Genomic DNA, 115,343 nt, shown 5'->3' with positions numbered 1-115,343 from the left:
AAAACAGAGGAAAACATCAATAATCGTGGATATATTAGCAGACCTACCGATCAACGCTTAAAATTTGCAGTGTTGTTTCAAGATTATATGCGAAAGATTCCGAATTTAAAATTGTATTTAAATTTAACGTATAATACAGGATTGCCTGGCGGATCACCAAGTTATGCTGATCCGTATTTATTTCAAAGCAAATTGCCCGATTACAAACGTGCAGACGTAGGTTTCTCGTATGTATTGGTGGATAAAGACAAGCAATTTGACAGCGGATGGTTGTCTGCATTTAAAGAACTCAACGTAGGTTTTGAGATTTTTAACGTGTTTGATGTGCAAAACTCAATTACCAATACTTGGGTTCGAGATGTGTATACAAAACGTCAATTTGGAATCCCAAATTTCTTGACAGGTCGTGTGTTTAACGTAAAGATGGGCATGCGATTCTAGGTGTTAGGTGTTAGGGATTTGGGATTAAGGATTAGGGATTAGTTCTCACTCACAACTCATAATTCATAACTCATAACTCATAACTCATAACTCATAACTAAAAAAAGACAACTGTAATTTGAAATTGAAAAGAACATTATTTTGAAAAAATTACTCCTTATTATCATTATATTCTTCGGAATTCAACAAAGCAACGCGCAAAAGAAGATTTATGTGAGTGACAAGTTTGAAAAACTCTCAAAAGATCATAAAATTATTGCAATTCTTCCTTTTCAAACAACTTTAAAACTGAAAACAGAAGTAAAATCTTACAGTAAAGAACAGATTGACAAGCTCGAACAAAAAGAAGGTATTGCCGTACAACAAGCGTTGGAAAGTTATTTTTTGAATAGAAAACGTAAAAAGAAACTCAAAATTGAATTTCAGGATATCAATACAACCAATCGTATTTTAACGAAAGAGAATATTACTTCTGAAAATATTGATATTTACGCTCCGCAAGAATTGTGTAAAATTTTAAAAGTAGATGCAATTATTAATGGTTCGCTGACGTCTCGCCTATTACTTTCAAAGGAAGTTGATACATCTTTTGACCTGATTACCTTTTTAAAAGGAAAGTCCGATTACGGAAAAATCATTATTAAATTAAGTGATAAAAATACAGGAAAGTTATTGTGGCGTTATGAAAAAACCATCAATCGTAAATCTGGAAAAAATACCTCAGCAATTATTGATAAGATGATGCGAAAAGCGAGTAGAAAGTTTCCGTATGAGGAGAAGCTTTGATCGTTAATTCACTTCTTCTATCACTTCTACTTTTACATTATTTTGATAGTTGCTTTTTTCAATAACGATTCCGTTTTTGTCTTTTTTGATGACTTCTCCGTTAAGTTTGCCATTCGTCCAAACACCTGAAAGATTTTCACCATTTTTAAAGAAAACGGTTCCTTTGCCATGTCGCACATCATCTTTCCAAAAGCCTTCATATTTTTGTCCGTCTTCCCAAAGATATGTTCCAAAACCATTTCTTTTATCGTTTTCCCATGCGCCAGTATATCCTAAGTCTGGCAAAAATTCCATCAGATATGTGTTGGGATTTTTCAATTCTAAAATTGTTTTGAATTTATTCGGATAGCGATCTATTACAGGAACCAAATATTTGCTGGTCGCAGAAAAACCTAATTGATCTACTACTACATAGTTGACATGTTTACTTTTTAAGTATTCAATTTGCGCTTCACGATCTAGCGTTTTTTGAAAACCTGTTACGTATTTTTCGGATACGAGATAGAATAATCCTTCCTTTCGAACGCTAGTCACGGTATTTTCAGAAGCTTTTTTGTTAATTAATTTCGCTATTTCAAAGTAGTTTTTATAGTTGTTGGCATAAACACCTGCCGCTTTTTCCTTTAATTTTGGAATTGACTGTTTTCCATAGGCAAAAGTCCAAATACTTAAGATCAGCACCATTGTCACAGGAACAAAATAGCGTATTCGTCGTGAAGCTACTTTTTTGCGTAGTAGCATCAAAAGTTGCAGTATCCCAAAAATCAATAGAAAGAGTAGCAAAGGAATGATAGGTACTAAAAAGCGTGTTCCGTACCAAACACTTGGCCATAACAATAGTAAACCAAAAAAAGCGAGGATGTACGATGCTATCAAGATTCTGAATTTTGGCAGTTTGTAGATTCCGAAAGCAATTCCACCTAAGAGCAAAAACCCGAGAAACCATATTATTATTGGCACTGCCACATCATCGTATATAATGTCACCAACTTGTACCAAACCCGAAGGTATTTCTTTGGTAATGTATCTTTCGAGATTTAAAATAATTCTGTCTATTATTTCTGAAAAGCTCACCGTTCCAAGTTCAGGCTGATACGGATTTTTTAAAGATAGTTGCGAAACGTACGTATTTCCTACGGCATTCCAATTGCGAAGCATCCACGGAAAATATAAGAGGGCAAAACCACCTATGAAACTGTATAGGTATTTCCAATGTTTTTTTAGCAGTAAGAAAAAAGCAATACTTATTAGTAACGCCAACGCGACAGAACGAATGTAGAATGAAAAAGTGACGCAAATGACCAATAACACAAAACGTCCGTTTTTAAATACTGGTTTTGAAAAATCTATTTTTAAAGTGAGAAGAATTCCAACTAACGAGAAAAATAGAAACGGAATTTCGCTCATCATGATTGTGGAATATTCCAAAATATGATAGTTGAGTAACGTAATAAAACTTACCGCAAATGCAATATTATTGTTCTCTGTGAGACATTTTACAAGGAAAAATAGCAATAGAATTGATCCGAAAAGTAATATTCCATTGAAATTTTTTATTGAAATAATGTCGTTTGAAAATACTTTTGAAACACCAGCAATCAAAAGTGGATATCCTGGCGGATAGTGGTAATGTGCTTCTTTTTCTTTGTGATGAATGTTTGTATAACCTTCTCCATTTGCAATGGCAGTTCCTAAAATATAGTAACTTGCATTGTCACCAACAAGGCTTATTTTTTCATCAAAAATACTACTGTAAATTTTGAGAAAAGCAAGTAACAGTATACTAATGTAACTAATGCTAATAAAGATACGATTTGAAAGAATGGTTTTTAACATTATCGTTTTAGCGTTTCAGATGATTATATCTTAAAATCGTTCTCAATATAAAGATAATGCCAATACTTTCATAAAAAAAGCGAGTCCGACATTGAACTCGCTTTGCGTTTAGGTTCGCTTCGCTCAATTAAAAGATTTAAAAATTCAATGATTCAAGGTTATTTCGATTTTAAGTTGTGATACATAAAGAAGCATGTTCTTTTATGAATAAACTTATTGCTTTTAAATCTTCAATTATAAAGTTCGACTTTGGAAACTTTGCTATTAGACTTGTTTCTGCGTCGCAAAACCTCTTAGAACGCTTTGCTTTTAGAACTTTTCTTAACTTACTAAAACTTTTTGAATCGTCATTGCGAACACAGTGAAGCAATCTGTTTCTTTTTAATCTGTTTCGTACTTTGAAACTAATTGATACATTTCCAAATTTTCAAATTGCCAAATTAATTAGACGCGCTTTAGGTTTATAAAGATTCAATCTTTTAATTATTGTAGTGATTTAAATCTATTTACGAATTAGCATATTCGTGTAACGTTTGCACTAAATAATCAATTTCTTCTTTGGTATTGAATTTTGAAAAAGAGAAACGCAACGATGGTTTTTCTAAGTCTTCATCACTCAAAATTGCTCTTAGTACGTGTGAACCTTTGCTGCTTCCCGACTGGCAAGCACTTCCTTTGGAGCAAGCAATTCCTTTTAAGTCCATATGAAAAAGCAACATTAATGCTTTTTGTTGATCGAACGGTAAACACACATTGACCAATGTGTAGGTACTTTTTGTCGTTTCATGACAGTTTCCGTTGAATTTTACTTCTGGCATCACTTTTTTGAGTTCGTCCATAAAGTAAGTTTTTAAACCTTCCACATAGGCTTTTTCTTCAGCTAAATTATCATATGCCAAACGGAAAGCTTCTTCCAGACCAACTACATTGTGTACAGCTTCTGTTCCTGCTCTGAATCCGCGTTCTTGCGAACCTCCAAAAATTAGTGGTTTGAGTCCAGAATCTTTTCTGATAAAAGCAAAACCAATTCCTTTAGGTCCGTGAAACTTATGTGCGGCAGCAGCCATAAAATCAACAGCATTTTTTTGTACGTCCCATTCAAAATGTCCGATAGATTGTACGGTGTCTGAATGAAATAATGCACCATATTCTTTACAAATATTTGCAACTTTGTCTACATCTAAAATGTTTCCTATTTCGTTGTTTACGTGCATTAAACTGACCAATTTCTTAGAACTGTCTGCTTTCAATAAGGCTTCCAAATCATCATAATCTGGTGTTCCGCACGGTTGTAATTTCACATAAGCAACTTTAATATCACATTCAACACGTAGCTGTTCTACCGTATGCAACACTGCGTGATGTTCAATTGGCGATGTAATGATTGTGGTAACTCCTAAGTCTCTTACCGAACAACGCAATGCCATATTATCTGCTTCCGTTCCACCCGAAGTAAAAATAATTTCTTGAGGGGAAGCATTTAGGTATTTTGCAATTGTTTTGCGTGCGGTTTCTATGAGTGTTTTAGACGATCGTCCGAAGCTATGCGTCGAAGATGGATTGCCATAATTCTCCTCTAGTGCTTTTTTGATGCGATCTACAACTTCAGGTCGAATTTGTGTGGTCGCTGCACTATCAAAATATACGTTCTTCATTCTTTAGTTTGTGTAAATAGGATTGGATGAAAAAATGATGAACAAAAATAGTCTAAATAAAATTATTAACAATAAGTTTGGATATAAATAGAGTTTTCTTAATACTTTTGTCCTATACATGTATACTTAAATTTATAATAAATCATTGATGAAAAAATTACTGTTGCTTTTCGTATGCTCATTTGCTTTTTTTAGTTGTGATGACGGAGATTTAACGCTGGAAGAAATTGATTTAACTTCAGATGCTACCGCGAGTGCTTGCAATTTGCAGTCTGGAGTTACATTGTTATTTAAGATTAATGGTTCGGAAACTTTAATTTTGGAAGTACCCGCAGATTTGATTATTAATGAGGCAACAACAGAAGAAGAACCACGAACGGAAGAATTAAATAGTAGCGCTTTTTGCTACTACCGAAGCTTCGATACTGCCATAACTAATGCTTATTTTTGTGATGAATTGCCTTCTGACGTTCCAATTACTTTAGAGTATACTGCCGTAGCTGGAACCGTAGAAGTGATTACTACGGAGATAATTGTTGGAACAACCGTTGAAAGTTATTCACATTCAATTGTATTGAGAGATGTTGTTTTTACTGGAACGAACGGACAAGATGTACGTTATAACGAGTTTATTTATGAAAATAGTCTTGTAACACCTGTTGAATAGGTTTTATTATTTTGGATTTTGGTAGATATATACTTCCGTAGCACCTAATCCGTATTTTTGATAATTGGCGTCATAGTATTTTACATTGTCATAACGACGAAATAGATATTCGAGTTCTTGCTTTAACACACCTGCACCAACTCCGTGAATAAATACGACTTTGGGAATACGCTTTCTGATGGCAAATTCCAATTGTCCTTTTGCTGTATTTGTTTGTAGTGTAAGCATGTCGTAATTGCTCATACCTTTGGAAGATTTTGTTAGTTGGTGAATGTGTAAATCGACTTCCAAAATTGTTTCTACACGTTCTTTTTTGGTTTTTTCTAACGTACGTTTGCGCTTTTTTGCAGCTTCTTTTTCTTGAATAGCGCTAAATATTTTTTGGTTGGATAAATCGCGTGCTATTTCATCAGAAGTAATTTTTACCAACTCGGAAGCTTCAAATGTCAACGGAAAACCTTCGTCAGTTTCTACCGTAATGGTTGTATTTTGTATGGCGCTTACTTCACCTTTAATAATATCATCAATTGCTTCTACCCGATCGCCTATATTAAAATTCATAATTCTTTTATTTCTTTTATTCTTCTTCTTCCGCTTCGTATTTTTCTCTGTTAAAATATTCCTGATTGTCGTACTCTCGTCGTTTATTAGACGTTTGCATGGAAGTTACTTTGTACAATCCAAACATCATGGCACATACGGCAATTACCGTAATTACAATTTGTTTTTCTCCTTGTATTTCTTCTCGAAAGAGCAACAATCCGCCTCCAAAGAAAACTAGAAAAAAATAAAATGCTGTTGTATATTTAGATTTCACGCTGATGTTATTTTAGATTGTAAAAGTACTATTTTCTTCCCTACAAAATCTATTTATGTCAAAACTGAATTTTATTTTTAAAATTTCTTTCCTTTTTTCGTAACAAATTTTAAACATTGATTACTTATCTCTGAGTTGAAGATGCAAAAAGTATTTTTTTATCTTTAGTGAATTAAAATTCAAAATTAGTATGGTGACAAAGTCGCTACTTTTTTCTTTGCTGAGTCTTGAAGATTATATGCTTCCGTGTTTTGCCAAAAAATACATTGGTATTGATTGTATGGGTTGTGGAATTCAACGATCGTTAGCATTTATTTTACGTGGTGAGTTTGTAGCTGCTTTTAAAATGTATCCGGCGATTTATACATTAATTTTGCTTTTTGTAGTAGCTGGTATCAATATTTTTTATAAATTCAGTTTTACATCAAAGCTTATTCAGTATTTAGCCGTGATTAATGTTACAATTATTATTATTAGTTTTATCAATAAATATTTAAATTAAATAACCAAACTATCAGATTATGGAAAATAGAAAATTACCCAATGACGTACTCATTATTATTTTAGGAATTTTGTCAATTGTAGGTTGCTGTTTTTGGGGTGTTGTAGGACTTGTACTTGGATTAGTTACATTGTATTTAGCCTCAAACGCTACTAAAATATATCAACAGAATCCAGATGGATATGATAACTATTCCAATATTAAAATAGGACGAGTACTTGCCATTATTGGTATTGTATTGAGTGTTCTATACTTACTTCTTATGATTTGGATGATTGCTACTTTTGGTTGGGAAGCAATGCAAGACCAAGAAGAAATGCGTAGACTTATGGAAGAAAAATTCGGTCAGTAATTATACCGATACATTTATATACAAAGAGCGAACATTATTAAAATGTTCGCTCTTTTTTATTTTTAAATTTTGAGATTTTTAAAATCCTGATGCGATTCCACCAATGATGGCAAAACCAAATATCAATACAAAGATTCCAATAACGACTAACATCATGACTCCAATAAACTTAAAAAATGATTTTAAGTTAGAGAATGCTACTGTTAATTCTTCTGTGTTCTTTTCGATTAATGCAGTTTTCATTTTTCTCGAAAATTTATAGAGATACAATACTGGAAAAAAGTACAGTGCCGCCATTATAATATAAATAAATGCTACAAACGCTATAGGCAAACCTTGTGCTTGAAAAGCATTGTTAGTACTAACGGCAGAAGACATCACGATGATGATTACTGCTAATAGTACAAATAGTCCAACAAGAATAAATCCTACGATTGAGAGCATAAATGCCCATTTTGCAGCTTCCCGTAAGTACTTTTTTGATATATCATTTAATCGCAATTCGAAATCATCGAATACAGAATTGGTTTCTTGTTGTCCAAATGGCATTATTCAAATTCTTTAAGAGTTTTTGTAATAATTGCAACACATTCTAGTAATTGCTCTTTTGTCATGACTAATGGTGGTGCAAAACGAATGATGTTTCCATGTGTTGGTTTTGCTAATAATCCATTTTTCTTTAGTGCTACACAAATATTCCAAGCTGTATCACTTTCTTCATCATCATTGATTACGATTGCATTCAACAATCCTTTTCCTCTAACGAGATTTACAATGTTGCTTGTTTGTATGTATTTGTTTAATTCACTTCTGAACAGTTCTCCTAATTGATAAGCATTTTCAGCCAATTCTTCATCTGTTACTACTTCTAAAGCTGCCATAGCGACTGCTGCTGCTACAGGATTTCCTCCAAAAGTAGAACCGTGATTTCCAGGACGAATTACGCTCATAATATCATCGTTTGCTAATACTGCTGAAACTGGATATGCTCCGCCAGACAATGCTTTTCCTAAGATTAAAACATCTGGTTTTACATCGGGTGTTCCGCTACAGTTTTTCTTTTCGCAAGAACAGTTTCCGCAAGTTGCTAATAATCTTCCTGTACGTGCAATACCTGTTTGTACCTCATCAGCGATAAATAATACGTTGTATTGCTCACATAATGCTTTGGCTTTTGCTAAATATCCTTCGGTTGGCACATATACTCCAGCTTCTCCTTGAATTGGTTCTACTAAAAATCCTGCCACATTCGGATTGTTTTTTAAAGCTTCTTCTAGTGCTGTAATGTTATCGTATTCAATTTTGATAAATCCGTCTGTATAAGGACCAAAATTTTTACGCGCTACAGGATCGTTTGAAAACGAAATAATTGTCGTTGTACGACCGTGAAAGTTGTTTTCACAGACAATAATTTCTGCTTCATTTTCCGCAATTCCTTTTTTCTCATACGCCCATTTTCTACAGATTTTTAAAGCCGTTTCTACCGCTTCTGCTCCTGTATTCATTGGCAATAATTTGTCAAAGTTAAAATACTCTGAGGCAAATTTTTCATAACGTCCTAGCATGTCATTGTAAAACGCACGTGAAGTTAATGTGAGTGTTTGTGCTTGTGACACCATCGCATTTACAATTTTTGGATGACAATGTCCTTGGTTTACTGCTGAGTATGCAGAAAGAAAGTCGTAATATTTTACGCCTTCTACGTCCCAAACATGTACACCTTCACCTCTACTCAAAACCACAGGAAGTGGATGATAGTTGTGTGCTCCGTACTTGTCTTCTAATTCAATTGCTTTTTGAGATGTTAATTGTTCTAAAACAGCCATTTTAATAAAGTTTTAATGATGTATAAAATAACCATTCCTACTGTACCTTTATCCTTTCGAAGAACTCGAAAATTCAGCGTGGGAGAGAAATCATCCCTAGAGAGTTGCAAAATACTAAATATTTTCGATTCAAATTAACATCTTATTCAGATATTTTAGCCGATAATGATGATACTTGGAGCTCCAAACGTTTCATTTCACGTAAAATGGCGCGTTTGTCCATTTGCATCCATCCAAATAGTTTTATCATAGACATCATCATCGTACAGATAACAATTCCCAATCCCCATTTTATCAATTCATTGGTTGCTGTGACGTTGAAAAATTGAATAAAACAATAAATTAGTACGCCAAAAACTGCCAAATTTACAATGTTCATAATGACTGCCAGCCAGCCAAGTTTTCCTTTAAAGATACTTTTGACAGATCCGAAAAGACCTTGTTCGTCTAATTCTTCATAAAATTTTGATTCTTCTTCCGTTAGCGTTTCTTTTATTAACGTATCGATGTCTTCCATTGTGCTCATAATTTCTATTTTTTTAATTGTTTTTTTAATTGTTCTCGCGCATGATATAAGCGTGATTTTGCTGTTCCAACTGATATGTTCAAGATTTGAGCAATGTCTTTTAAAGAATGTTCATATACGTAAAATAAGTGTACTATTTGCCGTTGCGGCACAGACAATTTTGTAATAGCTTCTTTTAATTGTTGCTTTACCTGCGATGTGTCAGTTGACGGAATTTCTTGGATGGATTTGGTAACTTTGTAATCGTCTCGTTTTTGCTGTTGCTTTGAGATGGCACGTGTCCAATCGATTGATTTTCTATGTACGATTCGCAATGCCCAATTTTTGAAACGTTCAGGTTGTTGCAAGGTGTGAATTTTAGCAATAATGAGCTTCCAACTATCTTGTGCAATGTCTTTAGAAACATCTGCATCTTTGACAATCCAATACGCATGATTGCAAAATATTTTATGAAATCGTTTGACTAAAATCGCCAATGCTTTTTGGTTGCCTGCTACATATTGAGTGACCAATTCTCCATCTGTTATGTGTTCTTTTTTATGCATTAAAAAACATTCCGTTTACTATACAGACGCAAAAAAGTGGAGAAGGTTCATTTTTTTTTGTTTTTTGTGAATCTTAACTACTAAACTTATCAACTCATAAACTCATAAACTCTCAAGCTTTTCAATTTCTATAACGTTCTTGTTTCCATCGCACAAAATAAATTCCGCTAACAAATAAGAAACCGATATACAATATGGGTCTGTGGCGCAGTCCGTATATAAAAAACGGTGCCAAAAATGTAAAGATGGCAAATAAGAGAAATACAATTGCTAAATATGGTTTTCGTACGTTCATTATTGAGGAATATGTATTAAATATACTATAGATATTTGAAAACAGGTCAATTTTCAATACTAAAAAAGTCATACTGCTGTACACAATATGACTTTTAAGATTTTAAAATATCGTTCGGTTAAGAAGGTATTTTCTGCGTTTTGTATAGTTTGTAAAATAAGGTTGGTAAGAAACCAAAGTTTAATAATACAAAACCTATTAACATTAGTATTGCGGCAAATGGCCAATGGAAAAATTCAAACATAATTCCTGTACTAAGTGTAAAAAAAGCTAGAAAGCCGAATAAATAAACTGCATTTTTCATTTTTTGTTGATTTTAATGTTCGTATAAAGATTGATAATTATTTTATGATAGATCGTTGGTATTTTGCATAGAAGAATAAAGGAAAGTAAATGAGGATTAAAACGGAGAATCCTACGAGAAGCATCATGTTTGCGTATGGCCAGTGAAACATTTTAAAAATCAGTCCTACTGAAAATACTACCGTCATTGCCAAACTTGAAACGAACAAACCTTTTTTGGTTTTCAGCATCGTCTTGGCATGCAGCAATTGTTTGGTTTCTGTTTGTAATTGTTTGATGTTGTAATAACCGCCAAGTTTTTGAATGGCTTCTTCGTAAGCCTGCTCAAAGTTTGTGTGTTGAGAAGCTTCAATTGTAGTACAAATATGATCGAGAATATCTTCTTTGATACTTTCTGATTGCAAACCATGAAATTCCAAACTATTCGAAATAAATTCTATGTGTGCATCTGTTAGTTTCATGTTGCTAGATTTTGTGGATTGAAGATTAACGTCAAGGTTTCAATAAAATCATTGATTTCTGCCGTTTTTTCAGCAATGACTTTTTTACCTGATGCAGTCACTTTGTAATATTTACGCACACGTTTCCCGATATACACTTTTTCCGTTTCCAACACGCCTTGGTGTTCTAATTTATGCAATATTGGGTATAAAGCGCCTTCGCTAATATCAATTTTTTCTTTGGTTAGTTCTCGTACCTTTTGAGATATCTCGTAACCATACATTTTATCTCCGTTGCTTAATAACTTTAAAATGATTGGTAATAAGATTCCTTTTGTTAATTCTTTACTATACATAGGACAAATATACATTTTATTTAAATGCATTCAAATAAAATATTTAAATTTTACAACAAACAGCATATTAACTCCTGTAAATCAGAATATTAAATGCTAAAAACTACCTAAAATATTTTTTCAATTTAAAAAAAGCGTGTGCGTTTTGCTCCAGAAAGTATATTGCAAAAAAAATGTCTATGAAATTCTGAGAACTTCATAGACAATATTTTTACGTGTGAAAAAGTATTTTTTTTAACTTCCTTTTAGTGCGCTTATGTGAAAAGACACCAAACCTTCAATAGGTCTTCGGATGAAGTTTCCAACGGTAAATCCGAATTCTTTCGCAACTTCTTTAATTTCATTTTCAGAGAAAAAAGCAATTGATCCTGCAAAATGAACAGGAACCGTTTTGAGTTCTTCTTCAAACTGCATAATCATGTTTTGAGCAAAGAGACGAAAACCACTTTTTATGAGTTCTACGATGTAATCAGAATCTTTATTTAAGAACATAAATTCTGCAAAATTTGCCAAATATGCGTTCGGATTGGGTTGTTTGTAAAGATTGTATTTGATATAATCACTTTCTAAATTATACTTTTCTTCAAACGCTACACGGATAGCATGTGGCATTTTGTTGAAGTAATAATCACGAATAAGTTGTTTTCCGTAGTAATTTCCGCTAGCATCATCCATGAGTGTATATCCAAGAGAATTGACGCGTTGGTGTAACTTTTGACCATCGTAGTAACTACAATTAGAACCTGTTCCTTGAATACAAACTACTGCCGCTTCTGTTTTATGATTTATGGTAGCATACACAGCTGCCAAGGTATCTTCGTTTACCTCAACATGAGCATTTGAGAAAAAGTTTTCCAAAACGCCTTTTAGCAATAAGCGTGGATTTTCCGTTCCGCAACCAGCACCATAAAAGAATACATGCGTAACTGTATGACGATGTGCCGAAAGCTCTTTGCTTTTTTTGATGGTTTTTTTCAGCTTCTTTTCTGCAAGAATCGCAGGATTGAGTCCTTTTGTACGAAGCTTGTCTAATAATTGATTACCATCTTTGTCCACTGCAATCCAATCACATTTTGTGGAGCCACTGTCTACTACTAATATCATAGGATGAATATAAAAATAAATTCCCTTTATTTTGGGAATGTTTTGCAAGAAGTGTATAACTATTAAGCACAATTGCATATAAAATGTCAATTGTGCTTAATAGTTTTGTGTCTTATAAGTTATCTACGTGTAACGCTAGGTCTACTAATTTGTTTGAGTATCCAAATTCGTTGTCGTACCAAGAAACGATTTTATAGAATTTTGGACTTAATTCGATTCCTGCTTCCGCATCAAAGATACTTGTACGATCGTCGCTTACGAAATCTTGCGAAACAACTGCTTCTTCCGTATATCCTAAAACACCTTTCATGTCTCCTTCTGATGCAGCTTTGAAGACTTTTTTGATTTCTTCGTATGAGGTTTCTTTTTCCAATCTTACTGTTAAATCAACAACCGATACATCTACTGTTGGGACACGAAATGCCATTCCTGTCAATTTTCCGTTTAGTTTAGGAATTACTTTTCCAACGGCTTTTGCGGCTCCTGTTGATGTTGGAATGATGTTTACCATTGCCGAACGTCCAAGTCTGTAGTTCTTTTTTGATGGAGAATCTACCGTATATTGTGTTGATGTTGCTGCGTGAATTGTAGTCATTAAGGCTTCATCAATTCCAAAATTATCGTCTAATACTTTCGCAATTGGAGCCAAACAGTTTGTCGTACAAGAAGCGTTTGATACAATTTTATCTGATGCTTTCACTTCGTTGTGGTTTACGCCCATAACAAACATTGGTGCATCTTTTGAAGGTGCAGAGATGACAACTTTCTTTGCTCCAGCTTGGATATGATAATCGGCTGTTTCTAAGGTTGTAAAAATTCCTGTACATTCGGCAACGACATCAACTCCAGCTTCATCCCATTTTAAGTTTTTTGGATCTCTTTCTGCGGTAACGCGAATTGTTTTTCCATCAACCACAAGATTTCCATCTTTTACTTCAATCTTCCCATCAAATCTTCCATGTACAGAATCGTATTCTAATAAATATGCTAAATGATTTACATCTAATAAGTCATTGATGGCAACTACATCTACATTGTCGCGCTTTAATGTTGCTCTAAAAACGATTCTACCAATTCTTCCAAATCCGTTTATTCCTAATTTTGTCATTGTTCTTCTTTTTACTTCTGTTTTTATTTATACTGATAGTATATCAGAGATTCTTAATAATTCTTTATTTATAGTATGTTTTCCTTTGACAGCTTTTTCAATGTTGGTTACGATGAGTTTGTTATCAGAAACACCAACCATTACATTGCTTTGTCCGTCTAAAATAAGTTCTACTGCCTTTACGCCCAATCTGCTCGCCAATACTCTGTCAAAACAGCTTGGTTTTCCTCCACGTTGCATGTGTCCTAATACAGATACGCGCGCTTCATAGTCTGGTAAGTTTTCTGTAACATATTCTGCCAATTCGAATACGTTTTTACCAATTTTATCTCCTTCAGAAACGACAACAATACTTGATGATTTTCCGCTTCGGCGACTGCGTTGTAATGATTCTAACAAACGATCTAATCCTAAGTCTTCTTCAGGTATGAGAATTTCTTCTGCTCCTGCTCCAACTCCTGCGTTAAGCGCTATAAATCCGGCATCGCGTCCCATGACTTCTACAAAGAACAGTCGGTTGTGTGAACTTGCAGTATCTCGAATTTTATCAATTGCTTCTACGACCGTATTTAATGCAGTATCATATCCAATTGTAAATTTTGTTCCAGAGATATCATTGTCTATCGTTCCAGGAACACCAATTACAGGAATGTCATATTCTTTACTAAAAATCATTCCTCCTGTAAACGTTCCGTCTCCACCAATAAGTACCATAGCATCAACACCTTCTTCTACCAAGTTGTCATATGCTTTTTTACGTCCTTCTTTGGTTTTGAATTCCATAGAACGAGCCGATTTTAAAATCGTTCCTCCTTTGCTTACGATATTTTTTACACTACGTGCTGTAAGTTCTACACTATCGGCTTCAATCATTCCTTGATAACCTCTGTAATAGCCAACACATTTTACGTTGTAATACGAGCAAGCTCTTGCTACAGCTCTAATCGCAGCATTCATTCCTGGAGCATCGCCTCCAGAGGTCATTACGCCTATTTTTTTGATGTTATGTTGCATGCAATTTTTGATTTGAATAGTAAAGCTAGGAAACTTATTTTGATTTCAAACTACCGTTTACACTAATTTTACATTGTTTCGAAATTTCAAACGTTTTCGTTAATAAGTTCTCAGAATTTTAACGAATTAAACCTCATTTTTTCTTGTATTCTTAGCGTTTTTATGAATTGAAAATGTGAAGATTGTGATTACTTTTGAAGCTACTTTTTTGAAAAAATCATAGAAGTACAATAGTCACTTTTGAAATGTTTTTTGGGGAATTTTCTCGAGGAGATTTTAATGAAAGAATTTCCTCTTATGGAATATAAAAAGTTGCGATTTAATTTTTCGTTTTCTCACGATCAGCGTCTTTTTCTTTTTTAGCTTTTTCTGCTTTCTTTTTTTCTTCGTCTTGCGTTTCTTTTTTGAGATCTTTTTTGGTAACAATTTCTACTACGCCATTTCCAGCTTTGGCTTCTTCTTCCGCTTTTTTCTTTTGTTCTTCCGCGCGTTTCTTTTTTCCTTTGAAGACTTTGTCGACCAATTCTTTGAGCGTATCAAAATCCACTTGATAAGATAATCCGATGCCTTGTGTGAATCCTTCTATTTCTCCAACATACTGTATTTGATTTTGTCTGTTGAATATTTTTGCCGTAAGCGACCGATCTTCATTTAGCGAAATTTCTATTTCTGCATCGCCCACAATAGCCGTTTGCGTTACACCCCCAACAGGAACTCCAATTTGTCCGTTAAAGGTAATTTTGTCACTTATTTGACTAGAAACTGTCAATCCTAATTGATCGGCAGTTTCTAAATTCAACGAACGATCTGCTTGACTGTAGTTGACACCAACATTAAATTTGTTGTCTCCATCGCCCGAAAGTGCGTCATTTACAATTCCTGTTGCCGTTTCTATCAAGTTTCCTGTCAGTGCATTTTGATTGATGTTAACTTCATTTACAAAACGACCTTGCGATAGTAAGGATAATGCTTGTAATCTTCTTTTGTCATCATCATTTAATAAAAAATCTGTCAATTCTGATTCTGCAACTCCTTGCGTTGTTGGAAAAGAGATATTGAATACAGGTTCAGGTTTCATTAATTCTCCCGTAAGTCTAATGCCAACTTCTACAGGAATTTTTTTGTTATAAGTTGGTGTATCTAATAGTACATCTGGATTTGCTTGTAAATTGTATACTGCTTCAACGTTAAGTTGCGCTTTAAACGGATCGCCTTCCCAAGTAATAGTTCCTTGTGGTTTTAGCGTGAATTTTTTGTTGATGATTCCGCCATATTTGAAATTATATTCTCCTTTGTCCGTAATAAAGTCACCAAACATGTTGAATTTTCCGTTGGTGTTGATTTCCATTAATAAACTTCCAAAACCGCTTCCTTTTATGGTGCTTCCTGCTTTTTTGTCAACTACAATTTCTATTTCTGCATCTGGCGTAACATCTAGTTCAAATTCGAGTTCGAGTCCGCTAAATTCGTCCAAAGCATTTTCTTCCTGACTTTTAGGATCGTAGAATTCTTCTTTGGTGACAAATTGTATGAAAGAAGCATCGCCTACAGAAGCCACATCACTGATAGGAATTTTTAATGAAGTACCTTTTTCCGTTGCACCTTCTACTTTGATTGTTAGTTGATCGGTTGGACCTGTTAACCAAGCTTCTCCATTAATATAACCTGTTCCGTAGTATAAGGTTTCTTCATCTTCATCTTCTTCGGTGTTTAGCACTAATAAACGATCTGTTTTTAAATGCAAGCCTAATTCCCAATCGTCAAAAGCTTTGTGCGATATCGTTCCATCAAGTATTCCTTTGGTATTATCTTGTGTGTCAAGAATGATGACATCCATAAATTCAAAAGTTTGATCGTACAGTTTGACGATTGAACTACTTGCCATATCAATATCGACATTTAAGTACGGAATGTACAATCCGCCCGCAAGAATATTAAGTTCTCCATTGATCGCAGGATTGTTTAGGTTTCCTTGTATTTTGGCATTTCCAGATATGAGTCCGCGAATATCGGTAATGACATCTTCGCCAAGCGCACTAAATGGTGATATGTCAAATTTATCAATTGTAGCATCTACATCAATTGTATTTTGTTGTCCTGTAACATTGATGTTTCCGACAGCAACTAATGATTCTATACTTTCATTGACTAGTTTGGCGTTTACATCAAATTTTTCTAATTGCTCGTCGCCTGTAATGTCGATATTTAAATTTCCTAATTGTTTGTCATTTACTTCCAATTTAGAAATATCTAAACTTGATTTTGGTATATAACCTCCGTTTACTTGCTTAATATCTAGTTTTCCATTTACCGTTCCGCCAAGGCGAATACTATCAATAGAAGGTGTAATTTTCTCTAAACCAACATTGATAAATTGCAGTTTCACGCTTTTATCATTTTCACCAAAAATGGTTCCTTCAAAATCAATTTCTTCATCTTCATGATTCATCACAATTTTTTCAATAATGATAGAATCGAGCTTTTTATCAAAGATGAATCTGTTTTTTCGGTTGTTTTCTTGATTGATAAACCATTTATTTCCTCTAAAAGAAACATCTGATTTTTTTAATCCGACTACAGATTTGTTGTTATCATCAATTGTATGATAGAAACTTAAGTTGTAATTATCATCAAATCCTTTTCCGCCTTTAAATTCCGTTTTAAAATATAATGTGTCGTTCAGGGTTGTATTAATCAAGTTAAATTCCTTCGCATCATACCATTTTGTCGTAATGCCAGCAATTTCTAAATAGGTATTAAATACAGGGTTTTTGTTGTCTATTTGTAATTCTACATTATCAATCGTATTTCCATACGCGATAATTTGTGGCGTTTTGAATGTGAGTTTGAATTTATTTTCATCACCAATAATGCTTCCGCGAAGCGACGTGTTGCTTGACAATTCTACTTCGGGTAAAATGACATCTATGATTTTGTTGTAAATCTTAAAGTTAAACGTCAAATATTGATTTGGCAAGACATCAATTGGTTTGTAATTCGCATAGATACTTCCTACGGAGTTTTGCACTAAATCAATGACCTCATCAAAGTGAAAACGTCCTGTAACGGTTCCTCCAATAATATCTGGAGAATCTACCGTAAGCGTTCTGATGTCTTTATTGAATTCAGAGTTTATACTAAAATTTTTAAACGCATATGTATTATTTTGATTGGTGTAGGCAATTTTTTTGAAGAAGATATCTCCCGCCATGTCATCAATTGTATTACCGACAACATCCAATACAAAGTCTCCTTTTAGGATAGATACTTTATCGCGTTTTATAAAATTTAGCTTGTTTAAATCGAGTTTGTTGATGGAAGCTTTGAATCGAAATTCATTTTCATCACCCGCAAAATTTGCCAAACCTTGAAAGTTAAAGTTTGCATTTGGATCGTTGGAAACTAGATTTCCATCAAATAGTTGATCTTTTAAAACTCCAGAAACATTCAGCTTTTTGTACATGTAATTATTAAAATACAACGCGCTCACTGTTCCAACAACTTCTGTATTGAGCGCTTCTTTGGCAAAGCCTTTTCCGTCTACAAATAAATCTGAAGTTATGGTACCTAAAGTCGGTTCGTCAATATAATAACCAACGTCAAATTCTTCTAGTTTTATGTTTCCTTCGTATAAAGCATTTTCGTTATCACTTACGTCAATAATGTTAATATCTACAATGGCATTTCCAAGTTCAGTATTGATACGAACATCAGCATCAATGGTACTTTCTGTGATTTCAGCAACACCTTTCCCACTAAATTGCCCCAAACGAAGTAAGGTTGATGGTAAATTTTTCCCAAGAATATTTGGCAAAAGCGCGCTTAATTGATAGTAGTTTGATGAAAAACGATCAAAATCACCTTTCATATAAAACATTCTGTTTGAATTGAATAAATTCTTGTACTGAATGTCTCCTTTAATAGCTGTGCTTGGCGATTTGAAATCGAAGTTTTTTGTTGTAAAATCATTTAAAACACCTGTAATTTCAGTGCTAAATCGTCCTTTTTTATTTCCAAATTCGTCGTAAAAGTAATTGAGTTCGCTAAAATCTAGTTCAGAATCTGTAAAGGTTGCTGTCACATTTACCTTGTCTAAAAAATTGGCAAAATCCTTTCGATCATAATCAAAAACAACCGTTCCTTTTAAGGTAGAATTTTTAGTTTTGACCAATAACTCGTCAAAGCGCATTTGTGTTAGTGTATATTGAAACTTTGCGTCCATTTCTTCCACACGCAAACCATTACTGTCCAAAAAAGTCAATCTTTGCACGTCTCCGTATACATTTGGACCTTGCACTTTAAAATCATAAACCGTTCCTGAAAGCTCCTGAAAATTAAGCATTTCAGGTGTAGAGTTGTTTTGATCTGTATATTTGAATTTACTATTACTCAACTTCATTTTGGAAGTCGTCAATAAAAAATTGGAAGGTGTTCCATCAGAAGGTTCAGAATCTAGTTTGGCGATAAAAACATCTAATGTTGTATCAATAGAATCTTTTTCCGTGTTGATATTTAACGTTAAACCATCAATCGTTACGGCGCCAAATTCAAGATTATTATTGATGGCATTATTAAAACTTAAAATAGAAGTATTTAACGTATTGACATGAATTAACGTGTCTTTTAAATAATCTTCAATATATATACTTTTCAAAGAAATATCACCGTTCCACTTAATCCCAACACGTTCAATATTTATATTGGTTTTATAAGTTTCATTCAACCAATTAGTCGCTTTTTTACCTGCAAAAGTTTGTACGGCAGGAATTGAAAATAAAATCAAAATAGTAAGGAATAGCAAGAATATTGCTAACAAGGTACGCTTGATTATTTTCCAGACTCTTTTAATGATATTTTTTATTAAAGATTTAACTATCGTTTTGACATTGCAAATTCACGAAAAAAATAATACAAAACACGATGTTTAGCATATCTTTGTGACTTTATATCAATTTTTATGCCTTTAAAAACATATGAGCACAAAAGATGTATATATTTTAGCTATTGAATCGTCTTGTGACGACACTTCTGCTGCTGTTTTACAAAACGGAAAAGTATTGTCGAATGTTGTTGCCAATCAAAAAATACACGAAGCATATGGCGGCGTTGTTCCCGAATTGGCTTCGCGCGCGCATCAACAAAATATTGTTCCCGTTGTTCATCAAGCATTAGCTATTGCAAATATCGACAAAAAACAGCTAACAGCCATAGCTTTTACACGCGGACCAGGATTGATGGGTTCATTACTTGTTGGGACTTCTTTTGCAAAATCGTTAGCATTAGGCTTAAACATTCCGTTGATTGAAGTCAATCACATGCAAGCACACATTTTGGCACATTTTATTGAAGATGAAGCACAAAGTATTCCGAAGTTTCCTTTTTTAGCAATGACAATTTCGGGCGGACATACACAAATTGTGGTGGTAAAAGATCATTTTGACATGGAAGTGATTGGCGAAACCATTGATGATGCTGTGGGAGAAGCGTATGATAAAAGTGGAAAAATCTTAGGATTAAGTTATCCTGCCGGACCACAAATTGATAAATTGGCAAATCAAGGAAATCCGAAGGCGTTTCCTTTTCCGAAACCAAAAGTACAAGGATTAAATTTTAGTTTTTCAGGATTGAAAACGGCGATTTTGTATTTTATTCAGAAGCAAACAAAAGAGAATCCAGATTTCATTCAGGAAAATTTAAAAGATATTTGCGCGTCTATTCAATATACAATTGTAAATATTATTTTAGATAAATTAAAAAAAGCTTCCAAACAAACAGGAATTAAAACAATTGCTATTGGTGGTGGTGTTTCCGCAAATTCTGCGATACGAAAAGCATTGAAAGATGGTGAGTTCAAGTTTGGTTGGACAGCGCACATTCCAAAATTTGAATATACAACTGATAATGCTGCCATGATCGGAATTGTTGGGTATTTAAAGTATTTGAAAAAAGATTTTACTGATGAAGCTGTCACGGCGAATTCTCGAATTAAGATTTGAATGTTGAATGTTGAATGTTGAATGTTGAATGTTGAATGTTGAATGTTGAATACAAAATTATTTTTTCTAGAAATACCAAATATCATTTTGAGTGATTTTCGATAGAAAATAGTATTCCGACTGCGCTAGACAGAGCTATTGAGAACAGCTTCAAAATACATGAACAAGAATTGTTTACCATCTTGAATTTATAAAAAATGCAACTTTTTTACACACCTGAAATTACATCTGAAACTAAAAACTATACTTTTTCAAAGGAAGAAAGCAGGCATATTGTGCGTGTGTTACGAAAGAAAGAAGATGACATTTTACATATTACCAACGGAAAAGGCTACATTTTTTCAGCTATAATTACGGTTGCCGATCAGAAGAATTGCATGGTAAAAATACAATCGTTTGAGTTTCAACCTCAAAAAAGCTACAAATTGCATTTGGCAGTTGCGCCGACAAAGATGAACGACAGATATGAATGGTTTCTAGAAAAAGCAACCGAAATCGGGATTGATACGATTACGCCAATTATTTGCGATCATTCGGAACGAAAAGTGATTAAAGCAGAACGTTTTGAGAAAATTATTCAATCGGCTACCAAACAATCGTTAAGCGCATATTTTCCGAAATTAAAACCTGCGATTTCGTTTTCGAATTTTATCAGTACACATACGGATGAACAATTGTTTATTGCACATTGCGAAGAAAATGAAAAGCAATCACTGAAAGAAGCACTGAAAATTCAAAAAGATGTAACTATTTTAATTGGACCTGAAGGAGACTTTTCTACAAAAGAGATTCAACTTGCATTAGATCATAATTATATTCCTGTGACTTTGGGAGAAACACGTTTGCGAACTGAAACTGCAGCAATTGTGGCGTGTCATTCGGTAGTATTTTTGAATGAGAAATGATTGGTTTTGGGAATTAGGTATTAGTCAAGTTCTAAGAGTAATTGGAAATTCAAACTAAAATACGAACATACTTTGAACGACAGCGATACTTAAATTTTAATGTAGCAATTTGAAAATTTGGAAATGTGTTAACTAGTTTCAAAGTACGAAACAGATTAAAAAGAAGCAGATTGCTTCACTGCGTTCGCAATGACGATTCAAAAAGTTTTAGTAAGTTAAGAAAAGTTCTAAAACAAAGCGTTCTAAGAGGTTTTTGCGACGCAGAAACAAGTCTAAAAGCGTAGCAAGTCTAAACCCAAAGTTTCTAAAATCGAAACAACCTTGAATCATTGAATTTTTAAATCATTGAATTGAGCGAAGCAAAAAAATAGGCATTAGCTTTTGGGAATTAGGTATTGGTCAAGTTCTAAGAGAAATTGGAAATTCAAACTAAAATATGAACATACTTTGAGCGACAGCGATACTTAAATTTTAATGTGTCAATTTGAAAATTTGAAAATGTAGCAATTAGTTTCGAATAACACTCAAATTTGTCTTAGAAACGTATTTAACATTTAGTATTAAATTTTTAATTGAGCGAAGCGAACAAAAATTTGGTTTTTCTACCAACAGATTGCCACGTCGCTATGCTTCTCGCAAAGACGTATTCAAATACGTTTAAAATCTAGTAACGAAGCGATCTAATATCTAAAGCGATAGCGGTCTAATAGGCGAAGCCGATCTAGTATCTAAGAAGCGATTATAAAAAATCTAATTTCTGCGCCGTTAAGATATCTTTCTGAGTATTTTCTAAAATCATATATACACTCAATTTGTCATTTTTCGTAACAATTTTGGGAATATCTATGGTGTAATTTCCTGATGCTTCAACGTTTGTTAGGTATTTTTCCGCAACCACAATATGGCTGTTTTTTAAGGTTCTTCTGGCGTTTTCTCCGCGTTTTACTTTTGTTGTACGTTCTTGGATTGCCAAAACAACACGCGCTTTTGTGTTGGAAATACTTCCGTTGATCGTATAGTTAAATTTAATCTTTTTTGCCGTGTTTTCTATCGCGCAAAGCGAAATACCAACAGTAGACAATTCCTTTTTATACGCTTTTATTTTTGCATACATTTTTGCACGATTGGAACCGACAAAATGCTCTTTTCCATTGACAATTACTGCTGGCGTATAAATTTGATTGTCTCTAAATTTTCGCGCATACGCTCGTTGTTTGTCAGTAAATTGTTTTTGACTAAACGGATCTTTCCAACCAATATAATCCCAATAATCAACATGATATGAAAGCGTAAATACGTTTTTGGTTTTAAATTCATCTCCAACTTTTTCTAACAACGCATCTGCGCTAGGACAACTTGAACAACCTTGTGACGTAAAAAGTTCTAAAACTACCACCGAATCGTGTTTTTTAACTGTCCAATTTGAAAAAGAAGTAAAAAAGATTAGTGTAAAAAGTGAAAGTGTTATTAAATATTTTCGTTTCATCATCTTAAAGTTTAACTTGCATTGTATAAGACGATTTTACATGAAGAAGCTTACGATCCTTTTATTTTTATTTAGCCTTTGCCAAGTGTTTTCTCAAGAAATTGGAATTTTAAAATATTCTGGCGGTGGCGATTGGTATTCAAATCCGACTGCAATTCCAAATTTGATAAAGTTTTGCAATCAGAATATTAATACCACTATAAAAGCAAAACCCAAAACGGTAGAAGTTGGCAGTACCGATTTGTTTCAGTTTCCATTTGTACATATGACAGGACATGGAAATGTATTTTTTTCGGAAGAAGATGCTGAAAATCTCCGTAAATATTTAACTTCTGGTGGTTTTTTACATATTGATGATAATTACGGAATGAATCAATACATCCGCAAAGAACTGAAAAAAGTGTTTCCGAATCAGGAATTGAGAGAAATTCCAGCAACACATCCTATTTTTAAGCAACCGTATGCATTTCCGAAAGGTTTGCCAAAAATTCATGAACATGACGGATTACGTCCGCAAGCACTTGGTTTGTTCTATGAAAATAGATTGGTCTTATTGTTTACTTTTGAAAGTGATTTAGGCGATGGTTGGGAAAATAAAGAAATTCACAATGATTCTGATGAAGTTCGCTTGAAAGCCTTGCAAATGGGCGCCAATATTGTGCATTATGCTTTTAAACATTAGCCATGAGTTACAATCTTTTTTTAGATGATATTCGCGTGCCAGAAATGGTATATCGCAATCCTGAAGAATTTGATTTTGTGATTGTGCGCACGTATGAAGAATTTGTAGCATATATTGAAGTCAACGGACTTCCGAAGTATATTAGTTTTGATAACGATTTAGGATTGAATCCTGATGGAGAAGTTGCCGAAGATGGCTATGCCGCTGCAAAATGGTTGGTATACAATTCTAGTTTAGATTTGAGAGAACTCGATTTTTATGTTCATTCTGCAAATCCTGTCGCAGCAAAACAAATTGAAGGTTTGCTGACAAATTATATCAATCATTTACAATCGAATTCTTAGCAATACATGTCACAACTCACACATTACACCACCAATTTTGAGAAGCGAATATTTCCGATTACATTGGTTTCCGATCAAGTATCAAATGCGCCAAATATTGGTTCATTATTTCGTATTTGTGATGCTTTTGGTGTAGAAAAAATTATTTTTTGTGGCGATAATATTCCCGTTTTTGGTAGAAGAATGACAAAAACTTCACGCGCTACCGAAAAAGTAGTGCCTTTTGAAATTACTACAGATATTCATGCTGTCGTTTCAAAGCTTAAAGATCATGGTTACACAATTATTTCTTTGGAAATTACGGAAAACAGTCAATCAATTCACACGATTGATTTTTCCAAATATGAGAAAATTGCCTTGGTAATTGGTGATGAAAATTTTGGCGTAAATCCTGAAACTATCTACGAATCGGATGTGGTGATGCATATTGATATGTTTGGACAAAACAGCAGTATGAATGTTGTACAAGCCACAAATATTGTGCTATATGAAATTACGCGACAACATTTAGTTGCGAAATAATATTATTGTCTTAATTTTAGCTACAAACTCATTTAGATGACTTCAAATACTATTGCAAACGGAATTTTAAAAGCACTCGCAGTGATTCTAGGAGTATTTTTACTGCTGTATTTCTTGTATAAAATTCAAGTTGTCATTGTGTACATTGCCATTGCCGCAGTGATTTCGTTGATTGGAAGACCGATTGTTGGTGTTTTAAAACGACGTTTAAAATTCAGAAACACGATTGCTGTTATTTTTACCATGACCATTATGATTGGTTTATTTGTAGGACTCATTATGATGTTTATACCACTTGTAGCGGAACAAGGGCATAATTTATCGCTACTGAATATAGAGGAATTACAAGGAAATATCGAAAACTTATATGAGCAAATTTCTGGGTATTTGTCTACCAAAAACATCGATTTAGATCAATCAATTAAAGAATCTAAAATTTTTGCAAACATTGATTATGCGCTTATTCCTAACTTTTTCAATGCGCTTATCAGTGGTTTGGGAAATTTTAGTATTGGTTTACTTTCTGTCCTTTTTATATCATTCTTTCTATTAAAAGACAGCAAATTATTAGAAGATGGCATGCTTGTTTTAGTTCCTAACAATAAAGAACAACGTTGGAGCAGATCGTTTGAAAAAATCAAAGATTTGTTATCTCGCTACTTCGTAGGTTTGGTATTTCAGATTATAATTTTATTTGTTATTTACACGATTGCGCTGCTTATTTTTGGAATTTCGAATGCGATTGTAATTGCCTTTTTGTGTGCTCTTTTAAATTTAATTCCGTACATCGGACCTTTATTTAGTGGAATTTTGATGATGGTTTTATGTATGACAAGTAATTTAGAAGCTGATTTTAGCGAAGTAATTTTGCCAAATACGATTGGCGTGATGATTTTCTTCCTCATTGCACAATTGATCGATAATTTTTTAAGTCAACCATTAATATTTTCAAATTCTGTAAAATCGCATCCGCTAGAAATTTTCTTGGTGATTATTATCTGGGGAATTTTATTTGGAATCATCGGAATGGTTGTCGCTGTGCCTTCATATACTGCCATTAAAGTTATTTTGAAAGAGTTTCTATCGGATAATAAAATTGTCAAATCGCTTACAAAAAACCTTTAATTTTTGAATTTACAGCTTTTAACACCCGAAATTCAGCAATTTATCAACGATCATCTTAAAGATAATCCTACGAAACTTTTGTTAAAACACAAAGAAGTTTTTGGTGTTCCTTTTACTGAAATTATTGAGCAAATTCAAGCGAAAACTAGATGTGAAAAGAAGTTACCAACTTGGTTCAACGCAGAAAACATCTATTATCCAAACAAATTAAATATTGAACAAACCTCATCTGAAAAAACAGCCAACTACAAAGCTAAATTACTTTCAGGAAATTCTTTGATAGATTTAACAGGCGGATTTGGCGTAGATTGTTATGCGTTTTCAAAACAGTTTCAACAGGTAACACATTGTGAAATTTCTCCAAAACTCTCCGAAATTGTCACACACAATTACAATTCATTACAGGTAGAAAATATACAAACCGTCAATCAAGACGGGATTGCATATTTGCAAAACTCATCAAAAACGTATGATTGTATATATATTGATCCTTCGCGAAGAAACGACGTAAAAGGAAAAGTTTTTTTATTGGAAGATTGTTTGCCTGATGTCGTTTCGCATCAAGAATTATTGTTTGCACATGCAGATACAATTTTAATAAAAACTTCACCATTATTAGATATTACCAATGGTTTGCGCGCTTTGCAACATGTGAAAGAAGTGCATGTGGTTGCGGTTCAAAATGAAGTCAAAGAATTGTTGTGGTTATTGGATAAAAATACAAATACCGAAAATGTTTCTATCAAAACGGTCAACCTGACGAACAAAGAAGATGAGTTTTTTAACTTTCAACTATCGGCAGAGAAAGAATTTACTGTTGTGTACAATCATCCAAAAAAATATTTATACGAACCTAATGCTGCTATTATGAAAGCTGGTGGATTTTCAAGTATTGCGAAGACATTTCAATTGGAAAAATTAGCGCAACATTCTCATTTATATACTTCTAACCAATTGATTTCATTTCCTGGAAGACGTTTTGAAGTTCAAAAAATACTCCCATACACTAAAAAAATCATCAAAAAAGAACTAAATTTACCAAAGGCAAATATTACTACACGTAATTTTCCGGAGTCAGTTTCAAATATTCGTAAAAAATTGACAATTGCCGATGGCGGAGAAGACTTTTTGTTCTTAACCACCGTATTTACTGGAAAAAAAGCAGTTATTCATTGCGTAAAAGCATGAAAAAAACTTCAAAAAAATCGCTTTTACGGTTTTACCGTAGCATTTATAACATGACACCTTATCGCATACTTAAGACTTCTGCATACATTTGAATCATGCAATACAGTTTTAGGGATTTAGGGGAATCCACTATACTTTGGGGAACTTTGAAAAAAGTTCCCCTTACTTCTTTTATAGGGTAATGCTATTTTAAGATTTTACTTCAATTCACCTCTTTTGATCGTAAAAAAATGTACTTCATCGATTCAATATCTTTTTAGCGTTTCAAAAAACAATTCACATATACAAATACATACATTTGAACAACCTGTTTAGGTAACTAGTAAATAACGATACTTAAAGCCGTTTCTGAGTAAAATAGATGCGGCTTTTTTGTTTAATTATTTTTAAAAAAGTAAAACACAGAGAACTCGATTTTTAAAAAAACATTTTTTTATTATTGAAATTTCTTACAATTTATAGCGTTAATCGATAAAATGTGGATTTGATAGAATGACTAGTAAAAGCTGCCTGTTTAACCTTTGTAATCAATAGTTTTACAACGTATATGAATTTAAACTTTCAGAATAACAAAGCAATTTTAAAATTTTGTCACGTTTTAATTAAGCCGAAAACAATACAGAATTAAAAACTAAACAGTAAATAGAAATTCGAATTCGAATTTTTATTATTGTTGTATGCAAATACAACTCTTACTAAAGGGAGGTTTATGGTAGGGCCTCCCTTTTTTTTAGTGAAACTCAAATTTGAAAAGCTAAAAGAGCGAATACAAATTTGTTAGTTGAAGGAATCCTTCTCTCCATTTACGTTTATTGCTTCAATATTTTTATGATTCGCCTTTGCAAGAATTTTAAAAAATTCGTGGCAATCTGTTTCATAAAAGACAAAACTTCCTTTAAAGCTTAAAACTCATAAAATTAAAGTAGTAGCACGTTTTCAAACCTCAACTTTCTGCCAAATTCTAAAATTTAACAACAATAATTTCTTCATGTCAAAAACATATTCTAATATTGCAATATGGGAATAACAAAAACAATCGGATTTTCAGAGGAAATAACCGCTATGGCAGACACCTTAAAAGTACTTGGGCATCCTGCACGCTTGTCAATCATGCATTATTTAGCAAACACTCCATCGTGTATATGTAATGATATTGTGATGGAATTGCCACTCGCCCAACCTACTATTTCTAGGCATTTATCGGAGTTAAAACGTGTTGGGTTGATTCAAGGGGAAATTTCGGGTAAAAATATTTGCTATTGCATCAATTCGCAGAAATGGCAAGAAGTGTTACAGTATTTAGAGACAATTACGATTTCCCTATCAAATGCAAAGAAGTGTTAATTTTTATATCAAAGAACAATGAAATTATCAGAAGTAAAAAAACAGTTAGAAAATTTAGAACAATTAGATTTTTATTTACCAAATTCACAAAAAGTTGAGAGTCATTTTCATGTGACAGAAGTTGGACAGATTTCAAAGAATTTTATCGATTGTGGCGGCGTGGTTCGTACGGAAAATGTCGTAAATTTTCAATTATGGTCTGCCGATGATGTAGATCACCGTTTGGAACCAAAGAAATTGATGAACATTATTGAACTTTCTGAGAAAGTCTTGGGAATTCAAGATTGGGAAGTTGAAGTAGAATATCAGGCGGAAACGATTGGAAAATATGGATTGGATTTTCAAGACAATCATTTCGTGTTAACCACAAAACAAACCGATTGTCTTGCAAAAGATAATTGCGGAATTCCTGCGCAAAAACCAAAGATGAAATTGTCTGAATTACAAGCACAAACAGATGCTTGTTGTTCGCCTGAGTCTGGTTGTTGCTAAAAAAAGTACGATCAACAATAATTATGCATTAGAAACTTCATTACGAGTTCCTAATGCATAATTTACTATTAAATTAGATTCTTACAGCCGATTTGTGAACTCATCTTGGCTTTTTCTATTTTCTAAAAAATGGCTAAAACTCGCCCATATTTCAGCTATTTTCTTATCCATAGCGATCCTATGCCTTTTAAAATAGTATTATCTGAACAAATTTGAACTCATTTTCGGTTAAAAATAAAAAGTCAAGACAAGTTCAATAAAAAAACAATAACTTTGACGGATATTTTTAAGCTATTTAGAAACAAAGTATTCGTAAATGGAGAAAGAACTAACCATCGTTGTTCCTGTATATAATGAGGAAGACAATTTAGAAAGAGTTGAAAAAGAATTGGCTGCTTATGCCAAAACTGCTAAAATTCCTGTAAAAGTTTTGTTTGTAAATGATGGCTCTAAAGATAAAAGTCAGGAAATGATTGAAAAAATCTGTACAGATAGCGAGATTTTCAATTTTGTTTGTTTTGCTGAAAATCGAGGATTGAGTGCCGCCATCAAAGCTGGTTTTGACAATACTGAAACTAATTTGGTAGGTTATATTGATTCTGATTTGCAAACGGCGCCTGCTGACTTCGATTTACTCCTAGAATATATTGGCGAATACGATTTGGTAACGGGCGTTCGTGCCAACCGAAAAGATTCATTTGTCAAAAATATGTCTTCAAAAATTGCCAATGGAATCCGCAGAACGTTTACCAAAGATGGTATGGACGATACAGGTTGTCCGTTGAAAATTATTAAGACTGATTACGCAAAACGCATTCCGATGTTTAAAGGATTGCACCGCTTTCTTCCTGCGATGATTTTATTACAAGAAGGAAAGATAAAACAAGTTCCTATTCAGCATTTTCCAAGAATTGCGGGCGAAGCAAAATACGGTTTGTGGAATCGTTTATTAGGTCCGTTAATGGATTGTTTTGCTTATGTTTGGATGAAGAAAAAGTACATCAACTATTCTATTGCTAAGAAAGGATGATGACGTGGCTCGTTTACGGAATTGGTGCGCTTGCACAATTATTATTTTCAGGAAGAACCTTACTACAATGGATTATTTCAGAGAAAAATAAAAAAGTATTAACACCTGCGCTGTTCTGGAAATTAAGTCTTATTGCTTCCTTCCTACTCTTTGTATACGGTTATCTTCGGAACGATTTTGCCATCATGCTCGGACAGGTTTTGACGTATTTTATTTACGTAAGAAACATGCAATTGCAAGGCGAATGGTCGCGAATGCACAAGTTGGTTCGCGTTTTTATCATTATTTTTCCGTTAATTATCATTGCCATTGGTTATAATAATAACAAACAAGATATTTACAATCTGTTGAATAATGAAGCTATTGCCGATTGGTTGTTTGTGTTGGGAATTGCAGGACAATTAATTTTTACCTTACGATTTATTTATCAGTGGATTTATTCTGAAAAGAAAAAGGAATCAAGTTTGCCTTTTGGCTTTTGGATGCTGAGTTTGCTCGGTTCCAGTTTGATATTTACGTATGCAATTTTTAGAAAAGATCCGATTTTAATTGCTGGTCATATATTTGGAATTGTTACGTATGTTAGAAATATAATGCTTTTAAGAAATCAGTCATGAATTTTATACAGGAGAAAAATTACATTTGGATATTAGTTATTGTATGTGCGTTCATATTCTTTACCAATCTCGATGTATTGTATCCAAATATCATGGAAGCCAGAAACTTCATTACAGCACGTGAAATGGTTTCAGATGGCAATTGGTTACTTACCACGATGAACGGCGAACCACGTTACGAAAAACCACCTTTACCAACTTGGCTAGCAGCGATTTCTGGAATGATTTTCGGTTTTAAAAGTTTGGCAGGTTTGCGAATTCCTTCTGCGATTATCACGCTAATTTTAGTATTATTCTCATACCGTTTTGGTGTTTACTTTTTGAAAAATAAAAAACAAGCGTTTGTCAATGCATTAATTTTAGCCACTTCGTTTTACATCATTTTTGCGGGAAGAAACGGAACTTGGGATATTTTTGCGCACAGTTTTATGATAATTGGTATCTATTACATTTTTCAGTTCTTTTCTGAGGAAAATCATATTTGGCGAAATTCTCTTTTGGCAGGAACATTTATCGGATTATCCTTTATGAGCAAAGGTCCTGTGTCACATTTTGCACTGTTTTTACCGTTTATCATTTCATATAGTATCGTATATAAATACATGAATTTTAAGCAAAAATGGTTGCCCTTGTTAGGTTTAGTTGCAGTTACAGCATTGTTATCAGCTTGGTGGCCACTATATGTAAATGCTTTTGATGGCGATACTGCAAAAGCTATTGCAGAGAAAGAAACCACAGCTTGGGCAGATCGTAATGTGCGTCCGTTTTACTATTATTGGAGCTTTTTTGTGCAATCGGGAATTTGGACCGTTGTGGCGCTTGTAAGTTTGCTATATCCGTATTTGAAATCGCGTGTGGCAAATTTGAAAGCGTATAAATTTAGTTTGTTTTGGACACTTTCCGCGGTTGTATTATTGTCCTTGATTCCTGAAAAGAAATCGCGTTATTTATTGCCTGTATTGATTCCGTTGGCATATACGACAAGTTTCTTTATGATGTATGTTTTTAAGTCGTTTCAAACAAAAATGAAGAACTTAGAAAAGTTTCCTGTATATCTAAATTTTGGCTTGGTTGGATTGATCGGATTGGTGTTTCCAATTATTGGTTATATTTTCTTAAAAGATCGACTATCAGGATTTTATACACGATTTATCATTACATCATTGATTTTGGTTCCGATCGGTTTTTTCATTCTAAAATATTTATATCAACAGAAAATTCAGCGAGTTTTCTATTTACTAATTTTCTTTTTGATGACCACAATTAGTTTCGGTTTTCCATTGGCAAATGCATTTTTGGACAATCCGAAATACAAATCGCTCGCAACCATTTCGCAAGAAGCAGAAACCGACAATATTCCTGTGTATTTATTCAATATTCAATCGCCAGAATTGGTGTGGGATTATGGTGGAATGATTCCGTTATTGCACAGTCACGCCTTAGAAATTCCAAAAGAAGCTAAGTTTAAAGCGTTGGTGATGATTGGTGCCAAAAAAACATTGCAGAAAGCGTTTCCAAGTTATAAAATTACGTATATCCGAACGTATGATTTGAATCCGATTGATGATTCTAAAAAAGGCTATAAAGATCGTTTGCGTACGGAAATGTATTTGTTGGAGAGAGATTAGCATCTCGACTCCGCTCGATGTAATGGTTTTGGTATTATGGTATTTTGGTATTAAAAAAATTGTCTTTTTATCAGTTTTCAACTTCAATTTCACAAATCACGAAACCAAGTCAATTGTTCAGCAACACCTTCTTCTAGAGTTACCATAGGATTGTAGTTTAGGAGTTCTCTTGCTTTTCCTATGTCTGCTTTAGTTCGTTGTTGATCGCCAGAACGCGGCGGTAATTTTTCAAATGTAATTTTCGTATTTAGTAGTTTTTCAACAGCATCAACTCCTTGTTGCGTCGTATATTCGGCTTCTGTTCCGATGTTGAAAATTTCTCCGTTGCAAACTGCTTCTTTTCCAATAACACTTGTAATTCCTTTTACAATGTCGCTTACATGTGTAAAGCTTCGCAAGTGTGACAAACTTCCTTCAAATAGTGGAAAAGTCTTATCGTTTAATCCACAATCTAACAGTTTTGTGAATAGCTTGTCTGGACGTTCTCGTGAACCGTATACAGAGTACAATCGTAATGAACAGGCGTTGAGTTGATTCAGCCTTGAGCTGCATAAAACTAATTGTTCGGCAGCAAGTTTCGTCACTCCATAATGAGAAGCTGGTTTTGGTACGACCGTTTCTGGAAATGTTGCGTTTAATCCATAAATTGAAGACGTTCCAATATTCACAAAGAGTTGTAATGAAGAAAGTTTCAGTGCGTACGAAAGTAAGTTTTGCGTGGCAATTACGTTGTTTGTTAAGTAATCTTCAAACGTAGAAGTCGCGGCGATTCCTGGTTGTGCGGCAAAATGAAAAATATATTCAATTCCTTTAGGAAGTTTCTCAATAGCGGTTATTTCACGCAAATCTGCTTGTAAAATTTCAATGCCTTTTGCACGCAAAGTTGCTGCATTTTTTTTCTTAAGTTGCACAGGATAGTAATCTGAAAAATTATCTATTCCAACAACTTCATGACCTTGTTTTTGTAAATATTCTGCAACATGCGATCCGATAAAACCAGCAATTCCCGTGATGAGTATCTTCATTGATGTACTTCGTAATGTGTTTGACGCATAAAAGTATACATAATTTATGAAACCCTTTTTGTTATTTTAAATTTCTATGCGTTTTCTGGTATTATAAAAGGCTTTCCTGTTACAGAAAGCCTTTCTTTATATGCATAATTAACGCAAAAATTTGATACAGTTTTTCAGTTGGTCTGAGTGTGTATCTATTATACATATTTCTTCAATGGTTGAATTGGTAAGTTTTCAATTTTACGTTTTTAAAGGTTAGGTTTATGTGAGCAATTTGAGTTTGTAAATAAGTGTTCGTTTATACATATGGGCACTTTTGTGGAATTCATTACCCAATAAAAAAGTTAGTTGTATATAAAAACACCTTAAACCACTATTAATAAACAATTTATGTTATTTTAAAATTTTCTTCCGATAGCCAAAAAATAGGATGATAAGAATGAAAAGTATCGCCCCAATAATAAAGATTGTATTATTATTTTTTGATGGAAGCATGATAACATCGGTACTTCCTGTAAGTGTAAAAGCTGCCCAATAATACGGAGTATTTTGTGTGTTTTGATGTTTTTGTAAATATGCTTTTTTGGCAAGTTGCAATGCTTTGGATTTAGAGTTTCCGTTGTTTAATTCCGTATAAAACGTTTGTAAGATTTCGTTTCCTGCTTGCTCGTTTACATTCCATTGTGAAGCCAAGACACTTTGCGTTCCGTTGTAGAAAAAACCTCTGGAAAGATTGATGATTCCTTCGCCAGAAAGATTCACGCCATCGTTGGTTTTGCAAGCATCTAGAATGACCAAATCTGCCTGGTTTTCAAGTCCAAAAAGTTCAGTAAGCGTTATTTTTTCTTTGTAAAAAGCCAACCAAGGCATTTTGGAAATACTGTCTAAACCTGCATGTGTATTGACATGAATGATGTTGAAATTATTTCTGTGTTTGATAAAATTTTCTTTGGAAGCTTCTTTTCTCGTCAGCAATACCGAGTTTTCATACTCTGATAAGAATTCCAATACTTCTGTTGTTTCTGCTAATGCTGGTAATTCCTTGTCTTCAAATTCGTTGGGCGCGATGACTAATAATGCTTCTGTTGGTGCATTTTGTTTTTTCTGAATTTGCTCAAAAAGTGAAAACGATTGTACATACGAAGTTTCTACTGTATTCACCAAATAAGCATCTGAGAGTTTCCCTTCTTTTTTCATCGGAATGAGTTCAAAAGGAAGGTATTGTAAATTCTGATCGGCAACAATCGTCAGTTTTTTGTTTTGCAAACGTCGTGAAGCATTTTTAAATGGAAATAACTGTTGAAATACTTCAAAACCAATAGTTTGATACGTTTTTAATGCTTCAGAATTCATGAAGCGTTTGGTCATAAACATTTTCAATTTCTTCAATTGCTGTTGAAAGTTTGCTGTATTTTCTATTTTAAAAAACTCAGGATTTTCTCCGTCATAATAGATACCATAACCATCTGTTTCGTGTAAAATGTATTCTACAAACGCAGCTTTTTGCTGTGTACAAGTTTCCATCACATTTTGCAAAGAAACAATAGCAACTTTTTCTTTGGTTTTTGTATATTTTGGATATGCGCGTTGCATGGAGTCCATAAATGTTTGAAACTCCGCTTTTTTATCTGCAAAACTTTTCCGCAATGTTTGATTGTCAATTTCTTGCTGAAATTGCGTTTGTAAATTAAGTACTTCGTAATTTAGTTTGTATTCGCGCTCCAATAAATTGCGAGGAATGTTGGATGCTAGTTTGGATTGAAAGGTTTTTATATTTTCTTGAAGCAGCAACGCTTTGTTATTTTCCATAAAGTAAAACGCGCTTTCAACATCATGTAAGCGATAACAAATTTCTACTGCGAGCATGTAAATGTTGACTCCTTTTTTAATCCAAAATAATTTAGACGCTTCTGCATCGACATTATATCTGATTAAGGACACCAATTGGTCAATTAATATAACGGTTTCTTTGGCTTTGTAGAGATAGGTTTGATCTTTTTCTTCTTTATAAGTTTGCACGTAATGATCGGCTAAATCAATCAAATAAACCAATATTTCTTGTTCATAACCTGATGTTTTGATTTCTGAAAGTGTTGGTAAACGAAAGTTATTTTTCAGTTGTGTATCAAGCTCCGAACAAATAATAACTGCTTTTTCTAAGTATGGAAGCTTTTCTTTTGAAAACTCTGTATTTAAATAATATCCTTTACTATTGTATGCGTTCGCTTTTTGATCTGCATCATCTGAAGCTTCAATAATTCTTTGATAAATTTGATTGGCAAGTTGATGCTTTTGCTGTCTAGAGTATACTATGGCAATGTTTAAAGCAACATCCCATTCTTCATATATATACCCATTTTCTTTGTATATTTTTTGCGCTTTTTTATAAAATTTTAATGCATTTTCCAATTCTTGAAAACTATCGTATACAATGGCTAAATTGGTATAAATTCCTGCGAGCATTTTTGGTTTTGACTGAAAAAAATCTAAATGATCTTCAATGTTTTTTTGACGTGCTTTTACAATGGCTAAATCTGAAATGTCATCTTTAACTTCAAACGAAGTTTCATAAATTTTTGAATATATGGCGATGATACCACTTGACAATAGACTTTTAAACTCTTTGTTTTCAGAGAGTTTTTTATTGGAAATTCCTGTATTCAAATACTGTAAAGCTCTATAATAATCGCCTCGCTCTCTTTCAATATTTGCCAATTTCCGATACGAATTGCAAGTATATTTATCAGCGCCGTTAGCTTTCACTATTTGCAACAAAAGAGCATACGCTTCTGATGTTTGCTCCAATTTTTGATATACAGAAGCTTTTAAGTATAAACTTTTGTTGAGCGTATTTTGATGCTTTAGTTGTTTTTGAATTTGAATAGCTTTGGTAAGATTTAGCAACGCTTTTTCATAACTTTCAGCTTTGTTGTAACTTCTAGCTAGTTCATAAAAAAGCGTCGCTTGTGTTTTAGGCGTCTTCGGAATGTCTGTATTATCAATCAGTATATTGAATTTCTGTATGCGTACTGATGGTTTTGCAAATTGATTAATACTATCAATAGTAGCTGACAAATCCGTATGCTGCCCATGAGCAATGCTTTGAAAACAAATAAACAACGCCAATATGTATCTTAGAGAGAAAGTCATTCCTGCTCTAAAATAAACATTAATTATTAATCGAATGGAATAATCAACTTATTGAAATAGGTGTCTCTAGATATATCGTCTCCCAAATCTGTAAATGATTCAAGTACGACACTTCCTCGTATACTCAACTCATCTTTTAACTCTTCAGGAGATAGTATACCATCTTCATAGAAAATAGCTGCTGCTTCTATAGTTACCTGCGGCGCAGCAAATGAAGTTCCTTGCACAAAAACATCATAAAAAGAAATTCCTTCGCCTTGCGCAAAAAAATCAACACTTAGAACTCCGTAGTTTGAAAAATTTGAAATTTTTGATGTATCTTCATTAGCGGAAGCAACCGCAATCACATTTTCTTGTTCATACGACGAAGGAAAATGTCTTAACATGTCATTATTACTAGAAAGATTTCCTGCAGAAGTTACATAAATAGTAGTTGGATTTGCATCGACAATGTTTGAAAAAATAGATTCTAAAGATTCTCCAAAACCGTCATCATACCATCCCATACTTATACTTACAATATCAGCTCTTTCCGAAGCATATAAAGTGCCACATAAAAAATTAAAATAGCTCGCTTGACCTAAAGAATTGGAAACTTTTACTGGCAATATTTGATGCGGAATTGCATTAGTAGTTAGTTCGTTAGTAATCATATTGGCAATAATGCTTCCGTGTTTCCCTTCGTTATCATCAAAAGTATTGGCATCTTCGTCAACAAAATCCCAGCCCGATTTTTCATCGCCTACCGCAACACCATCAGCATTGAATAAAATTTTATTTGCCATTGTATCTGTATTAAATACAGTCAAACCTGTAGCAATTCCTGAATCGACTATAGCGATGGTAATTCCAGAATTCTCCTCTTTTATATATGAAGTATATCCTGTATCCAAATCCGTTCCTGTAAATGGACTTTCTATATCCAAACCAAATACAAATTCATAATCGACTGCAAGTACGCCTGTATCACTTTCGTCATCTACTTGATCTTTGATAGAGCGTCTTTTAGGTTCTATATTGATAACTCCTCCAAAAGACCAAAGTTCGATATCTTTATTAGTGCAATGACAAACTTCATAGTTTGTGACTCCATTAGCCATTCTTATATTATTTTTTTCGGGATCAGTGGTACCGTTTTTATATTGCACTATTAATTGTGTGTCTGAATACGTGGGGAAAAAATTTGATTTACTTGTTATATTTTCTGGACTTGTATTCACAATTTTATCATTTTCAGTTTTAATGTTGCTTTCAGTTATCAAATCATCTGTTGAACATGAACACGTTAGTAATACTAATACAAATGCAATAAGTTTTTGTATATTTCTCATAATATTTAATTTTTGCGTTTACATATAGGGGAATAAACACGGAAAACATTACCCAATATTTTAATCTTATTTTTATTTATGAAAGATAGTGAAAGATATGTTAATGCACTTATCTCTGGAAATGAGAAAGTTACATTGGAAATTTACAATAAATTGTTTCCCAAAATAAATTCGTTTGTACTTAAAAATAGAGGCGACTCACAAGATGCATCTGATGTTTTTCATGATGGACTCATGTATATCATCGTCACACAAAAAGAAAAAAGAACTGAAATAAAGTCTTTTGAAGCCTATCTTTTTACCGTTTGCAAAAATATCTGGAAAAGAACGTTAAAAAATAAGGTAATGAAAACCGATACTTTGACACTAGAAGATAAAGAAGAAGCATTAAGTACTTTTGTAATAGAACAGCAACTACAAGATTTTTATATTGAAAAATTTGACTTGCTCTCGCATAATTGTAAAGAAATTTTAGGCAGTTATTTTAACGGATTGAGCTATGAAGAATTATTGACCGAGTACGCATATGCCTCAATAAATACGGTAAGACAACGTGTTTTTAAGTGTAGAGCAAAATTGATTAAACTAATAAAGGAAGATAAAAAATATCAAAAAATAAAGAAATGGCGTCAGAGTTAACAGAAAAGCTTTTAGGAGATATTGAGCGTTATGTAAAAGGCGAAATGACTGGCATTGAACTGAAAATGTTTGAAGATAAACTAAAAGGTGATGCAACACTTCGTAGCGAATTACAACTTCAAATTGAACTTTCGGAAGCCCTAGGGAATCAAAGTGATTATTCGCTGTTTAAACAAAAGTTGAGTCGCGAGGAAATTAACAAGCTAAAAACCAAGCTGCGAAGTAAAGAATATCAAGGATTATCGGCAAATATTCGAAATGCAGAAAAAGTCTATTTTAGTGAAAAAGAGAATGTTAAACCTATACAAAAATACTATCGTTATTTCGCTATTGCTGGAATGATTGTTTTATTTTTAAGTATTTATTTTATACAGATGACCTCATCGTACAGTGACTATTACGAGGAATATGTAGATTGGACTGAGTTGCCTTCTTTTATAGAAAAAGGACAACAAAAAGATGCTTTTTTCAAAGGAGAAATTGCTTTTAAACAAGAGGAATATAAAGAAGCCGCAGCATTTTTTGAACAAGTAAAACCCTCATACGAACTTTATGTGTATAGCTTGCAATACCTTGGTGCTTCTTATGACAAACTAGGTAAAAATGATAAAGCAATCGCTACTTTTCAAAAGTTAGCAGATTTTGACGATTCCTTTGAAAGTAGTAAAGGAACTTGGTATGAAGCGATGATACATCTAAAAATGGAAGCTAAAGACAAAGCGATTTATTTGTTAAACACGCATATTGAAGATCCTGACAATTATAATTACAGCGAAGCAAAAGTGTTGTTGCGGAAGTTAAAATAACGTTCCAATGTATTGAATCCAACCTTCACCATTTTCACTAATGGTTTGAATCACTTCTTTGGCGACTTCTGTATTGCAGGTTTCCAAAAACTTACGAATCATGCTTCCTGATTTTTTCTTTTCCTTTTCGGAAGCTGTTTCAGATTTTAGTGTTTCTAGGTTTGAAAGTAGTTTCTTTTCTTGTTTGGTATTCTTTGAAAGCGTTTTGATTAAATCTACAATCTTGTCATCAATCTCAGAAATATTGATTTCACTTTTGTGAAATGAGCTCCCTATAAACTGTGTTTTATCAGTCGTATTACTTTGTTCTTTTACAATTGAATTATTATTTCCAATTGGAATAAAAAACTGATCACTTTTACTAGCCAAGAGTTTAGTAATATCAGTAATTTGCTCATTTTGACTTTTCAGTAAATTATTTTCAACTTGTAAAATATCTAGTGAATGTTTAAAATGTTGAATTTGATTTTTCAGTTTTAAAATTAAAACATCTGCTTCTTTGTCTGTCACGTCATCAACCGCATTTACTTGTAGATTATTTTTATCTGTTTTTAAGAAGCCTAAATATTCGTTTAGCCAAGTTTGTAACTCTTCTTTGGTCGTTGTCTCTGGAAAATCAAACGCAATGTCTAAACCGCCTTCAACTTCGGAAGCGTGCATAATAATTTCTACTTTTTTACTGTCTTTTACGTAATTGGAAAAAAATACTAAATATTGGCGAATACTAGAAATAAGATGTTTGTCTAGTTTTAGGAATGTGTATTGTTTGAGTTTGGATTCTGCTATATTTTTAGCGATTATTAATTGGGCATTCTTGTCCATCAACAAGTTTCTCGTTTTAACTGCTATTTGAGTATTTCTAAAAAGTGAAATGCACAACAGACTTATAATTATTAATAAAGCAGAACTTAAGAGTGAAGTTAATTTATCCCTTTTGTATCTTTCTTGTAATTCTATAAATGATAAATCTTCTATGTTATATTTATAAATAACTGATTGAAAAATTATCAACGCTGCTAGTATAAATGAAAATAAAGCTATTAGCCATATTGTAGCATTTTTATTTAACTTAAGAGTAATGGACATAGAAAATTAAATTTAGTAAGAAAAAACATAAAGATATCTAAATTTCTTTCAATAAAAACAATAATAAGATTCAAGGTTAAAAATATTGTTTTAAAGACAGACCAAATTCAGTTTCGCATAATCCTAAGAACTCACTGTAATAAGATTTTGAATCTAGTTCAGAATGAAGCTTTCCTGTTTCATAAAAACTTAATCGCTAATTTGTCATTCCGCATTTATTGAGGAATCCACTAAATTCCTCAATAGATTCCTGCCTTCACAGGAAATTGAAGATTCGACAAAGTCAATGATAATACTATAAAAAACATTCGTGGATTCGTGATAAATAAAAAGGAATGAAAAACATCTTTCAATCTTTTAAGCATTCAATTCTTCAATCTTAATAGATTCCTGCCTTCGCAGGAATGAAAAAATGGTTAGAGTTTTATTTGAAGTGTCGCATAAAAGTTCCGATTCACAGATGGAATGATTCCTGGTCCAGGATAACCTGTTGCGCGTCGTGTGAAATATTCATTGTCTAGCAGATTATTGATTCCTGTTTCGAGCTTGAAATTTTTATACGTATACGAGAATGAAATATCTAAAATATCATACGCAGGAATTTCCCCAATCACACCGCTTAAGTTACTTTCTACCGCATTGGAAGCATCTGTAAATTGCTGCGAAATGTACGAATATTGAATGTTGGATAAGAAGTTTTTATATCCGAAACGAATTCCTGTTTTTAAGTTTACATTTGGTACAAATTCCACATTATTACCTTCAACGCCACTTTCTTCGGTTTTGGTATATTCTGAATCTGTAATTGCAGCATTGATGAAATAGTTGAAACTGTAATCGTTATTTTTGATGAAGATTTCGTTCAGATTAAAATCTAACAAACCTTCAAAACCGTACATTATGGCGTCTCCAATATTGCCACGTTCACTTTTTACGCTTCCATCTGCGAAAGCACGTTGTACAAAACCAATTCGATCGTTGTAGAATAATCCAAAAGCTCCCAAATCGTACGAAATCATGTTTTTATAATTTCCGCGCACTCCAAAATCGATAGTCATTCCTTTTTCGTCGTCAATTTCTGGACTGATCGCGAATGCAGGATTGATAATACTAATATCTGTAAACGTTACCGAACGATAGTTTTGTGAAACATTTCCATAGATTTCCAACGCGTCCGATGGTTTGTAACTTGCCCCCAAACCAAAGAGTACAAAAGAACGTTCGCGCGTTTCGCTATTGTCAACCGTTTCGTTTAGAATAACGTTTCCAGCTCCATCGGTATTGATTCGCTTGAAAAATCCATCACTTTCTGTTTTGATATGTTCAAATCGGAAACCTGGCGTGATCGATAATTTATCATTCAGGTAGAAAATATTTTCCCCAAAGATTGCCACATTTAAATTTGGATAGTCGTATGCTGATTGATTTTGATAGTTTGGATAATCGTCCAATTGAAATTCAAAATTCGGATCGCTTCCCGCAGAACCTGGACCTTGCGCACTTGTATTGTCTGCTTTGTAAAATTTTGAACCAATTAGGAAAGTAGATTTTTTACCAAAAACTTCGTAATTACTCAACAAACGTGCTTCAAATCCGAAGTTATTAAAATCGCCTTTTATCAAATCTCGTTCCGTTCCTGGATCAACTTGATTGACTCTGTTAGTTCTAAAACCTAACGCATTTCGAGAAGCATTTAACCCAAACGCATTGAATGTAAAATTCGTGTCTTCTGAGAATTTGTGCGAGAGTTTTACATTATACAACAACCAATCAATTTGAAACCAGTTTCGTGCTCTATTGCTTTGAAAAGGATTTTCAGTAAACATTGCATCGGTCAAACCGCCAGCTTGCTTTGCCAAATAGCGTAAATACGTAACTTCTGCTTCTAGTTTTGTGCGTTCATTGAATTGATAGCCAATGTGTGCATACGCGTTTTTTGATTCAAATTCTGAGTTTGGACGAAATCCATCGCCTTTTTTGTAGTTGAAAAACGAATAGTAACTAAATTTATCAACCGTTCCGCTTATGCTGGTAAAGTTTGTGTATAAGTTGTTACTTCCAATGGTGTTTCTGGTAATAAATTCAAACGGTTTTGCCTGATTTGGTTTTTTCATCACAAAATTCACCAAACCTCCAAATTGCGTTCCGTATTGCAAAGATGCCGCTCCACGAATGATTTGGATTTCCTGTAAACCTTCTGCCGCAGGCGAATAGTAACTTTCTGGATATCCTAATACATCTGCGCTAATGTCATACCCATTTTGTCGTGTGTTGAAGTTTGCCGTACGATTCGGATCGAGTCCGCGACCACCAATATTGAGTTGCAATCCTGCATCATCATTTTGATAAATATTCAATCCTACGACTTGACTGTATATTTGACGAGCGTTGTTGGACGCTAAGTTTGCCATGGATTGTTCTACTAAAACAACTTCGGTTTTTTTCCCTGCAAAAATCGCCGTTTCTTCTACATCTTTTAATCGCTTTAGCGCGAATATTTTCGTTTTTCGTACATTCAATTCTACTTCCGAGAGCTGTTCGCCCAAAGGCTTTAAAGAAACATTCAGCACTATATCTTCAGCTACAACAAGCTGTTTTTCAAATACTTCATATTCAAACGAAAAGAAGATAATTTTTAGTTGCTTTTCTTCTGTAGTAAATTCGTAATATCCTGATTCATTGGTTGTGGCTAATTTTCCTGAACCTTGATCGTAAATATCTACATTTGGAATAGGTTTATTGTTTTCTGCGGAAATTATTGTTCCCGAAATTTTTTGTTGTGCAGCTAGGGAAATACTGAACAAACAAAGTATACTAAGTATGCTAAAATCCTTTAATGTCATCGTTAAATGGTAAAATCCAGTTTTTAGGTTTGAATGATCTTTTTTGCTGATATAAATCAACTGTTTTGTCTATATATAATTGGCTTAATCGTCCGTTGAGCGCCACATAACTTTCTACATATACTTGTACATTTTTATGTCCGTCTTTGGTGAATGTATCGCCGAGATAGTGTGCGTATTCGAGAATGAAATCTGGTTGAAAACTCATTTGTTTTTCTTGTCGTTCTGTCAAAAAATCACTGTTTTTTACGTAGAAATAGTTTCCCGTTTTTCCATCGACTATTTTAAAGGTGGAAATTCCTGCTTTTTCCATAAGCATGACGCGCCATGAGAAACGATAGCCTTGTTCTGTCCAAAATAATTCGCCAGGATATAAAAGATATCTGAAAGGAAGTAGTAATTGGATTGTAAAGAAGATTATAATTACAGAAATAACAAACGATTTGTAACGTATTTGATATGCTGAGAATGTTTGTAATGTTGTTGTTTTTAGCATTCTCAGTTTGCTCAATATATTTTTGATGAGTGTTATGATTTTTTGGTGAAAACTTGCATCAAAGAAGATTAAGGTTCCTACAATCATTACAAACGGAAACATTCCGATAGGAAATAAAACGCGCGTGAATACATGAAAAAATACTACCAATATGAATGCAAAAATACGCGTTTTTTTGTAGAGCAATAAGAATGGAATGCAGAGATCGTACAACATTCCTGACCAACTCATGGCAAAGTGAAACCAGTTTTGATGCATGAGTGTTTCTCCTATGATGGGCAGATCAAATTTTGATGGTAGCCAGATTTTTAGTGGTTGTGCTTTGAAAAGCCAATCAGAGTTTATTTTTGCTAATCCTGCGTAGAAATAGACAATTCCTAGCAAGAGTTTGATGGCGTCAATTGTCCATTTTGGAATGTTCTCGAAGGTTCTTTTTCGTGCTAGATTGTCCATGGAAAATGTCGCATTCGCCGGAAGGAAAATCATCAAAAAACTCAAAATACTGATGAAATAGTAGTGATTGAGATAGGTTGTTTTGTCCATCAATTCGATGTACGTAAAACTCAAAAAGAAAGTGATGATTGCCAAACGATATTTGAGTCCGAGTGCGACAAAGAATGCTGAGAGTCCGCAAATAAAAAAGATAAGATATGTATAATTTCCTATCGGTTTTACCCATTCAAATCCGTAGTAAGAAAAGTGAAATGTAGGTTCGAGATATTGTGTTTCTATCCAACCGTGAGCCCAAAAACGAATGATTCCGTAACACATCATCAATCCAAAACCAATACGAAAAACCGCTAATGGCGCTGCGTTGGTTTGTTGTTGTATGTATGTTTGAAAACGATTCACTCGATCATTGTGGTTTAAATACTCCAATAGTTTCTTTTATATCGAAGTCGTTAGGTTTGATACAAAAAAAGGTTGCCACGACGACAACCTTAGTTTTTGAGTAATTTACTATTTAGTCTCCATCTGCATCCACATAATCTACACTGATGTTGAATGCTTGTAACATGTCAACTTTTAGTAATACGACAGCGGCTTGTAGCGCATCATACGCTTCTGTCATTTTAGTATTGTCAGTATTTATTTGTGTTGCAAAGTTTGCGTTTAATTCTTGAATTTTTCCACGAGCAGTATTGAACTGATTGTTAATCATGTTTGCGAGGTCAGTTCTATCAAGTGAAATTAAATACGTTTTGAAGCTTTCTCCATTTGCTGAACCGCCAAATTCAGTTCCGTTAAAGATATTTTGTACCGCATTTAATGCTTCTAAAGCTAGTTCTTTTGAGACTTCTTGATTGTAGAATGCTTCTACTCTATCTGGTAATGGTGTGGAAGAAAAGTTTCCTGCTGGAATTCCTATTTTGTTTGCTCTTAATCCTTTTTCGTAATAGAAAATAAAGTCATTGATGAATTTGTTTGTAGCACTTGTTGCAGTGTTTGCTGTACTAGAGATAAATGTGTCTCTGTAGTTTACTGTCCAATCACTTGAAATAGCTTGTGTTAACGTTTGCATTTGGTTTACCAAATCAGAAAGATATGCTTGATATTTTCCAGCTTCTGCATTGGTTGTATATTTTTCGAGGATTTCAGCATCAGTTGCGCCAATTCCATGTAACATATAATCTAGTGCAGGAAAACCAACCGCATCATTGTTATTTGGATGCGTTAAGTCATAACTTCCGCTTGCGACATTGTTTTCCACATCTGTAGTATTTACAGGATAGGTGTTCATTTGAAAAGCATATAATGTTTGCTCTGCTTGTCCAATATTGAACGATTCTACATGTTGCCAAGCTTTGTAAGCTGTGAACCAAGCAGAACGTAACGCATCAAGATTTGCCTGATTTGGTGTTGTATTGAAGTTGTCTTTTGCGGTTACCAACGTTCCTAAGTCTGAGTTTAGGTTTTGATATGAAGGAATTATGATATTATCAGCAAGATTGCGTAACATTCCTGCTCTATCGAAAGCAGTTCCACTTCCGCCTCCATCAGTGTTTACAGCATCATCACTCGAACTACAAGCAGCAATAAATAATGCCAAAAGTACTATTGAAAAAATTTTCTTCGCCATTTCTTATTTCTATTTATTCTAAATAAACGTTGCAAAAATAAAAAAGTAGCAAATGTTATCCTAATACATTTGCTACTTTTTTATATTAATTCTAAATAATTTTTTTTGCTTTCATTTTTAGCTTCCCGCTTGTGCTGTAGTAAAGTTGAATTCTGCTGAGATTGTGTTAGAAATTTCATCTAATGTTGCAGGAGTTACATCCCAAAAACCATTTCCTGTCATTAGTTGAGTAATGAATCCATCAACTTCTGTTTTTGTAAAATAAGGTTCGTTTGTTCCAGGTTTACGTGTGAATTGTAAGCTGTAGATGAATCCGAATCCTTCTGATAAATCGTGAAATGCAGCAGCTTTGTCTGTAGCTAAGTTGTTTTTTCCTTGTTGTAAATAGTATACGGCACGAATTGCGATTACTTCAGATATTTTTTCTCTGATGATGTCTGCTTGTTGGTCACGTACTGTGTAGTTTTTTGCTACGATTGCTGCTCTACCTAATTTGAAGGCTTCGTAAACTTCTGAAGCAATTCCTGAAAAATCAGCGTCACCTTCTACTCTAGAAAGGTATTTATTTAAAAAACTATCTTCATTTAGAACTGGATTTGTTGCGCTGTCAGTACCGTAAAGATACCCGAAAGCTTCATCCCATTTGTGTTCCATAGTTGTGTAGTTTTTTCCATCTTCGAGAACATCAGCATCGTTGTTTGCTCTATTATTCCCTGCATCTAAAACTGAAGTACTTAGGTAGTTATTTAGCATTTGATCTGCCATTAATGCTCCGATTAACCCTTTGTTTACAGCTTGATTGTACTCTAACCCTTTTCCATTGATGTAACGTGTAGATCCGCCACCAGCTTCTTGCAATTGTCCTGCATTTCCAGCAGTTGCATTGTTTGCCCAAGCAGGAAATACTTCTGAAACTTGTGCTGCAATCCACGAATCAAAGTCTGCTTTGATAGCATTTGCTGCTGTTGTATTTGCAGAAAAATAATCGGAAGAAGCAGCTGTTTTGCTACGAATACTTTTCCCTGAAGCATTTAAATCTGCATTGTTGAAATCGTTGTTTCCTTCCATGTGTGCAAACATTCCATCAAGTTCAGCTTCTGTTCTTGTGTTGTCTTTTAGAGCAGAAATAAATTCTTCTCCCATTTGGATTCTTGTGGTTTGTCCACTGTAGCTTACTGTTGTATTTCCACCTCTAGCAAATGTATATGTTGCTGGCGCAATTACTTGGTTATTATCTACTGAATTTCCTGCATCATCATCACTTGAACATGAAGTAAATACAAAACTTGAAATTGCCAATACTCCTACTATTACTTTTTTCATTATGGTTGTTTTAAAAAGGTATTATTTTTTGTTTTGGCAAATATATTATGGGATTTTGAATTTACAAAGATTATTTAGAATTAATCTTAGTTAAATTAAAAATAAGGAATTACATAATTGAAAATCAAAATTTTACAAAAAAAATAATTTGAAATTTAGATCTTTTATTAAAAATTTAGGTTGAAAAACTTACTGTTTTTGAAATTTTATGACACAAAAAAACCGCAACATAGCTGTTACGGTTTTGAAGATTTTATGAGTAGTTTTTTTATGATTCTCCCATCATTTCCATCAACTTCGCAGATACACGTTTGTATGTTCCATCTTCTAGTCGGGAACGGATTGCTGAAAACGCTTCTAAGGTTTCTTCTACGTCTTTTAATGTGTGTGAAGCTGTTGGAATCATTCTGAGTAGAATTAATCCTTTTGGAATGACTGGATATACAACAATTGAACAGAAGATTCCGTGGTTTTCACGCAAATCTTTTACTAACGCCATCGCTTCAGGAATGCTTCCTTTTAAGTATACAGGTGTTACACAACTTTGTGTGGTTCCAATGTCAAATCCGCGTTCTTTTAATCCGCTTTGTAAAGCATTTACAATTTTCCAAAGATTTTCTTTGAGTTCTGGCATGGTACGTAACATGTCTAAACGTTTTAACGCGCCAACGACCAATTGCATCTGTAGTGATTTTGCGAACATTTGTGAACGCAAGTTGTATTTTAAGTAATCAATAATTTCTTTATCTGCTGCAATAAATGCACCTGTACTTGCCATTGATTTTGCAAACGTTGCAAAGTATACGTCGATTTCATCCTGAACACCTTGTTCCTGTCCAGCTCCAGCACCAGTCGCGCCAAGCGTTCCAAAACCGTGTGCATCATCTACAAATAAACGGAAGTTATATTTTTTCTTAAGTGCTACAATTTCTTTTAGTCTCCCTTGTTCTCCACGCATTCCAAACACACCTTCAGAGATCACTAAGATTCCTCCACCAGTTTGTTCTGCCATTTTGGTAGCACGCTCTAGGTTTTTTTCTAAACTTTCAATATCATTATGTTTGAACGTGAAACGTTTTCCCATATGCAAGCGTACACCATCAATGATACATGCATGTGAATCTACATCGTATACAATAATATCGTCTTTAGAAACCAATGCATCAACTGTAGAAACCATTCCTTGATAACCAAAGTTTAGTAAGTAGGTTGCTTCTTTTCCAACAAATTCTGCCAATTCATTTTGCAATTGCTCGTGTAAATCTGTGTGACCAGACATCATACGCGCTCCCATAGGATATGCCGAACCGTAAGCTGCTGCTGCTTCCGCATCAACTTTACGAACCTCTGGATGGTTTGCCAAACCTAAGTAGTCATTGATACTCCATGTAATTACGTCTTTTCCTTGAAACTTCATTCTGTTTGAAATTTCTCCTTCTAGTTTTGGAAAAACAAAATATCCTTCTGCTTGTGATGCCCATTTTCCTAACGGTCCTTTATCCTTGTATATTTTAGCAAATAAATCCTTCATCTATCTAAGTTTTTCTTTATGTATCAATTCGGGTTATGGTAATTTATGAAGTTTTTCTGAAAACTTCAACGGCAAAAATAATTATTTTTACGAGCCTATCATAATTATTAGAGTTTTATGTTGAATTGCTATTTTTTTGAGGAATTTGTTGAAACGTTTTAGCCTTTATAGCAAAAAAGCAACATAATTGTTATTATGCTGCTTCTGAATATGTTAGAATGAAATTTTTATAACTATTTGATATATTCTATTTTTTGTGCTTCTTCTAAATTTTTACTGTCAAAGAATCCTTGCGAACTCATCCATTCATCACTGTACACTTTACTCATGTATCTGGAACCATGATCTGGAAAAATTACGATGACGTTGCTATTTTCGTCAAATTCGCCTTCTTCCGCCAATTGTTCAATGGCTTGCATGGCTGCACCACTTGTGTATCCAACAAATAAACCTTCTGTTTTTGAAATTTCACGTGCTTTGTGTGCGCTTTCTTCATCTTTTACTTTGACAAATTTGTCAATCACATCAAAGTCAGTTGCAGTAGGAATTAAGTTTTTTCCTAATCCTTCTATTCGGTACGGATAGATTTCGTTGGAATCAAATTCTCTCGTTTCATGATATTTTTTCAATACAGAACCGTATGCATCAACTCCAAGAATTCGGATATTCGGATTTTGTTCTTTTAAGTATTTTGCTGTTCCAGAAATGGTTCCTCCTGTTCCACTACATGCTACAAAGTGTGTAATATTTCCGTTGGTTTGTTTCCAAATTTCTGGACCTGTACTGTTGTAATGTGCATCAATGTTTAATTCATTAAAATACTGATTGATGTAAACAGAACCTTTTGTTTCTTCATGAATACGTCTAGCCACTTGATAGTACGAACGAGGATCATCTGCACTTACATGCGCTGGACACACATAAACTTTTGCGCCCATAGAACGCAACATGTCAATTTTATCTTTAGAAGATTTAGAACTTACTGCCAGAATACATTCGTATCCTTTAATGATACTTACCATTGCAATACTGAATCCTGTGTTTCCTGAAGTAGTTTCTATAATTGTGTCACCAGGTTTAATGATGCCTTTCTTTTCTGCCTCTTCAATAATATATAAAGCAATTCTATCTTTCGTTGAATGTCCTGGATTGAATGCCTCAACTTTAGCATAGAAATTTCCTTTGATGTTTTTAGTTATGTGTTTCAACTTTATCAAAGGTGTATTCCCAATTAGTTCGAGTACATTATCAAAAGCATTAATTTGTTGTTCCATAAAAACTATTAAGTTGGTACAGGGTTTTATTTTTGTAAGTTTTGAAAATATGCAAAACCTTGCAAATTTAAGGTAAATTTTTGAATTAGTCCTTTATATTTTCTAAGTCCAGTAAAAACGCGTATTCTTCGGCCACTTCTTTTAAAGATTCAAAGCGTCCAGATGCGCCTCCATGTCCCGCATCCATATTGGTATGAAGGAGTAAAATATTATTGTCTGTTTTTAAATCTCTGAGCTTTGCAACCCATTTTGCAGGTTCCCAATATTGTACTTGCGAATCGTGCAATCCTGTAGTGACTAACATGTTTGGATATGCTTTTGCTACTACATTATCATACGGTGAATACGATTTCATGTAATGATAGTATTCTTTTTCATTCGGATTTCCCCATTCGTCATATTCTCCTGTTGTTAGTGGAATGCTGTCATCTAACATTGTGGTAATGACATCAACAAAAGGAACTGATGCAATGATTCCGTTGTATAATTCTGGATTCATGTTTGCAATTGCTCCCATTAATAATCCGCCCGCACTTCCGCCAGAAGCGTATAAATGTTCTGGAGACGTATATTTTTGTTCAATGAGATATTTAGAACAGTCAATAAAGTCTGTAAAGGTATTTTTCTTATCCATTAATTTTCCATCATCATACCAGTTTCTTCCTAAGTATTCTCCACCACGAACATGGGCAATTACATAGATAAATCCTCTGTCTAATAAACTTAAACGTGAAGATGAGAAATATGGATCAATCGTGCTTCCATAGGAACCATATGCATATTGCAATAACGGATTGCTTCCATCTTTTTTGATCCCTTTTTTGTATACAACCGACATCGGGATTTTAGTTCCATCTGCGGAAGTAGCCCACAAACGCTCAGAGATGTAATTGTTTTTGTCAAACTTTCCGCCAAGTACTTCTTGTTCTTTTTTAACGTCTTTGGTTTTGGTAACCATGTTAAAGTCGATCACGGAAGCTGGTGTCGTTAAGGAATTGTATGTGTAGCGTAAGATTTCCGTATCAAAATCGACATTGACACTTGTGTTTGCTGTATACGTTTCGTTATCAAATGGCAAATAATAGTCTTCTGTTCTGTCCCAACGAATGATTCTAATTTTATTTAAACCATTGGCACGCTCGCTCAATACTAAAAAGTCCTTAAAGATTTCAGTGTCTTCTAATAAAACGTCTGGACGATGCGGAATAATGTCTTCCCAATGCTCCATTCCTGTTTTGTCTTCTGGCGTTTTAGAGAGTTTAAAGTTGATAGAAGCATCTTTGTTGTTCAATACATAAAAATGATCTTTGTAATGCGAAATACCATATTCTAAGCCACGTACACGTGGTTGAAACACTCTAAATTCTCCATCTGGATTGTCTGCTTCCAGAATTCGATATTCCATTGTCAGTGTGCTGTACGAACCGATGACTAAGTATTTTCTAGATTTTGTTTTGTATACAAATGTGATGAATGTTTCGTCTTCTTCATGAAAAACAACCGTATCATTCGCAACCTCATCGCCTAGTTTGTGCTTGTAGATTTTCTCCGAGCGCAAAGTTTGCTCGTCTTTGTTGGCATAAAAAAGCGTTTTGTTATCTGCTGCCCATGTAGAACTTCCTGTCGTATTTTCGATACGTTCTTTGTAAATTTCACCTGTTTCTAGGTTTTTAATGTGTATTGTGTATTGACGTCTACTGATGGTATCAACTCCATAAGCAACCAATTTGTTGTTTGGACTTACGCTAATTCCTGTAAGTCTGTAATACGGATGACCTTCTGCCATTTTGTTAACGTCAAATAGAATTTCTTCTGGTGCATCTAAAGTTCCTTTTCTACGTGTGTGAATTGGATATCCTTTGCCTTCTTCATACTTTTTTATGTACCAATAACCATTTAATTTATAAGGAACCGAAGAATCATCTTCTTTTATTCTTCCTTTTAGTTCTTGAAATAAATCTTTTTGAAAGTCTTTTGTATGCGCTGTCATCGCGTCATTGTATGCATTTTCTGCTTCCAAGTAAGCAATTACTTCTGGGTTTTCCCTATCGTTTAACCAATAGTAATCGTCAGTTCTAACATCGCCGTGTTTTTCAAGTTTTGTAGGTTTCTTGTCAACTGTTGGCACTGATATGTTTTTTTTCATGTGTGGTGTGTTCTTATTACAGGAATTTATAAGTATAAAACTAATAAGCAATAGCGCTAATGTTTTTTTCATTTGAAAAGTATGTTAAAAGTCCACAATTTAATAATTTTGTAAAAATTAACCTTTAATTATATACAAATGTTTGGAGATTTAATGGGAATGATGGGTAAATTGAAAGAAACCCAGAAAAAAGTAGAAGAAACAAAACAACGATTGCACACTGTTTTGATTGATGAAAAAAGTTCTGACAGCTTGCTTAACGTGACTGTCACTGCAAATCGTGAAATTAAATCGATTGAGGTTTCAGACGAATTGCTAGAAGATAAAGAACAGTTGGAAGATTATTTAATTTTAACTTTAAACAAAGCTATCAAGCGTGCAGGAGAAGTTCATGAAGCAGAAGTTGCTGCTGTTGCCAAAGACGGAATGCCAAATATTCCTGGCATGGACATGTTTTCTTAGATTAACGTCAGTTCGATATAAATCATTCAATTTATATTTATAGTGATTTTAAAAATAATTCTGCTATATAATTTATTTTCAGTGTTTTATTTTCGTTTTCTTTGCTTACCCAAAGAAAAGAAACAAAAGAAAGGGAACTTTTCCAGAGGTATTTTTAGTTTTTCTTTTAGGGAAAAACTAAAACCGCATGAATTTTTCTAAATTTTCTCCAAGGCTTCGAAAATTTTTCACGAAAAATCCCTGCTATACTGCGGAAAAGAATAGTTTCAAACTAAAATTCTTACGTTGAACTCACGTTAGATTAAAAAATATACAATATATAAAAGAGAGTTACTGTAAAAGGTAACTCTTTTTTGTTTTTAGCAATTGAAATACATCTTTCAGCAATTCGCTTGAAGCTATTTTCGTAAATGGTCTTAAGTTTAATCTGTCGACATTAAACATTTATAAACATTAAAATCAATTATTATGAAAAAAAGAAGTATCAAAAGTTTAGCATTAAACAAAGAATCTATTTCAAATATTCAAACTGCTGTTTTTGGTGGTGAAGCGTGTTCTTCAGACACAAAAACAACTTCTGGAGCTGATCCATATACAACATCTATAGTATCAGATGATCCAACACCGATGACTGCCGATGTTAAAGATTGTCCTAAAAACAGTTTGGCAGGTGATTGTTCTATGGGATATTGTCCAGAAACTTTTTGGTGTCCATAAGACTAATTAGATATATAAAGTTTAATAAAAAAAAGGGAAGTCAATTGACTTCCCTTACTTATTGAGTTTATTTAATTTAAAATCTTAGTTCTTCTGATCTAACACTCTAAATTGTGTTCTTCTGTTTGCCAAGTGCTCTCTTTCAGTACAAGAAACACCATCTTTACATCTGTTTAATAATCTTCTTTCTCCGTATCCGTTAGAAACAATCTTACTAGAGTTGATTCCTTTAGAAATCAAGTAGTTTGTAACTGCTTGTGCTCTTCTTTGAGATAATGCTTCGTTGCTTGCAGCAGATCCTCTTGAATCTGTGTGAGAAGCAATTTCTACAGAAACTCCTGTTTGTAATACTGGTAATAATTTAGTGTCAATTTCACGCTTTGCAGCAGCAGTTAATGTTGCACTTCCTAAGTTCCAGTTAATATTTAAATCATTATAAACTAACAACTTACAATCAACTTCTTTCCAAGTAGTCAAACCACCTTTTTTAGTCAATACTTCTTTTGTAACTGTTTTGTACACTGCAGGCACTTCTGTTTCAACTACTTTAGAGTCTTCTACTAATTTTGTAGTTTTTAAGGTAGTTTCTTTTTGAGCAACAGGAATTGAGTTTGCTTTTGGAGCTGAAGTCATTACTGTTTTCTTGTATGTTTTGCTTACAGCAGGAATATCTTCTACACGAGTACTCTCGCTAGTAACAATTCTTTTCTTCACTGTTTCCGTAACTGCTGGAATTTCAATTCTTTCAGTAGTTGGAGGCGTTACCATTACTCTACGCTTCATTGTTTTAACTTCAGCTGGAACATCAATAATACGTGTTGTTGGAGGCGTTACCATTACTGTTTTCTTGATAGTTTTCGTAACTTCAGGAATAGGAATGATACGTGTTGAAGGTGGCTTTACCATAATTGTTCTAGTAAATGTTCCTTCTCCACATGGCTTTCCACCATTATTGTTCGGGTCACAATCTGGAGTTCTTGTAGAAGAAGCATCGGCTGCCAAACGCTTTACAGGAACTGTTACGTTCTGTGCAGGAATCGCTTTGTAACACCAGTATCTACAATCATCTGGATTTGAAGAATTACAGTCTGCTGGAGGAATTTCGCTCATTTGCCATTGTGCAGCAGCTGGCTTCACTTCAATTGTTTCAAAATCGCTAGTAAAAGAAGCTGGCGTCAATTGAATTGAAGAACCATACTCTCTTTTCTTATACGTTACTGTTTCAGTTCCCCATTCTGCAGGCACAACTTCCATACGTTGAGAAGCTTCTTTTACAGTAATTACAACATCTCTTGTTTCATACACTGCTGGTACAATTTCAACTTTTTGATACGCTGGTCTAGTCACCACATCAAAAGTTCTTGTTTCATACACCGCAGGAACAATTTTTAAACGGTAGCTTGCTTCTTTTACAACTACAGTTTCAGTATCTCTACTTGTCTGTGATGGGACTTTCACTAAACGCTGAGACGCTTCTTTAGTAACTACTTCAAAAGTTTCAGTTCCGTACTCAGCAGGAACTACTGTCAATCTTTCTCCCGCTACTTTAGAAACTACTGTTTCGTTCACTGTAGTATACTTTGCTGGGATTGTTTTCAGCTTCTTATAAGCTGGTGATACCATAACCTGCACTTCTCTGTTTTCATAAATGTCTGGTGTTACACAACGAACGTAACATTTTCCAGGTTCTGGATTCGTTGGTAAGTCTTGAGCAAAGGCAAAAGAACCTATGGCTAAGGCTAGTCCAAATAATAGTTTTTTTCTCATGTCTTAAATGATTAATTATTTAATTGTTGTTATTAATGATTAACAATGTACGAAATTATCTAATCGTTAGGAAATAGTGGTTACCTAAACATTATGCAAGCATACTATTTTGATTAAAGTGCATTTTTTATCGTTAAAAAGCATTTTTTTAGGGAAAAACCCTGTATAAAGTTCCAAATTGAAGTTTATAGCATTTCTTTTACGATATATTTTTGATATATTTACTCATCTTAACTAAATCTCTAAATAACTATGTTTGAATTATATCAAAGTGAAAACAATCAAAAATTCTACTTTAACCTAAAAGCTAAGAATGGACAAATTATTATGTCTAGTCAAGGATATGCTGATAAAAGCGGTGCTAAAAACGGCATTGAATCTTGTAAAAAGAATTCAACAGACGATAGTAAATTTGAACGTAAAACCGCAAAAAATGGGAAATTTCACTTCAATTTAAAAGCTGGAAACGGACAAATTATCGGAAGTAGTCAAATGTACGCTAGTGAAGCAGGAATGGAGAACGGAATTGAATCTGTGAAGAAAAATGCTGGAAACGCTGAAGTAAAAGACCTTACTGAATAGAAAATAACTTTTTAGTATACGAAAGCAGCTTCAATGAGCTGCTTTTTTTATGTATTTCTTTTTACTATTTAACGTCAGTTCGATATAAATCATTCAATTTATATTTATAGTAATTTTAGAAATAATTCTGCTATATAATTCATTTTTAGTGTTTTATTTTCGTTTTCTTTGCTTACCCAAAGAATACTGAATCAAGTTCAGCACTGGCATCAACAAAAGAAAGGGAACTTTTCCAGAGGTATTTTTAGTTTTTCTTTTATGGAAAAACTAAAACTGCATGAGTTTTTCTAAATTTTAGTTCACCATGCTCTATTTTCAGTTATGGAGTTCATGAATTAACATTTCTCCAAGGTTTCGAAAATTTTTAACGAAAAACTCCTGCTATACTGCGGAAAAGAAAAGTTTCAAACTAAAATTCTTACGTCGAACTCACGTTATTTAAATTCATTATTTCATACGAACCATTCTTCCAACATCGGTTTTCTCTCTAAAAATGGTCTTGTATTCTGTAATGGAATCATTAATATTAGTGATTTCTACAGAAAATTTTTCACCAATCTTTGCCACAGCAGGATTTGGACTGTTTGTTCCAACATACGTAAGTTCGTAACTACAATCAGAAAGCCAATTTATAGAAAATTCATAATAATACTTTCCGTTTTCCATGTAAGCGCGTTGTACTTTTTCTTCTCGCACCACATAAATATATTCCGCATCGTACTTTTCATACTTCCATTTACCTTTAAAGTATTTTCTACAATTGTTTTGTGTGCTGAATGACAACAAAGCGAACATCACAAAAATTAAAAACAATCCTATAACTTTTTTCATCTTATTTTTTTGATTGAATACTTATTCAGACAACTTTCTGTATAACTTTCAAAAACTCTTGATGCATCTCGGCAGTATAATCTAAATGAGTGACAATTCGGAGCTTTCCACTTCCCATTCCTATCAAATCAATTCCTAATGCTGTTAATTTATCTAAAAAGGCTTTTTCGTCAATATCATCTTGTAAATAAAAAATGACAATATTGGTTTCAATCGGCTCCACTTTTTTAATAATTGCCAAACTTTCTAAGGTCTTTCCTATTTCTTTTGCTTTTTCATGATCTTCTGCCAAACGCGCTATATGATTGTCTAACGCGTACGTTCCTGCGGCAGCTAAATAACCCGCCTGACGCATTCCGCCACCTAAAATTTTACGAATTCGCAGTGCTTTATGAATGGTTTCTTCATCTGCAACCAACACAGAACCTACAGGACAACCCAATCCTTTGGATAAACACACCGAAATAGTGTCAAACAACTTTCCGTATTGTGCTGGCGTTTCGCCTTTTGCTACCAAAGCATTCCACAAACGTGCTCCATCTAGATGAAAACCTAAATCGTTTTCACGAGCAACCGCATGGATTTTTTCAATTTCTGAGAAATCCCAACAAGCACCACCACCGCGATTTGCCGTATTTTCTAACGCAATTAATGAACTTAGCGGACTGTGATAAAAATCTGGTGGATTGATTGCCGCTTTGGCTTGCGCTGCCGTGAACATTCCACGATGTCCATCGATTAATTTACAAGAAGCACCACTATTAAAACTCACACCACCACCTTCGTAATTGTAAATATGTGCATCCTTATCGCAAATCACTTGATCGCCTGGATTGGTGTGTAATTTAATTGCGGTTTGATTTGCCATCGTTCCACTAGGGAAAAACAACGCCGCTTCTTTTTCAAACATTTCAGCAACTTTTTGCTCCAAATGATTGATAGAAGCATCTTTCTTAAAAACATCGTCGCCAACTTGTGCGTCAAACATGGCTTTGAGCATTTGTGGAGTTGGCTTGGTAACGGTATCGCTTATTAAATTTATTCGCATTATTTATTTAGTATTGAGTATGAGGTATTAGTATTGAGTTTGGCTCTTGGCTCTTGGCTCTTGGCTCTTGGCTCTTGGCTCTTGGCTCTTGGCTCTTGGCTCTTGGCTCTTGGCTCTTGGCTCTTAAAAGAAATCTTTTTCTATTAAGAATCAACATTTTTCAGAGCGCTTAAATTGACATTTTTTCTTAAAATCCGCAAGCATCACTTCCAATTGGCGAACCATCTGGAATTTTTGGTGATGCTTTTAGTTTGAATTTTTCAGGGTATTTTTTGAATTGCTCTATCGTTTTAAAGTAATAATCAGCAAATAAACGTTCTTCTTCAGGGAAATTTTTACCTAGTAAATTTATTTCTAATGTTTTCAACATATGCAAACTTTTCGCTTTTACAGTAGGTGAGGAATTCTTATGAACCGCCAAATTCATTAGATGTTTCAGTACATTCATATTTATTTCGAAGCCTATTTGACTATGAACTGGATTCAAAGACACATCTTTATTGTAATAAGTTCTAAATAATGTTGCTTGAAAAACTTCCATGACCATTTCCTCAAATCCTAGCTGTTTTTTATCCAAACTTTTCTGTTGAATTAATCGTTCAGCACGTTGTGGATGAAATAAAAATTTCAATGTCATATCACTCGCCGTTGCTGCTGGAGCAATTGCATCAAAACCAACTCCTGTGTTTCCTCTGAATGATTCTCGTGATCGTCCATACCCAAAAGCACGAGGCGGAAATAATGCAAGTTTATCTGCTGGAATTTCTAGCGTTTTCGCATCCAACGTTTTTAAAATAGCGTTTAAGGCTTCTCGTTGTTGTTCTGCCGAAACTACTTTGGTAATTAATTGTTTATCACCTTTGGTTGCGTAATTGTATTCCAATCCACCAATCAATTTTGAAGTGGCTTCTGTTTGGTATCTGTGGAAAAAGTACAGCGGTACAAATACATCTTCTAAAACTGTATATGGTTCGCCAGAGCGGATATTGCCTTTCGAGAAATTTTTAATCGCCAATGCACGGACTTTCAACACATTTTCCAATTCTGCGGAAGCGTTTTTGCCATTATCCCACAAATGCGCTTTTGCATGTGCGCCACCAATTGGTCTTGCATCTACATCCGAAATAAAACGATGTCCTTTTTTATATGCTTTGTTTAGAATTTTCTGTAAACCTTCTTTTTCCGCTTTCGCTGAATTGAACTCTGAGTAGGAATATGCCACTGTAATTTTATCCCAAGAACCAATTCCTGTCGCGTACGCATCTGATAGATCAATTTTTCCATTCGTAATTTTTACAGTTGGATGCGGATAATCCATCACAGAACTTCTGTTATTGGTACTTGCTGCAAAATTATGTGCAAAACCAATGGTATGACCAACTTCATGCGCTGACAGTTGACGAATTCGTGCCAAAGCCATTTCCAACATCGGTTGATAATTTTCATCAGAATTAGCAAATGGCTTATTTAGCAAAGCTTGTGCAATCAAAAAATCTTGACGAATGCGCAAACTTCCCAAACTCACATGTCCTTTGATGATTTCGCCTGTTCGCGGATCTACCACACTTGCGCCATAACTCCAACCACGTGTAGATCGATGAACCCATTGAATGACGTTGTAACGCACATCCATCGGATCGGCACCTTTTGGCAATAGTTGTACCTGAAAAGCATTCTTAAAGCCAATTTCTTCATACGCTTCGTTCCACCAACGCGCACCATCTAACAAGGCTGAGCGTACAGGTTCAGGCGTTCCAGGATCGAGATAGTATATGATTGGTTCTTTTGCTTCACTTTTGACTGCATTCGGGTTTTTCTTTTCCAAACGATGTCGTGTTACAAAACGTTTTAACATTGGTTCTTGAATTGGCGTTGCATAGTCGTAATATGAAATATGAATTGCGCCACTTCGCGGATCAAAAACTCGTGGTGTATATTTATCATCAGGCAATTCTACAAACGAATGATGCTGAATTACAGAAACCAATGAAGCGTTTGGTGTTACACTTCTAATGTTTCCACCTTTTGGTTTCCCTTTAAAAGTTAATAACGCTTCAAATTCTACATTTTTCGGAAAAGCTTTGGTTCGCTCTAAAGCCAATGCGCTTTTAGTAGTATCGAGCTTATAAGTTCCTTGTTTATTAGCTGCCAAACTCTGAATGACACCATGCGCATCTTGCATCAAAAATGGAGTGAAGTCAATTGTATATTTTTTATCTTTTTCGGAAACAATTGGGAAACCAAATAATACCGATTTAGCAAAAGCTTGTTCTACACTTTTGCGTTCCAACTCGTTTGTGGTGTTTGCTCTGTAGCGTAAATTTGGTTGAATCAACATTAATTTGTTGCCCATTTTTTTGAATTGCACCACGACTCCATCACCAATTTGTCCTCTGTCCAATCCGATATCGTTAGAACCAACGCCACTTGCCAAAGAATACACATATAAGAAATCTTCTTCTAGTCGTTCAACCTCCAAGAAAATTTTGTCTGTCTTTTCTTCGTAAGCAAAATTAAAGTAGCCTTTGTAGTATTCTCGTGGATATTGTTTTTTTTGTGTCTGTTGCGGCATTTTTTCTTGCGCAAAACTTGCAGAAACACATAAAAACATGAAAATCAGTATTGTATAATTCTTCATTAGGATATCATTTTAACAGAATTAAACCGTAGTTTTTATTATAAAAAATAGCTTTATTTATGATTCTTTCGGTTTTTCTATTTTACGCTATGAATATACATAAAACATCTTATTTTTGTAGGAAATAAAATAACAAACATGCTTACAACAGATCATATAAAAGATCTTATCAATCGCCTTGGTGCGTTAAGGAGGTATCTTTGACATAGATGCCAAACTTATAGAAATTGCAAACGAAGAAGAAAAAACGTATGCTCCAGACTTTTGGGACAATCCGAAAGAAGCTGAAATTTTGATGAAGAAACTCCGTGGAGAAAAAAAGTGGGTTGGCGACTATAACGAAGTTGCTGATTTGATCGGAGATTTGGAAGTCCTTTACGAATTTTACAAAGAAGGTGATGCTTCCGAAGAAGAAGTTACTGCACAATTTGAGAAAACAAAAACAAAAATTGAAGATTTAGAGTTCCGAAATATGTTGTCTGATGAAGGTGACAGCATGAGTGCTGTGCTACAAGTGACTGCTGGCGCTGGAGGAACAGAAAGTTGTGATTGGGCAAGTATGCTCATGCGTATGTATTTGATGTTTGCCGAAAAGCAAGGATATAAAGTCAAAGAACTCAATTACCAAGAAGGTGATGTTGCCGGAATTAAAACAGTAACCTTAGAAATTGAAGGTGATTACGCTTTTGGTTGGCTCAAAGGTGAAAACGGTGTACATCGTTTGGTGCGTATTTCTCCGTTTGATAGCAATGCCAAACGTCATACTTCATTTGCATCTGTATATGTGTATCCGTTGGTAGATGACACGATTGAAATTGATATTAACCCCGCAGATATTGAGATTACCACAGCGCGCTCTAGTGGAGCTGGTGGACAGAATGTGAATAAGGTAGAAACAAAAGTACAGTTGACACATAAACCTTCTGGAATCCAAATTTCATGTTCAGAAACACGTTCGCAACATGATAACCGTACGAGAGCTATGCAAATGTTAAAATCGCAATTGTATGAAATTGAGTTGAAGAAACAAATGGAAGCGCGTGATGATATTGAAGCTGGAAAAATGAAAATAGAATGGGGATCACAAATTCGTAATTATGTGATGCATCCGTATAAATTGGTAAAAGATGTTCGTACCGCGCATGAAACTGGAAATGTTGATGCCGTAATGAATGGATATATCGATGAATTTCTGAAGGCATATTTGATGAGTATGGGACAGAAAAGTGATGAAGATGGGCTTTGAAATTAGAAATGTTAAGTTTTAAATGTTAAATATTGAGTGAGTTTCTAAGAAAATTTTGAATATTGTTTGAAACTTATTGATACATTAGTAAGATCGCTTTGCTTATAGATTGTTAGGCCTATTAAATATGCCCTAGCGAAAAGAATAACAATATGATTAAGTTGATGAAGTTTACTATTTTTTCCAAAAAGAAATAGATTCACTTTATAAAAATAAAGAATTAAAAGATGTCATTAAATACTAAAAAAATATGTTAAAAATATACCACAATCCAAGATGCCGAAAATCTAGAGAAGGTTTGGCAATTTTAGAAGCATCTGGAAAAGATTTTGAAATTGTAAAGTATTTAGACGAACCGCTTTCGGTGGCTTCGCTCACGGAAATCATCAATCTTTTAAAAATTTCACCTATTGATCTAGTTCGTAAAAATGAAAAAATCTGGAAAGAAAATTTTAAAGGAAAAACCCTAAGTGATTCAGAAATCATCAAGGCAATGGTAGAAAATCCGAAGTTGATAGAACGTCCAATTGTCATACACAATCAAAAAGCTGTGATTGGTCGTCCACCAGAAAATATAACTTCAATTCTTTAACTAGAAAAAAATCAACAAAAGCCGTTTTATTATTTGATAAAGCGGTTTTTTCTTTTAACAGAACTTTAACCATTCGCCGTTAAACCAAGCCGTTTCTTTGTGGTCAAACTAACATCAAAAAAAGCTATCTATAGAAAACCATTCATCCAAATGAAAAAAATTTTACTACTCCTATGTTTTGTAGGAACCATTTCTGCCGTTTACGGCCAAAACAAAAAACAAGCAAAAAAAGTAACCATCACAGGAAAAGTGTTTGAAAAATCTACCAATCAACCATTGGAGTACGCTACTATTATTTTTCAAGATACTGCTAAAAAAAGAACCGTTACTGGCGGAATTACAAACTCTAAAGGAGCTTTTTCTATTGAAGTTGAAGCAGATACTTACGATGTTACCATCGAGTTCATTTCGTTTAAATCACAAGAAATCAAAGCAAAATCGCTAACAAAAGACATGTCCATCGGAAGCTTTTATCTAGCAGAAGATGCACAAGCATTGAAAGCTGTGGAAGTAATTGCCGAGAAGACAACAGTGCAATTAAAATTGGATAAAAAGATTTACAATGTCGGAAAAGATTTAACCGTTCGTGGCGGAACTGTAAGTGATGTGCTAGACAATGTCCCTTCTGTTTCTGTAGATGTGGAAGGAAATGTCGCTTTGCGCGGAAACGACAATGTTCGAATATTAATCAACGGTAAACCTTCGGGATTGGTTGGTTTAAATTCTACGGATGCATTACGACAACTTCCAGCGGATGCCATTGAAAAAGTAGAAATCATTACTTCGCCATCTGCGCGCTATGATGCTGAAGGAACGGCGGGAATTTTAAACATCATTCTCCGTCGTAGCAAACTAGAAGGAATCAATGGCGCAATTACCACAAATGTCGCGTATCCTAAAGGATATGGGATTTCAGGAAACCTCAACTATCGTACTGGCGATTTTAACTTTTTTACAACTTCTGGCTACAATTACCGTACAGTTCCAGGAAATGCAAATACGTTTACAGAATACTTTAACGGCGATGATCCGAATACATTTTTAAATGAAGATCGTGATTTTGATCGTATCCGAAAAGGCTTCAATTCTAACTTTGGTGTTGAATGGTATATTAATGATAAAACGTCCATTACAGCTTCTTTGGTGTACAGAGATAGCGACAACGAACGAGAAACGAGCAATATTTTGACACAGTTTGATTCCGACTTTAATGTTACAAACGTAAGTACGCGTTTTGATCCAGAAACGGAAGCCGATAAAACCATTCAATATGCTGTGAATTTTGATAAAAACTTTGAAGAAAGCGGACATAAATTAACTGCCGATTTTCAATATGAAAGCAGCACAGAAGCAGAAAACTCGTTTATTTTGGTAAATGATGTGCTTGCGGAACAAGTTGCAACTATTGAAAAACAAGATCGTATTTTATTGCAAACCGATTATACGGTTCCGTTGAGTGAAACAGCGCAATTTGAGTTTGGATATCGCGGTAACTTTTTAGATTTAAATACGGATTATTTGGTGGCCTTTTTGGAAGATGATGTTTTTGTATCTGACACAAATTTGAGCAATGTATTAAATTATCGCGAATATGTAAACGCTTTTTACACACAATACGGAAACAAGATTAACGATAAATTTTCATTCCTTTTAGGATTGCGAATGGAAAGCACGCGCATTACCATTGACCAAATTACAAGTGGCGATTTTGACAAGAAAAATTATGTTGGCTTCTTCCCTACAATCAATTTAGGATATGAAATCTCGGAAGATCAAAGCATTACCTTAGGTTACAACAGAAGAATTCGCAGACCGCGTTCACGATTTATCAATCCGTTTCCATCGCGATCAAGTATTACCAATATTTTTCAGGGAAATCCTGACATTGACCCAAGTTATTCTAACGGAATTGATTTGGGTTATTTAAATCGTTTTGGAAAGCTTACGCTGAATACATCCGTGTATTTTCAACGTGCAACTGATGTTTTTAATTTTATTAGTGAAGATACTGGGCAAACTACCTTGTTAAATGGTGAAGAAGTGCCAATTATCCGTAGAACACCAATCAATTTAGCCAGAAACGATCGTTTTGGTTTTGAATTTACGCTAACATACAATCCGTCAAGAAAATGGAGAGTAAACGGTAACTTCAACCTTTTCCAATCATACAATCGTGGAGAATTTAATGGTGTAAATTTTGACGCCGATAACTTAAGTTGGTTTGTAAGAGTGAATAATAAAGTGACTTTGCCAGGAAATATTGATTGGCAAACACGTTTGTTTTATCGCGGACCAAACGAAGATGCTCAAAACATTCGTAAGGGAATTTTCTCTGCCAATCTTGCCTTTAGCAAAGACTTGTTAGACGACAAAGCTTCTATCGCTTTCAATGTAAGTGATGTATTTAATTCTAGAAAAAGAAGATCAGAATCTTTTACAGATACCTTTAGAAGTGATGGAGAATTTCAATGGAGAGAGCGTACGTTCAATCTTTCATTTACATATCGTTTCAACCAGAAAAAACAACGAGAACGCAACGGCAGAGATCAAAATGATGATGACGAAGGCGGATTTAGCGCGAAACCATAACATCTCATAAATAACACATATATAAAAAGCTATACTAATAACACGGTATAGCTTTTATAGTATATATTGAGCTTGTTTTATTTGATATTCTTTATTCTATTTATATAATCGTTAAATTCAGATTCAGTGAGATTATTCTTTGGCTCAAAAAGATTGTTTTTGACTGATAAAACTCTTAATAAATACATTTGATATGAAAACGAAGATTCATTTTGATCACATCCCCAAGCCATAAAAATCTTTTTTTTATTTGTAACACTATCTAATAATTTTAAAACAAATTCTTTACTATTATTTCTTCTGGCACTTATTAAATAACCAATAAACTTAAGTGTTCCGTTACTATTACTAGATTTTAAAGATTCAAGTTCGTTCTCGCTAATGACTTTATCAAGTTTTGAAATTTTATTTTTCCATTCTTCACAGAACTCAAATACTGGTTCAGACTTACCTTCTGGCGATTGGATACGAATTCCACTTTTTCTACTCATTTTTTTAAAATCAGCAATTATTTTTTCAGATTTAGATTGACCAAAAACTAGAATAGGAATTATTAATATAAGGTAAATTAGTTTTTTCATCGATTATCTTTAGTGTAAAAGTCGTTTTTAATGATTTTTCAAATCTAAAGATTTTTATAAATTTAAAAGACTAGAAAACAAAACTTTTAGTTTATCTGAGCGATTTACCTTACGTAATTATTGCTGATTCGAACGATTAATGAATACGAAAGCTTTAAAATTTCGACTTTTTTAGTACTTTAGAAATTTATAAAACAAATTTACCATGGCACACGCAGCTCCAAAAACCAAAAGTACCGATCGTGTAAAACTTCCTTTTACTTTTGATGCCGATAAAATGTTAGCAGAATACAGAGCATTAAATTTAGATCAATTTGAATATTACAATGTAATTCCTTTGCGTGCGCCAGCGCATACGGTTGATACTTCACTTCCGTTTCCGCCACCAGCAGACGATTACGCAGATGGTTCTTGGTGCGATTGGATGGATACAACTTATTTGCAAAATGCGCCTTATTTAAATTCAGTAATCAATACATTTAAAAAACATACAAAAGTTACCTTAGTTCGTTTGTTACGTTTGGCACCAAACTCTACCGTGCAACGACATACAGATCCGACTTTAGGTTTGGAAGTGCATCAATCTGTGATTCGTTTAACAGTTCCTATTTTAAACAAAGATGGCGTTCAATTTTTCTTGAATGACACAGAAGTGCCCATGCAACCTGGCGAATGTTGGTATTTGCGTTTGACAGATCCGCACAGCGTTCTTAACAATGGAGACACCGAACGCGTAAATCTTACCATAGACATGATTCCAAATGAATGGATTCGTACTATTATTAAGGAAAGTGATCTTGGGTAAAACGATCAGTAAAACCATACTAATTGCTGTAATTACGGTAACATTACTTCTTTTCGTAGTGCTTTCTATGGGCGGTGGACATGGAACCTATGTGTTAGCTAAAATGATATATCCGTATTCCATGTTCATTACAATAAAATCAGGAGGTGCTATCGGATTTCTTGAAATTGTTTTGGCTATCATACAAATTCCCATCTATTCCTTCATCATATACAAACAACCAAAACTTTTATATTTAATTGTCTTATTACACATTGTATTTGCTGTGATTTGTTTAAATCTTCAAACGGAAACATTCTAACAAACTCAAAAAAAATTCTTCTGAAAAAAAGAAAATAGTATCTTCATCAACATTATTAAAAATTTTCAAGAAACAAAAAACACATGATTTGCACTTTCTATTCGCATGAAACTAGTTACGAAAAAATAGCCGTTATCGTTAGAAAATATTTTCCAAATGCTGATATTTTTCTTGAATTAGATGAGGAATTTAAGATTTTTGTTATTGAAACAAAAGGCGGCTTTTTTTCTTCGAAGAAAATTCTAAAAATTATATATCGTGAACGTATCGTTCCTAATTTTCAAATTACCAACGATCAAAATTGTCCGCTAAACAGAAATTTACAAGGTTTATATGCGCTTGCAACTTCGATACCTATCCAAAATGAAAATCTAAAAGAGCGCTTTTTACACAAAATTCATTCAGTAAATTGTGAGTTTTCTGTGATTGAAGAAAAAGGAACTATTAAAGAAATAGCTGCGATTATCAAAGACTTAGCTTTGGCGTATGAAGCTTTTTTATTTGTGCAAGATGGAACCGTAATTTCAAAAGCAAACGGACAACATTTTTTAGATGAAAATCTACAATTACTTACCGATCATAAAGGAAATTCGGAAATTGAAACGATTGCTGTACGAATTGATCCGAAATTTTTCCCAAAAGGAGAAAATAATAAAGAACTTACCGCAGCTCAAAAAGAACGCAAAGCGAGAAGTGAAGCCATTTTAACGCCGTATAAAATTAGGATTAACAGAAATCTTCCATGTGTTGAAGATGAATCGGAAACCGAAATACGTCCTGCAAAGGAAATTGCGATACGTGTTACCATTATGGCACTTATCAATGGTTTTACTTTAAATGCAATTTCTGGAGAAGATACCATCAAAATTTTGCAAAAATTGGCACTTTGGGAATTTGTGACTCCAAAAGAAAAACACTTGCTAGAAAATCCTACAGATGAAGCAAAAAACAACGAATCTTGGAAATGTGAAGGTATTGGAATTTTATTGTGGGCTTTGTACAAACTTGACGAAATTCCGTTTCCTAACTCCATGATTAATTTTGATGATTTACCGCCAGAAAATTATCCGCTAAAAGATGCAAAATCGTTTATTGAAAATACCGCAACTGTACGAAGTACTTCAGAGATTCTAGATATGAACGATTTGTATTATCGTATGAATTGGGCGTGTGTAGATGCGCGAATCAAAGGACAACCAATGGAAATTATGATTCCTGGAGTTGTATATGAACGTCAATATGCACTAAATTGGCTCATTCAATACAGAGATCAAGATTGGGATAATGTTTCTTGCGATACTTGATAATTTCTAAAAATACTGTAAAAATATATCTCATAATTTTTACATAGTCTACAAAATACTATTACTTACATTCCTTTTAGTTACAAAAATTGTGAATGCTTCACTCCTATTCGCTAAAATCTTATTCCAAGATATGCTAATCTTATACCCATAAAAAATGAAATGCTCACAAAACAAGAAGTTTTAGCAAAAATACATGCAATTTGGGAATTTGAAACGGCAAGACTAATTCACGACATTCCAATTCCTGTTCGTGAAAAAGATACAAATACCAAAACGATTTACATACCCGAAGAAGCATTGGATTGGGAAGAAGTGAACGAATATCAACTAATTGGAGAAATTGCAACAAAACTCTCATCACAAGCATACCTCATCACTGATGATAATAAAATTGATTTAGTGAAAACAACTTACTCTTTTGATGATATGAATTTAAATTATACTATAGTTGCTGAAAACTTTTCGTGGATATTAGTAAACACTGCTGTCTTTACAGGAATCGGAATTGCACTCGTATTTGGCGGTGAAAACTTTATGAAAGCTATACAAGAAAAGCTAAGCCATCATAAAGAATATATTAGTACTTGGTTATAAATTACACTTTTTAAACTATTCGCAACAAAAGCCTACTAAACTTGTAGATTACTAAATAAAAACAAGAATTACACCACATAAATTGTCAATTTAACAAAAAAATCCTCAATAATTTCTATATTTGCAAAACCTAAAAACGTTCAGGTAAACGCCTATCATTGCAATGCAGAAAGAAGAAATTCTAAAACTCCCGATATCATATAAAAACATTCGATTAATTCGACTGAATCTTCCTCAAAAAGAACAATTTGTATCTGGAATTGGCGTTCGTAATTCACGTAAAGCATTAATCATTGAATGGGAAGATGACAACGGTACTAAAGGATACGGAGAATGTTCATGTAGACCAGATCCGTATTATTCTGATGAATTTATTGAAGGAGCGATTGCATTAGTCAATCAATTTATTGTTCCTTTCCTTAAGCAAAATCAAACGTTTGGCGATTTACTGAAATTACTTGATAAAATTCGCGGTTGGAACTTTACCAAAGCCGCAGTAGAAATGGCAGCACTACAAGTCATTGAACAAAATACAGGCAAATCACCTTTTCAACTCTTGCAAAACAAACCTTTAGCGCATGTTCCTGTTGGAATTTCCCTCGGACTCTACACAGATGTAGACCGAATGAAAAAAGTGGTAAAAAATGCCCTCGAAACAGGTTACAAACGTTTAAAATTTAAAATATCGCCTAAAGTTCGTGTAGACTTTTTTGAAGAAATCAATCCGATGTTATTCGAAGCAGATACATTTGTGAGTTTTGATGCAAATGGTAGCTTTGGCGAAAACGACCTAGACATTTTTCACTATTTCGCAAACACCTATCAATCCATGATAGAACAACCGTTTGCGCCTACACGTTTCGATATTTTATCAAAAGTAAAAAAGGAACATCCTGAAATTTATATCTGTTACGACGAAGAAATAAAATCTATTGGCGACTTGATAAAACTACATCATTTAGGCATGTTGGATGAAGTAAACCTAAAAGTGGGTCGTGTTGGCGGTGTGATGAAAAGTATTGAAATCATTCAATATTGTGCGGAACATAACATTCCATGTTGGATTGGCGGAATGTTTGAAACTGGCATTGGAAGAACACTCAATTTGCGCATGGCTTCATATCTCCCAAACGCTCGTGCACACGATTTAAGTCCATCAGATCGCTACTTCTTAGAGGATATCGTGCAACCAAACGTACAAATGAACAACGGTTTGGTAAACATGGAAAGCTTGAAAAATTGTACCATTCAACCAAATTTAATAGATAAATATACCATCGATCAAAAAACCTTAACACGTATATGTTAGATTTTTACATACAACATGCAAAGATTTGCACAGGACACAAACAAACGGCAAAAATTGGAAATGTTGGAATTCAAGACGATCGTATTGTTTGTATTCATTACGAAGGTGACGATTTTATCATTCCAGAAGCCAAAGAAAAAATTGATGCTACAGGATTGATCTTAACACCAGGTTTTATTGATCCGCATGCGTCAACAGGTTTTGGATATTTCTTTCCAAACGCTGCCGATCATAAATTATATCAAGGAATTACCACTGAAATATTTGGAAACTGCGGAACATCGCCTGCGCCAATTGCCAAACATTTAGACAAAACTATGAATCGTTTATCGGACGAAATTGGTTTTCCCTTTGAATGGCGATCGTTGCAAGAATATTTCGATCAAATAGCAGATAAATTACAATTTAATATTGCTACGCTTGTCGGTCATAGTACGCTTCGCGCAGGAAATATGGACGATTGGCACAATTTACAACCTTCGCAACTTGAAGCGATGAAAACAGCTTTGGCAGAAGCGATGGATGAAGGCGCTTTGGGAATTTCCACAGGACTCATTTACGCGCCAGGTTGTTTTGCCGAAATGGACGAAATTGTCACTCTAGCGAAAGTAACTGCCGAAAAAGGTGGTGTATACGCTTCGCATGTTCGCAACGAACGTGACGGTTTGGAAGAAGCTGTAGAAGAAGCACTTACTATTGGAAAGCAAGCAAATATTAGGGTTTTAATCAGTCATATAAAAGCGGCTGAAAAAGAAAATTGGGGAAAAATTCCAAAAGTCCTAAATATGCTAGAAGAATTTAATAAAACGAGCGAATTGCAAGCAGCCTGTGACGTATATCCGTATACAGCCGTTTCAACTAAATTACGCGCGTTCATTCCCAAATACATGTTGCAAGACGGAATTGCGGCAGTTTCTGAAAAAATGAAAGATTCCAATAATGTATCCGCTATTGCGGAATGGATTACGCAGAAAGATTACGACATGTCGCGCATGCTGATTATTTCGGATGATTTGGAAGCATATTACAACAAAAATGTTTCTGAAATTGCTGAAGAACATAATATTTCTTTGGCGCAAGCTATTGCCAATATTTTACAAGCAAGTACAGAAACTTGGGTTGTATATCATTGTATTGATCAAAAAGATATTGACACCGCAGTGCTATGGGAACACAGTATGATTTGTACAGATTCTTGGAGTTATCCAATTAATGCACCAAAAAGTATCGGACAACCGCATCCGAGATCATACGGAGCATTTACTGAATATTTACAACGTTTTGTGATTGATGAAAAAATGTTGTCTTGGGAAGAAGCCATTCATAAAGTTACGTATTTGCCAGCCGAGTTTTTTCAGCTGGAACACAGAGGTTTGATTGAAGAAGGCTATTATGCTGATGTTGTTTTGTTTGATCCGAAAAGTGTAAAAGCAAATGCGACCTATCTTTCGCCAAGAGAATTATCATCTGGTGTTGAACATCTTTGGGTGAATGGTACACAGCTCATTCAACATAAAAAAATACAAGATACAACACCTGGAAAAGTATTGACATTGAAAGATTGAGATGCCAAAAAACACCGAAATAAGAGAAATTACCACAACTGATTATCAAACAGTTGCAGATATATACAATGAATACATCAAGTTGGGAACAGCTTCGATGGAGGAAACGATGAAAACCTCAGCAGATGTTGCAGGTTGGATAGAAAAATTCCACGAGCGTGAAAAATTGTTTGTTTTTACAGAACACGATATTGTGATCGGTTGGGGAATTATTAAACGATATAGTGATCGTGAAGGGTATCGATTTGCCTGTGAAACCGCCGTATATTTCACAGAAAGCAAACTAGGAAAAGGCTACGGAACTGCGATGAAAAAGTTTTTAATTGTGCAATGCAAACAATTACAATACAAACATCTGGTTGCCAAAGTATTCGCCACAAATACGGGAAGTATTGCATACAATGAAAAGTTAGGTTATACCATTGTTGGAAGGCAGAACCAAATTGGTTTTAAAAACAATCAATGGGTTGATATGATTATCATGCAATACCTAATTACATAGTATATTACGAAATTAAAAACTTAAAACCGCAAAGACATGATGTTACAAGAAGAAGTTTTAGCACCAGCGTTAGAAACCCTAAAAACGTTGATTCAAGATGCAGTAGATAGTGGCGAAAAAGTCACTGCTTCACGCATTAAGGAATTTGTTGAACAAGCACAAATCACGCAAAAAGATTTGGAAGCATATGCCGATTTCGATCATCCAATTGAAGATGGTTACGGTCGTAAAATGATTTATGATGGCGGAAAGTTTGAGATTATGGCAATGTCATGGAATCCGGGTGATTATTCCTCTATTCACAATCACGGATATACACAATGGGGCGTTGTTCAAGCATTTGGAAATGTTCATCATTTTATTTATCAAAATAAGAACAATCAGTTGCGTTTTGCAAAGAAAGAAATTCTAACATCTGGTGCAATTGTAAAAGTGGTTAATGCGATGATTCATCAAATGGGAAATCCTTCTACAGATCGTTACATGACCTTACATATTTACGGTTCGTGTGAAAAAGCTGGTGATATTACTGCCGATGCAAAGAATTATGAATTGGAGCACGATCGTGTAAACCATACCACTGGCGGCGCATTTTTCAATCTGCCAGAAGATCAAATTTATGATTTTGAACCTGGACCAATTCCAACAGATGATGTGTTTATCAATTATGCAAAATTGATGTTAGATTATTACCACAGACAAGAACAAACGCCTAAAATCATTAAGTTAAAAGAAAACTTGATGAAAAAACTTTATAAACGTATTGGGCTTTCGTAAGTACCAATTCATAAATACTAAAAAGTCCGATCGTATTATTTTGATCGGACTTTTTTGTAATTGTATTTTTTGATTGAAAGATAATAAACGTGCATAGAAATAATGCATTGACTTTTAACTGATTTCACAAGTGAAATTCTAGTAAGAATACACTTTGTAAAACCAATAAGCTACTGATATTCCGATTATTGCTACTAAAAATAAAGTACGTCTAATTAAATGTTTGAAATTTTTCTTTTTATAATCTACAATCAACAACCAGAAATATATCAAAATTGAAAGTCCCGTAAGAAAAAGCATGAACCATCCCAAATAATTTGGCGTATAGATAGCTATTTTATATTCCCCTGGTAGTAAGAATATTAAAAAGGAAGTTAGCAATCCTACATAAAAGAATGTGTTTATTTTTTCTAATGTCATAACTTGAAATTTTCATCCATAAATTTATCTAATTATTACCTATTCTTAAATTATATTTTAACGAATCCAATTGAAATAACTACCAATATCGTTAATAAAAAGTACAAAGATAGTTTCAACCAGAACGAATAGTCACTTCTTTTAATTACTATAAAACCTAATATCAAACTCAGCGGAATCAACAATAAAAACCAAATGAACCCAAAAATCACAGATATATATCCAACTCCATTATAGCCTAATTCTTGTATCAAAAAAGTGATAATCCGCAGTACAACTTGTAGTAGTAATGAATAATAAAAAAGTACTCCAATATTTATTTTAGTTGTTAAATTTTCCATAACATTTTAATTATTATATTCTAATTCTGAAATAGGTTATTCACCTTTTAATACTTTTTCCACTTTCATATAATCGGAACAATTTTTAATGAACTCTATTATTATTTAGAAACTAAAATTACTGTTAATGTAAGTTTTTTGATTATTGTTACATTTGCTGATTCTTCCAATAAACGCAATACAAGACAAAACAATCATCATCAAGTCTTTCCATTAAATATGTTTCAAACATATTGTTCTTATTTGTAGTCTTCGGATATAATTCTCCATATTTTTTTATAAATTCTGGTTTCGTTTTCTTTCTCCAATTATTAACAAGTTGATTGATGTTTTCAATTTTTGTTATGGGATAATTACTTAAATATTTATTATCAATAGTATCTGGCTGAGATTTAATTGGATTCAAAAGACGGCTTTACCACAAAAATTAAATTGCAATCCTTCTTTCTTTTTAACTTTTAGATTTTCCGCAATGTCAGTATCCTCACATTTTTCTTTATAATGAGAAAAATCTATGATAATTTTATCTTTTGTTATCTCTTGACTAAATCCAAATCCCATACTTAGGAAAATAGTGATGATTATTGATATTTTAGTTTTTGAGATCATACGTATTAATTTTTCTTCTTAGATTAAAAACTGGTGTACGTAAATTTAAGAAGTTACAAAGTAGAGGCTTTGTAAAACCAATAAGCAACAGAAATTCCAATAATTGTTATCAAAAATAGGGTTCGTCTTAGTAAACGTTTAAAGTTTTTCTTTTTAAAATCTACCATTAACAGCCAAAAATAGGTCAATAATGAAAGTCCTGCAAGTGAGAGCATAAACCAACCTAGATAATTTGGTGTATACACTGCTATTTTATACTCTCCTGGTAATAAAAATATTATAAAGGAAATTAATAGTCCTATATAAAAGAATATATTTATTTTTTCTAATGCCATAATTTAAAAATTTTAATCATCACAACCTAATTTGGTAATTGGTAGTTCTCCTTTCAAGACTTTTTTTACCTTTTTATAGTCTGGACGATTTTTTATAGGTTCTATAGTTGTTGATGTGCCAAGGTTATTATTTACGTGAGTTTTTAACTTAGTCTGAAAACTTTCCCATAAATCATCAGATCCAGCGAAAACATCTCCACCAAGAGAGAAAACATAAATCAAGTTTTCAATTCCATTATTATTAAAGCGATCCACTCCTCTTACAAAAAAGTTATAAGACCCATCATTATTGACTTCATATCCAAATTGTCTCGTTCCACTAACTGGGTGATTTCCTGCATGTGGCGAATTCATCGTCATAAAATACCAATAACTATTTGTATATTTACTACAGACCACGACTCCGTCATCTCCTGGAATATCAATATATATAATTGAACCCGTTGGATTATTAGATGCCCATAAATTAGTTTCTGTTTCACACATTGATTCTATCTCGCAGTAAGGCTGAAATGTTGATCCATCAACAAAATCATTGAAATTCCTTCTAATATAATTCAAATATTCATTAGCTGTATATCTTGAAGGTGGATTTGTATTTGGTTTAACAGGCAAATTCGTAATTTTAACACCAAAATAATCCATATTTACAGCAGTTCCTCCTGCATTATCCAATTCTTGAATATAAAAATCATTTGTCCAAGAACTCGGTAGACTATCAATTTTTGATTGAACAGAAGAAGGTGCAGTATGTTGAGCTAAAGTCTGCCATTGCTGTATTTGATCGCAATCTATTTCTAATAAAGCTAGAGGATTATCTACAAGTAAATTATCAACTTTTAGTTTCATAAAATCTTCAAAATTTATGTTTTCAATAATCATGACTTCTACGGCCTCTAACATGAAAAGTTTTGCCTCTTGGCTACAATTATCTGCCTTTAGATAATTATTCATAGTAATAGTTTGAGCTTGATCTATGCTATCAAACCAATCCAACTGAGTCTGACTCAAAAGAGGTGATAAGCTAGAATTCATACATCTCTCAATTTCTTCTTTTGCTGATAATAATGGTACTGTTTCAAGCGGATCGTCATTATCAGTATTATCATTTACATCATTATTGGTATTTCCTCCAGTCGCGCCACCTGTTCCACTTCCAGAAGTTCCTCCCCCTGAACATTCCCAGCGATCAATTACAACCCATAAGCATTGCTCATAAGCTCTTGAGCAAGATGAATTTACGTCACCACACTCACATTCTTCACCCAAAGCATGTCCCAAACCTGTACAAGCATATTGCGTACATTGATATTCTTGTGAGCTTTCTACCAAAACGGGAACACCTTCCAAACAAGGAGCTACTCCACGAGGTACTGATTCCCTTTGAAAAATTACATCCCCAGATATCGGTTCCATAACTGCATTTGTACGATCTAAATGAATACCTTCATCAGTTATAATTCGAGGATATTTGAGTAAGAATTGATATTGTTCACCATCATCATAATCTAATAACATATAATTAATCAAATGTGTTTCTTGTTGATTATGTCCTAATACTGATGTGGTATATTGAGTATAATTATTCCGCTCAATAATTTGAATAGTATTTAAATCAAGTGAAAAATTTGTTCCTTGTGTAGTATCTTCAGTAGGTATTAAAGCACTCGTATGACGTGATGTTTCTTCTAATTTTTGAAATATTGTTGGATTCAAATTTCGTAAATGATCTCCATTTTGAATATGGATTATAAATTTTGGTGTTAGTGCTTGCGTATTTTCAGATTGATCCGATACATCATCTTGACGACAAGCAATTACACTCAGTAAAAGTGCAAATACAAGCAATGATAGTGCTTTAAAAAGTTGTTTCATCTATACTTTTTTAGTTAGTTATACAAAAAAGTAATAGGTTTTAGGGTTGCTACTATTGTAATACTTTCACAAATATAAAATATTTTCTTACAAATAAAAGGTTTTCTTAAAAAATATTATGTAGAATTTCCCGTGTATAGAATTTGGGTTAACTCATTAACTATCAAACAAAAAGGATTGTATTACTTATATAAACGAACTACTAATGATGTAGTGACGATTTTTTATGTTGAAAGTTAGTATCTTCCGTTGAAATTTATTAAAAATTAAAACCTACTTGAATGTATCTAAAAAAATTTACTGCTCTCTTTTTTATAGTATTGATAAATGTGTGTTGCTTTGCGCAAGAAAAGAATCCTAATAAAAAACCAATCACTATTGGCGAATCGGTAACGTTTCCATCAAAAATTCTCAACCAAAAAAGAACGCTCAATATTTACCTACCTGAAAGTTATTCGAAAGAAACTTCCAAAAAATATCCTGTTATTTATCTGTTAGATGGTTCTATGGATGAAGATTTTATTCATATCGCAGGATTGGTACAATTTGGTTCGTTTTCGTGGATTCAAATGGTTCCAGAGTCAATCGTCGTTGGCATTGCAAATATAGATCGAAAACACGATTTTACGTATCCTACAAACAATAAAAAAGACAAAGAAGATTTTCCAACCACTGGCGGATCTTCCAAATTTATAGCTTCTGTAGAGAAAGAAGTTCAACCATTTATTACCAAAAATTATAGAACAACTGATACCAAAACTTTAATTGGGCAATCACTTGGTGGTTTGCTTGCGACTGAAATTCTGTTTAAAAAACCTCATCTTTTTGATAATTATATAATAGTTAGCCCAAGTTTATGGTGGGATGATGAATCATTATTGAAAATGAAACCTATCACATTTAAACAACAAAAATCTATTTTTATAGCCGTTGGAAAAGAAGGTCCAATAATGGAGCGTGTTGCCAAAGAATTGTATTACAAGCTTAATATTGAAGGAGAAAGAAATTATACATTAGATTTTAAATTTCTAGAAGCGCAAGATCATGGAGATGCTTTACATTTAGCAGTTTATGGCGCTTTTGAGGCCATTTTTAAATCAAAAAAATAATGAACTCGTCTTGACTTTTTCTGTTTCCTAAAAAACGGCTAAAATTCGCCCATATTTCAGCTATTTTCTTATCCGTAGCGATGCCATGCCTTTTAAAAATAGCTTTACCTGAACAAATTTTAACTCATTTTCGGTTAAAAATAAAAAGTCAAGATGAGTTCAATTTCAAAAAACAAATCCTTACTAAATTTAGCAAGGATTTGTCATTTTTCACATGTATGTTACGTTAACTAAGAGTTCTGTATAAACCACATATAGAGTGGCATTCCCAACGTAATGTTGAAGGGAAATGTAATGGCGAGTGCCATTGGCAAATATAAACTAGGATTGGCTTTTGGTGCCGCAATTCGCATCGCTGCGGGTACCGCAATATACGAAGCACTAGCCGCCAAAATTGCTAGTAATAATCTGTCTCCTTCGCTACTTAATACGTGTGAGGACAGATACGCAACTGTAATTCCGTTGACAAGTGGAATAAAAATTGCAAAGATTAACGCAAACCATCCTTTTTTTACAAGCGCACCAATTTTTTTTCCGCTGGTAATTCCCATGTCTAACAAAAATACTGCTAGAAATCCTTTAAAAATATCCGTTGTAAAAGGTTTGATGCCTTCCGCTTGCGCATCACTTGCCATATAACCAATAACCAAACTTCCTAAGATCAATAGTACACTTCCGTTAGTAATAGCGTGTTTTAAAAGTCCCAAAATCTCATTATATGATTTCCTTCCATTGGAATGTATGCGCATCAACAAAACTCCCACAATGATTGATGGTGCTTCCATTAATGCCATTACAGCAACCATATGTCCACCAAATGGAATATTTTCTAGTTCCAAAAAACTAATTGCTGTTACAAACGTCACGGCACTTACAGAACCGTATGCTGCAGCAATTGCGCCTGCATTTTCCACCGTAAATTTTAAGCGCAAAATATAATACGAATATAGCGGAACGATGATTGCGAGTGCAATTCCCACGACAAGTGACCAACCAATATCGGCTGTGTAACTACTGTGAGCCAACTCTTGCCCGCCTTTAAATCCGATAGCGAGCAAGAGATATAAAGAAATGAATTTTGAAGAATTTTTGGGGATTTCCAGATCACTTTTTACTTGTGCCGCAATGATTCCCAAAACGAAGAATAATAATGCTGGATTCGTTAAATTATCGAATAGTAAATGTAAATCCATCGTGTTGTTTTAGAAGAACAATTGTCTGTCCTTAGTCAATGATTTCTATTTCTAAAATTCCGTTGATTCTTACTTCTTTTCCAGCATTTTTTGCTTCTAAATATATGTTTCTAAAGTTTTCTTTTTCGCGCATTAACTGCCCTACTCTACTATCGTCATAAGTTGTATCGCTGTTAATGTCTCCTTCACATATTGCCAATCTGTGGATTTTGTGAAAGTTGATTTTTTCATCAATCAAAGAATTGATTACTTCTTTTGCTTCCATAGCTGTAAACTTTCCGTCTACTAAATTTACTTTGTGTGTTACTTCTGTAGTTGTCATAATTATTAATTTTTACTCGATAATTGAGGTTTTCAATAGTTAATAAAATTTCTTTAGGTTTACCTTGAAGGAGTTGATAATGCAATGATTGATACTAAACTTAAAACGACGCCAGCTTTTACAAGTGCCCAGAAATACTCAGGATTTACACTGTAACTCATAATGGTGATAGCAATGTATCCCAAAAAAAGCCCGATGAAAGCTATACGTTTTGTCCAAGTGATGAACTGTTCTTTGTTAATCTTTAGAGAAAAAACAGAAGCATTATTATCATCACGAATCGATTGTGAAGTCGCTCCCATTTCGTTACTGTGTGTTGTTGTTGCCATAATTATTTTTTTACAGTGCAAAGATTATCTTTTATATTCATATATTTTTATTTATATTTATTATAAAAAACATAAGCAACTTTTATGAACTACACATTACATCAATTGAAAGTCTTTGTAGAAATTGTACAAAAACAAAGCATTACCAAAGCTTCTGAAGCCTTATTTTTAACACAACCTGCTGTTTCTATTCAACTTAAAAAGTTTCAAGATCAGTTTCCATTACCGCTCACCGAAGTTGTGGGACGAAAGTTATATGTGACTAATTTTGGAAAAGAAATTGCCGCAACCGCACAAAAAATTCTGGATGAAGTTTCAACTATCGATCATAAAACGAAAGAATATCAAGGGAAATTAGCAGGAAAATTAACGCTGAGTTGTGTTTCTACAGGAAAATATGTCTTGCCGTATTACCTTTCTGGATTTGTGAATCAACATACGGGAATCGATTTTACCATTGATGTGACAAATAAACAGAATGTTGTAAAAGATTTAGAAGAAAATAAAGTCGATTTTGCACTGGTTTCTGTACTTCCAAATCATTTGTCGTTAGAAACCTTGCCATTACTTAAAAACAGTTTGTATCTCGTTGGTGGCGAAGAACGTGAAGCAAATCGGAAAGGTAAAATTGCCGATATTTTTCAGCAGCAACCTTTGTTGTATCGTGAAAAAGGTTCTGCGACACGAAACGCTATGGAAAATTTTATTGATGGGAAAAATGTTTCTGTGCAAAAAAAGATTGAATTAACTTCTAATGAAGCATTAAAACAAGCTGTAATTGCTGGTTTGGGTTATTCCATCATGCCATTATTAGGAATTAAAAATGCGGTTGATACAGGAAGTATCAAAATCATCAATTACAAAGGTTTGCCCATTCATACGCAGTGGAATTTAGTGTGGTTAAAAAACAAGTCACTTTCGCCTGTAGCAAATGCGTTTATTGCTTATTTGAAAGCGGAAAAACAGTATATTAAAGCAAAGTATTTTGATTGGGTTGAAGAATGAGTTTTGGTTGGATTAAAAGATTAAAAAAATTGAATGATTGAATGATTTTTTAGCTTGTTTACGGACTTAAAGTTTGAAATTTCTCAATACTAATATCTCAATACGCAATACTACTTTTTTTAGCTTAGCTAAAAATAAAAGTTTACAAATCGCGTCATTCTGAGCTTGACTCAGAATCACACATAAAACGCATTATTATGAGAAGCTGAATCAAGTTCAGCTTGACGATTTTTTTAGTAAATTAAAAGATTGAATAATCTTTTAATCCTTGAATCATTATATCTTTCAATTCAGTTAATGCGTAAAATTCCCAAAATATACCATATTGATATCAAGCTTATTATTTCCTAAGGTTGAACCATCATGGAAACAATTGTCAGTTGGCGCAATGTAATATTGTCCAGGTTCTTGTGCCATTCTGATAACAGGATAGTCTGGAAAATGTTTAAAGAACGTTTCTGCAACATTGTACACATTTACTTTGCTGATATCCGTGACTTCTTTGAGCATATTATGCACCTGAATCATCGAAAGATTGATGTATAAAAAGTAGCGTGTTTCTTCCCCCAAATTGATACAGATTCTATTGCCGTGTTTGTAAGTTGTATGCAAGGTCATAAATTGTGTACCATCGTTGTGCATGCCCATATATTTTTTCTCAGGAATAGTAAAATCTTCGGGCAAACGTGTTATATCACAAGCAACCATTTCTACGTTAGGTAAATTTGCGGTAATACAATGCAGATGAAATGGTTTGTCATTAGAAATAGTTTGCAAAAAATTACTCATTTCCACATTTAATGCCATTGTGAGTTCTTTGTTCGCGGCAAAACGATCCATCACATGATTTCTACCTTTGCAAGAACTAAAATCAATTTCTTTAATGTATTGTTTTGCTTTTTCTGGAATTTCCCCAAGATATATATGATTGTGATCTTTTAAATCTGAATTGGATGTCAAAATATTTATTTCAGAAGCTTCTAGAGATCGCCAATCACGTTTAGGAATATACGCTTCATCAATATACAAAGGCGTAAAAGAGAAATGCTCATAGTTTACCTGTGAACCTTGATGATCGGTATGATGAATAACACCCGAATTGATTTGAATAGCATCAAATCCTTTTGGCAATTTTGTATGAATTCCGATTCCTTTTTTTATAGTTGTTGCGGTTGCGATTGCTGTCATAATCTACGTTTTTAATATTGAAAGCTTCCAAAGTATACAATACATACATCTAAGTGTGTGCCGCCTAATGTTGATCCGTCATGGAAAAAATTGTCGGTTGCTGCAATGTAATATTGATATGGTTTTTGTTGTATTCTGATGACTGGATAATCTGGAAAATGCGCAAAGAAATATTTAGGAATATTAGAAACATTCACTTTTGCCAATTCTTCCGCAGCGAGTTTTTCAGAAAGCATGTTATAAGCTTCTTTTAAGGACAAATTCACAAAAAGCAGATATCGCGTGTCTTTTCCGAGATTGATACTGATTCTATTGCCAAATGTATGTGCATTTTCTATCGTCATCAGTTGTGTACCATCATTGTGAATTCCTAAAAATTTCTTTTCTGCTTGCTTAAAACCCTTTGGCAACATGGTTGTATTTGCGGCAACCAATTCTACATTTGGATAATTAACACCAATGCAATGAAATTTGAAATTTTTGTCATTAGAAAGCGGCTCTAAAAACTCATTGAGCAATTGCGTTGCGCGTAATGTCAGTTGTGGTGTAGCTTCAAAACGATCAAAAACCTCATCTCTATCTACACTTTTTTCGAGTCCTATATTTTTAAAACAAGTTTTGAGTTCTTCAGGAATTTCTCCAACATACACAGTATTATGATCGTTCCGTGTATCATCTGCGGTAATACAAATAAGTTCTTCTGCTGTTAGGTTTCTCCAATCGCGCTTGTTTACATACGCATGATCTAAATATTCTGGAATGAATTCTTCATCTAAATAACTGACTAAAGCAGCTTTGTGATGCGAATGATGAACCGTTCCTGAGTTTATCATTAGCGCATTTGCACCATCAGGAAGCGAATTGTGAACCATGATATTTCTTTTTATTTTCATCTAGATGTAGTATTTGGTTATTGGTTATAAGATTAGTATTGAAATTTTCCAAAGTAAATCATTAATGTGTCTAAAGTTGTCATTCCATAGGTAGAGCCATCATGAAAACAATGATCGGTTGGCGCAATGTAGTATTGATAGGGCTTTTGTGGAATTTTTATCACTGGATAATCTGGAAAATATTTAAAAAATAGTTTGGATATGTTGTATAAATCTACCTGTTCAACAGAAACACCAAGTTTCTTTTTGAGCATATTAAATGCTTGTGTCAGCGATAGATTTACGTATAAAAAGTAACGCGTTTCATTCCCCAAATTAATCGTGAAGCGATTGCCAGATTTATAGGTTTGGTGCACGGTTCTCAATTCGGCGCCATCGTTATGAATTCCCATGCATTTCTTGTCTTCTTCTTGAAAACCTTCTGGAAGCGTATACGTATCTGCCGCTACCATGTCGATATTGGGAAGATTTGCACCAATAAAGTGAAAATGAAATGGTTTCCCGTTGGCAAAATTTGTTAGATACTTTTGCATAGTATTGCTAAGTTTTAGCGTCAAATCATGATCGCGCTTCATGCATTCTTTTACATCTTCTGGTCGTTGACATTCTTTAAATTTTAAGTCATCAAAAATCTGTTTTAATTCCTCTGAAATAGCTCCGACATAAATTGTATTGTAATAATTTCTGTTAGAAGAAGCTGTGAGTGCCTTGATTTCTTTGTCGGTCAGTTTTCGCCAATCACGCTTTACAACATAGGCATTTTCTTCATATTGAGGCACAAAAGACCAATCTAGGTAATTGACTTTACTTTTTTCTTGTTGTGAATGATGAATCGTTCCTGAATTGATGCGAACTTCATCAAAAAAATGATTTAAATCGCTGTGTAATCGTATGCCGTTTTGTATGATTTCCATAAGAATACTGTATTAAGGAAGTTGATCGAATTTGCCTGTATACACCATAGTAATGTCTATATTTTTTGTACCTGTTGTAGATCCATCATGAAAAAAATTATCCGTTGGTGCCACGTAAAATTGATAAGGTTTTACCGCAATTTTTGCTACAGGATATGTTGGGTAATGTGTGTAAAAATGCTGTGCGATATTGTCTGGATTTAACGGTGTTTTTTGTAAGTCCATTTTATCTCGAAGCATATTATATACTTGAATCATGGTGAGATTTGTATAGATCAACGTTCTGGTTTCACTGCTTAAATTGATACAAACTCTATTGCCCGATTTGTGTGCGGTATGAATGCTAAAAGCTCTACTTTGATCGATATGCAAGCCTAAATATAAAAATGCACCTTCTACATGAAAACTCGTCATGGTTTCTCTGTTGGGAATGGCATAAGTAATTTTGTGAAATTTAAAATTGTTTTCAGATGATAATTCTCCTAGAAACTCATGTAATTGTTGATTGATCTTTTTTACTTGATCTTTATTTTTTTCAAATGTTGGCATTACCTCGTATGCATCTTCTAAATCGTGTAAACCAAGTTGATGAAAGTCATTTTTTAGTTTTTCAGGAAGCATTCCTATATACAAACTTTTACGATAATCAAACTGCTGTTTGTCTTTTCCGACAAGAGTTTGTACTTCTTCAGTAGCAGGTGAACGCCATGTTTGTAACGGAATGTATGAATCTTCAAAGTAGTTTGCGCCTTTGTAAGTTTCTACAAGTTGTGTTCCTGTGTTGACGTAGAGTTGATCGGCAACATTTTGTATTCCTGTAAATAATTGTACTCCTTTGTGTAGTTTCATGCCTGCAATTCTTTTTTGAATGAAACTAAGGTTTGTTGCACTTCAGGATCAATTTTGATGTCGTTTTCTTCGTCAAAACTATTGATGATTTCTTTGTATACTAAAGGTTCAATATCTAATTGTGCTACCGATTCGGCTGGTAAAGACGCCAAAATATCATTTTGAATAAACGTAATTAAGCGCACCATATCTTGGCAATACATCGTTGGATTGTCAAATCCGTTTTCATCAGAATAGCGATGTCCTAAAAATCCGCCACCACAAATATCATATACAGGACAATTTAGACATTGCTCACAAACGTTGTCGTGTGCTCTGTAATACAATTGAAATGTATCATTTTCAAATAAATCTTCAAGTTGGTGCGTATTTACATTAATTTCATTTCTAGTAATACCTTCAAAACACGCGCGAAGTGAGTCAACAACCTCAACGCTTCCATCAGATTCTAAGACAACGACACCATTTGTACGCCTTCCAATAAGCTGATTTCCAATTCCTTCTTGTCCCATAATCATTTTGACCAAGGTTTCAAAGAAATAGATACTCGGACGCTCTTTGTCTTGCTTCCAAATTTTGTACAGTCCTATAAACCAATCGGCGTATGGCGTATAATTTTTATCATTCCATCTATTGACATCCAATCCAAAAGGTGCTTGATCGTAGTGTCCGTCAGGCAATAATAAGTTGAGACTGTTTACGTCTAACTTTTTCATTTCGGCATACAATTCTTCTATCGGAATATTAATATTTACGACTAATAATAAACCTCTTAGATTATATTTTTTGCCCAATTGAATGGCTTTTGCTACTTGTGTATACGAACCTTTTCCATTGTGGAATACACGATATTCATCATGGTATTTTTCTGGTCCATCAATACTGATTCCAATAGAAATATTTAGTTTTTGTAATAATTGATACCAGTTATCATCAAGCGTAACGCCATTGGTTTGTATGGTAAATACGTATTCTATTTCGGGAATGGTAGTTTTAAAAATAGCTACACATTTTTCAAAATATGCTGGTTTCGCCAATAAAGGTTCGCCACCGTGAAATATAATTTGAACAAAGTCGATTCCGGTGCTATTACAATAACTTTTCAGTTTATCGGCAAAAGCTTGTACCGTTTCGAGTGACATAAATTTTGGTTGTTTTAAATACGTTTGATCGCCCATATTGTACATATAACAATAGGAACAATTCAGATTACATCTGCTAACAATTTTTAAAACAAAAGAAGTGACGCTATACATAACTATTTTTTTATCTGAGTGTTTTTTTGAAAAAACTAGATAATCTCTAATGATAGAGATTATCTAGTAAATTGTACTATCCTAATGGAGAGTCTGACGCTGGTGAAGCAGGAGCTCCAGGATCCATTGGCGCAGCCTGTAGGAAAGTATCAATCTTGTCATAACCAGAAGCTCTAGACGCTTTTGCGCTTACAGCAACTACTGGACAATTTGCACTAGCTTTACCTCCAAAAATTGCTTGGTAAAGGTCTAGTTGGTCTTCATTAGAGTTGCTTAACGCTTTGTTTACAACTTCTTTTGATTTTAAGTTTGAAGTGATTTTTGAATTTTTCTTCATCGTTAAAAATTTAAATGGTTAATAAATCTGTCATCAGTAAGGACATGACAATTGCCCTTCATTTTATGAGTAAAATGAAAAAAACTTTCTTTTATATGTTGAATCCAACGTTTACAAACGTCGTTGAATATCACTATTTCCGGTGTCTCTGTATCGTTGATCTTTTACCGTTGATTTTCCAAAAGCATAGCGCACTGCAAAGGCGATACTTCGGGTATCATGGTAGTTGATATCATTGATACGAATATCACCTACACGAATGTCATATTGGTCTTTGTTACTTCGGAATAAATCACGCCCTGAGAGTGATAAACTGAAGTTTCCAATATTTTTTCGTATTGCAATTTCTGTTTCTAGTCGATTACCGATTTCGGTATTAACCAATGTAAAGGGGAAAGTGTTTTTTGCGAATACAGTTAGGGAGATTCCTTTTACTTTTGATATGGTAAAAGTCTGATTCGCAGTAAGACTAAATAATAACGTATTACTGTCAATAGTTATTGTATCATCTGCATAACTTCCTGTAGTTTGCACATGACCAAAAAGTGAGGTTGCGTTTAAGCGCCACCAAGGTTGTACTCTAGTTGCCATGGTGACACTTCCTGAGTACGAATATTTGTTTCCATAATTTGTTTTTCTGTTGATAATGATGCCTTCTTCCGATTTGAAAGGAAGTGAGAATATTTCGCCAACCAACTGACTTGCTGCAATTTGCGCCACGACACGCACTTTTCCTGATCCTTTGGTGTAGCTTACTTCTTGTCTGTAATATCGAGAAGGATTTAAAAACGGATTTCCTTCAAAAAAAGCTTTGTCAGTCGTGTATTCTCGAAATGGATTTACATCCCAAAAGCTCGGTCGGGTAATTCTGCTTGATACAGAAAATACAAAACTATGTTTGTTGCTTGGTCGGTATTTTAAAAATGCCGTTGGGAAGAAATTTGTGTAGTTTCTGTCAACAACCGTAGATCCTTCAAGTCTTCCTTTGGCAACGGTGTTTTCAAAACGTGTTCCGAATTGGTATGACCATTTTTCGCTAAGTTCATGATTGATAAGCGCATAAAAGGCATTGATATTTTCGTCGTATTCAAAGAAATTACTTCGCGTCGGATCGTCTATCCAAGTCATTCCTGATATGTCTCTATCATCAAAATCCAAGTCGTTATCAACGTTAGAGAATGAAAATTTCATGCCTGTTTCTACTGAGATTTTGTCATTGATCGGTAATTCTAAATCTACTCGAAATGAGGTGTTTGTAATGTCTTGAATAGTAGCATTTCGAAACCAATCGCGCACGTACAAAATATCGTTGGTATCTAACGTAACGACATCTGTTTTACTCACGCCAGCATTATCAGAAGAAAATTCTAAAAAGTCAACATCAGCTATTAAAAGTGTTCCGTTTTCGTCAAGTTTTCCTTGATAATTTAGGTTGAGTGAATAATTGTAATCTGTAGCTTCATCACGGTTTCTAGTGAATGTCAGCGAATCGCTCGTAGCATACGAATCTTTACTGATTGCATCGCGTTTTTGATTTTCATCAGCACCAGAATATTCAAATAACATTCCGACAATGTGTTTTGAATTGATTTCATAATCGACGCCAAAGTTTGCACCTGAAAAGAGTGTTTTTGACGTGTTTTTACGATCTATAAAGCGTGTTTGTAAATCTGTTGTAGAACTAGGATAAAAGATGTCTTTTTCATAATTTGTTAAGCGTTCTCGGTTGCTCAGATATGCCGTTGAGTAAAGATTCCACTTTGATTTCCTGTAATTGAGATAGATACTTCCTGCTTCCGAAAATAAGCGTGTTTGTCGTGCACTTAAGCTTGCATTTCCTATCAAACCTTCTTCTTTACTGTTTTTGGTTACAATATTGATAATTCCTGCACCACCTTCAGCTTCAAACCTACTAGAAGGCGTGGTTATCACTTCAACAGCTTCTAAGTTATCGGCAGGCAAACTTTTAAGATAATTCATCAAAACTTCTCCAGAAAGTCGTTTTTTCCGACCATTTACATATACAATAACGCCGCTTGTTCCTGCAATTTCGATACTTCCATTTTCATTCGTAGCGACAAAAGGTGTTTTGTTTAAAGTTTCCCAAACGCTACTTCCAATAATTAAGTCAGAATTGGCAACATTAAAACGCAATCGGTCCGTTTTACGTTCTATCACGCTTTTTTCAGCAGTAATAACTACGGCAGCTAATTCTGTAGCATTTTTAAATGTAAAATTCTGAATGGTATTTTTTTGAAGATCAATTTGTAAGATGGAATCTACATATCCAATATAACTAAAATTCAGCTTGTAAATTCCGCTTTTTAAATTTTCAATTTTGTAAGATCCGATACTATCGGTAATGAGATTTTTTATAAGCTCATCTCCTTTCAAAATACTTATAAATACGTCAGGAAGTGGCACTTCGTTCTCATCTGTCACAACACCTTCTATAGTGTGCTGACAATGAGCCACCTTATTGCTAATGATGATAAACACCAATGCCATTAGTACTTTTTTCATGTATTCCCCTAATTATTGAATGCAATACTTCCCCATTTCTGTAAAATCTATGTGGTTAGTATAGTTGTTTATTTTTACAAATAGTGAAGAATCATATTCTACTTATTACCTCTACTAACTTACAATAAAATAATTATTTTACCTAAATGACGTTGTTTAATTAACTATTAAATAAGTGTCTATTTTTAGCTGACACTTTTTCTTTTAGCAGTTAGTTCTCAGATTAAAAAAACGTTACCCATAATTTTTAAGGTTGTTTTAATAAATAAATCTTCCGTATTTTTTTGTAGTATTTTTTTAGGATTCTAACTAAAATGCTCTTTTTTACGCACATAAAATCATTGACAAAATCACAAAAAATGTAAGTTTTTACAATACATATATCTTATATTTTACTTATTTTTAGAGAAGCCATACTATTAAATACACAAAACCTCTTTTATCATAAAGAGCGTTGAATAACTAACCAAACCCTACATTTATGAGTGATTCTCCACAAGCAGAAGTCCTAGAACAAGGTGTTCCTGGAAACATATTAACGAGACTTCAAGAAGCGCAGGAACCGTATACAGGAAAAAAGTTTTTCCGATTTACGCTCAGCGAACCAGGACATGTACCAAGAACTAATTTCAAAAATGTGCTAAGTACAATGTTGATTCCGCCTATTACAGATGCGTATATTTTACAGGACAATGAAAACGTGGATTACTTATACATTCGTACTGTGGTATTGCTTAATGCAGGACTCGGAATTACCAACAATGATTTTATTATTAAATACAACTTATCATTGTATGTAACCAATAATTATCAAATTAATATTTATGTAATTTTTAATCAAGATGATAAAGCATCTGCTAATAATTGCTTGTATTATCCTATTGAAATTTATTTTGGTCAGAAATCAATCTTCATCGATCAAACACCGCCAGCCTTAGATATAAATAGTATTGGTGCTATTAATGTTTTCTTGGTTGATACCGATCCGAAAACTTCTAGAGGAACCATGACTACCGTTCAAAAACAACACTCTAAAGCGCAACCTTAATTTTTACAGCTAACTTTTATGATATGCTAAAAAGAATATCATGTACGCTTTTTTTCTTTTTATGCTGTGTGTATTTTGTGCATTCGCAAGAAAATGCCATGCAAGAAGTTGTTGTTCAGACCATTCAACATAAAATTGCAAATTATACTGAAAAAGATTTCTTTAAAGAAGCTTCCCAATATTTCATTCAAAAGGAGTTTGATTCTACGTTGGTTTTTACCACAAAACAACTCAATTTACCAAGTAGCAACATGGTTACCGATTATTGCCATTACTACAGAGGTGTTAGTTTTCAACTGAAAGAATTGTATGATGAAGCCGAAAAAGAGTTTCTTCAAGTTTCAAAAAAGTTTGAATTTTATCTTTTAATCAAAGTGGTTTTGGGCGAAATTGCCATTGAACAACGCGCATTTCAAAAAGCAATTGCTTATTTTCAGAAAGTAGAACAATCTAATTATCAACATCTTCCGTTTATTGATATTCATAGTATTCATCACAATATAGGAACCTCGTTTTTGCACTTGGAAATGTATGACAAAGCAGAAACGTACTTAATAAAAAGTAAAGATGCGCACGAACTGCAACGAGATACTGTACGTTTGGTAAGCTCGTATAGTGATATTGCCAATTTGTATTACCTGCAATACAAAGACGATTTGGCAATTCCGTATTTTAAAAAAGCACACAAACTTGCTCAAAAAATATCCGATTATGAATTGAAAAGTAAAGCTGCTTTTAATTTGGCAATTGTGGAAGAAAACAGAAAAGACTTTTCCAAAGCATTAAAATATCGAAAAGAATACGAACAATGGCATGATTCATTGATAAATGAAAACAAAGTTTGGGAAACTGCACAACGACAGAAACAACTCGCCATTAAAGAAAAGCAGAAACAAGTCGTTATTTTAGAAGCCATCAATAAAGTTGGAATTGCACAACGAAACGGTTTTATCTTTTCTTCTATTGTTTTATTGATTTTACTCGGAACAGGAACCTATTTTTATCGCGAAAAAGTAAAAGCCAACAAAACGATTGCGGCACAAAAAGAAGCCTTAAACGAACTTAATGCCACGAAAGATTATTTGTTTTCGGTGGTTTCACACGATTTACGCTCGCCAGTAAATGCTTTGCGCAAACAACATAAGCAATTAAAAGCAGAAATTGAGAAACAAGCGTATGAAAATCTTGATAAAACCATTGCAACCGCAACTACAATCTCAGAAGGTATGTATGGTTTGCTGAATAATATTTTACATTGGTCACTTGAACAAAGTAAACAACTACTGTTTCTGCCAAAAGTAATGAGGTTACAACCTACAATTGAACATGTTATTTTTGATTTTAAGGAATTCGCTTCCACTAAAAACATATCGTTACAGACAAATTTGGATGAAGAAATTACCGCAAATTTTGATAGAGAATCATTAAAAGTTGTACTTCGGAATTTACTTGACAATGCCATAAAATACACGCCAAAATACGGAAACATTCAAATCAATCTATCTTCAACAGCAACCGAAGCTTGTATTGAAATTAAAGATTCTGGCATTGGCTTTTCTTCCGATCAAATCATAAAAATTAATCAATTAACTACGATTACGATGGAAAAAATAGATCGTTCAAAAGGTGTAGGACTCGGCTTGTTACTTTGCGTTACACTGATTCGGAAAAATAAAGGAAATTTTAGTATTGAAAACAATTTTGACAAAGGTTCAACCATTAAAATAATACTCCCAAAAACGTAACTGTCATGGAAAATTTACACATTTTATTGTTGGAAGATGATCTTTTGGAAGCAACAAATTTACTGCAATTGCTCACCAAACATGACTATCGAGTAACTCATGCAAAAACGATAATAGAAGCGCATAAACACGTAAAAAACACTATTTTCGATATGACAATTTTAGACATTATGATTGATGGAAAACCACAAGGAATTGATCTTGCGGTGCAATTGGCAAAAGAAGATATTCATATTCCTTTTATATTTTTAACCAGCATTCACAGTCGTGCTATTTTTGATAAAGCCAAATACACAAAACCTTTTTCCTACTTGCTAAAACCTTTCAATGAAATGGAACTTTTGTATACCATTGAACTTGCTATTGGAGAATATCACAAACAAAAAGATGCGCCAACTTTAGCATCAAATAATACAATTATTACGCCCGAATTTTTATTTGTAAAAGATAAAATGAAGGTGGTAAAAGTAACTGTTGATACCATAAATTACATAAAAGTAGATGGCAAATACTGTCATTTGGTGTGTGATGAGAGTTCGTATTTGATAAAATTATCACTCTCCAAAACAAAAGAAGTCTTGGCGAATCCTAATTTCACATATACACATCGCAATTACTTAGTAAACATTCAAAAAGTAAAAGAAATTTACACTTCCGATCGTTCTGTAATGCTTGAAAACGAAGAACTGATTCCGATAAGTTCTCGATATTTGGAAAGTTTTTTAAAAGATAGTACTTTTTTTAAGTAACCTAAATTTATAGTTATTTAACGTCAGTTCGATATAAATCATTCAATTTATACTTATAGTAATTTTAGAAATAATTATTCTACATAACTCATTTTCAGTATTTTATTTTCGTTTTCTTTGCTTACCCAAAGAAAAGAAACAAAAGAAAGGGAACTTTTCCAGAGGTATTTTTAGTTTTTCTTTTAGGGAAAAACTAAAACCGCATGAGTTTTTCTAAATTTTCTCCAAGGTTTCGAAAATTTTTAACGAAAAACTCCTGCTATACTGCGGAAAAGAAAAGCTTCAAACTAAAGTTCTTACATCGAACTCACGTTATTTACAAAAGCTAATTCGGTATTAGGAATAACTTCTGATGCTTTCTTGTGATGATTCTTCTAAAATTACTAAAAGACGTCCACATTATTTTCTGTTGAAAAACTACACTTAAAATCTACCATTAAAGCTTGAAAACACACAGTTTCAAACTTCATCTATCTTTCTACATAGTAAGCTTTTACCTCATCAAAAAATCAACACAGAGTATTCCCTTGTTTTTTTAAAGAGAAGTATTCTCTGACGGAATTACCATTTGTGTTTCAGAGATTTGTAAAACAAAATCAGAGTACTAACCAATCATCAAGAAAATTGTGAGTATTAAAATTTCATAACAAATATTATAGGATGATTATAACCAAAAAATTATGGCGGATAATTCAACAGTTAACGGACAAGTCACAGATGCGGTAACGCAAACCAATGTTACAGTATTAGGCGAATCACCAGCACAGGCGCTGAGTAATTTATACCAAATGGCAACACATGCAAATGGTATGGCGATGCAAAACTCAGTTTCCAATCAGCAGAACTTAAACCAATTAAATCCTGTGATCGTCGCAGATGCAATCAATCTATTGAAATAATACTAAAAAACAGAACTCATGAGCGATCAAAATAATATGACACAAGGAATGGCGGAAACGCAAAATGCAATTGATTATATCAATAAATCGGTACTACAACCAGACGTTGACGCAATTTCAGGAACAGCGGCTCCAATGGTAGATCAAGCGGTAGGAATGATGGTGCAGGATTTACAATCATTTCTAAAAGGTTTTGAACAGATAAGTCTTGTGGCATTAGCCAAATTAGCCAATAATATTTTGACCTATGGGACATATTTTGATGGAGGTACTTCCGACAATAACGTTACTGCTTCAGTAAAAACGGGAGTTTCAGATAATCCGCAGACCTTAGAAACCGAAAATCCAATAAATCTTGATTCGGAAGTCTTAAAAGGATTGTTTTCTTCTGTTGGTGAATATGGAAAGCTGAAAGCTGAAATTAATCAGATATATGGTGCTGGACAAGTTTCAAGGACAACACAAAATTCAAGTTCAGCTTCAAATTCAACTTCAAACTCAACTTCAAATTCAAATTCAAGTTCAAGTTCAAGCCCAAATCAACCTGAAAAAAAAACTAACAAATGAACTTGATACTAAACCAAATCCTGTAAAAGCAGCAGAATTGTTTGAGCGTTTAAAAACTACAGATCTAGAAAGTGAAGACGTACATAAACATAAAATTGAATCTGAAAGTAAGGTAGAAACTAAAAATGATGATGGAAATACTGAAAATGATTCAAACGAAGACGATTCAACCTCAAAACCAGCGAAGAAGAAGTCTTTTTGGCCTTTTAGAAGAAAATAAAATATATGAAAAATTCAGTATCACAGCATGTTTGCCCACATTGCAAACAACCAATTACAGCAAATAATTCTTCACAAAATCTTTCAGAAGTTATCAGTAAAAATGAAGACGAAATTGTAGAAGAAATCAAAACAAAAGCCGTAAAAGCAACGATGAAAGCCATCAGACCATTGCTTGATAAGCTAGAAGAAGCAGCAAAACAACAATCGCAAGAAGCGCAACAATCAACCAATACTGCTACTCCAGATTTTCAAAGTCAGATGCAAATGATGCAAGCTGCTGCACGAGAAAAGATGAAAATGAGAGAGTTAAAAGTGCAAGCAAAGATGCGGAATTTTCAAGGTAAAATAGCCAAACGTAGTTAGTCTGCTAATTTTTAAAATGAACGCAATGAAGAAAAAGGCAAAAAAGAAGAAAGCTGTAAAAAAAGTAGCAAAACAAACGATTGAAAAGAATGAAAACAATTTTACTGAAAACTCCTTTTTCGTACAAGCTGCCAATCATCAATTTCTTCAGTTTAAGATGGGATTTGAAAAATTTGAAGCAGATGTCAAACAAATATTACAATTAAAACCCAAAAAAGATCGTGTTTTTACAAAACGTACAAGTCGGTTTGAAACACTCAAAAATAGATTCAAATAAATTATTAATTAACCACAAAACAAATCGTTATGTCAAAAAATGTCAATAAACAGATAACAGATGCGGTTACACAAACCAACGTACAAGTCGTCGCGGATGCACCTGCGATAGCGTTGGCAAATGTATACCAAACTGCGGCGCACTCTACAGGATTAATGTTTGCAAATTCTGTAAATGCACAGAGTCAGCAAAATATTTTGGCACAAGCTGCCACGACACAAGGAATCCTCCAAATTTATAGCTTAAACACAATGTCTGATGCAGCTTCTATTATAAAGCTTTTCAAAGATCGTTAAGCAATTTTATACACATACAATCGGATCGACTGATTGTTTTATTACTAACCTAGAATACCATGTATTCTTTTAAAATTACATAATTATGTCACACGTAAATGACCAGATTACAGATGCAGTAACACAAACCAACGTACAAGTCGTCGCAGATGCGCCAGCAGTAGCATTGGGAAATGTGTATCAAACTGCAGCACACTCCACAGGATTAATGTTTGAAAATGCTGTAAATGCACAAAGTCAGCAAAACATTTTAGCACAAACAGCCACCACACAAGGAGTTATGCAAATTTATAGCATTGATACCATTTCGGATGCAATGGCTATTTCACAAGAGTTAAGCGCGTCGTAAGCGTTACAAATCATCAATTAACAAACTACAGTTGTACAGATACAATTGTACTATTTCTAACCAGAGAGTTTTTAAAAAATTCTCAAAAATCAATTTAATATTATGTCACAAGTAAATCAACAAATTACGGATGCAGTAACACAGTCTAATGTAAAAGTGGTTGCAGAAGCACCAGCAATGGCTTTAGGAAACGTGTACCAAACTGCGGCACATTCAACAGGATTAATGTTTGAAAATTCAGTGAATGCGCAAAGTCAGCAAAACATTTTAGCACAAACAGCTACGACACAAGGTGTGATGCAAATTTATAGCTTTGATACCGTTTCTGATGCAATTTCTATTTCTAAAATTTTGGAAGCATAGTAGGAATTACCCAGCTTTTAGCGAGAAGATTGTTTGCGATTTTCTCGCTAATTTTAACGATCAAGTAATAACAAATCGTCAGCACTGACAATTTTATTCTGAATTGCATAAATGACCAAACCTGCGGTATTTTTTACACCAGTTTTAAGAAGTAAATTTGTTTTGTGTGTTTCTACTGTTTTGGGTGAAATAAAAAGTTGCTCTCCTATTTCTTTTGTAGTGAATTGTTGGCAAAGTAGTTTTAAAATATCTGTTTCTCGACTGGTAAGCGCATCTTTACTTTCAACAGTAAACTCAGGCACTTTTTTTGAAAGTTGTAAACGCATGATTTCGAGTTGCTCTTTTAAAAAATAATGTTCTTTTTTATGTACAGTTTCAATAACCGTAACGAGTTCTTCAGGCTCTATATCTTTGGGAATAAACGCATTGGCTTCAAGTTTCATCATTTGCCCAAGAAACGATCTGCGGTAAAAGGTTGATAATACAATTGTTTTTATCGCTGCCGCTTCCTTTTTTAATTCTTTGAGCACATCCAAGCCGCTTCCGTCATCCATGCGCAAATCGAGTAATAAAATAGTTGCTGTCAGTGTTTTGTAGTCTTTTAAAAAAGTATCGCCATTGGTTGCGGTGTAAACAATTTCCATATGCTCCTGTCCGTTGATAAACTGACTGAGTAATTCTGTGAATAATGTATCATCGTCTACGATTGCAATTTTTATAATTTCATCCATGCCCATGTTCATTTAATTGAGGAATAAAGATAATAAACATTGTGTATTTTCCTAACATTGTTTTAAACTTAAACTTACCTTTTATGATTGAAGAACGAAAAATAATGTTTTTTAAACCAATTCCATTATGTGTATTATTCGGATTAAATCCACAACCATTATCTCTGACAACTAAAGCTGTTGATGTTTCAGAATGGCGAAATTGCACATGTACTTCTGTCGCTTTGGAATGTTTTAAGATGTTATTGATAAGTTCTTGAAAAATTCGGAAGATATTGAGTTTTACCTCATTGGATAATAATTGTTTTTTGGGAGATTGTAGCACGCAATAATTTACTGCGACTTGTTGTTGAATTTGCGCTAAATAGTCTTCAAATAAATAGGAAAGTTCACCAGGATTGCTTTCTAAAGGTGTAAAATTGTGTGAAAGCTCTCGTACAATTTTCATGGAAGTTTGGAGATTGTTTTTTAAAAGATGGAGATTGTTTTCTTGTAGATTCATACGCATTAAATGAAATCTTCCAATCACATTATCATGCAATTCTTGTGCAATGCGTTTTCGGTCTTTTTCTTGAAAACAAAGTAGTTTCTGCGTGTATTCAGTTTTTAGTTTGATGCCAATTTCAATAGAATGATTCGTGATTTTTTTGAGTTTCGTGTGGTATTGTTTTGTCAACAAAAGAAACATTAGCAAAAAAAAACTAATTACGCCAATGACTATCCAAATACAAGATATAATTTCGAGTTGTTTTCCGTGTATTTCCATTTTGAAAAAAATTAAAAGTAACTCCACTTTTCTTAGTTTTTATGATGTATAAAGACAAGAAATATGGTATTCAAAATTGGAGAAATATAAAGTTGACTATAAAAAAAATGTTTCTAGCGTAGCGTGACTGCTTTTTAGTGTCTATTTTTTGGGCATGAGTGCAGAAAGAATTTTGAGAAAAACTATCTAAAAAGAGAAAAACCTTGCATACAACAAGATTTTTCTCCTTCATAATAACATGTAAACTTTAGAATAATATTACATCGGCTGATCTAAAAGAATCATTCCGTAAACCAAAGTATCTCTATCGCGAATATGTCGCCATTTCATCACTTTTACTTTTAACGGATTTCCTAATGAATCTGTAATTGCAACTTTTATATTCATTGGCGTTCCTGTAAAAGCTACTGAAACATCGTAATTGTAATACAAATCAGCAATATGTTTCGGATAGTATTCATAATCTGTTTTTCCGATATATCGGTATCGATCGTAATCAAAATTATGTCCCATCATGGCTACATACGCTGGATTGAAATATTGAGCAATGAAGCGGTTTCCACGTTTTAGCTTTTGAAAAACGGGCATCGGAAACGTCTCAAAATTTCTGTTGTACAATATCATATTGGAAATCAACGCATTATTCATTGTTTCCAAACGCCCTACTCTTTCTACCAAGCCTTCATTTTTTAATCGTAAACTGTAGGCAGATACGGAAAGAACCGCGATAGGTATATAGGTTAGCAATCGATATTTTTTTGTAGCTGAGACGAGAAATGCTAACCATTTTTTCTTTGATCTCAGTTGTTCTTCTGTGTTTGTATTTTCCATCAAGAAATCATTTTTTTAAGTGCATTTTTTATAAATAATCCTAGATTGTTATTCACAATTCCGATAAATTTTCCACTAGAACACACTGCAAATCCTAGTACTACTAATATGGTTCTTGTCCTTGAAAATTGTATTTCTTCCATACCAATAATCATATATGCGTACATTGGTTGAATTAATGGAATAATAAACACCAAGAAACCGACCAATCGTACAATAAATACCCAACGTCGTTGCGATTTATTATCTCTGTTTTCAACTATTTTTACTGAACTCATCTTCTTAAATTAAATTATACGAACTCAAAGAATTGCAATCATTAGAAAACTCCCAAAAATCAATAAATAGTTATTGTTTGGTGATACGTGGTTGGTTTTTAATTTGAAATATTTTTAGGATGATATGCTTTGTAAACGCTATAAAACAGTTGTTTTGATAGATATACTGAGAGAAATTATCATGAAAATGTTATCTGATTTTAGCTTATACAGCATTTTTCTGTGAGAAGAAACGAAATGGAAATCATCTGAATATGTTGTAAAAAGCTACTATTTGTGGCGTATGTATGATAATTGTATATAATTGTACTCGGCATCTTTATTGACTAAAAATCCTTTGAACTACAAAAATACGAAAATACAAAAGTGTTTTGTATTGTTTTTACGTTTCCTGCCTGTAGTTTCAGTAAGAAGTTAGATAGGTTCATATACCTACTAAAGTAATTTATGAAAATGAATAGCTAAAAATATTGATACCAAAAATCAGATAATGTCTTAAAACCTAAAATTTATTTCATAAATGGTATGTCAAATTATGAACTCCTCATAAAAAAAGTACTTTTTTTACGTTTTTCACAATATTTATCAAAAAATGATACTTTATGCTATCTCATAAAACTATAATTTGTAGGTTTGTAATCATGATTTCACAATATAAAACACATACAACAATACCCACTGTGCGTTTACGCCGCTGTCGCTGCTAATTCTACAATCTAGCATCAATTATTGTGTATACACCGTTTTATTTATTAGTTCTTGAATCATTTAATATCCATATCATTTTATCAAATTCCTGTTATTGTAATCAATAACAACGCTCCCGTACGCCGCTTTTTCTTTCGTCGCCCGTAAGGGTACATTTCTATTTGGGAACTTCGGTGTGTCCAGTTCTTCTTTTCAACATACATCAAACAAAATTATAATTTTTTAAATACGCACAATGGAAATTGTCATTGCTAGCAGTTCACATATGGTTTATGCTGAAACTATTTGTGAAACCATTTTACAGGCTGCCCAAGTAAGAGGTACAGGAATCGCCAAGCGACAACCTCAATACATCATTTCAAAAATGGAACAAGGAAATGCAGTCATTGCCTTAGATGGCGAAAAATTTGTAGGCTTCTGCTATATTGAGGCTTGGAGTCATGGGAAATTTGTTGCCAATTCTGGACTCATTGTTCATCCCGATTATAGAGGAAAAGGCATTGCGAAAAAAATCAAAAAGAAAGTTTTTGAACACTCTAGAACCAAATTTCCCAATGCAAAAGTATTTAGCATTACCACAGGACTTGCCGTAATGAAACTAAACAGTGAATTAGGTTATAAACCTGTAACATTCTCAGAATTGACAGGAGACCAATCTTTTTGGAATGGTTGTCAAACCTGTAAAAACTTTGATGTACTAAAACGAACACAACAAAAAATGTGCTTATGTACAGGCATGTTATACGATCCAAATTCTAGTAATTCCAAGCAAAAAACCAACGTAAAAGAAAACGTGTTCAAAAGATTAAAAAGCATCAAACATACATTGTTTCTAAAAAAAGATAAAAAATGAAGACTCCCAAAAAATTAGTACTTGCCTACAGTGGCGGTTTAGATACGTCGTACTGCGCCGTACATTTAAGTAAAGATTTACATTTTGAAGTACATGCTGTAAGTATCAATACCGGCGGATTTACACAAAAAGAAATTAAAAAAATCGAAGAAAACGCTTATAAAATGGGCGTATCAACCTATAAAAATATTGATGCTGTTTCCACTTTTTATAAAAAAGTAGTCAAATATTTAATCTTTGGAAATGTATTAAAAAACAACACCTATCCATTATCTGTTAGTGCCGAACGTATTGTGCAAGCAATTGAAATCATTGAATATACCAAAAGTATTAATGCACAATATATTGCACATGGAAGTACAGGCGCGGGAAATGATCAAGTGCGTTTTGATATGATTTTTCAAACCTTGGCTCCAGAAATTGAAATTATTACACCAATTAGAGATCAAAAACTAACGCGTGAAGCAGAAATCAATTATTTAAAAGAAAATGGTATCGATTTGTCTTGGGAAAAAGCAAAATATTCAATCAATAAAGGACTTTGGGGAACAAGTATTGGTGGAGAGGAAACCCTAACTTCTCACAAAAAATTGCCTGAAGATGCATATCCCAATCAATTAAAAAAACAAGAAACAGAAAAAGTTAAACTTACTTTTTTTCAAGGAGAATTAGTAGCTATTAATGGACAAAAAAATACTCCAGAGATCAATATCGAAATGTTAAATTCCTTAGCTTCAGTTTTTGCTATTGGAAGAGATATTCATGTCGGAGATACTATTGTTGGCATTAAAGGCAGAGTCGGATTTGAAGCAGCAGCAGCAATTATTTGTATCAAAGCACATCATTTACTTGAAAAACATACGCTGACTAAATGGCAATTGCAACACAAAGAATACTTAGCCAATTTTTACGGAATGCATTTGCATGAAGGACACTACTTAGATCCTGTAATGCGTGATATGGAAAGCTATTTTAAAAGTAGTCAAACAAACGTTTCTGGACATGTTTTTATCACGCTAAAACCTTATCATTTTACACTAGACGGTATTCAATCAGATCATGATTTGATGCAAGCAAAATTTGGCAGTTATGGCGAATTGAACTCAGGTTGGACAGCCGACGAAGCAAAAGGTTTCATCAAAATTATAGGAAATCAAAATAAGATATATCAACAAGTAAATTCATCAAAATGATACAAATCGGAATTATAGGTGGAGCAGGTTATACCGCAGGAGAGCTTATTAGATTATTACTACACCATACAAAAGTGAATATCAATTTTGTATTCAGTACTTCAAACGCAGGAAATAAAATTAGTGATGTGCATCAAGATTTGATAGGTACCACAAACATGTTGTTTACAAATACTATCAATCTTGAAGTTGATCTTATATTTTTATGCTTGGGACATGGAAATTCAAAAGCTTTTCTAACACAACATACTTTTTCAAAAAATACTAAAATTATTGATTTAAGTAATGATTTTAGATTGACTCATGATAAAGAATTTAAAAACTTATCATTTGTATACGGATTGCCTGAATTACAAAAAGAAACCATCAAAAAAGCACAACATATTGCAAATCCAGGTTGTTTTGCTACTGCGATTCAATTGGCATTGTTACCATTAGCACATTACAAACTATTACAAAATGATGTGCATATTAACGCCGTAACTGGTGCCACTGGCGCAGGAACTTCCTTGTCTAAAACCACTCATTTTGCATGGAGAGATAACAATTTTTCGTACTACAAACCTTTCACTCATCAACATTTAGGAGAAATCCATCAAACCATACAACAATTACAAACTGGTTTTGATGCTGCAATTAATTTCATGCCAAATAGAGGTAATTTTAGCAGAGGTATTTTCGCCACAGCGTACACCAAATTTGAAGGAAGCTTGGAAAAAGCCCAAAAACTATATACCAATTTCTATAAAGATGCTGTATTTACGCATGTTAGTTCAAAGCAAGTACATTTAAAACAAGTGGTAAACACCAATAAATGCTTAGTACATCTTCACAAACACGAAAATAAATTATTAATCACAAGTACCATTGACAATCTTTTAAAAGGTGCTTCTGGTCAGGCAATTCAGAATATGAATTTACTTTTTGACTTTGAAGAAACAGAAGGATTACAACTGAAAGCCAACTTTTTTTAACAACAAAAATCATGAGTTTATTTAACGTATATCCCTTATTTGACATCACTCCTATTTTCGCAAAAGATGTTTTTGTGTATGATAAAAACAACACTAAATATCTTGATTTGTATGGTGGTCATGCGGTAATTTCTATTGGACATTCACATCCAACATACATTTCTTCTATTACGAATCAACTGCAAAAAATAGGCTTTTATAGCAATTCTGTTCAAAATCCGTTACAAGAAAAGTTAGCCCAAAAACTAATACAACTTTCTAATTGTAAAAACTATGAATTATTTCTATGTAATTCTGGAGCAGAAGCAAACGAAAATGCTCTAAAACTAGCTTCTTTTCATACACAGAAAAAAGGTGTTTTAGCCTTTAAAAATAGTTTCCACGGAAGAACCTCAGCAGCTGTTGCTGCAACAGATAATGCTAAAATTATAGCACCAATAAACGCACAGCAAAAAGTAAATTTTATTGAATTAGGCGATTTAGAAGCCGCAGAGAATATCCTGAAACAAGGCAACACTTGCGCCGTAATTATAGAATGTATTCAAGGTGTTGGCGGTTTGGACGAAAGTACTACCTTATTTTATCAAGGATTGGAAATTCTTTGTAAGAAATACAACTCTTTATTGATTGCAGATGAAGTTCAAGCTGGTTTTGGACGAACGGGCGATTTCTTTTCATTTCAAAAACATCTCATTACGCCAGATATCATCTCAATGGCAAAAGGTATGGGAAATGGTTTTCCTATTGGTGGTATTTTAATCCACCCAAAAATTAAAGCTTCTTATGGTTTGTTAGGAACTACATTTGGAGGAAATCACTTAGCATGTAGTGCTTCTTTGGCAGTGCTAAATATTATAGAAAAGGAACAATTAATGCAGCATGTGACTAAAATTTCTGAGTACTTTCTAGCGGAAGCAAAAAAACTACCCAAACTTAAAAATACCAAAGGAAGAGGTCTGATGTTAGGATTAGAATTTGACTTTCCTGTGGCAGAATTACGCAAAAAACTAATCTATAAACATCATATTTTTACAGGAAGTGCCGCCAATCCAAATGTATTGAGAATACTTCCTCCGTTGACGATTACGAAACAACACATTAAGCAACTTTTTGAAGCATTAAAAAAGGAAATACATGAATAAATATACAAACATTCACGATGTGGCAAACATTCCCGAAACTATTCAGGAAGCCATTCAGTTGAAAGAAAATCCATTCTCACACAAAAATTTAGGAGTCGATAAAACATTGTTAATGCTTTTTTTTAATGCAAGTTTACGAACGCGATTAAGTACAGAAAAAGCGGCAAAAAATCTAGGAATGAATGTGATGATTTTAAATGTAAACGACACTTGGAATTTAGAATTTGAAGAAGGCACTGTCATGAATTTAAACAAATCAGAACATGTAATTGAAGCTGCACAAGTGATTTCGCAATATGCAGATATTATTGCTGTTAGAGCTTTTCCAAGTTTAACCGATAAAGAAAAAGATACTTCCGAATGGATTTTAAATAGCTTTCTAAAGTACGCAACAGTTCCAATTATAAACATGGAAAGCGCCACAATGCATCCGTTACAAGCCTTAGCAGATGCTATTACTATTGAAGAGTTGAAAATAATCCAAAAACCCAAAGTAGTTTTATCTTGGGCGCCGCACCCAAAAGCCTTGCCACAAGCAGTTGCAAATTCGTTTGTGAAAATGATGCAGTCGTTAGAAACCAATTTTAGTATCACACATCCAAAAGGTTATGAACTCAATTCAAAAATTACTAAGAACACTCCTATTTATTACAATCAGAAAGAAGCCTTAAAAGATGCTGATTTCGTATACGCAAAAAACTGGAGCAGTTATGAATCGTATGGAAAAGTATTGCATCAAGACTCCGATTGGATGCTTACAAAGGAAAAACTAAAGACAGCAAAATTTATGCATTGCTTGCCTGTGAGAAGAAATATTATTGTAGAAGATGCTGTGTTAGATGGTGAAAATTCTGTTGTCATTCAACAATCAGCTAACAGAGTATTTTCTGCACAAATTGTATTGAAAAAAATCTTGGAAAACTTGTAATTATGGAACGATTAAAAATTGTAAAAATTGGCGGACATATTATTAATGATGAAACTGCTTTGAATGCTTTCTTGGATGATTTTTCTAAATTAAATACACCTAAAATTTTAGTACATGGTGGCGGAAAGTCTGCATCAACTCTTACACAACAAATGAATATTGAAGTACAAATAATGAATGGAAGACGCATTACAAATGCTGAAACATTAGATATTATTACAATGGTATATGCAGGAAAAATTAATAAAACAATTGTCGCAAAATTGCAAGCTAGAAACACCAATGCTATTGGATTTTCTGGCGCAGATGGCAATAGTATTACAGCTATAAAACGTCCTGTAGAAACGATTGACTATGGTTTTGTAGGCGATATTCAAAAAGTACACATTAAAACTCTAAAACTACTTTTAAATCACGGAATCACACCTGTTTTTTGCGCGATTACACATGATAAAAATGGTCAATTATTAAATACCAATGCAGATACAGTAGCTTCTGAGTTGGCGATTGCTTTCGCGAATGCCTATGCAACAGAATTGTATTATTGTTTTGAAAAAAATGGTGTCTTAGAAGATGTCAATAAGGATAATTCTGTGATTGAAATAATTGATTCTAAAACCTATCAAACCTTACTTGAAGGCAATAATATTTCTGAAGGAATGCTCCCTAAACTCACCAATTGTTTTCATGCAATAGCGCATCAAGTTAAAAAAGTCCACATTGGAAAATCGGCAATGCTTTTACATACAAATACAAAACACACAACAATTCAAAAATGAACTCTATAACACTAACAAACGAGGCAATTGTATTGCTAAAAAAGCTTATCGAAACACCTTCTTTTTCTTCTGAAGAAGAAGGTACGGCGAAGCATATTGAAAATTGGTTTCAACAGCATGAAATTCCTTTTAAAAGAAAGAATAATAATATTTGGGCAACTAATTTACATTTTGACGAAAACAAACCAACGTTGCTATTAAATTCACATCACGACACCGTAAAACCAAACAATGGATACACAAAAAATCCGTTTAAAGCCATTGTTGAAAACGGAAAACTCTATGGTTTGGGAAGTAATGATGCTGGCGGCTGTTTGGTTTCTCTTATCGCTACATTCACTTATTTTTATGCGAAATCGGATTTGCAATACAATCTTGTGATTGTCGCTTCCGCAGAAGAAGAAAGTAGTGGAGAAAATGGTTTAAATAGTATGTTATCTATCATTCCTAAAATTGATGTAGCAATTGTTGGCGAACCTACATTGATGCAGTTTGCAATTGCTGAAAAAGGGTTGGTTGTTTTTGATGCTGTTGTAAAAGGAACACCAAGTCACGCTGCACATCCAAATACAGATAATGCCATTTATAATACCATAGACGTTTTGAAATGGTTTCAAGAATTCACTTTTGAGAAATCTTCTTCGGTTTTGGGCGATGTAAAAATGACCATAACGCAAATTAATGCAGGAAAACAACACAATGCAGTTCCTGCAAATGTAAAATTGGTTGTAGATGTTCGTGTAAATGATGCGTATACAAATCAAGAAGTTGTGGATATATTGAAGAAAAAATCGCCTTGTTCTGAAATTATTCCGAGAAGTTTACGATTGAATTCTTCTTCCATTCCAGAGAAACATCCGTTGGTGCAAGCAGGAATAAAATTAGGCAGAGAAACATATGGTTCTCCTACGCTGTCAGATCAAGCTGTATTAACTTGTCCGTCTTTAAAATTAGGTCCAGGCGATAGTACGCGATCGCACACTGCAGATGAATTTATTTATTTGAAGGAAATTGAGGAAGGCATTGAGCTATATATTAAAATATTGAAAGAAATTGTATAAAAGTAGTGTTGAGCTGTGAGCTATTAATATTGAGATTTTTCAAAAGAACATTTCTCAATATTCAATACCAACTATTAAAATCAAAAAAATATGAAACTTTGGGATAAAGGAATTGATATCGATAAAACGATAGAAGCATTTACGGTGGGAAACGACAGAGAGATTGATATATACATTGCCAAATATGATATATTGGCTTCAATAGCACATGCCAAAATGTTAGAAAAGATTGAAATTATTTCATCAGAAGAATTACAACAACTTCTTGAAGGGTTGGAGGTTTTACTTGCACAAATAAACGATGGAACTTTTGTAATCGATTCACATTTTGAAGATGTACATTCTAAGATTGAATATGAGCTGATTCAAAAATACGGCGATGTTGGAAAAAAGATTCATACGGCACGTTCTAGAAATGATCAGGTTTTGGTGGCGTTACATTTGTTTTACAAAGACAATTTAAATAGTATTAAAAATAAAACCCACACATTATTTGATACTTTGCTACAATTGGCAGACGCATATAAAGAAGCTCTCTTGCCAGGTTACACACATTTACAAGTTGCTATGCCTTCTTCATTTGGATTGTGGTTTTCTGCGTATGCAGAATTATTAATTGATGATGTATATTTGTTAGATGCAGCTTTGAAAACTGTAGACCAAAATCCGTTAGGTTCAGCGGCAGGTTATGGAAGTTCATTTCCGATTGATCGAAATTTTACCACAGAAGTATTGGGTTTTCACACTTTAAAATATAATGTTGTTGCCGCACAAATGAGCAGAGGAAAAAGTGAACGAACTGTGGCAATGGCTTTAGGAAGTTTAGCAAATACTTTAGCTCGATTTGCTATGGATGTTTGCCTGTATATGAGTCAAAATTTTGATTTCATTGCTTTCCCTGATGCATTGACAACTGGAAGTAGCATTATGCCACATAAAAAAAATCCTGATGTTTTTGAATTAATTCGCGGAAAATGCAACAAAATTCAGGCATTATATACAGAGGTATTACTCATTACAAATAACTTGCCAAGTGGTTATCATAGAGATTTTCAGCTCTTAAAAGAACATATGATTACTGCTTTTGAAGACCTAAAAAATGTTTTAGAAATCTTAAATCATTCCATCAAGCAAGTACAACTTAAGGAAATTGACTTTACTGATGAAAAGTACAAGTATCTTACTACCGTAGATAGTATTAATAATTTGGTAATGAATGGTGTTTCCTTTAGAGAAGCCTACAAGAAAATTGGAAAACAAGTAGAAGACGGAACATATTCTTCAGAAATTTCTAAAAAGCATTCGCACATTGGTAGTATTCATAATTTATGCTTAAAAAAAATAAAAGTAAAGTTCCCCGTTTAATATATAAAGCTTATAAAAACAAGAAAGCCTTACTATTTCTAGTAAGGCTTTGTCTTGTGACCCCGAACTTTCAAAGCTCGAACTTTTTGATCGAAGATTTAAGAGAAATTAGCCTGTTTGTAAATGAGCATGCTTCATTATTAATCGCTTCATAAGATATTAATAATGAAGCATGCTCATAATAGTACAGCAACAGTTCAAAATGGTAGTAGCTTCATTATCATTAAAGATCGAATTCCAAAGAAAACATTACGTCCTTATATATTAAGTGAAGATCGTTTACAGATGTTGAAACGTTATAGAAGCTTTGTGAATTCTTATAATGACTCAGTAAAAGAACTGAACAAAGAAGTTTCTGTTTACAACAAAAGCGTTCAAGAATTTATTGCAACCTATAATTTAAAACAACAAGCCGTTACTGCTCAATTTAATTTTGAGAATAGACAGCAACAGAATTCAAAAGTGAAATGGCTTTCTATTAAAGATTATAATTCCTTAGTAGCATCTACTAACGGAAATATGTTATTACTTCCTAAAAGAAAGTATTCTAAAATAAAAGCCATGCATGAGCGTACTTTTGAAGTTATCTTATGGTTATATGGAAATCAGTTAAGTGAACTTAGAAAGCATTTAACAGCATTAGATACCAATCTTGCAGTTAGCTTTCCAAAAGTCAAAATTACCGCTACAGCGATTGCACATTTAACCAATGACGGAGAACGTAGAATTTTATATTCTTCTCGTACAGTCCAAAATCATATATATCGTTTACGTGATGCAGGAATTATTACCGATTACAGTTTTCACGGAACTAAAAAACCTGTTCATTTCTTTATCAATGAAGCCATTTTTCAAATGCATGATAAATCTTTGACTTCAGATGACAATCAAACTGTTACGGATTTTTTAACGAAAAAAGTTCGTGATAAAAGTGAAGATACAAGAACATTTACTAAAGAAATAATAAAGAAAGTAGGGAATGTTGATAACCATTCCCAAAATTCGGAAGTATTTTCATTTGCTACTGAAAATAGTAGCAAAAACAAGAACCCTCACAAGATCCCCAAAAAGGATGATCGCATAAAATTTTCCAATGAAAACGCAGGCAAACTAGGCGGCGAAATTTTCCCCAAAAACTGCTTATCCGAGTACTTACGGAGTCAAATACAGTATAGAAGTGAATTGTTTCAAGCATTAACAGCAAATCATTACGATACTTACAGCTTTTCAGCTTCCAATATGAATAAACGCTTGGAAGTAGAAGCGATCAAAGGAGCTATGTCAAGAGAAGAATATAGAGAATTACTGTTACAACTATTTTTGAAAATGGCAGCACCTATTTGGAAAGACATGAATGTGTATTATGGAAGTTGGCATAATGCATATATTCATATTGATGATGAATACTTGCGTAATCCAAACGGAAGCATTCCAAGAAAAGAAACCTTATTGTACATGTTTGGCTTTTTAGTCTACCGAATAAATCGTGCAAAACGTTTCTTTAACAGTAAAAAAGTATATCGTATTCACTATCCATGTATTTATTTTGACCCAACACGAAAAAAAGCAAGTGAAGGCGGATTTGCGTATACGCTTCAATGGCTCAAACAGTATCAAAAATATAAAGATTTACGAGCAACAAGAAAGCAACAAAGAGCAACAAAAGCAGGTGCAAGAAGAAAACAGAAAACCAATGAAGAAAAGGTGCGTGATAAAATTAAGCAATATATAAAAGACGAAATCACATTACCACAAATTTATACTTACATAGAGACCAACAAAGGCATTCCGAATTACTTTGTGAGTGAAGTTCCTAGATTTATAGAGATTGAAACTAATAAGGAATTTGATTTGTATGAGTAAGTATTTTGTAATTTTACGTGAGCAATCACAAGGAAACCTTACGAAATACGATTGTATCCGTCGTTGTGAACTGCTTTCATTTTGTAATTTTACGTGAGCAATCACAAGGATAACGCTATTGCAAAACTGGCAGTAAGAGTTGTGAACTGCTTTCATTTTGTAATTTTACGTGAGCAATCACAAGAAATTATTATAGTAAGGTTAGTACTCAGGAGTTGTGAACTGCTTTCATTTTGTAATTTTACGTGAGCAATCACAAGAAAGAAAATGAATAAAGTAACACTAGGAGGGTTGTGAACTGCTTTCATTTTGTAATTTTACGTGAGCAATCACAAGAAAGACCTTTAATTGATTATTTTAATTTCTGTTGTGAACTGCTTTCATTTTGTAATTTTACGTGAGCAATCACAAGTTCACTAGCTATTTTTATTAAATCCCTTTTGTTGTGAACTGCTTTCATTTTGTAATTTTACGTGAGCAATCACAAGTGCCGATTTAATCTCGTTATCCAACTCCATGTTGTGAACTGCTTTCATTTTGTAATTTTACGTGAGCAATCACAAGACAAAATCACAAATCACTTCATGTTTATTTGTTGTGAACTGCTTTCATTTTGTAATTTTACGTGAGCAATCACAAGTGATAAATCGACATGATTCCAATCTGAGCAGTTGTGAACTGCTTTCATTTTGTAATTTTACGTGAGCAATCACAAGGTTGTAATTCTCGTTTGGAAATTGGTATTGGTTGTGAACTGCTTTCATTTTGTAATTTTACGTGAGCAATCACAAGATAGATAATCCATATTGATGCTACCTAAGTGTTGTGAACTGCTTTCATTTTGTAATTTTACGTGAGCAATCACAAGGTATTTCTTTTATCGAAAGGAATAAAAATAGTTGTGAACTGCTTTCATTTTGTAATTTTACGTGAGCAATCACAAGAATTATTTAGAAGTTCCAATTCTTCGTCTGGTTGTGAACTGCTTTCATTTTGTAATTTTACGTGAGCAATCACAAGAAAAACCATTCAGCCTGTGAAGTGATTATTGTTGTGAACTGCTTTCATTTTGTAATTTTACGTGAGCAATCACAAGGTCAATCCCGAATTATTGAGTAATACCAATACTTCGGGATTACTTTTTAGAATTTAAAAAAAACCTTTTTTGTTATGAATACATTAAAAACTAATTGATTTTTTTAATCCTAAAATAGCTCTAATTGTTGCACGGGTTGTGGGATGTCAACTTCTTTTACACCATGAAATAACTCCATTTTTTCAAATTGTTTGTCGGTTATTTCTAAGATACAGACTTTCCCCTGTTTGGGTAGCATCTGCTTGACTCGTTTTGTATGAACTTTAGCGTTTTCTCTACTAGGACAATGACGAAGATATATAGAGAATTGAAACATGGTAAAACCGTCATCGATCAATTTTTTACGAAATTGAGATGCAGCTCGTCGCTCTTTTTTGGTTTCTGTTGGTAAATCAAAAAATACTAATACCCACATAATTCTGTATGCGTTGTAACGATTTGCTTCAAGTAACATATCATAAGTTATTAATCAAGTTCAGGATATTTTATTTGCCGTAATTCTCCGTAGTAACATTTGTATAAACTAGCTGTCGTCGTGGTTACTGCTACCATCAGTGGTCTTTCTAAACCATCAATCCATACATCTTGAGTAGCTATATTTAATAAATACGCTTTGCAATCTTTTGAAAGTTTTTCGGGAACTCCATACTGTGTGACATAGTTGTATACCATTTTATCTACAAAAGGTCTGTACGGCTCCATTATATCATCTGCCAAGCAATACGGATTGTATTTGTTACGATGAAAAATTCCCAATACAGGTAACAATCCGCTTGACACCAACGCTCTCGCTACAATGCTTCGCAATACAGCATATCCAAAATTTAGCATATTGTTAGGTGAATGCCCAAAACGCTCTCTAGTAAAGTTTTCAAATAGATGCTTCCAATGGTGTTGTGCTGCTTTCCCTTCACAATTGGTCGTATCTCCACTTTTTACATTTTGCCAATACAAATCCATTTGTTCGTATGGCTTCTCATTCAATCTTAAAAGTGTCTGTTGATTTTTTATTTTTTGTTCCACTGTTTGCTTCCATAATTGCTTTTTTAACGGTTCAGAAGCTTTTAATTGATATTTTACACGATCTGAGTGTTCTGTATGTCCATGTAAAGGAAGCATTACGCCAAATGGCAAATGATGCGCATCACAACTTATGATGGCAACATTATTTCCTTGAAGTTTTATTACTAATTGGTTACTTAGTGTAATTTGATAATGGTCGAGCATCAGTAATGCCATATCCTCAATAGGAACCGTGCCTTTGATGCTTTTGTCTTCAGGATTTTCTACTACTAATTGTTTTTGTTTGAGTTTTAAATAAGCGGGGGAACCAATGTAAATGGTACGCTTTATCATAACTTAACTTTTTTAATATTCTCCTATGTGTACAATTTTTCCGATGTGATTGATTCTTACTTTTACCAATTTTTCGAGCATTCCTATGCTTTTTAATTGATAATAAGTTATTCCTTTTAATTCTTTTTTATCTATTAATTCAGTCTCTAAATGATGTCTAAAAACATAATCTCTAACAGCAGAGTTACCATAAGTTACTTTTGAAAACTTTTGAACTCTGAATAAGTATTTAGAAATAAGCTCATTGTTTTTTGGATTTCCTATATCAATCTCTTTCGGGTTAAAATCTTCCGACGGAAATACAAACATTTCATTTTGCTTCATTGAAAATAAAAATTTCCAATCCAAATGTGAATTAAATGATTTGTCAATTATTGGTAAACCTAAATTAACTCGTGAAACAACTTCATAAAATGACACTACTTTGTCGTGCAGTTTTCCGTCTTTATCTTCATAGATAGCAACATGATGATTGTTTCCTGTGCTTATAAAGTCAACTGGAGTACTTTTATTTTCATCATCTAAAATTATTTTTCCTAAATGATCTTTTTTAACATGTAATGGTTCTGCATTTTTGAGAGCTTCAATGCGAACTTTTTTTATACAAACTCCTTTTTCTTTATCTTTCCAAATAGGATTTTTTTCCAAGTTTGAAAAGGCTTCTTTAGCATTTCCATTATAGTCAGCAAGTCTTTTTTCTAGTATACGTCTAATACCTACATCTAAAACTTTTTGTAAACTTTTTTCATTCTTAAAATTATCAGAATTTACTTCTTTTCGTATTACATATGAGTTTTCAAAATAACTTAATTTAACTGTGTCGGGAACTTTTTTTCCACTTGTTATATCAAAATATAGAGGATTTTTACTCAACGCATTTTTTCCTGAAAAAGCTTTTTTTGGATCGTTTTTAAAACTAGCTAATCTTTTTAATAAAGCTTCTCGATAAGCTGGTTTAGTTACTTGTAGTATTTTTTCGTGTGTAAACTTACTTGACACTTTTTCTTTAGTCACAATTACTTTCTTTGCGTGACCATAAATAGTCTCTTTGTGTAACTGACCTCTTGGCGTCAACTGAATTTTTTCATTAAATACTCCTTTCGTTTTTGTCTTGGTTCTGTTTTTATTTTTTGTTACTACTTTATTTTTGTTTTTGAAAGAGATTAATATTCCTTCCAAATGATTTTTAGCATGACTTCTGAAGTTCTCCATTGGAGGAATAAATTTTCGCTTCTTAGTTTTTCCTACTATATATACTTTAGTAATGGCTTGTTTTATAGCATATAGTCTGCTTTTCTCATGATCGGTATCAACTCCATTCAATCCATGAGTTACATTCAAATTATTTAAGTATTGTATGTGATTATGCGTAGTAAAAGCCACTGTTAAAGCATCCATTGCGTGATGACGATGATCGTTTCGCTTTGTCCAATCAATGATTTGCTCTATTTTATTTCCATTTTTACGTTCAATGAATTCGGTCAATCCTAGAGTTCTATATTTAGGCAAATTCAATTCCTTCATTACATTAACTAAGTCCCAGTCTTCACGAAGTTTGTCAGTGATTCTTCCGCTTGTAGGAACGACTGATCGAAATACTTCTTTGAGCATTGCTGTTGCTTTTTTAGCAATATATTGACTATTTCTTAAATCTCTTTCAATGAAATCTTCAGGCAAATTTTGCCGTGTCATCAGTAACTTTTTGTATTTCCCTTTACTAATTCGCTTTGATTGAAATAATGTTTCTACTCTTGCTTTGTAATTATCTAAATCATCCAAGTGTTTACTAGAGATAAAGTCAAAAGCGGTAGCGTCTGCTTTAGCTAAATTTACATTTCTGTAAGCTAAAGTTTTGTTAGAAAAAGAATCGTCAAATAAAATTGCTTTAGGTATAATATGTTCTATATCAACATCTTTAGAGAACAATTGCTCTTTAGGTATATATTTATTTGTGAACAAAGTTTTGTATCCATTATCTTTTAGTTCGTCATATAGTTTATAACGAATTACATCATTTTTAGAAGGATTTTGTATCCCAAAATCTTTTTGGAGAGTTTTCCGAATGTTTTGATTTTTTAATGTAGCATCATTGATATGTTTTGATAAGTCTGCACGTTGTTTAGCTGATTTTTTGAGTTCGCGTGCCAATTCTATACGAACCTCATCAGGTTTGCCATATTCATCAATCAATTGATTAATTAAATTTACTTTCTGATTTAAAATCTTTTCGACTACAGGATTACGTAAACTATTTTTAGGTAATAGTTCTAATTTATCTTTCAATTTTCTGTTTTGTTGTTGCTCTTTGGTCAAAGAATTAGAAGGATTATAACCTACAATAGTACACGCTTCATAAAAGCTATTTCCACTTTCCAAGTATGGAAGTATTTTTTTAATAGCTTTCGCACTAAGATTTCCATAATCTTGTTGTAGAGAAATGTTAGCTAATAAATTACCATACTTGGCTTCAAAGCCATATTTCTGATGAAGCTGTTTTTTTAGTTTTGTATTGATATTTCCATATATCAATTTATCTTCTTCAGTTGCCTTGTCAGTATCTTCTGCCGAGTATAATAAATGCCATAATTGATAGCTTTTTTGTTTATCGAAATCATTTTCTTCAATTGATGCGTCAAAATTTAGAATAGCAGTATCAATACCAACATCTTTAAAAATTGCTTGTAATTCCGCATTAATTTCAAAGGCATGTTTTTTAGACCAATCAAAACCATAACCTAAATCATCTGCAATGTTTTGGTATACATTATACAACACTTGATTGGTTCGATTTCCTTCAATTTCATCAAAATTAGACTTCCAATATACTGGCGTTTCTAGACCAATTAGTTTTTTAATTTCTTTTATTTTTAACGTACCTCTTATATTCAATTCTGCAAAAACAAACTGCCTTGTTTCATCATCCAATTCACTAAAAAAGATTTTTTCTTTGCTTTGCGTGTGTACAAATTCTAAATAATTAAGGTTTTGCCATATTTTGAATTCTTGAAATAACGGAGAAGACTTTGGAATTGCTTTGTGATGTTTTTCAAATAGACAGTCAGAAATTAAGTGTTTTTGTGATTTTAATTTACGTTGATAAAATATCACAACATCTCGAATTTCTTGCTTTAATTCGTTGGTAAGTTCATCGTAAAATTTAGCTTGTGTTTCCCAAATTTTTTCAAATTCATCCAAATAATCCTGACGATAAAACACCTGATTTCTTAGTGAATTATGCCGATTTTTTACTAACTGACCATATAAATATTCTCCAACCGTTTCATTATTAAAATACAAGGCTTTACTACGATCGCTAATTGCTCCTAAATATCCACTTGACTTGTTGATATTGTTATTAATTTCAACCAATACATACGCTACTTCTTCAATAGAGAGCTGCTTTTTTACAGCTTCACTTCTCCATTTATAATATTGTAATTTTACGGCATCCCGTTTTCCTTTATTTTCTGCGGTATATACTTGATGAATTGCTAAAAACAGTTTGCGAGTATTCTCTTTTCCTTGTCCTTTTAACTTTAAGTAGAACTCATCCGTTAAGATTGAAGAATAAAACTTCTTTTGAAATTGCCAAACATCATCAAATTCTGCTTGCAAATCCGATCGATAAAAGTCTGGAATGTAATTTTTACCATCTTGAAGGATATTATATACATATTGTCCAGGTGTTAATTGATTGTCATATAATTCCTTCGCAATAGCCATTCCGTCAATCGTAAAGCCTTCATCTTCATTTTTTTCTTTTCTACTACTTTTATAGCCTCTTTTTTTATTAATAGATAATAGTATACGAGCAAATTCTTCTAGTGATATTTTTTCTTGAGTAGCTTTTGAACGCAATTTTAATGTTTGGTGTGTTGTGTTCTTACCAACTTCGGTTAATATTGTTTCATTACTGATGATATGATGTTTCAATAATAAATTTATAAGATTTTTTCTTCTGAGTTTAAAACGCTGTAAATTTCTACGGGCACTTCTTTTACTTGTTCTATCAGCATTTATAGATAATGGCCTTCCTTTTTCAAAATTTGTTTTTTCATCAACTGACAAAGGATTAACTCGAACACCCAATTTTACAATACTTGATTGCTCATGTTCATGTTCTGCTTCGTTTACCAACGCCCAACCAATGGAATTCGTTCCTAAATCTAACCCTAGAATTTTTTTCATGTAATATAATTTTTAACAATTTAAAAAAATAATTTAAAAAACTCATACACTTCATATATAATTTATATATATTTGTTGAAAATAGTTAAGAACCTAATGCATGAGGTTTCGAATTTCGTGTCCAAAGCGAATTTCTGGCAAATAAGTTTGTTTGGCTATTTTATACACATCATTGATTTGAATGAAGTGTATTTTGTGAAATGCTTTAATTTTTTTCTCGATTCTACTTCACTGAACATGAAGAATTATTTTATAAAAATGAAGTAAAAGTTATTACTATCCTTACGGAAAACCATACTTTTTTAAACTTTTTTTTATGTATATTGCCAATACAAAATGAAAGCATTTCACAATAAGGATTATTCCGTTGTGAAAACATTTAAAGCGGCATCATCGATGTCGCTTTTTTCTTTACCCTTGACTTTTAAATAGTTCATAAAAGCAACCATGAAATCAGCAACAGTTTGCAACAAGAATCCAGTAGTGTCGCATAAACTGTGTAAGTGTAGAATCTTTCTTAGAGATATTTTAAGGTATGAAATTAGCTTAATAAAAAAGAGAGGTCTTTAGTTAAAATTACCTCTCTAAATATTGCCCAAGACTAATTCATCAAATATTTAGTACTTGATGAATTTAAAGTTTTTAATACCTCTATCAGTTTCGATTTTTAGAACATAAACTCCATTTTTCAACTCACTAATGTTTACTGTTAAACGAGCATCATTTTTTGTTTTTTTAAAGACTTCTTGCCCAATTAAATTATAGATGGACAGCTTTTCTATTTCATTTACTTCAAGATTTTTGATGGTTAGTATGTTTGTAGTGTCGTCATAAATTAAATGAACATCACTTAAAAACACTTCGTTTATTCCTAGTGTTGTTGATTCCTGAAAGACAATACTAAATCTTGTAGCTTCTACTACAGCATCTAACCAAATTGTAGCATCTGAGTTTGACAAATTGTAGTATATATCATTATGAATGTCTTT

Annotated in this window: 110 protein-coding genes and 1 CRISPR repeat array (1 of these 111 running past the window's edge); of the genes, 55 read left to right on the top strand and 55 right to left on the bottom strand. The window is 33.4% G+C overall.

The genetic code is table 11. The annotated features are described in order from the left end of the window. A protein-coding gene (locus tag KAOT1_RS02730) for a TonB-dependent receptor (protein ID WP_007093157.1) crosses the window boundary here: on the top strand, window positions 1-441 show its 3' portion. 2,031 nt of this gene lie to the left of the window's left edge; the window shows 441 of its 2,472 coding nt (coding positions 2,032-2,472); its start codon lies off the left edge, out of view; it ends in the stop codon at window positions 439-441. A gap of 141 nt (window positions 442-582) precedes the next feature. Further along, window positions 583-1,227, top strand: coding sequence for a DUF4136 domain-containing protein (locus KAOT1_RS02725; RefSeq protein WP_007093156.1), 645 nt, complete (start codon window positions 583-585; stop codon window positions 1,225-1,227). Window positions 1,228-1,230: 3 nt separating this feature from the next. On the opposite strand, the gene KAOT1_RS21795 is transcribed toward KAOT1_RS02725, so the two are convergent. Both KAOT1_RS21795 and KAOT1_RS02715 read right to left on the bottom strand, forming a co-directional pair. Further along, window positions 1,231-3,063 (bottom strand): phospholipid carrier-dependent glycosyltransferase, encoded by a 1,833-nt coding sequence (locus KAOT1_RS21795; RefSeq protein WP_007093155.1) that lies wholly within the window; start codon window positions 3,061-3,063, stop codon window positions 1,231-1,233. A 506-nt stretch (window positions 3,064-3,569) separates the two neighbouring features. After that, window positions 3,570-4,718 carry a cysteine desulfurase family protein gene (locus KAOT1_RS02715; RefSeq protein ID WP_007093154.1) on the bottom strand — a complete coding sequence of 383 codons (1,149 nt, stop codon included), beginning with the start codon at window positions 4,716-4,718 and terminating at the stop codon, window positions 3,570-3,572. A gap of 148 nt (window positions 4,719-4,866) precedes the next feature. Between KAOT1_RS02715 and KAOT1_RS02710 the strand changes: the two genes are divergently transcribed. Next, window positions 4,867-5,385 carry a hypothetical protein gene (locus KAOT1_RS02710; RefSeq protein WP_007093153.1) on the top strand — a complete coding sequence of 173 codons (519 nt, stop codon included), beginning with the start codon at window positions 4,867-4,869 and terminating at the stop codon, window positions 5,383-5,385. Window positions 5,386-5,391: 6 nt separating this feature from the next. Here KAOT1_RS02710 and KAOT1_RS02705 read toward each other — a convergent pair whose 3' ends face one another. Further along, window positions 5,392-5,946 (bottom strand): Smr/MutS family protein, encoded by a 555-nt coding sequence (locus KAOT1_RS02705; protein ID WP_007093152.1) that lies wholly within the window; start codon window positions 5,944-5,946, stop codon window positions 5,392-5,394. Window positions 5,947-5,962: 16 nt separating this feature from the next. Further along, window positions 5,963-6,202 (bottom strand): hypothetical protein, encoded by a 240-nt coding sequence (locus tag KAOT1_RS02700; protein ID WP_007093151.1) that lies wholly within the window; start codon window positions 6,200-6,202, stop codon window positions 5,963-5,965. A 190-nt stretch (window positions 6,203-6,392) separates the two neighbouring features. Between KAOT1_RS02700 and KAOT1_RS02695 the strand changes: the two genes are divergently transcribed. Further along, window positions 6,393-6,704 (top strand): DUF2752 domain-containing protein, encoded by a 312-nt coding sequence (locus KAOT1_RS02695; protein ID WP_007093150.1) that lies wholly within the window; start codon window positions 6,393-6,395, stop codon window positions 6,702-6,704. A gap of 19 nt (window positions 6,705-6,723) precedes the next feature. Further along, entirely contained in the window at window positions 6,724-7,056 is a 333-nt protein-coding gene (locus KAOT1_RS02690; protein WP_007093149.1) for a CCC motif membrane protein, read from the top strand. 78 nt (window positions 7,057-7,134) lie between these two features. Here the strand turns inward: KAOT1_RS02690 and KAOT1_RS02685 are convergent, their stop codons facing one another. The 11 genes from KAOT1_RS02685 to KAOT1_RS02635 all read right to left on the bottom strand — a co-directional run bounded on the left by KAOT1_RS02685 (window position 7,135) and on the right by KAOT1_RS02635 (window position 19,389). After that, complete coding sequence (locus KAOT1_RS02685; RefSeq protein WP_007093148.1) at window positions 7,135-7,605, bottom strand: DUF5362 family protein; 471 nt, start codon at window positions 7,603-7,605, stop codon at window positions 7,135-7,137. Beyond that, entirely contained in the window at window positions 7,605-8,882 is a 1,278-nt protein-coding gene (gene rocD, locus KAOT1_RS02680; protein ID WP_007093147.1) for an ornithine--oxo-acid transaminase, read from the bottom strand. Before rocD ends, KAOT1_RS02685 begins: the two co-directional genes overlap by 1 nt. A 142-nt stretch (window positions 8,883-9,024) precedes the next feature. Continuing rightward, entirely contained in the window at window positions 9,025-9,408 is a 384-nt protein-coding gene (locus KAOT1_RS02675; protein WP_238528675.1) for a DUF6768 family protein, read from the bottom strand. Window positions 9,409-9,413: 5 nt separating this feature from the next. Next, window positions 9,414-9,953, bottom strand: coding sequence for an RNA polymerase sigma factor (locus KAOT1_RS02670; protein ID WP_007093145.1), 540 nt, complete (start codon window positions 9,951-9,953; stop codon window positions 9,414-9,416). Between the two features lie 413 nt (window positions 9,954-10,366). Continuing rightward, entirely contained in the window at window positions 10,367-10,552 is a 186-nt protein-coding gene (locus tag KAOT1_RS02665; RefSeq protein ID WP_007093143.1) for a hypothetical protein, read from the bottom strand. Window positions 10,553-10,589: 37 nt separating this feature from the next. After that, window positions 10,590-11,012 carry a GldL-related protein gene (locus KAOT1_RS02660; RefSeq protein ID WP_007093142.1) on the bottom strand — a complete coding sequence of 141 codons (423 nt, stop codon included), beginning with the start codon at window positions 11,010-11,012 and terminating at the stop codon, window positions 10,590-10,592. Then, entirely contained in the window at window positions 11,009-11,347 is a 339-nt protein-coding gene (locus KAOT1_RS02655; protein WP_007093141.1) for a PadR family transcriptional regulator, read from the bottom strand. The genes KAOT1_RS02660 and KAOT1_RS02655 overlap by 4 nt, the downstream gene beginning before the upstream one ends. Window positions 11,348-11,581: 234 nt before the next feature. After that, complete coding sequence (locus KAOT1_RS02650; RefSeq protein ID WP_040559281.1) at window positions 11,582-12,451, bottom strand: N-acetylglucosamine kinase; 870 nt, start codon at window positions 12,449-12,451, stop codon at window positions 11,582-11,584. Between the two features lie 112 nt (window positions 12,452-12,563). Then, window positions 12,564-13,559 carry a type I glyceraldehyde-3-phosphate dehydrogenase gene (gap, locus tag KAOT1_RS02645; protein ID WP_007093139.1) on the bottom strand — a complete coding sequence of 332 codons (996 nt, stop codon included), beginning with the start codon at window positions 13,557-13,559 and terminating at the stop codon, window positions 12,564-12,566. A gap of 27 nt (window positions 13,560-13,586) precedes the next feature. Next, a complete protein-coding gene (gene pfkA / locus KAOT1_RS02640; RefSeq protein WP_007093138.1) occupies window positions 13,587-14,573 on the bottom strand; it encodes a 6-phosphofructokinase in 987 nt (328 codons plus the stop codon). A 319-nt stretch (window positions 14,574-14,892) separates the two neighbouring features. Further along, window positions 14,893-19,389: a translocation/assembly module TamB domain-containing protein gene (locus KAOT1_RS02635; RefSeq protein ID WP_007093137.1), complete on the bottom strand. Its 4,497-nt coding sequence runs from the start codon at window positions 19,387-19,389 to the stop codon at window positions 14,893-14,895. Window positions 19,390-19,546: 157 nt separating this feature from the next. Here KAOT1_RS02635 and tsaD point away from each other — a divergent pair, with 157 nt between their 5' ends. Both tsaD and KAOT1_RS02625 read left to right on the top strand, forming a co-directional pair. Beyond that, window positions 19,547-20,569, top strand: a complete 1,023-nt coding sequence (gene tsaD, locus KAOT1_RS02630; RefSeq protein WP_007093136.1) for a tRNA (adenosine(37)-N6)-threonylcarbamoyltransferase complex transferase subunit TsaD — start codon at window positions 19,547-19,549, stop codon at window positions 20,567-20,569. Between the two features lie 197 nt (window positions 20,570-20,766). Beyond that, window positions 20,767-21,474 (top strand): 16S rRNA (uracil(1498)-N(3))-methyltransferase, encoded by a 708-nt coding sequence (locus tag KAOT1_RS02625; RefSeq protein WP_007093135.1) that lies wholly within the window; start codon window positions 20,767-20,769, stop codon window positions 21,472-21,474. A 739-nt stretch (window positions 21,475-22,213) separates the two neighbouring features. Here the strand turns inward: KAOT1_RS02625 and KAOT1_RS02620 are convergent. Then, window positions 22,214-22,960 carry a DUF1223 domain-containing protein gene (locus tag KAOT1_RS02620; RefSeq protein ID WP_007093134.1) on the bottom strand — a complete coding sequence of 249 codons (747 nt, stop codon included), beginning with the start codon at window positions 22,958-22,960 and terminating at the stop codon, window positions 22,214-22,216. 40 nt (window positions 22,961-23,000) lie between these two features. Between KAOT1_RS02620 and KAOT1_RS02615 the strand changes: the two genes are divergently transcribed. The 10 genes from KAOT1_RS02615 to KAOT1_RS02570 all read left to right on the top strand — a co-directional run bounded on the left by KAOT1_RS02615 (window position 23,001) and on the right by KAOT1_RS02570 (window position 31,932). Then, entirely contained in the window at window positions 23,001-23,642 is a 642-nt protein-coding gene (locus KAOT1_RS02615; RefSeq protein ID WP_007093133.1) for a DUF4159 domain-containing protein, read from the top strand. A gap of 2 nt (window positions 23,643-23,644) precedes the next feature. Then, window positions 23,645-23,986, top strand: a complete 342-nt coding sequence (locus KAOT1_RS02610; RefSeq protein WP_007093132.1) for a cyclic-phosphate processing receiver domain-containing protein — start codon at window positions 23,645-23,647, stop codon at window positions 23,984-23,986. A gap of 6 nt (window positions 23,987-23,992) precedes the next feature. Beyond that, window positions 23,993-24,508: a TrmH family RNA methyltransferase gene (locus KAOT1_RS02605; RefSeq protein WP_007093131.1), complete on the top strand. Its 516-nt coding sequence runs from the start codon at window positions 23,993-23,995 to the stop codon at window positions 24,506-24,508. 36 nt (window positions 24,509-24,544) lie between these two features. After that, window positions 24,545-25,633, top strand: a complete 1,089-nt coding sequence (locus tag KAOT1_RS02600) for an AI-2E family transporter (RefSeq protein ID WP_007093129.1) — start codon at window positions 24,545-24,547, stop codon at window positions 25,631-25,633. A gap of 3 nt (window positions 25,634-25,636) precedes the next feature. Continuing rightward, a complete protein-coding gene (locus tag KAOT1_RS02595) occupies window positions 25,637-26,821 on the top strand; it encodes a THUMP-like domain-containing protein (RefSeq protein WP_007093128.1) in 1,185 nt (394 codons plus the stop codon). A 1,017-nt stretch (window positions 26,822-27,838) separates the two neighbouring features. Then, window positions 27,839-28,165 (top strand): ArsR/SmtB family transcription factor, encoded by a 327-nt coding sequence (locus KAOT1_RS02590; protein ID WP_007093127.1) that lies wholly within the window; start codon window positions 27,839-27,841, stop codon window positions 28,163-28,165. A gap of 18 nt (window positions 28,166-28,183) precedes the next feature. Next, window positions 28,184-28,657 (top strand): DUF6428 family protein, encoded by a 474-nt coding sequence (locus tag KAOT1_RS02585; RefSeq protein WP_007093126.1) that lies wholly within the window; start codon window positions 28,184-28,186, stop codon window positions 28,655-28,657. A gap of 316 nt (window positions 28,658-28,973) precedes the next feature. Then, a complete protein-coding gene (locus tag KAOT1_RS02580; protein ID WP_007093125.1) occupies window positions 28,974-29,687 on the top strand; it encodes a glycosyltransferase in 714 nt (237 codons plus the stop codon). Beyond that, window positions 29,684-30,304, top strand: coding sequence for a lipid-A-disaccharide synthase N-terminal domain-containing protein (locus tag KAOT1_RS02575; RefSeq protein ID WP_007093124.1), 621 nt, complete (start codon window positions 29,684-29,686; stop codon window positions 30,302-30,304). Before KAOT1_RS02580 ends, KAOT1_RS02575 begins: the two co-directional genes overlap by 4 nt. Beyond that, complete coding sequence (locus KAOT1_RS02570) at window positions 30,301-31,932, top strand: ArnT family glycosyltransferase (protein WP_007093123.1); 1,632 nt, start codon at window positions 30,301-30,303, stop codon at window positions 31,930-31,932. The genes KAOT1_RS02575 and KAOT1_RS02570 overlap by 4 nt, the downstream gene beginning before the upstream one ends. An 89-nt stretch (window positions 31,933-32,021) precedes the next feature. Here the strand turns inward: KAOT1_RS02570 and KAOT1_RS02565 are convergent, their stop codons facing one another. The 3 genes from KAOT1_RS02565 to KAOT1_RS02555 all read right to left on the bottom strand — a co-directional run bounded on the left by KAOT1_RS02565 (window position 32,022) and on the right by KAOT1_RS02555 (window position 37,429). After that, window positions 32,022-32,957 (bottom strand): NAD-dependent epimerase/dehydratase family protein, encoded by a 936-nt coding sequence (locus KAOT1_RS02565; RefSeq protein WP_007093122.1) that lies wholly within the window; start codon window positions 32,955-32,957, stop codon window positions 32,022-32,024. Between the two features lie 384 nt (window positions 32,958-33,341). Next, the gene (locus tag KAOT1_RS02560) at window positions 33,342-36,023 is read right to left on the bottom strand and encodes a CHAT domain-containing protein (RefSeq protein ID WP_162014331.1); all 2,682 of its coding nucleotides are present in this window, start codon (window positions 36,021-36,023) and stop codon (window positions 33,342-33,344) included. Between the two features lie 101 nt (window positions 36,024-36,124). Then, window positions 36,125-37,429 carry a S8 family peptidase gene (locus tag KAOT1_RS02555; protein WP_007093120.1) on the bottom strand — a complete coding sequence of 435 codons (1,305 nt, stop codon included), beginning with the start codon at window positions 37,427-37,429 and terminating at the stop codon, window positions 36,125-36,127. A 78-nt stretch (window positions 37,430-37,507) separates the two neighbouring features. Between KAOT1_RS02555 and KAOT1_RS02550 the strand changes: the two genes are divergently transcribed. After that, entirely contained in the window at window positions 37,508-38,068 is a 561-nt protein-coding gene (locus tag KAOT1_RS02550) for an RNA polymerase sigma factor (protein WP_007093119.1), read from the top strand. Next, window positions 38,053-38,874 (top strand): tetratricopeptide repeat protein, encoded by an 822-nt coding sequence (locus KAOT1_RS02545; RefSeq protein ID WP_007093118.1) that lies wholly within the window; start codon window positions 38,053-38,055, stop codon window positions 38,872-38,874. Before KAOT1_RS02550 ends, KAOT1_RS02545 begins: the two co-directional genes overlap by 16 nt. On the opposite strand, the gene KAOT1_RS02540 is transcribed toward KAOT1_RS02545, so the two are convergent. The 8 genes from KAOT1_RS02540 to KAOT1_RS02505 form a co-directional block, all read right to left on the bottom strand. Then, complete coding sequence (locus KAOT1_RS02540; protein ID WP_007093117.1) at window positions 38,866-39,696, bottom strand: hypothetical protein; 831 nt, start codon at window positions 39,694-39,696, stop codon at window positions 38,866-38,868. The genes KAOT1_RS02545 and KAOT1_RS02540 overlap by 9 nt on opposite strands. A gap of 680 nt (window positions 39,697-40,376) precedes the next feature. Continuing rightward, complete coding sequence (locus KAOT1_RS02535) at window positions 40,377-42,803, bottom strand: TonB-dependent receptor domain-containing protein (protein ID WP_007093116.1); 2,427 nt, start codon at window positions 42,801-42,803, stop codon at window positions 40,377-40,379. Then, window positions 42,784-44,178, bottom strand: a complete 1,395-nt coding sequence (locus KAOT1_RS02530) for an HTTM domain-containing protein (protein WP_238528674.1) — start codon at window positions 44,176-44,178, stop codon at window positions 42,784-42,786. Before KAOT1_RS02530 ends, KAOT1_RS02535 begins: the two co-directional genes overlap by 20 nt. A gap of 85 nt (window positions 44,179-44,263) precedes the next feature. Then, on the bottom strand, window positions 44,264-45,379 hold the full coding sequence (locus KAOT1_RS02525; protein WP_007093114.1) for an imelysin family protein: 1,116 nt from the start codon (window positions 45,377-45,379) through the stop codon (window positions 44,264-44,266). Window positions 45,380-45,496: 117 nt separating this feature from the next. Then, window positions 45,497-46,702 (bottom strand): DUF4856 domain-containing protein, encoded by a 1,206-nt coding sequence (locus KAOT1_RS02520; protein ID WP_007093113.1) that lies wholly within the window; start codon window positions 46,700-46,702, stop codon window positions 45,497-45,499. Window positions 46,703-46,970: 268 nt separating this feature from the next. Beyond that, a complete protein-coding gene (locus KAOT1_RS02515; RefSeq protein ID WP_007093112.1) occupies window positions 46,971-48,233 on the bottom strand; it encodes an aminotransferase class I/II-fold pyridoxal phosphate-dependent enzyme in 1,263 nt (420 codons plus the stop codon). A 233-nt stretch (window positions 48,234-48,466) separates the two neighbouring features. Next, window positions 48,467-49,507 (bottom strand): PLP-dependent cysteine synthase family protein, encoded by a 1,041-nt coding sequence (locus KAOT1_RS02510; RefSeq protein ID WP_007093111.1) that lies wholly within the window; start codon window positions 49,505-49,507, stop codon window positions 48,467-48,469. Window positions 49,508-49,592: 85 nt separating this feature from the next. After that, entirely contained in the window at window positions 49,593-51,725 is a 2,133-nt protein-coding gene (locus tag KAOT1_RS02505) for a S9 family peptidase (RefSeq protein WP_040559280.1), read from the bottom strand. 66 nt (window positions 51,726-51,791) lie between these two features. Here KAOT1_RS02505 and KAOT1_RS02500 point away from each other — a divergent pair, with 66 nt between their 5' ends. Both KAOT1_RS02500 and KAOT1_RS02495 read left to right on the top strand, forming a co-directional pair. Next, a complete protein-coding gene (locus KAOT1_RS02500) occupies window positions 51,792-52,115 on the top strand; it encodes a YbaB/EbfC family nucleoid-associated protein (RefSeq protein WP_007093109.1) in 324 nt (107 codons plus the stop codon). A 468-nt stretch (window positions 52,116-52,583) separates the two neighbouring features. Further along, the gene (locus KAOT1_RS02495) at window positions 52,584-52,832 is read left to right on the top strand and encodes a hypothetical protein (RefSeq protein ID WP_007093108.1); all 249 of its coding nucleotides are present in this window, start codon (window positions 52,584-52,586) and stop codon (window positions 52,830-52,832) included. An 84-nt stretch (window positions 52,833-52,916) separates the two neighbouring features. Here the strand turns inward: KAOT1_RS02495 and KAOT1_RS02490 are convergent, their stop codons facing one another. Continuing rightward, entirely contained in the window at window positions 52,917-54,599 is a 1,683-nt protein-coding gene (locus tag KAOT1_RS02490) for an OmpA family protein (protein ID WP_007093107.1), read from the bottom strand. 252 nt (window positions 54,600-54,851) lie between these two features. Between KAOT1_RS02490 and KAOT1_RS02485 the strand changes: the two genes are divergently transcribed. After that, complete coding sequence (locus KAOT1_RS02485; protein WP_007093106.1) at window positions 54,852-55,181, top strand: YegP family protein; 330 nt, start codon at window positions 54,852-54,854, stop codon at window positions 55,179-55,181. 447 nt (window positions 55,182-55,628) lie between these two features. On the opposite strand, the gene KAOT1_RS02480 is transcribed toward KAOT1_RS02485, so the two are convergent. The 3 genes from KAOT1_RS02480 to KAOT1_RS02470 all read right to left on the bottom strand — a co-directional run bounded on the left by KAOT1_RS02480 (window position 55,629) and on the right by KAOT1_RS02470 (window position 59,698). Next, complete coding sequence (locus tag KAOT1_RS02480; RefSeq protein WP_007093105.1) at window positions 55,629-56,012, bottom strand: hypothetical protein; 384 nt, start codon at window positions 56,010-56,012, stop codon at window positions 55,629-55,631. Between the two features lie 25 nt (window positions 56,013-56,037). Next, window positions 56,038-57,060 carry a threonine aldolase family protein gene (locus KAOT1_RS02475; protein ID WP_007093104.1) on the bottom strand — a complete coding sequence of 341 codons (1,023 nt, stop codon included), beginning with the start codon at window positions 57,058-57,060 and terminating at the stop codon, window positions 56,038-56,040. A 187-nt stretch (window positions 57,061-57,247) separates the two neighbouring features. After that, window positions 57,248-59,698, bottom strand: a complete 2,451-nt coding sequence (locus KAOT1_RS02470; protein ID WP_040559279.1) for a zinc-dependent metalloprotease — start codon at window positions 59,696-59,698, stop codon at window positions 57,248-57,250. 138 nt (window positions 59,699-59,836) lie between these two features. On the opposite strand from KAOT1_RS02470, the gene prfB reads away from it, so the two are divergent. The 3 genes from prfB (at window position 59,837) to KAOT1_RS02455 (ending at window position 64,125) form a co-directional block, all read left to right on the top strand. After that, window positions 59,837-60,944 (top strand): peptide chain release factor 2 gene (prfB, locus tag KAOT1_RS02465; RefSeq protein WP_157560006.1). Its coding sequence is split into 2 segments (ribosomal slippage): window positions 59,837-59,899 and window positions 59,901-60,944, totalling 1,107 coding nucleotides; the frame shifts between segments, so codons are not numbered across the junction. 250 nt (window positions 60,945-61,194) lie between these two features. After that, window positions 61,195-61,536 carry an arsenate reductase (glutaredoxin) gene (gene arsC, locus KAOT1_RS02460; RefSeq protein ID WP_007093101.1) on the top strand — a complete coding sequence of 114 codons (342 nt, stop codon included), beginning with the start codon at window positions 61,195-61,197 and terminating at the stop codon, window positions 61,534-61,536. Between the two features lie 150 nt (window positions 61,537-61,686). Then, on the top strand, window positions 61,687-64,125 hold the full coding sequence (locus KAOT1_RS02455) for a TonB-dependent receptor domain-containing protein (protein WP_007093100.1): 2,439 nt from the start codon (window positions 61,687-61,689) through the stop codon (window positions 64,123-64,125). 77 nt (window positions 64,126-64,202) lie between these two features. On the opposite strand, the gene KAOT1_RS02450 is transcribed toward KAOT1_RS02455, so the two are convergent. Beyond that, the gene (locus KAOT1_RS02450) at window positions 64,203-64,706 is read right to left on the bottom strand and encodes a hypothetical protein (protein WP_007093099.1); all 504 of its coding nucleotides are present in this window, start codon (window positions 64,704-64,706) and stop codon (window positions 64,203-64,205) included. Window positions 64,707-64,911: 205 nt separating this feature from the next. On the opposite strand from KAOT1_RS02450, the gene KAOT1_RS02445 reads away from it, so the two are divergent. The 8 genes from KAOT1_RS02445 (at window position 64,912) to KAOT1_RS02410 (ending at window position 71,866) form a co-directional block, all read left to right on the top strand. Then, the gene (locus KAOT1_RS02445; protein WP_007093098.1) at window positions 64,912-65,511 is read left to right on the top strand and encodes an aspartyl/asparaginyl beta-hydroxylase domain-containing protein; all 600 of its coding nucleotides are present in this window, start codon (window positions 64,912-64,914) and stop codon (window positions 65,509-65,511) included. Further along, window positions 65,504-65,812, top strand: coding sequence for a hypothetical protein (locus KAOT1_RS02440; protein ID WP_007093097.1), 309 nt, complete (start codon window positions 65,504-65,506; stop codon window positions 65,810-65,812). The genes KAOT1_RS02445 and KAOT1_RS02440 overlap by 8 nt, the downstream gene beginning before the upstream one ends. A gap of 83 nt (window positions 65,813-65,895) precedes the next feature. Continuing rightward, complete coding sequence (locus tag KAOT1_RS02435) at window positions 65,896-67,116, top strand: DUF4272 domain-containing protein (protein ID WP_007093096.1); 1,221 nt, start codon at window positions 65,896-65,898, stop codon at window positions 67,114-67,116. Between the two features lie 162 nt (window positions 67,117-67,278). Continuing rightward, the gene (locus KAOT1_RS02430) at window positions 67,279-67,713 is read left to right on the top strand and encodes a hypothetical protein (protein WP_007093095.1); all 435 of its coding nucleotides are present in this window, start codon (window positions 67,279-67,281) and stop codon (window positions 67,711-67,713) included. 163 nt (window positions 67,714-67,876) lie between these two features. Beyond that, window positions 67,877-69,022, top strand: coding sequence for an o-succinylbenzoate synthase (gene menC, locus KAOT1_RS21790; RefSeq protein WP_007093094.1), 1,146 nt, complete (start codon window positions 67,877-67,879; stop codon window positions 69,020-69,022). Beyond that, a complete protein-coding gene (locus KAOT1_RS02420; RefSeq protein ID WP_007093093.1) occupies window positions 69,016-70,587 on the top strand; it encodes an N-acyl-D-amino-acid deacylase family protein in 1,572 nt (523 codons plus the stop codon). The genes menC and KAOT1_RS02420 overlap by 7 nt, the downstream gene beginning before the upstream one ends. Before the next feature lies 1 nt (window position 70,588). After that, a complete protein-coding gene (locus KAOT1_RS02415) occupies window positions 70,589-71,089 on the top strand; it encodes a GNAT family N-acetyltransferase (RefSeq protein WP_007093092.1) in 501 nt (166 codons plus the stop codon). Between the two features lie 36 nt (window positions 71,090-71,125). Continuing rightward, entirely contained in the window at window positions 71,126-71,866 is a 741-nt protein-coding gene (locus KAOT1_RS02410; protein ID WP_007093091.1) for a cysteine dioxygenase family protein, read from the top strand. A 138-nt stretch (window positions 71,867-72,004) separates the two neighbouring features. On the opposite strand, the gene KAOT1_RS02405 is transcribed toward KAOT1_RS02410, so the two are convergent. The 5 genes from KAOT1_RS02405 to KAOT1_RS02385 form a co-directional block, all read right to left on the bottom strand. Beyond that, window positions 72,005-72,286, bottom strand: a complete 282-nt coding sequence (locus KAOT1_RS02405) for a hypothetical protein (RefSeq protein ID WP_007093090.1) — start codon at window positions 72,284-72,286, stop codon at window positions 72,005-72,007. 489 nt (window positions 72,287-72,775) lie between these two features. Continuing rightward, the gene (locus tag KAOT1_RS02400; RefSeq protein ID WP_007093089.1) at window positions 72,776-73,033 is read right to left on the bottom strand and encodes a hypothetical protein; all 258 of its coding nucleotides are present in this window, start codon (window positions 73,031-73,033) and stop codon (window positions 72,776-72,778) included. Next, window positions 73,030-73,236 carry a hypothetical protein gene (locus KAOT1_RS02395; RefSeq protein WP_007093088.1) on the bottom strand — a complete coding sequence of 69 codons (207 nt, stop codon included), beginning with the start codon at window positions 73,234-73,236 and terminating at the stop codon, window positions 73,030-73,032. Before KAOT1_RS02395 ends, KAOT1_RS02400 begins: the two co-directional genes overlap by 4 nt. 53 nt (window positions 73,237-73,289) lie before the next feature. After that, window positions 73,290-73,571, bottom strand: coding sequence for a hypothetical protein (locus KAOT1_RS02390; RefSeq protein ID WP_007093087.1), 282 nt, complete (start codon window positions 73,569-73,571; stop codon window positions 73,290-73,292). Between the two features lie 12 nt (window positions 73,572-73,583). Further along, the gene (locus tag KAOT1_RS02385) at window positions 73,584-75,446 is read right to left on the bottom strand and encodes a hypothetical protein (protein WP_007093086.1); all 1,863 of its coding nucleotides are present in this window, start codon (window positions 75,444-75,446) and stop codon (window positions 73,584-73,586) included. A gap of 281 nt (window positions 75,447-75,727) precedes the next feature. Here KAOT1_RS02385 and KAOT1_RS02380 point away from each other — a divergent pair, with 281 nt between their 5' ends. After that, window positions 75,728-76,555, top strand: coding sequence for an alpha/beta hydrolase (locus KAOT1_RS02380; RefSeq protein ID WP_007093085.1), 828 nt, complete (start codon window positions 75,728-75,730; stop codon window positions 76,553-76,555). Window positions 76,556-76,785: 230 nt separating this feature from the next. Here the strand turns inward: KAOT1_RS02380 and KAOT1_RS02375 are convergent, their stop codons facing one another. From KAOT1_RS02375 to KAOT1_RS02365, 3 genes are read right to left on the bottom strand one after another with little or no spacing between them, the layout of a single operon-like run. Further along, window positions 76,786-77,748: a sodium-dependent bicarbonate transport family permease gene (locus KAOT1_RS02375; protein WP_007093084.1), complete on the bottom strand. Its 963-nt coding sequence runs from the start codon at window positions 77,746-77,748 to the stop codon at window positions 76,786-76,788. Window positions 77,749-77,779: 31 nt separating this feature from the next. Then, window positions 77,780-78,070 (bottom strand): hypothetical protein, encoded by a 291-nt coding sequence (locus KAOT1_RS02370; protein WP_007093083.1) that lies wholly within the window; start codon window positions 78,068-78,070, stop codon window positions 77,780-77,782. 59 nt (window positions 78,071-78,129) lie between these two features. Then, complete coding sequence (locus tag KAOT1_RS02365; RefSeq protein WP_007093082.1) at window positions 78,130-78,399, bottom strand: hypothetical protein; 270 nt, start codon at window positions 78,397-78,399, stop codon at window positions 78,130-78,132. 84 nt (window positions 78,400-78,483) lie between these two features. On the opposite strand from KAOT1_RS02365, the gene KAOT1_RS02360 reads away from it, so the two are divergent. After that, window positions 78,484-79,404: a LysR substrate-binding domain-containing protein gene (locus KAOT1_RS02360; protein WP_007093081.1), complete on the top strand. Its 921-nt coding sequence runs from the start codon at window positions 78,484-78,486 to the stop codon at window positions 79,402-79,404. Window positions 79,405-79,698: 294 nt separating this feature from the next. Here the strand turns inward: KAOT1_RS02360 and KAOT1_RS02355 are convergent, their stop codons facing one another. From KAOT1_RS02355 to KAOT1_RS02325, 7 genes are all read right to left on the bottom strand, one after another. Further along, window positions 79,699-80,592 carry a hypothetical protein gene (locus tag KAOT1_RS02355; RefSeq protein ID WP_007093080.1) on the bottom strand — a complete coding sequence of 298 codons (894 nt, stop codon included), beginning with the start codon at window positions 80,590-80,592 and terminating at the stop codon, window positions 79,699-79,701. An 11-nt stretch (window positions 80,593-80,603) separates the two neighbouring features. After that, on the bottom strand, window positions 80,604-81,485 hold the full coding sequence (locus KAOT1_RS02350; protein ID WP_007093079.1) for a hypothetical protein: 882 nt from the start codon (window positions 81,483-81,485) through the stop codon (window positions 80,604-80,606). A gap of 32 nt (window positions 81,486-81,517) precedes the next feature. Continuing rightward, the gene (locus KAOT1_RS02345) at window positions 81,518-82,399 is read right to left on the bottom strand and encodes a hypothetical protein (protein ID WP_007093078.1); all 882 of its coding nucleotides are present in this window, start codon (window positions 82,397-82,399) and stop codon (window positions 81,518-81,520) included. A 12-nt stretch (window positions 82,400-82,411) separates the two neighbouring features. Then, the gene (locus KAOT1_RS02340) at window positions 82,412-83,248 is read right to left on the bottom strand and encodes a hypothetical protein (RefSeq protein ID WP_007093077.1); all 837 of its coding nucleotides are present in this window, start codon (window positions 83,246-83,248) and stop codon (window positions 82,412-82,414) included. Further along, the gene (locus KAOT1_RS02335; RefSeq protein WP_083777272.1) at window positions 83,245-84,504 is read right to left on the bottom strand and encodes a radical SAM protein; all 1,260 of its coding nucleotides are present in this window, start codon (window positions 84,502-84,504) and stop codon (window positions 83,245-83,247) included. Before KAOT1_RS02335 ends, KAOT1_RS02340 begins: the two co-directional genes overlap by 4 nt. Window positions 84,505-84,580: 76 nt before the next feature. Continuing rightward, on the bottom strand, window positions 84,581-84,841 hold the full coding sequence (locus KAOT1_RS02330; protein WP_007093075.1) for a hypothetical protein: 261 nt from the start codon (window positions 84,839-84,841) through the stop codon (window positions 84,581-84,583). A gap of 111 nt (window positions 84,842-84,952) precedes the next feature. Further along, window positions 84,953-87,364 (bottom strand): outer membrane beta-barrel family protein, encoded by a 2,412-nt coding sequence (locus KAOT1_RS02325; RefSeq protein ID WP_040559275.1) that lies wholly within the window; start codon window positions 87,362-87,364, stop codon window positions 84,953-84,955. A 481-nt stretch (window positions 87,365-87,845) separates the two neighbouring features. On the opposite strand from KAOT1_RS02325, the gene KAOT1_RS02320 reads away from it, so the two are divergent. The 11 genes from KAOT1_RS02320 (at window position 87,846) to KAOT1_RS02270 (ending at window position 94,242) form a co-directional block, all read left to right on the top strand. Continuing rightward, complete coding sequence (locus tag KAOT1_RS02320; protein WP_007093073.1) at window positions 87,846-88,412, top strand: hypothetical protein; 567 nt, start codon at window positions 87,846-87,848, stop codon at window positions 88,410-88,412. A gap of 23 nt (window positions 88,413-88,435) precedes the next feature. Further along, the gene (locus KAOT1_RS02315) at window positions 88,436-90,157 is read left to right on the top strand and encodes a tetratricopeptide repeat-containing sensor histidine kinase (RefSeq protein WP_083777271.1); all 1,722 of its coding nucleotides are present in this window, start codon (window positions 88,436-88,438) and stop codon (window positions 90,155-90,157) included. 5 nt (window positions 90,158-90,162) lie between these two features. Next, window positions 90,163-90,906 carry a LytR/AlgR family response regulator transcription factor gene (locus tag KAOT1_RS02310; protein ID WP_007093071.1) on the top strand — a complete coding sequence of 248 codons (744 nt, stop codon included), beginning with the start codon at window positions 90,163-90,165 and terminating at the stop codon, window positions 90,904-90,906. Between the two features lie 680 nt (window positions 90,907-91,586). After that, window positions 91,587-91,805, top strand: coding sequence for a RebB family R body protein (locus KAOT1_RS02305; protein ID WP_007093070.1), 219 nt, complete (start codon window positions 91,587-91,589; stop codon window positions 91,803-91,805). Window positions 91,806-91,823: 18 nt separating this feature from the next. Then, complete coding sequence (locus tag KAOT1_RS02300) at window positions 91,824-92,372, top strand: hypothetical protein (protein WP_007093069.1); 549 nt, start codon at window positions 91,824-91,826, stop codon at window positions 92,370-92,372. A gap of 37 nt (window positions 92,373-92,409) precedes the next feature. Next, window positions 92,410-92,592, top strand: coding sequence for a hypothetical protein (locus KAOT1_RS02295; protein WP_007093068.1), 183 nt, complete (start codon window positions 92,410-92,412; stop codon window positions 92,590-92,592). Between the two features lie 5 nt (window positions 92,593-92,597). Next, a complete protein-coding gene (locus KAOT1_RS02290; RefSeq protein ID WP_007093067.1) occupies window positions 92,598-92,957 on the top strand; it encodes a hypothetical protein in 360 nt (119 codons plus the stop codon). A 25-nt stretch (window positions 92,958-92,982) separates the two neighbouring features. Beyond that, window positions 92,983-93,234, top strand: a complete 252-nt coding sequence (locus KAOT1_RS02285; RefSeq protein ID WP_007093066.1) for a hypothetical protein — start codon at window positions 92,983-92,985, stop codon at window positions 93,232-93,234. Window positions 93,235-93,263: 29 nt separating this feature from the next. Further along, the gene (locus KAOT1_RS02280; protein WP_007093065.1) at window positions 93,264-93,530 is read left to right on the top strand and encodes a RebB family R body protein; all 267 of its coding nucleotides are present in this window, start codon (window positions 93,264-93,266) and stop codon (window positions 93,528-93,530) included. 85 nt (window positions 93,531-93,615) lie between these two features. Further along, window positions 93,616-93,879, top strand: coding sequence for a RebB family R body protein (locus tag KAOT1_RS02275; protein WP_007093064.1), 264 nt, complete (start codon window positions 93,616-93,618; stop codon window positions 93,877-93,879). 102 nt (window positions 93,880-93,981) lie between these two features. Beyond that, window positions 93,982-94,242: a RebB family R body protein gene (locus tag KAOT1_RS02270; protein ID WP_007093063.1), complete on the top strand. Its 261-nt coding sequence runs from the start codon at window positions 93,982-93,984 to the stop codon at window positions 94,240-94,242. 53 nt (window positions 94,243-94,295) lie between these two features. Here KAOT1_RS02270 and KAOT1_RS02265 read toward each other — a convergent pair whose 3' ends face one another. The 4 genes from KAOT1_RS02265 to KAOT1_RS02250 form a co-directional block, all read right to left on the bottom strand. Next, window positions 94,296-94,973, bottom strand: coding sequence for a response regulator transcription factor (locus KAOT1_RS02265; protein WP_007093062.1), 678 nt, complete (start codon window positions 94,971-94,973; stop codon window positions 94,296-94,298). Next, window positions 94,966-95,649 carry a sensor histidine kinase gene (locus KAOT1_RS21785; protein WP_162014330.1) on the bottom strand — a complete coding sequence of 228 codons (684 nt, stop codon included), beginning with the start codon at window positions 95,647-95,649 and terminating at the stop codon, window positions 94,966-94,968. The genes KAOT1_RS02265 and KAOT1_RS21785 overlap by 8 nt, the downstream gene beginning before the upstream one ends. A 348-nt stretch (window positions 95,650-95,997) precedes the next feature. After that, entirely contained in the window at window positions 95,998-96,570 is a 573-nt protein-coding gene (locus KAOT1_RS02255; protein ID WP_007093060.1) for a hypothetical protein, read from the bottom strand. Continuing rightward, the gene (locus KAOT1_RS02250; protein WP_007093059.1) at window positions 96,570-96,848 is read right to left on the bottom strand and encodes a hypothetical protein; all 279 of its coding nucleotides are present in this window, start codon (window positions 96,846-96,848) and stop codon (window positions 96,570-96,572) included. The genes KAOT1_RS02255 and KAOT1_RS02250 overlap by 1 nt, the downstream gene beginning before the upstream one ends. Before the next feature lie 943 nt (window positions 96,849-97,791). Between KAOT1_RS02250 and KAOT1_RS02245 the strand changes: the two genes are divergently transcribed. From KAOT1_RS02245 to KAOT1_RS02205, 9 genes are all read left to right on the top strand, one after another. After that, on the top strand, window positions 97,792-98,409 hold the full coding sequence (locus KAOT1_RS02245; protein WP_007093058.1) for a GNAT family N-acetyltransferase: 618 nt from the start codon (window positions 97,792-97,794) through the stop codon (window positions 98,407-98,409). Next, on the top strand, window positions 98,406-99,602 hold the full coding sequence (locus KAOT1_RS02240; RefSeq protein ID WP_007093057.1) for an argininosuccinate synthase: 1,197 nt from the start codon (window positions 98,406-98,408) through the stop codon (window positions 99,600-99,602). Before KAOT1_RS02245 ends, KAOT1_RS02240 begins: the two co-directional genes overlap by 4 nt. Next, the gene (gene argC / locus KAOT1_RS02235; RefSeq protein ID WP_007093056.1) at window positions 99,599-100,576 is read left to right on the top strand and encodes an N-acetyl-gamma-glutamyl-phosphate reductase; all 978 of its coding nucleotides are present in this window, start codon (window positions 99,599-99,601) and stop codon (window positions 100,574-100,576) included. The genes KAOT1_RS02240 and argC overlap by 4 nt, the downstream gene beginning before the upstream one ends. 11 nt (window positions 100,577-100,587) lie before the next feature. Continuing rightward, window positions 100,588-101,718 carry an aspartate aminotransferase family protein gene (locus KAOT1_RS02230; RefSeq protein ID WP_007093055.1) on the top strand — a complete coding sequence of 377 codons (1,131 nt, stop codon included), beginning with the start codon at window positions 100,588-100,590 and terminating at the stop codon, window positions 101,716-101,718. After that, entirely contained in the window at window positions 101,711-102,646 is a 936-nt protein-coding gene (locus KAOT1_RS02225) for a Rossmann-fold NAD(P)-binding domain-containing protein (protein WP_007093054.1), read from the top strand. The genes KAOT1_RS02230 and KAOT1_RS02225 overlap by 8 nt, the downstream gene beginning before the upstream one ends. 2 nt (window positions 102,647-102,648) lie before the next feature. Next, window positions 102,649-103,425, top strand: coding sequence for an acetylglutamate kinase (gene argB / locus KAOT1_RS02220; RefSeq protein WP_007093053.1), 777 nt, complete (start codon window positions 102,649-102,651; stop codon window positions 103,423-103,425). Then, window positions 103,422-104,486, top strand: a complete 1,065-nt coding sequence (locus KAOT1_RS02215; protein ID WP_007093052.1) for a M20 family metallo-hydrolase — start codon at window positions 103,422-103,424, stop codon at window positions 104,484-104,486. The genes argB and KAOT1_RS02215 overlap by 4 nt, the downstream gene beginning before the upstream one ends. A gap of 90 nt (window positions 104,487-104,576) precedes the next feature. Then, a complete protein-coding gene (gene argH / locus KAOT1_RS02210; protein WP_007093051.1) occupies window positions 104,577-105,851 on the top strand; it encodes an argininosuccinate lyase in 1,275 nt (424 codons plus the stop codon). Between the two features lie 165 nt (window positions 105,852-106,016). Next, entirely contained in the window at window positions 106,017-107,714 is a 1,698-nt protein-coding gene (locus KAOT1_RS02205) for a hypothetical protein (protein WP_007093050.1), read from the top strand. 62 nt (window positions 107,715-107,776) lie between these two features. Continuing rightward, window positions 107,777-108,810: a CRISPR direct-repeat array (repeat unit 46 nt; unit sequence GTTGTGAACTGCTTTCATTTTGTAATTTTACGTGAGCAATCACAAG). A gap of 109 nt (window positions 108,811-108,919) precedes the next feature. Here KAOT1_RS02205 and cas2 read toward each other — a convergent pair. The 4 genes from cas2 to KAOT1_RS02185 form a co-directional block, all read right to left on the bottom strand. Continuing rightward, window positions 108,920-109,264, bottom strand: coding sequence for a CRISPR-associated endonuclease Cas2 (gene cas2, locus KAOT1_RS02200; protein ID WP_007093047.1), 345 nt, complete (start codon window positions 109,262-109,264; stop codon window positions 108,920-108,922). Between the two features lie 11 nt (window positions 109,265-109,275). Continuing rightward, window positions 109,276-110,166 (bottom strand): type II CRISPR-associated endonuclease Cas1, encoded by an 891-nt coding sequence (gene cas1, locus KAOT1_RS02195; RefSeq protein ID WP_007093046.1) that lies wholly within the window; start codon window positions 110,164-110,166, stop codon window positions 109,276-109,278. Window positions 110,167-110,178: 12 nt separating this feature from the next. Then, a complete protein-coding gene (gene cas9 / locus KAOT1_RS02190; protein WP_007093045.1) occupies window positions 110,179-114,354 on the bottom strand; it encodes a type II CRISPR RNA-guided endonuclease Cas9 in 4,176 nt (1,391 codons plus the stop codon). A gap of 617 nt (window positions 114,355-114,971) precedes the next feature. Further along, window positions 114,972-115,343: T9SS type A sorting domain-containing protein (locus tag KAOT1_RS02185; RefSeq protein WP_007093043.1), on the bottom strand; the 372-nt coding region annotated here is incomplete at its 5' end.

Source organism: Kordia algicida OT-1 (genome assembly GCF_000154725.1).
Classification (GTDB): Bacteria; Bacteroidota; Bacteroidia; order Flavobacteriales; family Flavobacteriaceae; genus Kordia; species Kordia algicida.
The sequence above is the reverse complement of the archived record's forward strand: the minus strand, read 5'-3'. Positions and strand labels throughout refer to the sequence as shown.

Coding starts and splice junctions, on each gene's coding strand:
- KAOT1_RS02490 (WP_007093107.1), bottom strand. CDS start 54,599: ATGAGAAAAAAACTATTATTTGGACTAGCCTTAGCCATAGGTTCTTTT.
- KAOT1_RS02380 (WP_007093085.1), top strand. CDS start 75,728: ATGTATCTAAAAAAATTTACTGCTCTCTTTTTTATAGTATTGATAAAT.
- KAOT1_RS02535 (WP_007093116.1), bottom strand. CDS start 42,803: ATGACATTAAAGGATTTTAGCATACTTAGTATACTTTGTTTGTTCAGT.
- menC (WP_007093094.1), top strand. CDS start 67,877: ATGCAGAAAGAAGAAATTCTAAAACTCCCGATATCATATAAAAACATT.
- gap (WP_007093139.1), bottom strand. CDS start 13,559: ATGACAAAATTAGGAATAAACGGATTTGGAAGAATTGGTAGAATCGTT.
- KAOT1_RS02660 (WP_007093142.1), bottom strand. CDS start 11,012: ATGAAACTAACAGATGCACACATAGAATTTATTTCGAATAGTTTGGAA.
- KAOT1_RS02430 (WP_007093095.1), top strand. CDS start 67,279: ATGCTCACAAAACAAGAAGTTTTAGCAAAAATACATGCAATTTGGGAA.
- KAOT1_RS02230 (WP_007093055.1), top strand. CDS start 100,588: ATGAGTTTATTTAACGTATATCCCTTATTTGACATCACTCCTATTTTC.
- pfkA (WP_007093138.1), bottom strand. CDS start 14,573: ATGCAACATAACATCAAAAAAATAGGCGTAATGACCTCTGGAGGCGAT.
- KAOT1_RS02410 (WP_007093091.1), top strand. CDS start 71,126: ATGATGTTACAAGAAGAAGTTTTAGCACCAGCGTTAGAAACCCTAAAA.
- KAOT1_RS02240 (WP_007093057.1), top strand. CDS start 98,406: ATGAAGACTCCCAAAAAATTAGTACTTGCCTACAGTGGCGGTTTAGAT.
- KAOT1_RS02390 (WP_007093087.1), bottom strand. CDS start 73,571: ATGGCATTAGAAAAAATAAATATATTCTTTTATATAGGACTATTAATT.
- cas1 (WP_007093046.1), bottom strand. CDS start 110,166: ATGATAAAGCGTACCATTTACATTGGTTCCCCCGCTTATTTAAAACTC.
- KAOT1_RS02265 (WP_007093062.1), bottom strand. CDS start 94,973: ATGGATGAAATTATAAAAATTGCAATCGTAGACGATGATACATTATTC.
- KAOT1_RS02435 (WP_007093096.1), top strand. CDS start 65,896: ATGATTTGCACTTTCTATTCGCATGAAACTAGTTACGAAAAAATAGCC.
- KAOT1_RS02215 (WP_007093052.1), top strand. CDS start 103,422: ATGAACTCTATAACACTAACAAACGAGGCAATTGTATTGCTAAAAAAG.
- KAOT1_RS02300 (WP_007093069.1), top strand. CDS start 91,824: ATGAGCGATCAAAATAATATGACACAAGGAATGGCGGAAACGCAAAAT.
- KAOT1_RS02360 (WP_007093081.1), top strand. CDS start 78,484: ATGAACTACACATTACATCAATTGAAAGTCTTTGTAGAAATTGTACAA.
- KAOT1_RS02520 (WP_007093113.1), bottom strand. CDS start 46,702: ATGAAAAAAGTAATAGTAGGAGTATTGGCAATTTCAAGTTTTGTATTT.
- arsC (WP_007093101.1), top strand. CDS start 61,195: ATGTTAAAAATATACCACAATCCAAGATGCCGAAAATCTAGAGAAGGT.
- KAOT1_RS02270 (WP_007093063.1), top strand. CDS start 93,982: ATGTCACAAGTAAATCAACAAATTACGGATGCAGTAACACAGTCTAAT.
- KAOT1_RS02470 (WP_040559279.1), bottom strand. CDS start 59,698: ATGAAGAATTATACAATACTGATTTTCATGTTTTTATGTGTTTCTGCA.
- KAOT1_RS02580 (WP_007093125.1), top strand. CDS start 28,974: ATGGAGAAAGAACTAACCATCGTTGTTCCTGTATATAATGAGGAAGAC.
- KAOT1_RS02570 (WP_007093123.1), top strand. CDS start 30,301: ATGAATTTTATACAGGAGAAAAATTACATTTGGATATTAGTTATTGTA.
- KAOT1_RS02350 (WP_007093079.1), bottom strand. CDS start 81,485: ATGAAAATAAAAAGAAATATCATGGTTCACAATTCGCTTCCTGATGGT.
- KAOT1_RS02370 (WP_007093083.1), bottom strand. CDS start 78,070: ATGACAACTACAGAAGTAACACACAAAGTAAATTTAGTAGACGGAAAG.
- KAOT1_RS02225 (WP_007093054.1), top strand. CDS start 101,711: ATGAATAAATATACAAACATTCACGATGTGGCAAACATTCCCGAAACT.
- KAOT1_RS02285 (WP_007093066.1), top strand. CDS start 92,983: ATGAAGAAAAAGGCAAAAAAGAAGAAAGCTGTAAAAAAAGTAGCAAAA.
- KAOT1_RS02555 (WP_007093120.1), bottom strand. CDS start 37,429: ATGAGAAATATACAAAAACTTATTGCATTTGTATTAGTATTACTAACG.
- KAOT1_RS02505 (WP_040559280.1), bottom strand. CDS start 51,725: ATGAAAAAAACATTAGCGCTATTGCTTATTAGTTTTATACTTATAAAT.
- KAOT1_RS02550 (WP_007093119.1), top strand. CDS start 37,508: ATGAAAGATAGTGAAAGATATGTTAATGCACTTATCTCTGGAAATGAG.
- rocD (WP_007093147.1), bottom strand. CDS start 8,882: ATGGCTGTTTTAGAACAATTAACATCTCAAAAAGCAATTGAATTAGAA.
- cas9 (WP_007093045.1), bottom strand. CDS start 114,354: ATGAAAAAAATTCTAGGGTTAGATTTAGGAACGAATTCCATTGGTTGG.
- KAOT1_RS02710 (WP_007093153.1), top strand. CDS start 4,867: ATGAAAAAATTACTGTTGCTTTTCGTATGCTCATTTGCTTTTTTTAGT.
- KAOT1_RS02325 (WP_040559275.1), bottom strand. CDS start 87,364: ATGAAAAAAGTACTAATGGCATTGGTGTTTATCATCATTAGCAATAAG.
- KAOT1_RS02500 (WP_007093109.1), top strand. CDS start 51,792: ATGTTTGGAGATTTAATGGGAATGATGGGTAAATTGAAAGAAACCCAG.
- KAOT1_RS02625 (WP_007093135.1), top strand. CDS start 20,767: ATGCAACTTTTTTACACACCTGAAATTACATCTGAAACTAAAAACTAT.
- KAOT1_RS02650 (WP_040559281.1), bottom strand. CDS start 12,451: ATGATATTAGTAGTAGACAGTGGCTCCACAAAATGTGATTGGATTGCA.
- KAOT1_RS02365 (WP_007093082.1), bottom strand. CDS start 78,399: ATGGCAACAACAACACACAGTAACGAAATGGGAGCGACTTCACAATCG.
- KAOT1_RS02585 (WP_007093126.1), top strand. CDS start 28,184: ATGAAATTATCAGAAGTAAAAAAACAGTTAGAAAATTTAGAACAATTA.
- argC (WP_007093056.1), top strand. CDS start 99,599: ATGATACAAATCGGAATTATAGGTGGAGCAGGTTATACCGCAGGAGAG.
- KAOT1_RS02205 (WP_007093050.1), top strand. CDS start 106,017: ATGAAGCATGCTCATAATAGTACAGCAACAGTTCAAAATGGTAGTAGC.
- KAOT1_RS02610 (WP_007093132.1), top strand. CDS start 23,645: ATGAGTTACAATCTTTTTTTAGATGATATTCGCGTGCCAGAAATGGTA.
- KAOT1_RS02335 (WP_083777272.1), bottom strand. CDS start 84,504: ATGTATAGCGTCACTTCTTTTGTTTTAAAAATTGTTAGCAGATGTAAT.
- KAOT1_RS02665 (WP_007093143.1), bottom strand. CDS start 10,552: ATGAAAAATGCAGTTTATTTATTCGGCTTTCTAGCTTTTTTTACACTT.
- KAOT1_RS02395 (WP_007093088.1), bottom strand. CDS start 73,236: ATGATCTCAAAAACTAAAATATCAATAATCATCACTATTTTCCTAAGT.
- KAOT1_RS02320 (WP_007093073.1), top strand. CDS start 87,846: ATGAGTGATTCTCCACAAGCAGAAGTCCTAGAACAAGGTGTTCCTGGA.
- KAOT1_RS02575 (WP_007093124.1), top strand. CDS start 29,684: ATGATGACGTGGCTCGTTTACGGAATTGGTGCGCTTGCACAATTATTA.
- KAOT1_RS02310 (WP_007093071.1), top strand. CDS start 90,163: ATGGAAAATTTACACATTTTATTGTTGGAAGATGATCTTTTGGAAGCA.
- KAOT1_RS02715 (WP_007093154.1), bottom strand. CDS start 4,718: ATGAAGAACGTATATTTTGATAGTGCAGCGACCACACAAATTCGACCT.
- argH (WP_007093051.1), top strand. CDS start 104,577: ATGAAACTTTGGGATAAAGGAATTGATATCGATAAAACGATAGAAGCA.
- KAOT1_RS21795 (WP_007093155.1), bottom strand. CDS start 3,063: ATGTTAAAAACCATTCTTTCAAATCGTATCTTTATTAGCATTAGTTAC.
- cas2 (WP_007093047.1), bottom strand. CDS start 109,264: ATGTTACTTGAAGCAAATCGTTACAACGCATACAGAATTATGTGGGTA.
- KAOT1_RS02565 (WP_007093122.1), bottom strand. CDS start 32,957: ATGAAGATACTCATCACGGGAATTGCTGGTTTTATCGGATCGCATGTT.
- KAOT1_RS02485 (WP_007093106.1), top strand. CDS start 54,852: ATGTTTGAATTATATCAAAGTGAAAACAATCAAAAATTCTACTTTAAC.
- KAOT1_RS02615 (WP_007093133.1), top strand. CDS start 23,001: ATGAAGAAGCTTACGATCCTTTTATTTTTATTTAGCCTTTGCCAAGTG.
- KAOT1_RS02375 (WP_007093084.1), bottom strand. CDS start 77,748: ATGGATTTACATTTACTATTCGATAATTTAACGAATCCAGCATTATTA.
- argB (WP_007093053.1), top strand. CDS start 102,649: ATGGAACGATTAAAAATTGTAAAAATTGGCGGACATATTATTAATGAT.
- KAOT1_RS02695 (WP_007093150.1), top strand. CDS start 6,393: ATGGTGACAAAGTCGCTACTTTTTTCTTTGCTGAGTCTTGAAGATTAT.
- KAOT1_RS02305 (WP_007093070.1), top strand. CDS start 91,587: ATGGCGGATAATTCAACAGTTAACGGACAAGTCACAGATGCGGTAACG.
- KAOT1_RS02685 (WP_007093148.1), bottom strand. CDS start 7,605: ATGCCATTTGGACAACAAGAAACCAATTCTGTATTCGATGATTTCGAA.
- KAOT1_RS02480 (WP_007093105.1), bottom strand. CDS start 56,012: ATGAAAAAAGTTATAGGATTGTTTTTAATTTTTGTGATGTTCGCTTTG.
- KAOT1_RS02280 (WP_007093065.1), top strand. CDS start 93,264: ATGTCAAAAAATGTCAATAAACAGATAACAGATGCGGTTACACAAACC.
- KAOT1_RS02445 (WP_007093098.1), top strand. CDS start 64,912: ATGGCACACGCAGCTCCAAAAACCAAAAGTACCGATCGTGTAAAACTT.
- KAOT1_RS02510 (WP_007093111.1), bottom strand. CDS start 49,507: ATGGAACAACAAATTAATGCTTTTGATAATGTACTCGAACTAATTGGG.
- KAOT1_RS02620 (WP_007093134.1), bottom strand. CDS start 22,960: ATGAAACGAAAATATTTAATAACACTTTCACTTTTTACACTAATCTTT.
- KAOT1_RS02670 (WP_007093145.1), bottom strand. CDS start 9,953: ATGCATAAAAAAGAACACATAACAGATGGAGAATTGGTCACTCAATAT.
- KAOT1_RS02385 (WP_007093086.1), bottom strand. CDS start 75,446: ATGAAACAACTTTTTAAAGCACTATCATTGCTTGTATTTGCACTTTTA.
- KAOT1_RS02705 (WP_007093152.1), bottom strand. CDS start 5,946: ATGAATTTTAATATAGGCGATCGGGTAGAAGCAATTGATGATATTATT.
- KAOT1_RS02655 (WP_007093141.1), bottom strand. CDS start 11,347: ATGTATAGTAAAGAATTAACAAAAGGAATCTTATTACCAATCATTTTA.
- KAOT1_RS02340 (WP_007093077.1), bottom strand. CDS start 83,248: ATGAAACTACACAAAGGAGTACAATTATTTACAGGAATACAAAATGTT.
- KAOT1_RS02600 (WP_007093129.1), top strand. CDS start 24,545: ATGACTTCAAATACTATTGCAAACGGAATTTTAAAAGCACTCGCAGTG.
- KAOT1_RS02330 (WP_007093075.1), bottom strand. CDS start 84,841: ATGAAGAAAAATTCAAAAATCACTTCAAACTTAAAATCAAAAGAAGTT.
- KAOT1_RS02315 (WP_083777271.1), top strand. CDS start 88,436: ATGCTAAAAAGAATATCATGTACGCTTTTTTTCTTTTTATGCTGTGTG.
- KAOT1_RS02690 (WP_007093149.1), top strand. CDS start 6,724: ATGGAAAATAGAAAATTACCCAATGACGTACTCATTATTATTTTAGGA.
- KAOT1_RS02415 (WP_007093092.1), top strand. CDS start 70,589: ATGCCAAAAAACACCGAAATAAGAGAAATTACCACAACTGATTATCAA.
- tsaD (WP_007093136.1), top strand. CDS start 19,547: ATGAGCACAAAAGATGTATATATTTTAGCTATTGAATCGTCTTGTGAC.
- KAOT1_RS02605 (WP_007093131.1), top strand. CDS start 23,993: ATGTCACAACTCACACATTACACCACCAATTTTGAGAAGCGAATATTT.
- KAOT1_RS02450 (WP_007093099.1), bottom strand. CDS start 64,706: ATGAAAAAACTAATTTACCTTATATTAATAATTCCTATTCTAGTTTTT.
- KAOT1_RS02275 (WP_007093064.1), top strand. CDS start 93,616: ATGTCACACGTAAATGACCAGATTACAGATGCAGTAACACAAACCAAC.
- KAOT1_RS02355 (WP_007093080.1), bottom strand. CDS start 80,592: ATGACAGCAATCGCAACCGCAACAACTATAAAAAAAGGAATCGGAATT.
- KAOT1_RS02245 (WP_007093058.1), top strand. CDS start 97,792: ATGGAAATTGTCATTGCTAGCAGTTCACATATGGTTTATGCTGAAACT.
- KAOT1_RS02675 (WP_238528675.1), bottom strand. CDS start 9,408: ATGAGCACAATGGAAGACATCGATACGTTAATAAAAGAAACGCTAACG.
- KAOT1_RS02345 (WP_007093078.1), bottom strand. CDS start 82,399: ATGGAAATCATACAAAACGGCATACGATTACACAGCGATTTAAATCAT.
- KAOT1_RS02455 (WP_007093100.1), top strand. CDS start 61,687: ATGAAAAAAATTTTACTACTCCTATGTTTTGTAGGAACCATTTCTGCC.
- KAOT1_RS02525 (WP_007093114.1), bottom strand. CDS start 45,379: ATGGCGAAGAAAATTTTTTCAATAGTACTTTTGGCATTATTTATTGCT.
- KAOT1_RS02590 (WP_007093127.1), top strand. CDS start 27,839: ATGGGAATAACAAAAACAATCGGATTTTCAGAGGAAATAACCGCTATG.
- KAOT1_RS02475 (WP_007093104.1), bottom strand. CDS start 57,060: ATGCGAATAAATTTAATAAGCGATACCGTTACCAAGCCAACTCCACAA.
- KAOT1_RS02250 (WP_007093059.1), bottom strand. CDS start 96,848: ATGAGTTCAGTAAAAATAGTTGAAAACAGAGATAATAAATCGCAACGA.
- KAOT1_RS02420 (WP_007093093.1), top strand. CDS start 69,016: ATGTTAGATTTTTACATACAACATGCAAAGATTTGCACAGGACACAAA.
- KAOT1_RS02255 (WP_007093060.1), bottom strand. CDS start 96,570: ATGGAAAATACAAACACAGAAGAACAACTGAGATCAAAGAAAAAATGG.
- KAOT1_RS02290 (WP_007093067.1), top strand. CDS start 92,598: ATGAAAAATTCAGTATCACAGCATGTTTGCCCACATTGCAAACAACCA.
- KAOT1_RS02540 (WP_007093117.1), bottom strand. CDS start 39,696: ATGGACAAGAATGCCCAATTAATAATCGCTAAAAATATAGCAGAATCC.
- KAOT1_RS02545 (WP_007093118.1), top strand. CDS start 38,053: ATGGCGTCAGAGTTAACAGAAAAGCTTTTAGGAGATATTGAGCGTTAT.
- KAOT1_RS02405 (WP_007093090.1), bottom strand. CDS start 72,286: ATGACATTAGAAAAAATAAACACATTCTTTTATGTAGGATTGCTAACT.
- KAOT1_RS02515 (WP_007093112.1), bottom strand. CDS start 48,233: ATGAAGGATTTATTTGCTAAAATATACAAGGATAAAGGACCGTTAGGA.
- KAOT1_RS02495 (WP_007093108.1), top strand. CDS start 52,584: ATGAAAAAAAGAAGTATCAAAAGTTTAGCATTAAACAAAGAATCTATT.